The organism is Micromonospora sp. NPDC018662 (assembly GCF_044391475.1).
Lineage (GTDB): Bacteria > Actinomycetota > Actinomycetes > Mycobacteriales > Micromonosporaceae > Micromonospora.
This window is the reverse complement of the sequence record NZ_JBISAC010000003.1, coordinates 173,014-288,356: the sequence shown is the minus strand read 5'-3', so window position 1 is coordinate 288,356 and position 115,343 is coordinate 173,014. Positions and strand designations below refer to the sequence as shown.

At 72.9% G+C, this 115,343-nt stretch carries 97 protein-coding genes and 2 pseudogenes (2 of these 99 only partly in view); 42 read left to right on the top strand and 57 right to left on the bottom strand.

The genetic code is table 11. The annotated features are described in order from the left end of the window. Together ACH495_RS10970 and ACH495_RS10965 are read right to left on the bottom strand one after the other, a co-directional pair. Nucleotides 1–776 carry the 5' portion of a trehalose-6-phosphate synthase gene (locus ACH495_RS10970; RefSeq protein WP_396857532.1) on the bottom strand. Its footprint begins 649 nt before the window's first position, so the window shows 776 of its 1,425 coding nt (coding positions 1–776); its start codon is at nt 774–776; its stop codon lies beyond the left edge, outside the window. A 7-nt stretch (nt 777–783) separates the two neighbouring features. Then, the gene (locus ACH495_RS10965; RefSeq protein ID WP_396857531.1) at nt 784–1,434 is read right to left on the bottom strand and encodes a ribulose-phosphate 3-epimerase; all 651 of its coding nucleotides are present in this window, start codon (nt 1,432–1,434) and stop codon (nt 784–786) included. A 91-nt stretch (nt 1,435–1,525) separates the two neighbouring features. Here ACH495_RS10965 and ACH495_RS10960 point away from each other — a divergent pair, with 91 nt between their 5' ends. Then, nucleotides 1,526–2,320, top strand: coding sequence for a class II fructose-bisphosphate aldolase (locus ACH495_RS10960; RefSeq protein ID WP_396857530.1), 795 nt, complete (start codon nt 1,526–1,528; stop codon nt 2,318–2,320). A gap of 19 nt (nt 2,321–2,339) precedes the next feature. On the opposite strand, the gene ACH495_RS10955 is transcribed toward ACH495_RS10960, so the two are convergent. Continuing rightward, nucleotides 2,340–3,146: an endonuclease/exonuclease/phosphatase family protein gene (locus ACH495_RS10955; RefSeq protein WP_396857529.1), complete on the bottom strand. Its 807-nt coding sequence runs from the start codon at nt 3,144–3,146 to the stop codon at nt 2,340–2,342. A 212-nt stretch (nt 3,147–3,358) separates the two neighbouring features. Between ACH495_RS10955 and ACH495_RS10950 the strand changes: the two genes are divergently transcribed. From ACH495_RS10950 to ACH495_RS10910, 9 genes are all read left to right on the top strand, one after another. Continuing rightward, nucleotides 3,359–3,700, top strand: coding sequence for a GlsB/YeaQ/YmgE family stress response membrane protein (locus tag ACH495_RS10950; protein WP_396857528.1), 342 nt, complete (start codon nt 3,359–3,361; stop codon nt 3,698–3,700). Then, the gene (locus ACH495_RS10945) at nt 3,700–4,239 is read left to right on the top strand and encodes an adenylate kinase (RefSeq protein WP_396857527.1); all 540 of its coding nucleotides are present in this window, start codon (nt 3,700–3,702) and stop codon (nt 4,237–4,239) included. Before ACH495_RS10950 ends, ACH495_RS10945 begins: the two co-directional genes overlap by 1 nt. Before the next feature lie 213 nt (nt 4,240–4,452). Continuing rightward, nucleotides 4,453–5,781 carry an ABC transporter substrate-binding protein gene (locus tag ACH495_RS10940; protein ID WP_396857526.1) on the top strand — a complete coding sequence of 443 codons (1,329 nt, stop codon included), beginning with the start codon at nt 4,453–4,455 and terminating at the stop codon, nt 5,779–5,781. Beyond that, nucleotides 5,778–6,737, top strand: coding sequence for a carbohydrate ABC transporter permease (locus tag ACH495_RS10935; protein WP_396857525.1), 960 nt, complete (start codon nt 5,778–5,780; stop codon nt 6,735–6,737). The genes ACH495_RS10940 and ACH495_RS10935 overlap by 4 nt, the downstream gene beginning before the upstream one ends. Further along, a complete protein-coding gene (locus ACH495_RS10930; RefSeq protein ID WP_396857524.1) occupies nt 6,737–7,573 on the top strand; it encodes a carbohydrate ABC transporter permease in 837 nt (278 codons plus the stop codon). The genes ACH495_RS10935 and ACH495_RS10930 overlap by 1 nt, the downstream gene beginning before the upstream one ends. A gap of 30 nt (nt 7,574–7,603) precedes the next feature. After that, on the top strand, nt 7,604–8,731 hold the full coding sequence (locus ACH495_RS10925; protein WP_396857523.1) for a glycoside hydrolase family 172 protein: 1,128 nt from the start codon (nt 7,604–7,606) through the stop codon (nt 8,729–8,731). 72 nt (nt 8,732–8,803) lie between these two features. Further along, entirely contained in the window at nt 8,804–9,838 is a 1,035-nt protein-coding gene (locus ACH495_RS10920; protein ID WP_396857522.1) for a LacI family DNA-binding transcriptional regulator, read from the top strand. A gap of 176 nt (nt 9,839–10,014) precedes the next feature. Beyond that, entirely contained in the window at nt 10,015–11,037 is a 1,023-nt protein-coding gene (locus ACH495_RS10915; RefSeq protein ID WP_396857521.1) for a glycosyl hydrolase family 32, read from the top strand. Between the two features lie 3 nt (nt 11,038–11,040). Beyond that, nucleotides 11,041–11,988, top strand: a complete 948-nt coding sequence (locus ACH495_RS10910; protein WP_396857520.1) for a carbohydrate kinase — start codon at nt 11,041–11,043, stop codon at nt 11,986–11,988. A gap of 48 nt (nt 11,989–12,036) precedes the next feature. Here ACH495_RS10910 and ACH495_RS10905 read toward each other — a convergent pair whose 3' ends face one another. The 3 genes from ACH495_RS10905 to ACH495_RS10895 are packed head-to-tail and all read right to left on the bottom strand — an operon-like array spanning nt 12,037 to nt 14,483. Continuing rightward, nucleotides 12,037–12,978 carry an acyltransferase domain-containing protein gene (locus ACH495_RS10905; protein ID WP_396857519.1) on the bottom strand — a complete coding sequence of 314 codons (942 nt, stop codon included), beginning with the start codon at nt 12,976–12,978 and terminating at the stop codon, nt 12,037–12,039. Nucleotides 12,979–13,035: 57 nt separating this feature from the next. Then, nucleotides 13,036–13,206: a hypothetical protein gene (locus ACH495_RS10900; RefSeq protein ID WP_396857518.1), complete on the bottom strand. Its 171-nt coding sequence runs from the start codon at nt 13,204–13,206 to the stop codon at nt 13,036–13,038. Between the two features lie 53 nt (nt 13,207–13,259). Then, nucleotides 13,260–14,483 carry a multidrug effflux MFS transporter gene (locus tag ACH495_RS10895; protein ID WP_396858034.1) on the bottom strand — a complete coding sequence of 408 codons (1,224 nt, stop codon included), beginning with the start codon at nt 14,481–14,483 and terminating at the stop codon, nt 13,260–13,262. Between the two features lie 229 nt (nt 14,484–14,712). On the opposite strand from ACH495_RS10895, the gene ACH495_RS10890 reads away from it, so the two are divergent. From ACH495_RS10890 to ACH495_RS10880, 3 genes are all read left to right on the top strand, one after another. Next, the gene (locus ACH495_RS10890) at nt 14,713–15,306 is read left to right on the top strand and encodes a TetR/AcrR family transcriptional regulator (RefSeq protein ID WP_396857517.1); all 594 of its coding nucleotides are present in this window, start codon (nt 14,713–14,715) and stop codon (nt 15,304–15,306) included. Further along, on the top strand, nt 15,300–15,965 hold the full coding sequence (locus ACH495_RS10885) for a lysophospholipid acyltransferase family protein (RefSeq protein ID WP_396857516.1): 666 nt from the start codon (nt 15,300–15,302) through the stop codon (nt 15,963–15,965). Before ACH495_RS10890 ends, ACH495_RS10885 begins: the two co-directional genes overlap by 7 nt. A 96-nt stretch (nt 15,966–16,061) precedes the next feature. Beyond that, on the top strand, nt 16,062–16,832 hold the full coding sequence (locus ACH495_RS10880) for an SDR family NAD(P)-dependent oxidoreductase (RefSeq protein ID WP_396857515.1): 771 nt from the start codon (nt 16,062–16,064) through the stop codon (nt 16,830–16,832). Between the two features lie 426 nt (nt 16,833–17,258). On the opposite strand, the gene ACH495_RS10875 is transcribed toward ACH495_RS10880, so the two are convergent. From ACH495_RS10875 to ACH495_RS10860, 4 genes are all read right to left on the bottom strand, one after another. Next, a complete protein-coding gene (locus ACH495_RS10875; RefSeq protein WP_396857514.1) occupies nt 17,259–17,735 on the bottom strand; it encodes a MarR family winged helix-turn-helix transcriptional regulator in 477 nt (158 codons plus the stop codon). A 281-nt stretch (nt 17,736–18,016) separates the two neighbouring features. Beyond that, nucleotides 18,017–18,346 carry a hypothetical protein gene (locus tag ACH495_RS10870; protein WP_396857513.1) on the bottom strand — a complete coding sequence of 110 codons (330 nt, stop codon included), beginning with the start codon at nt 18,344–18,346 and terminating at the stop codon, nt 18,017–18,019. A gap of 111 nt (nt 18,347–18,457) precedes the next feature. Then, nucleotides 18,458–18,652 (bottom strand): hypothetical protein, encoded by a 195-nt coding sequence (locus ACH495_RS10865; RefSeq protein ID WP_396857512.1) that lies wholly within the window; start codon nt 18,650–18,652, stop codon nt 18,458–18,460. A 106-nt stretch (nt 18,653–18,758) separates the two neighbouring features. After that, on the bottom strand, nt 18,759–19,817 hold the full coding sequence (locus tag ACH495_RS10860; protein WP_396857511.1) for a LacI family DNA-binding transcriptional regulator: 1,059 nt from the start codon (nt 19,815–19,817) through the stop codon (nt 18,759–18,761). 519 nt (nt 19,818–20,336) lie between these two features. Between ACH495_RS10860 and ACH495_RS10855 the strand changes: the two genes are divergently transcribed. The 4 genes from ACH495_RS10855 (at nt 20,337) to ACH495_RS10840 (ending at nt 25,278) form a co-directional block, all read left to right on the top strand. Beyond that, a complete protein-coding gene (locus ACH495_RS10855; RefSeq protein ID WP_396857510.1) occupies nt 20,337–22,442 on the top strand; it encodes a cellulase family glycosylhydrolase in 2,106 nt (701 codons plus the stop codon). Nucleotides 22,443–22,594: 152 nt separating this feature from the next. Next, the gene (locus ACH495_RS10850; protein WP_396857509.1) at nt 22,595–23,188 is read left to right on the top strand and encodes a TetR family transcriptional regulator; all 594 of its coding nucleotides are present in this window, start codon (nt 22,595–22,597) and stop codon (nt 23,186–23,188) included. A 114-nt stretch (nt 23,189–23,302) separates the two neighbouring features. Further along, the gene (locus ACH495_RS10845) at nt 23,303–24,499 is read left to right on the top strand and encodes an SRPBCC family protein (RefSeq protein ID WP_396857508.1); all 1,197 of its coding nucleotides are present in this window, start codon (nt 23,303–23,305) and stop codon (nt 24,497–24,499) included. Next, nucleotides 24,496–25,278 (top strand): esterase/lipase family protein, encoded by a 783-nt coding sequence (locus ACH495_RS10840; RefSeq protein ID WP_396857507.1) that lies wholly within the window; start codon nt 24,496–24,498, stop codon nt 25,276–25,278. The genes ACH495_RS10845 and ACH495_RS10840 overlap by 4 nt, the downstream gene beginning before the upstream one ends. A 70-nt stretch (nt 25,279–25,348) precedes the next feature. On the opposite strand, the gene ACH495_RS10835 is transcribed toward ACH495_RS10840, so the two are convergent. Further along, the gene (locus tag ACH495_RS10835) at nt 25,349–26,245 is read right to left on the bottom strand and encodes a LysR family transcriptional regulator (RefSeq protein ID WP_396857506.1); all 897 of its coding nucleotides are present in this window, start codon (nt 26,243–26,245) and stop codon (nt 25,349–25,351) included. A gap of 96 nt (nt 26,246–26,341) precedes the next feature. Here ACH495_RS10835 and ACH495_RS10830 point away from each other — a divergent pair, with 96 nt between their 5' ends. Further along, nucleotides 26,342–27,391 (top strand): saccharopine dehydrogenase family protein, encoded by a 1,050-nt coding sequence (locus ACH495_RS10830; RefSeq protein WP_396857505.1) that lies wholly within the window; start codon nt 26,342–26,344, stop codon nt 27,389–27,391. Nucleotides 27,392–27,435: 44 nt separating this feature from the next. After that, nucleotides 27,436–27,837 carry an SRPBCC family protein gene (locus ACH495_RS10825; RefSeq protein ID WP_396857504.1) on the top strand — a complete coding sequence of 134 codons (402 nt, stop codon included), beginning with the start codon at nt 27,436–27,438 and terminating at the stop codon, nt 27,835–27,837. A 79-nt stretch (nt 27,838–27,916) separates the two neighbouring features. Here ACH495_RS10825 and ACH495_RS10820 read toward each other — a convergent pair whose 3' ends face one another. The 3 genes from ACH495_RS10820 to ACH495_RS10810 form a co-directional block, all read right to left on the bottom strand. Then, nucleotides 27,917–28,870 (bottom strand): TerC family protein, encoded by a 954-nt coding sequence (locus tag ACH495_RS10820; RefSeq protein WP_396857503.1) that lies wholly within the window; start codon nt 28,868–28,870, stop codon nt 27,917–27,919. A 313-nt stretch (nt 28,871–29,183) separates the two neighbouring features. Continuing rightward, complete coding sequence (locus ACH495_RS10815) at nt 29,184–30,125, bottom strand: peptidoglycan-binding protein (RefSeq protein WP_396857502.1); 942 nt, start codon at nt 30,123–30,125, stop codon at nt 29,184–29,186. A gap of 103 nt (nt 30,126–30,228) precedes the next feature. Then, on the bottom strand, nt 30,229–30,537 hold the full coding sequence (locus ACH495_RS10810) for a hypothetical protein (RefSeq protein ID WP_396857501.1): 309 nt from the start codon (nt 30,535–30,537) through the stop codon (nt 30,229–30,231). Nucleotides 30,538–30,633: 96 nt separating this feature from the next. Here ACH495_RS10810 and ACH495_RS10805 point away from each other — a divergent pair, with 96 nt between their 5' ends. Next, complete coding sequence (locus tag ACH495_RS10805) at nt 30,634–31,875, top strand: cellulose-binding domain-containing protein (protein ID WP_396857500.1); 1,242 nt, start codon at nt 30,634–30,636, stop codon at nt 31,873–31,875. 15 nt (nt 31,876–31,890) lie between these two features. After that, nucleotides 31,891–32,979, top strand: coding sequence for a cellulose-binding domain-containing protein (locus ACH495_RS10800; RefSeq protein WP_396857499.1), 1,089 nt, complete (start codon nt 31,891–31,893; stop codon nt 32,977–32,979). A gap of 69 nt (nt 32,980–33,048) precedes the next feature. On the opposite strand, the gene ACH495_RS10795 is transcribed toward ACH495_RS10800, so the two are convergent. Further along, nucleotides 33,049–34,095: a LacI family DNA-binding transcriptional regulator gene (locus ACH495_RS10795; protein WP_396858033.1), complete on the bottom strand. Its 1,047-nt coding sequence runs from the start codon at nt 34,093–34,095 to the stop codon at nt 33,049–33,051. Between the two features lie 461 nt (nt 34,096–34,556). Between ACH495_RS10795 and ACH495_RS10790 the strand changes: the two genes are divergently transcribed. The 3 genes from ACH495_RS10790 to ACH495_RS10780 all read left to right on the top strand — a co-directional run bounded on the left by ACH495_RS10790 (nt 34,557) and on the right by ACH495_RS10780 (nt 40,685). Then, entirely contained in the window at nt 34,557–37,847 is a 3,291-nt protein-coding gene (locus ACH495_RS10790) for an MGH1-like glycoside hydrolase domain-containing protein (RefSeq protein WP_396857498.1), read from the top strand. 291 nt (nt 37,848–38,138) lie between these two features. Then, complete coding sequence (locus tag ACH495_RS10785) at nt 38,139–39,662, top strand: family 43 glycosylhydrolase (RefSeq protein WP_396857497.1); 1,524 nt, start codon at nt 38,139–38,141, stop codon at nt 39,660–39,662. A gap of 24 nt (nt 39,663–39,686) precedes the next feature. Then, nucleotides 39,687–40,685, top strand: a complete 999-nt coding sequence (locus ACH495_RS10780; protein ID WP_396857496.1) for a LacI family DNA-binding transcriptional regulator — start codon at nt 39,687–39,689, stop codon at nt 40,683–40,685. A 1-nt stretch (nt 40,686) separates the two neighbouring features. Here the strand turns inward: ACH495_RS10780 and ACH495_RS10775 are convergent, their stop codons facing one another. From ACH495_RS10775 to ACH495_RS10760, 4 genes are read right to left on the bottom strand one after another with little or no spacing between them, the layout of a single operon-like run. Next, nucleotides 40,687–42,606 (bottom strand): glycoside hydrolase family 127 protein, encoded by a 1,920-nt coding sequence (locus ACH495_RS10775; RefSeq protein WP_396857495.1) that lies wholly within the window; start codon nt 42,604–42,606, stop codon nt 40,687–40,689. Then, entirely contained in the window at nt 42,603–43,520 is a 918-nt protein-coding gene (locus ACH495_RS10770; protein WP_396857494.1) for a carbohydrate ABC transporter permease, read from the bottom strand. Before ACH495_RS10770 ends, ACH495_RS10775 begins: the two co-directional genes overlap by 4 nt. Before the next feature lie 3 nt (nt 43,521–43,523). Then, on the bottom strand, nt 43,524–44,411 hold the full coding sequence (locus ACH495_RS10765) for a carbohydrate ABC transporter permease (protein WP_396857493.1): 888 nt from the start codon (nt 44,409–44,411) through the stop codon (nt 43,524–43,526). 3 nt (nt 44,412–44,414) lie between these two features. Further along, nucleotides 44,415–45,710: an ABC transporter substrate-binding protein gene (locus tag ACH495_RS10760; RefSeq protein WP_396857492.1), complete on the bottom strand. Its 1,296-nt coding sequence runs from the start codon at nt 45,708–45,710 to the stop codon at nt 44,415–44,417. Nucleotides 45,711–45,946: 236 nt separating this feature from the next. Here ACH495_RS10760 and ACH495_RS10755 point away from each other — a divergent pair, with 236 nt between their 5' ends. The 3 genes from ACH495_RS10755 (at nt 45,947) to ACH495_RS10745 (ending at nt 49,685) form a co-directional block, all read left to right on the top strand. Further along, nucleotides 45,947–47,182, top strand: coding sequence for an ROK family protein (locus ACH495_RS10755; protein WP_396857491.1), 1,236 nt, complete (start codon nt 45,947–45,949; stop codon nt 47,180–47,182). Nucleotides 47,183–47,201: 19 nt separating this feature from the next. Continuing rightward, nucleotides 47,202–48,044, top strand: a complete 843-nt coding sequence (locus ACH495_RS10750; protein WP_396857490.1) for a LacI family DNA-binding transcriptional regulator — start codon at nt 47,202–47,204, stop codon at nt 48,042–48,044. A gap of 93 nt (nt 48,045–48,137) precedes the next feature. Continuing rightward, complete coding sequence (locus ACH495_RS10745; protein WP_396857489.1) at nt 48,138–49,685, top strand: cellulase family glycosylhydrolase; 1,548 nt, start codon at nt 48,138–48,140, stop codon at nt 49,683–49,685. 81 nt (nt 49,686–49,766) lie between these two features. Here ACH495_RS10745 and ACH495_RS10740 read toward each other — a convergent pair whose 3' ends face one another. The 4 genes from ACH495_RS10740 to ACH495_RS10725 all read right to left on the bottom strand — a co-directional run bounded on the left by ACH495_RS10740 (nt 49,767) and on the right by ACH495_RS10725 (nt 52,727). Beyond that, a complete protein-coding gene (locus ACH495_RS10740) occupies nt 49,767–50,144 on the bottom strand; it encodes a UBP-type zinc finger domain-containing protein (protein ID WP_396857488.1) in 378 nt (125 codons plus the stop codon). Nucleotides 50,145–50,261: 117 nt separating this feature from the next. Continuing rightward, nucleotides 50,262–50,492: a ferredoxin gene (locus ACH495_RS10735; protein ID WP_396857487.1), complete on the bottom strand. Its 231-nt coding sequence runs from the start codon at nt 50,490–50,492 to the stop codon at nt 50,262–50,264. Further along, nucleotides 50,489–51,709 carry a cytochrome P450 gene (locus ACH495_RS10730; protein WP_396858032.1) on the bottom strand — a complete coding sequence of 407 codons (1,221 nt, stop codon included), beginning with the start codon at nt 51,707–51,709 and terminating at the stop codon, nt 50,489–50,491. The genes ACH495_RS10735 and ACH495_RS10730 overlap by 4 nt, the downstream gene beginning before the upstream one ends. Before the next feature lie 139 nt (nt 51,710–51,848). Then, entirely contained in the window at nt 51,849–52,727 is an 879-nt protein-coding gene (locus tag ACH495_RS10725; RefSeq protein ID WP_396857486.1) for a helix-turn-helix transcriptional regulator, read from the bottom strand. An 85-nt stretch (nt 52,728–52,812) separates the two neighbouring features. On the opposite strand from ACH495_RS10725, the gene ACH495_RS10720 reads away from it, so the two are divergent. Next, entirely contained in the window at nt 52,813–53,595 is a 783-nt protein-coding gene (locus ACH495_RS10720; RefSeq protein WP_396857485.1) for an SDR family NAD(P)-dependent oxidoreductase, read from the top strand. 32 nt (nt 53,596–53,627) lie between these two features. Here the strand turns inward: ACH495_RS10720 and ACH495_RS10715 are convergent, their stop codons facing one another. From ACH495_RS10715 to ACH495_RS10705, 3 genes are all read right to left on the bottom strand, one after another. Next, entirely contained in the window at nt 53,628–54,476 is an 849-nt protein-coding gene (locus ACH495_RS10715; protein WP_396857484.1) for a uridine kinase, read from the bottom strand. Nucleotides 54,477–54,562: 86 nt separating this feature from the next. Further along, nucleotides 54,563–54,967 carry a hypothetical protein gene (locus ACH495_RS10710; RefSeq protein WP_396857483.1) on the bottom strand — a complete coding sequence of 135 codons (405 nt, stop codon included), beginning with the start codon at nt 54,965–54,967 and terminating at the stop codon, nt 54,563–54,565. Next, nucleotides 54,964–55,380 (bottom strand): hypothetical protein, encoded by a 417-nt coding sequence (locus tag ACH495_RS10705; RefSeq protein ID WP_396857482.1) that lies wholly within the window; start codon nt 55,378–55,380, stop codon nt 54,964–54,966. The genes ACH495_RS10710 and ACH495_RS10705 overlap by 4 nt, the downstream gene beginning before the upstream one ends. Before the next feature lie 1,040 nt (nt 55,381–56,420). Here ACH495_RS10705 and ACH495_RS10700 point away from each other — a divergent pair. Genes ACH495_RS10700 through ACH495_RS10680 form a run of 5 tightly spaced genes read left to right on the top strand, consistent with a single transcriptional unit; the run spans nt 56,421 to nt 60,861 of the window. Then, complete coding sequence (locus ACH495_RS10700) at nt 56,421–56,615, top strand: hypothetical protein (protein WP_396857481.1); 195 nt, start codon at nt 56,421–56,423, stop codon at nt 56,613–56,615. A gap of 26 nt (nt 56,616–56,641) precedes the next feature. Further along, nucleotides 56,642–57,985 (top strand): DUF6271 family protein, encoded by a 1,344-nt coding sequence (locus ACH495_RS10695; protein ID WP_396857480.1) that lies wholly within the window; start codon nt 56,642–56,644, stop codon nt 57,983–57,985. Then, nucleotides 57,979–59,169 carry an ornithine decarboxylase gene (locus ACH495_RS10690; protein WP_396857479.1) on the top strand — a complete coding sequence of 397 codons (1,191 nt, stop codon included), beginning with the start codon at nt 57,979–57,981 and terminating at the stop codon, nt 59,167–59,169. Before ACH495_RS10695 ends, ACH495_RS10690 begins: the two co-directional genes overlap by 7 nt. Further along, nucleotides 59,166–59,648: a GNAT family N-acetyltransferase gene (locus ACH495_RS10685; RefSeq protein ID WP_396857478.1), complete on the top strand. Its 483-nt coding sequence runs from the start codon at nt 59,166–59,168 to the stop codon at nt 59,646–59,648. The genes ACH495_RS10690 and ACH495_RS10685 overlap by 4 nt, the downstream gene beginning before the upstream one ends. A 19-nt stretch (nt 59,649–59,667) precedes the next feature. Next, nucleotides 59,668–60,861 (top strand): MFS transporter, encoded by a 1,194-nt coding sequence (locus ACH495_RS10680; RefSeq protein WP_396857477.1) that lies wholly within the window; start codon nt 59,668–59,670, stop codon nt 60,859–60,861. 207 nt (nt 60,862–61,068) lie between these two features. Here ACH495_RS10680 and ACH495_RS10675 read toward each other — a convergent pair whose 3' ends face one another. The 10 genes and pseudogenes from ACH495_RS10675 to ACH495_RS10630 form a co-directional block, all read right to left on the bottom strand. Next, a complete protein-coding gene (locus ACH495_RS10675; protein WP_396857476.1) occupies nt 61,069–62,211 on the bottom strand; it encodes an arabinogalactan endo-beta-1,4-galactanase in 1,143 nt (380 codons plus the stop codon). 11 nt (nt 62,212–62,222) lie between these two features. After that, on the bottom strand, nt 62,223–63,338 hold the full coding sequence (locus ACH495_RS10670) for a cellulose binding domain-containing protein (RefSeq protein ID WP_396857475.1): 1,116 nt from the start codon (nt 63,336–63,338) through the stop codon (nt 62,223–62,225). Between the two features lie 42 nt (nt 63,339–63,380). Then, the gene (locus ACH495_RS10665; protein ID WP_396857474.1) at nt 63,381–63,659 is read right to left on the bottom strand and encodes a hypothetical protein; all 279 of its coding nucleotides are present in this window, start codon (nt 63,657–63,659) and stop codon (nt 63,381–63,383) included. Between the two features lie 280 nt (nt 63,660–63,939). Next, nucleotides 63,940–65,508 (bottom strand): annotated as a pseudogene (locus ACH495_RS10660) (ABC-F family ATP-binding cassette domain-containing protein); the annotation flags it as partial. 18 nt (nt 65,509–65,526) lie between these two features. After that, nucleotides 65,527–66,252, bottom strand: a complete 726-nt coding sequence (locus ACH495_RS10655) for an ATP-binding cassette domain-containing protein (protein ID WP_396857473.1) — start codon at nt 66,250–66,252, stop codon at nt 65,527–65,529. A gap of 159 nt (nt 66,253–66,411) precedes the next feature. Then, nucleotides 66,412–66,537: an LUD domain-containing protein gene (locus ACH495_RS10650; protein WP_396857472.1), complete on the bottom strand. Its 126-nt coding sequence runs from the start codon at nt 66,535–66,537 to the stop codon at nt 66,412–66,414. Beyond that, nucleotides 66,516–67,532 carry an aldo/keto reductase gene (locus tag ACH495_RS10645; protein ID WP_396857471.1) on the bottom strand — a complete coding sequence of 339 codons (1,017 nt, stop codon included), beginning with the start codon at nt 67,530–67,532 and terminating at the stop codon, nt 66,516–66,518. Before ACH495_RS10645 ends, ACH495_RS10650 begins: the two co-directional genes overlap by 22 nt. An 87-nt stretch (nt 67,533–67,619) precedes the next feature. Continuing rightward, nucleotides 67,620–68,402, bottom strand: coding sequence for an SDR family NAD(P)-dependent oxidoreductase (locus ACH495_RS10640; RefSeq protein WP_396857470.1), 783 nt, complete (start codon nt 68,400–68,402; stop codon nt 67,620–67,622). Nucleotides 68,403–68,490: 88 nt separating this feature from the next. Further along, entirely contained in the window at nt 68,491–69,348 is an 858-nt protein-coding gene (locus ACH495_RS10635; RefSeq protein WP_396857469.1) for a fumarylacetoacetate hydrolase family protein, read from the bottom strand. Between the two features lie 62 nt (nt 69,349–69,410). Then, nucleotides 69,411–70,244 (bottom strand): SAM-dependent methyltransferase, encoded by an 834-nt coding sequence (locus ACH495_RS10630; protein ID WP_396857468.1) that lies wholly within the window; start codon nt 70,242–70,244, stop codon nt 69,411–69,413. 566 nt (nt 70,245–70,810) lie between these two features. On the opposite strand from ACH495_RS10630, the gene ACH495_RS10625 reads away from it, so the two are divergent. Beyond that, a complete protein-coding gene (locus ACH495_RS10625; RefSeq protein WP_396857467.1) occupies nt 70,811–72,310 on the top strand; it encodes a SulP family inorganic anion transporter in 1,500 nt (499 codons plus the stop codon). After that, the gene (locus ACH495_RS10620; protein ID WP_396857466.1) at nt 72,310–72,762 is read left to right on the top strand and encodes a MerR family transcriptional regulator; all 453 of its coding nucleotides are present in this window, start codon (nt 72,310–72,312) and stop codon (nt 72,760–72,762) included. Before ACH495_RS10625 ends, ACH495_RS10620 begins: the two co-directional genes overlap by 1 nt. 106 nt (nt 72,763–72,868) lie before the next feature. On the opposite strand, the gene ACH495_RS10615 is transcribed toward ACH495_RS10620, so the two are convergent. Together ACH495_RS10615 and ACH495_RS10610 are read right to left on the bottom strand one after the other, a co-directional pair. Further along, nucleotides 72,869–73,150 carry a hypothetical protein gene (locus tag ACH495_RS10615; RefSeq protein ID WP_396857465.1) on the bottom strand — a complete coding sequence of 94 codons (282 nt, stop codon included), beginning with the start codon at nt 73,148–73,150 and terminating at the stop codon, nt 72,869–72,871. Between the two features lie 94 nt (nt 73,151–73,244). Further along, nucleotides 73,245–73,673, bottom strand: a complete 429-nt coding sequence (locus tag ACH495_RS10610; protein WP_396857464.1) for a hypothetical protein — start codon at nt 73,671–73,673, stop codon at nt 73,245–73,247. Between the two features lie 332 nt (nt 73,674–74,005). Between ACH495_RS10610 and ACH495_RS10605 the strand changes: the two genes are divergently transcribed. Next, complete coding sequence (locus tag ACH495_RS10605; RefSeq protein ID WP_396857463.1) at nt 74,006–75,520, top strand: cellulose binding domain-containing protein; 1,515 nt, start codon at nt 74,006–74,008, stop codon at nt 75,518–75,520. Between the two features lie 58 nt (nt 75,521–75,578). On the opposite strand, the gene ACH495_RS10600 is transcribed toward ACH495_RS10605, so the two are convergent. The 3 genes from ACH495_RS10600 to asd form a co-directional block, all read right to left on the bottom strand. Next, complete coding sequence (locus ACH495_RS10600) at nt 75,579–77,963, bottom strand: ATP-binding protein (RefSeq protein ID WP_396857462.1); 2,385 nt, start codon at nt 77,961–77,963, stop codon at nt 75,579–75,581. A gap of 276 nt (nt 77,964–78,239) precedes the next feature. After that, nucleotides 78,240–78,839, bottom strand: a complete 600-nt coding sequence (locus ACH495_RS10595; RefSeq protein WP_396857461.1) for a hypothetical protein — start codon at nt 78,837–78,839, stop codon at nt 78,240–78,242. A gap of 166 nt (nt 78,840–79,005) precedes the next feature. Further along, entirely contained in the window at nt 79,006–79,869 is an 864-nt protein-coding gene (gene asd, locus ACH495_RS10590) for an archaetidylserine decarboxylase (protein WP_396857460.1), read from the bottom strand. Between the two features lie 266 nt (nt 79,870–80,135). On the opposite strand from asd, the gene ACH495_RS10585 reads away from it, so the two are divergent. Continuing rightward, nucleotides 80,136–81,467 (top strand): serine/threonine-protein kinase, encoded by a 1,332-nt coding sequence (locus ACH495_RS10585; RefSeq protein ID WP_396857459.1) that lies wholly within the window; start codon nt 80,136–80,138, stop codon nt 81,465–81,467. A gap of 85 nt (nt 81,468–81,552) precedes the next feature. Further along, entirely contained in the window at nt 81,553–83,343 is a 1,791-nt protein-coding gene (locus ACH495_RS10580; RefSeq protein WP_396857458.1) for a substrate-binding domain-containing protein, read from the top strand. Nucleotides 83,344–84,295: 952 nt separating this feature from the next. Here the strand turns inward: ACH495_RS10580 and ACH495_RS10575 are convergent. The 4 genes and pseudogenes from ACH495_RS10575 to ACH495_RS10560 form a co-directional block, all read right to left on the bottom strand. Beyond that, a complete protein-coding gene (locus ACH495_RS10575; RefSeq protein WP_396857457.1) occupies nt 84,296–84,508 on the bottom strand; it encodes a hypothetical protein in 213 nt (70 codons plus the stop codon). Then, nucleotides 84,505–85,557, bottom strand: a complete 1,053-nt coding sequence (locus ACH495_RS10570) for an ATP-grasp domain-containing protein (protein ID WP_396857456.1) — start codon at nt 85,555–85,557, stop codon at nt 84,505–84,507. The genes ACH495_RS10575 and ACH495_RS10570 overlap by 4 nt, the downstream gene beginning before the upstream one ends. Then, nucleotides 85,524–85,985, bottom strand: a pseudogene (locus ACH495_RS10565) (pyridoxal-phosphate dependent enzyme); the annotation flags it as partial. The pseudogene ACH495_RS10565 and the gene ACH495_RS10570, both read right to left, overlap by 34 nt. Before the next feature lie 371 nt (nt 85,986–86,356). Further along, nucleotides 86,357–87,178 carry a hypothetical protein gene (locus tag ACH495_RS10560; RefSeq protein WP_396857455.1) on the bottom strand — a complete coding sequence of 274 codons (822 nt, stop codon included), beginning with the start codon at nt 87,176–87,178 and terminating at the stop codon, nt 86,357–86,359. 519 nt (nt 87,179–87,697) lie between these two features. On the opposite strand from ACH495_RS10560, the gene ACH495_RS10555 reads away from it, so the two are divergent. From ACH495_RS10555 to ACH495_RS10545, 3 genes are read left to right on the top strand one after another with little or no spacing between them, the layout of a single operon-like run. Next, the gene (locus tag ACH495_RS10555) at nt 87,698–89,347 is read left to right on the top strand and encodes a (2,3-dihydroxybenzoyl)adenylate synthase (RefSeq protein ID WP_396857454.1); all 1,650 of its coding nucleotides are present in this window, start codon (nt 87,698–87,700) and stop codon (nt 89,345–89,347) included. A gap of 13 nt (nt 89,348–89,360) precedes the next feature. Continuing rightward, nucleotides 89,361–90,623, top strand: coding sequence for a DegT/DnrJ/EryC1/StrS family aminotransferase (locus ACH495_RS10550; protein ID WP_396857453.1), 1,263 nt, complete (start codon nt 89,361–89,363; stop codon nt 90,621–90,623). 44 nt (nt 90,624–90,667) lie between these two features. Further along, nucleotides 90,668–90,850, top strand: coding sequence for a 4-oxalocrotonate tautomerase family protein (locus tag ACH495_RS10545; protein WP_396857452.1), 183 nt, complete (start codon nt 90,668–90,670; stop codon nt 90,848–90,850). 26 nt (nt 90,851–90,876) lie between these two features. Here the strand turns inward: ACH495_RS10545 and ACH495_RS10540 are convergent, their stop codons facing one another. The 4 genes from ACH495_RS10540 to ACH495_RS10525 form a co-directional block, all read right to left on the bottom strand. Next, on the bottom strand, nt 90,877–91,575 hold the full coding sequence (locus tag ACH495_RS10540) for a TetR/AcrR family transcriptional regulator (RefSeq protein ID WP_396857451.1): 699 nt from the start codon (nt 91,573–91,575) through the stop codon (nt 90,877–90,879). A gap of 134 nt (nt 91,576–91,709) precedes the next feature. Beyond that, entirely contained in the window at nt 91,710–93,260 is a 1,551-nt protein-coding gene (locus ACH495_RS10535) for an MFS transporter (RefSeq protein WP_396857450.1), read from the bottom strand. Between the two features lie 120 nt (nt 93,261–93,380). Then, on the bottom strand, nt 93,381–95,042 hold the full coding sequence (locus tag ACH495_RS10530) for an ABC-F family ATP-binding cassette domain-containing protein (protein WP_396857449.1): 1,662 nt from the start codon (nt 95,040–95,042) through the stop codon (nt 93,381–93,383). Between the two features lie 89 nt (nt 95,043–95,131). Continuing rightward, on the bottom strand, nt 95,132–96,682 hold the full coding sequence (locus ACH495_RS10525; protein ID WP_396857448.1) for an ABC-F family ATP-binding cassette domain-containing protein: 1,551 nt from the start codon (nt 96,680–96,682) through the stop codon (nt 95,132–95,134). Nucleotides 96,683–97,148: 466 nt separating this feature from the next. Here ACH495_RS10525 and ACH495_RS10520 point away from each other — a divergent pair, with 466 nt between their 5' ends. Continuing rightward, the gene (locus ACH495_RS10520) at nt 97,149–98,129 is read left to right on the top strand and encodes an ornithine cyclodeaminase family protein (RefSeq protein WP_396857447.1); all 981 of its coding nucleotides are present in this window, start codon (nt 97,149–97,151) and stop codon (nt 98,127–98,129) included. Nucleotides 98,130–98,144: 15 nt separating this feature from the next. Here ACH495_RS10520 and ACH495_RS10515 read toward each other — a convergent pair whose 3' ends face one another. The 8 genes from ACH495_RS10515 to ACH495_RS10480 form a co-directional block, all read right to left on the bottom strand. Continuing rightward, complete coding sequence (locus ACH495_RS10515) at nt 98,145–99,059, bottom strand: LLM class flavin-dependent oxidoreductase (protein ID WP_396857446.1); 915 nt, start codon at nt 99,057–99,059, stop codon at nt 98,145–98,147. Further along, nucleotides 99,056–100,351: an LLM class flavin-dependent oxidoreductase gene (locus tag ACH495_RS10510; protein WP_396857445.1), complete on the bottom strand. Its 1,296-nt coding sequence runs from the start codon at nt 100,349–100,351 to the stop codon at nt 99,056–99,058. The genes ACH495_RS10515 and ACH495_RS10510 overlap by 4 nt, the downstream gene beginning before the upstream one ends. 30 nt (nt 100,352–100,381) lie before the next feature. Next, nucleotides 100,382–107,488 (bottom strand): amino acid adenylation domain-containing protein, encoded by a 7,107-nt coding sequence (locus ACH495_RS10505; RefSeq protein ID WP_396857444.1) that lies wholly within the window; start codon nt 107,486–107,488, stop codon nt 100,382–100,384. Between the two features lie 46 nt (nt 107,489–107,534). Next, on the bottom strand, nt 107,535–108,758 hold the full coding sequence (locus tag ACH495_RS10500) for a PLP-dependent aminotransferase family protein (protein WP_396858031.1): 1,224 nt from the start codon (nt 108,756–108,758) through the stop codon (nt 107,535–107,537). Between the two features lie 107 nt (nt 108,759–108,865). Then, nucleotides 108,866–109,084: an MbtH family protein gene (locus ACH495_RS10495; RefSeq protein ID WP_396857443.1), complete on the bottom strand. Its 219-nt coding sequence runs from the start codon at nt 109,082–109,084 to the stop codon at nt 108,866–108,868. A gap of 63 nt (nt 109,085–109,147) precedes the next feature. Then, nucleotides 109,148–109,933: a thioesterase II family protein gene (locus ACH495_RS10490; protein ID WP_396857442.1), complete on the bottom strand. Its 786-nt coding sequence runs from the start codon at nt 109,931–109,933 to the stop codon at nt 109,148–109,150. A 36-nt stretch (nt 109,934–109,969) separates the two neighbouring features. Continuing rightward, complete coding sequence (locus ACH495_RS10485; protein ID WP_396857441.1) at nt 109,970–111,361, bottom strand: enoyl-CoA hydratase/isomerase family protein; 1,392 nt, start codon at nt 111,359–111,361, stop codon at nt 109,970–109,972. 27 nt (nt 111,362–111,388) lie between these two features. Continuing rightward, a protein-coding gene (locus tag ACH495_RS10480) for an amino acid adenylation domain-containing protein (RefSeq protein ID WP_396857440.1) crosses the window boundary here: on the bottom strand, nt 111,389–115,343 show its final stretch. Its footprint extends 10,724 nt past the window's final position; only the last 3,955 of its 14,679 coding nucleotides appear in the window; its start codon lies beyond the right edge, outside the window; the stop codon is at nt 111,389–111,391.

Sequence of the window (115,343 nt, the reverse complement as noted above, 5' to 3'; positions counted from 1 at the left end):
GCCAGGCGGCGGAGGTCGTCGCGCCACGAACGCGTGCGCTCCGCCGCCGCGAGCGCCCGCACGGCACCGGCGTCGACCGGGAGGGGCACGGCCACCACCCGGGTACGGCCGCCGGGGTGGTCGATCGCCCCACCGACCGGGCTCGCCCCGGGAAGGTACCGCTCGCAGCAGCGCGTGAACGCCTCCGCCCATCGGGTCGCGTGGAACACGATCGTGTGGCAGGTCAGCAGGCTGTCCAGGATCTCCCGGCGGACCGCCGCCGGCAGCAGGCCGAAGTAGTCCGGTTCGCACCACGGCACCTGATGCGCGTATACGACACGGGGCCGGCCGGTCAGCATCCCCGGCACCAGCATGAGGTGGTAGTCGTTGACCAGGATGAGCGAATCGGGGTCCGCGGTGACCGACAGGCGGTCGGCGAAGGCCGCGTTCACCCGGCGGTAGCCCGTCCAGGCACGCCCGAGCCGGCTGTCGAACGCCGGCCCGCTGACGGTGTCGTGGAGATAGTGGAAGAGCCACAGCAGCAGCTCGATGGAGATCGTCTGGTAGTGGTCCCGCCGGTCCCGGTCGTCGACCGGTATCGGCCGCAGGCCGACCGGGCCGACCTCGGACGGCCACCCTGACTCGTCCCCGTCGGGCACCGGGAAAAGCCAGTCGCCGCCGTCGCGCAGCAGTGCGAGCAGGTGCGGCACGAGGCCGCCCGCGGCGCTCGCCCGGAGGGCGGTGTCCGTCGGCGAGGGACGCGCCGGGCCACTGTTGGAACAGGCGATCAGGCGCATGGTCGGGTCATCCGCGGGCGCCGAGCCGGTGGATGCCGCGAGCGGCGGCGGCCGGGTCGGCGGCACCGGTCAGGATGGACCCGGCCACGACGCCGTCGGCGCCGGCCGCCGCGATGTCCGCGACGGATGAGGTGCGGATGCCGCCGTCCACGTAGACCTCGGTGGCCGGTGCTCCGCCGCGCGCTCGGCAGGCGTCCGCAACCGTCTCGAGCGCGGCCGGGTCGAACGCCCGGCCCTTCACGCCGACGGGCGTCGCCATCACCAGCACGACCGACAGCGCCTCGACGAGGTCCAGGGCGTCGCGGGACGGTTCGTCCAGGCCGATCGCCACGCCGGCCCGCGCGCCCGCGCGGCGCACCGCGTCCACGGTCGCGGCGAGGTCGTCGCAGGCGGACGGATGCACGACGAGGGTGTCGGCGCCGGCATCGACGAACCGGGCCAGCCACCGGTCCGGCCGCGACACCATGAGGTGTGCCACGACGGGACGGTCGGTGAGTCGCCGGAGCGTCTGCACCGCGAGCGGCCCGAAGAGGAGGTCGTCGGCGAAGCGGCCGTCCATCACGTCGACATGGAACGAGTCGACGAGTGGCTGATAGATGCGCACCTCGTCGGCGACGCTCGCCTGGTCCATCGACCACAGAGAAAGCGATATCCGCATGTCACCATCCACTGGTGAAGTGTTGAGGATTCGACGAGCGTCAGTATATCGTGCACTTTCCGTCCCGGCGGGCAAAAGCGAAGGGCGAAGAATGGATCTTGCAACGTTGCTCGACAAGGGACCGGTGGTCCCGGCCTTCAATTTCAACGACCAGTTCGACCTGGCGGCCACGGTCGACGCACTCAACGCGGCGGCCCGCCCGGGAATTCTGATGATCTCGATGAACGCCTTGTCATTTACGGACATCGAGTTCCTCGCCGAGATCTTCGCCTTCCATCGCCGTCGCTCGACCCAGCCGCTCTTCGTCGAACTCGACCATTGCGCCGACGAGGCAACCCTGCTGCGGGCCGTCGACCTGAATTTCGACGTCGTGATGGCCGACTATTCCCACCTGCCCGTCCCGGACAACATCGAGAAGGTCGCCCGCATCGCGGAACTGGTGCGTGGGCGGCGGACCCTGCTGGAGGCCGCGCCCACGCCGATCCCGTCGGCGCCGACGGAGCTCACCTCGCCCGTCTCGCTCCGCGAGTTCGTCGGGCACACGGGCTGCGACATCGCCGCACCGCATCTGGGTACGCTGCACGGCTTCGCGCGCGACAAGCCCCCGATCGCCCGCGCGCGGGTGGAGGAGCTGGCGGCGTCCTCGCCCGTGCCGCTCGCCGCGCACGGCTGCGACTTCCTGGCTCCGCAGCAGCTGAAGACGCTCGTGGCCGCCGGCGTCCGGAAAGTCAACATCGGACCGCAGCTCCGCGTCGCCTGGTGCGCCGCGGAACGCGACGCCTGGGACGGGTGCGACCTGCGGCAGCCCGATCAGCGGCACGCGCACCGCGCGGCCGGCGAGGCGGTACGCGCCGAAGCCGAGGCGGTCCTCGCCGCGCTCTCCTGAACGTCCGGACGACGCGTGCTCAGGGACGACGACGCCCTCGGTCGGTCAGCGTGGCCAGCAGCGCGGCGTGGTCGGTCGTCCCGCGCATGTCCACCGCCCGGCGGCAGCAGATCGTGACGTCGCCGGTGGCGATGATCTGCTGCCGGGCGCCGTCGTCGATCCGCCGGTAGCCCGGCGGCACACACGACCGCACGTCGGGCACGCCGCCCTGGCGCAGGTTGAGGTCGCCGCCCAGCACCGTCGGCGCGTACCCGGCGTCGCGGCGGATCGCCGGCACCACCGCGCCGAGCAGCTGCGCGCACTGGGCCAGCGCGAGCGGGCCGCTGGTGTTCGCCAGGTGCGTGGTGCAGGCGTGCAGCACGGCGGCGGCGTGGACGCAGAGCCACACCCGCTCCTCGGGGTCGGCGAGATCCTGCGCCGGATACGTCCCGCGGTAGACGCCGGGCCGGGCGTCGCCCGCGTCGAGCCGGGCCAGCAGCCCGATCCCGTACGGCTGGTCGTTGTCGCAGCGGGTGGCGGCGCGGCTGGGGCGGTCGCCGGCGGGCTGGAAGGCGGCGACGACCCGGCCGGGACGGGTGGCGGCGAGGGCCCGCTCCAGGGTGTCCACGTCGTTACGGCAGATCTCGTTGAGCGTCACCACGTCGGGCAGCTCGGCGGCGATCACCTCGGCGGCCCGCCGGACGGATCCGCCGGTGTAGCAGCCGGCCCGCCCGCTGTTGCAGAGGTTCATCTGGAGCACCCGGAGGGTGCCCGGCCCGGTGCCGCCGGCGGTCGACGACCCGGCGGGCAGCCCGGCCACGACGAGCAGGAACACGACGGTCAGCACCCGGCGCGAACGCCGGGCGACGCGGGGTGCTGGCGACTCGGGCAGCGGAACTCCGGCGGGGTGGCGGTCCGGGTGGGGCGTCCGTGATCCTAACTGCCCGACCCGCGACGACGCCCGGCCCGCACCGTCGACGGCCGGCGCGACGTGGGCGGGGTTTCCGGTGGGGCGGTGGGCGGGCATGAATGCCGGCACCGGTGGGAGGAGTGACGGCAATGCTCGTGAGTGGTTATCTGGGCGCGGTGCTCATCGGCGCCCTCATCGGCCTGCTCGGTCGGCTGGTGCTGCCGGGCCGGCAGCGGATCGGCATCTTCGCCACGTTCGTCATCGGCGTCGGCGCGGCGGTGCTCGGCACCGTGGTCGCCCGCTGGGTCGGCATCGCCGACGACGCCCCGGTGCGGCTCTGGATGCTGCGGTGGGACTGGATCGTGCTCGCGTTGCAGGTCGGCTTCGCGGTCGTCGGCGTCGCGGCGGCGAACGCGCTCACCTTCACCCGGCTCGCCGGCGGCGACGAGGAACACCGCCGGCGGACCGCCCGCGGCAAGGCCGGGAGCTGATGCCGGCACCGGCCCGGATCCTGGTCTACGGCGTGTACGGCGCCGGCAAGTCCACGGCGGCGGCACGGTTGGCCGAGCGGCTGGGGCTGCCCTGGCGCCCGGTCGACGACCTGCTGTGGCAACCCGGCTGGGTCGAGGTGCCGGTCGCCGAGCAGCGCCGCCGGATCGAGGCGGTCTGCCGGGACGACCGGTGGATCCTGGACGGGGCGTACCACGGGTGGCGGGACGTGGTGCTGGCCCGCGCCGACCTGGTGGTGGGCCTGGACTATCCGCGGGCGCTCTCCTTCTGGCGGTTGCTGCGCCGCACCGCCGGCCGGCTGGTCAGCGGCGAGGAGATCTGCAACGGCAACCGCGAGTCGCTGCGCAGCGTGCTGTCCCGGGACTCGATCCTGGTGTGGCACGTGTCCGCGTTCGGTCGGGCCCGGCGGCGGATGCGGGCCTGGCGGGCGGACCCGGCCGGCCCGCCGGTGCTGCTGTTCCGCAGTCCGGCGGCCCTGGACCGCTGGTTGGCCGAGCTGCCGTCGTCGTTGCCCCGCTGAGCCGGCCGGCGACGGCTCGGAAGAGGCGTCCCCGGCCCGTGGCGAACCGGTGACGGATCTGGCGGTTGACCGTCACAGCGTGCGCTCCTACGCTCTGCCAAAAGCTTTTGCCAAAAGGTTTTGGCAACTCCTTCGGCAACCACCGCACGTCCCCCACCACGCGCCCCGGCGCGCGCCCCCACGCGCCCGAGGGACCCCTCGAACGGAGCAGACATGGCCCTTCCCGACTCCCGAACCACAGCCGGCGGCTGGCGCCGGCGCGGATTCCTCGGCCTGACCGCCGGCGCCGGCGCCGCCACGCTGCTGGGCACCGCCGCCTGCGGGGCCGGTGGCGCCAGCGGCGGCGGCGCGGGCGACGACAAGACGCTCACGCTCGCCTGCGAGGGCGGCGGCAAGACCGAACTCCAGCCCGTCGTGGACAAGTTCACGAAGGCCACCGGCGTCACCGTCACGCTCGTCGAACTCCCGTACGAGGGCCTGTTCAACCGGCTCACCAGCGAACTGTCCGGCGGCCGGCCGTCGTTCGACGTCTGCGCCGTCGACGCGGTCTGGATCCCGCTGCTCGCCGGCAAGCTCGCCCCGCTCGACGACCTCTTCACCGACGCGGTCAAGACCGACCTGTTCCCCGCGCTGGTCCAGGAGGCGCAGGCGGACGGGCACTTCATCGGCATGCCGGTCTGGACCAACAGCGAGATCCTGTTCTACCGCAAGGACCTCTTCGAGGACCCGAAGGAGAAGGCCGCCTTCGCGCGCAAGTACGGCTATCCGCTCGCCCCACCCACCACCTGGCAGCAGTTCACCGACATCGCGGTCTTCTTCACCCGGCCGGAGCAGAAGCTGTACGGCACCGACGTCAAGGGCGCGGTGGAGACCGAGTGGCTCGCCCACGTCCTCCAGGCCGGCTCGCCCGGCGTGGTGCTCGACGACAACGGCGGCGTCATCGTCGACAACGCCCAGCACGTCGCCGCGCTGGCGTTCTACGCCGACCTCAACAACAAGCACAAGGTCGCCCCCGCCGGGGCCGCGCAGACCGACTGGAACGCGGCGCAGAACCTGTTCAACCAGGGCCAGACCGCGATGACCCGGTTCTGGGCGCACGCGTACCGGCAGATCCCCGCCGACGCCAAGGTGGCCGGCAAGGTCGGCGCCGCGCCGATGGTCGGCGGCACCGCCGGCGTCGCCGGCATCCCCGGCCCGTGGTACCTGTCCGCGCCGAAGGGCGGCGCCAAGGCCGACCTCGCGAAGCAGTTCATCAAGGCGGCGTACGACGACAACGCGCTGAGCGTGGAGACCACGCTCGGCCTGGCCGCCCGCAAGTCCGCCTACCAGCAGTACGCCGCCAAGCCCGGCTACGAGTCGTTCGGCCCGCTGCTGGCCACACTCAACGCCGGCGCCACCCGGCCCCGGCCGGCCAGCCCGCACTGGCAGCGGATCGTGGACAGCGTGCTGGTGCCCACCATCCAGAAGGCGCTGACGCCGGGCGCGGACTACGCCGCGCTGCTCAAGGCCGCGCGTACCCAGATCGAGGGCATCGTCAAGTGAGCCCGACGGCGCAGGCGGCACCGCCGCGGACCGTGCCGGACGCGCCGGGTCCGGGCCGGCGGCGCACCCGCCGCGGGCTCTCCGACGCCCGGTACGCGACCCTGCTGGCCGCGCCGGCCGCGGTGGTGCTGCTCGCGCTGGTCGGCTGGCCGTTGGTGAAACTGGCAGTGGACAGCCTGTACACCGGGTCGGGGCTCGGCGACGGGCGCCGCTTCGCCGGGCTGGACAACTACCTGACCGCGCTCACCGATCCGGGCATCCGGGCGGCGGCCGGCCGGACGCTGGCGTACACGGTCATCGTGGTCACCGCCGAACTGGTGCTCGGCCTGGCGGTGGCGTTGCTGTTCCACCGGCTCGGGCCCCGGTCGCGGATCCTCCAGACCGTCTTCCTCTACCCGCTGATGATCGCTCCGGTGGTCGCCGGCCTGCTCTGGCGGTTCCTGATGATCGACAACGTCGGCATCGTCAACGAGCTGCTCACCCGCGTCGGCGTGCTGGCCGACCCGGGCGACGTGTCCTGGCTGAGCGACCCGGACCTGGTGCTCTTCTCGGTGGCGCTGCCCGACGTCTGGCTCACCACCTCGTTCATGACGCTGGTGCTCTACGCCGGCCTCCAGGCCATCCCGCCCGACCTCTACGAGGCGGCCCGGCTCGACGGCGCCCGCGGGTTGCGGCTGCTGGCCAGCGTGACGCTGCCGCTGCTGCGCCCGGTGATCGCGGTGGCGCTGATCATCCGGGGCGTGGACGCCGCGCGGGCGTTCGACGTGATCCTCATCCAGACCGACGGTGGCCCGCAGTCCGCCTCGGAGACGTTGAGCCTGACCATCTACAAGACCATGGTCAGCTACAACGACCCGGGCACGGCGGCCGCCACCAGCACCCTGTTCATGATCGTCATGATGCTGGTCGCGATGGTCGGGGTGCTGACCATCTGGCGGCCGGGACGGGAGTCCTGATGTCCCCCGCGCGGCTCGCCCGCCTCCGTACCGGACTGCTCTGGGCCGTCGCCGTCGCGGTCGTCGCGGTCTACGCGTTCCCCTTCGTCTACCTGGTGCTCACCTCGTTCAAGCCGGCCACCGACGCGGTCGCGGTGCCGCCGACCGTGCTGCCGCAACGCTTCAGCCTGGACAACTACCTCACCGCGCTGAACCGGCCCGGGGTCACCGCCTCGTTCGTCAACAGCGTCAGCACGGCGGTCATCGCCACCGTGCTGTCGATGACGCTGGCCGTCCCGGCGGCCTGGGGCATCACCCGCTACCGCAGCCGCGCCGGCCGGGTGCTGATGGCCGGCTCGCTGCTGGTCCGGATGGCGCCGGCGGTGGCGATCGGCATCCCACTTGTCACCATCCTCGGCGCGGCCGGGCTCACCGACACCCCGACCGGGCTCGCGCTGGCCCAGACCACGGTGGCGCTGCCGCTGTCGATCTGGCTGCTCAGCAGCTTCTTCGAGGGCGTGCCCCGGGAGATCGAGGAGGCCGCGTTGGTGGACGGCTGCGGCCGGTTCGGCGCGCTGCTGCGGGTCATCCTGCCGGTCGTCTCCGGCGGCGTGGCGGTCACCGCGATCTTCGCGTTCCTCGCCTCCTGGAACGAGTTCCTCTTCGCGCTGCTGCTCACCTCGGTACGCGCCCAGACCACCCCGATCGCCATCGCCAACTTCCAGAGCCAGTTCGGCCTCGACTGGGGGCCGATGACGGCGCTGGCCACGCTCTACTCCGTACCCGCTGTCGTGCTGACGCTGCTGCTGCAACGTCGGATCGTCGCCGGGCTCAGCCTCGGTGCGGTCAAGGGCTGACGCACCACCCACCCTCTGAAAGGAACCACCATGTCGTTCTGGCGACCCACCAGCCCGCTGGCGGGACTCACCCGGGTCAAGGCCGGCCGCTCCCGGCGCGAGTCGAGTTGGGACCGCACCGGCGGCAACCGCGACTTCGCGGTCGTCCCGCCCGGCGGGACGCACGTGCTGGCCGACATCACCGGCACCGGCGTCATCGAGCACATCTGGCTGACCACCCGCTGCTACTCGGAGAAGTACCTGCGCAAGCTGGTCATCGAGATGTACTGGGACGGCGAGGAGAACCCGAGCGTCCGTAGCCCGCTGGGTGACTTCTTCGGCGTCGGCCACGCCACCTGCACGCACTACGTGTCACTGCCGCTGAGCATGGTGTTCGGCCCGCGCCGCGGCCCCAAGGGCCCGTTCGCCGCCGCGATGAACTCGTACTTCCCGATGCCGTTCGGCAAGTCCGCGAAGATCGTCATCCGCAACGAGTCGGACAAGCCGATCGAGAACCTCTTCTACTACGTCGACTACGACCTGACCGACGAGGCGAAGCCGGACGACGTGGCCTACTTCCACGCCTACTACCGGCAGGAGAAGCCCTGCGTGCCGGTGCCGAACGGGCTCGCCCCGGGCGAGGTGCCGAACCCGTGGGACCTGCCGGGCGTCAACCTGACCGGCGACGACAACTACGTCATCCTGGACACCGACGGCGGCGCCGGCCACTACGTGGGCTGCGTGCTCAGCATCGACAACCACAACGCCTCCAACCAGCCGTACACCTGGCCGGGCGAGGGCGACGACATGATCTTCATCGACGGGGAGCAGTGGCCGCCGTCGCTGCACGGCACCGGCACCGAGGACTACTTCAACGCGGCCTGGGGCTTTCCCAGCGGCGCGTACGCCGGGCCGTACCACGGCATCAGCCTGGCCAGCAGCCCGCAGGAACACTTCGGCCTGTGGAGCATGTACCGGTTCCACATCGAGGACCCGGTGCGCTTCTCGACGTCGATCAAGGTGACGATCGAGCACGGGCACGCCAACGACCAGGGCAACGACTTCTCCTCGGTGGCCTACTGGTATCAGCACCACCCGCACAAGCCGCTGCCGGAGCTGCCGCCGGTGGCCGAGCGGCTCCCCCGCCGCTGGCCGGAACACGGCCTGTGGGACGAGTGACCGGTCCGATACCGTTGCCCAGCCGTCCACACCGGACGGGCGGGCACCCGCGAGCACTGCGATGGTGAGCTGATGGGACCGAAGGCGAGCATCCGGGACGTCGCCGCGGCGGCGGGCGTCTCGGTGACCACCGTGTCCCACGTGCTCAACAACAAGTCCGGCACCCGGGTCAGCCCGGAGACCCGCGAACGCGTTGAGACGGCCGCCCGCCGGCTCGGCTACGCGGCGAACGGACTGGCCCGGGGGCTGCGGCTGCAACGCTCGCAGACCCTCGGCCTGCTGGGCGACGAGATCGCCACCACCCCGTACGCGGGGCGGATGATCCTCGGCGCGCAGGAGGCCGCCTCGGCCCGCGGCTGGCTGCTCATGCTGCTCACCACCGGGCGCGACCCGGAGGTGGAACAGCGGGAGATCCAGGCGCTGGCCCGGCACCGGGTCGACGGCGTGCTCTACGCGACCATGTACCACCGGGTCGTGCGGGTGCCCGCGGAACTGCACCCGATGCCGGTGGTGCTGCTGGACGCCACCGACGCCGACGCGGCGTACCCCTCGGTCGTGCCGGACGAACGCGGCGGCGGGCAGGTGGCCGTCCGGGAGCTGCTCGCCCACGGGCACCGTCGGATCGGCTTCGTCACCAACGTCGACGACATCCCCGCCACCCACGGCCGGCTCCAGGGCTACCAGGAGGCGCTGCGGGAGGCGGGGGTGCCGTTCCGGCCCGAGCTGGTGCTCGCCGAGATCTCCGACACCCACGGCGGGCACCGGGCCGCCCGCGCGCTGCTGGAGCGCCCCGACCGGCCCACCGCCCTGTTCTGCTTCAACGACCGGATGGCGATGGGCGCCTACCGGGCGGCGAGCGAGCTGGGGCTGCGGGTCCCGACCGACCTGTCGGTGATCGGCTTCGACAACCAGGAGCTGATCGCCGAGGGGTTGCACCCCGGTCTCAGCACGGTCGCGCTCCCGCACTACGAGATGGGGGCCTGGGCGGTCACCACCATGGTGGAGCTGCTCGACCAGCCCAAGGGGGCCCGCCGACGGGCCACCCGGCAGATGGTCATGCCCTGCCCGCTGGTCCGCCGCGAGTCGGTCGCCGCCGCCCCGCACTGACCCCGCGTCCCGTCGCCTCCCCCGGCGGCGGCACCGATCACCCGCCGCGCCCCGCGTGGCGGCCCGACGCCACCCGCGACCCCGTACCCCCGGGGCCGCCGCACACCCCCGGGCGCCGCCACCGCGGCGCGACGCACCGCCGCCGCACCGGCGGCCGACGGCAAAGGACCCCCCTCGTGCTACGACTGCCCGACGCCTGGATCTGGGACTTCTGGTTCGCCCACGACGGCGACACCCACCACCTGTTCTTCCTGCGTGCCTCCCGGGCGCTGGGCGACCCGGACCGGCGGCACTTCCGGGCGAGCGTCGGCCACGCCGTCTCCACCGACCTGCGCACCTGGACCCAGCTCGCCGACGCGCTGGTGCCGGCGGACCGGCCGGCGTTCGACGACGTCGCCACCTGGACCGGTTCCGTGCTGCGCGGCCCGGACGGGCGCTGGCACATGTTCTACACCGGCGCCGGCAGCGCCGAGAACGCCCTCGTGCAGCGGATCGGCCTGGCCAGCTCCGGCGACCTGGTCACCTGGGAGCGGCACCCGGCGTCGCCGGTGCTCACCGCCGCCGGCCGCTGGTACGAGCGGTTCGGCGACTCCACCTGGGCCGACGAGGCCTGGCGGGACCCGTGGGTGTTCGCCGACCCGGACGGCGACGGCTGGCACATGCTGCTCACCGCCCGCGCCAACTCCGGTCCGGTCGACGACCGGGGCGTCATCGCCCACGCCCGCTCGCACGACCTGGTGCACTGGACCGCGCAGCCCCCGGTCACCGCGCCCGGCAGCGGCTTCGGCCACCTGGAGGTGCCGCAGGTCGAGGTGGTCGACGGTCGACCGTTGCTGATCTTCTCCTGCCTCCACGACCAGCTCGCCGAACGCTGCCGCGACGCCCGTCCCTGCGGGGTGTGGGCGGTGCCGGGTGAGTCGCTGCTCGGCCCGTTCGACGCCGCGAAGGCGCAGCGCCTGACCGACGACAGTCTCTACAGCGGACGCCTGGTCCGCGACGGCGACGGCCGGTGGCAGCTGCTGGCCTTCCTCAACCACGACGACCGGGGCCGCTTCGTCGGTGAGCTCAGCGACCCGATCCCGGTGCGGGTCGAGCCGGACGGCACCGTCCGGCTCGGCGACGCCGCGCCCGGTACGCCGTACTCGGTGCACGGCCGCCGCGCGGTCGCCCCGGCCGACGGCACCGGCGCGGAGGCCTGAGCCGTGCTGACCGTGCTCGGTGAGGCAGTGGTGGACCTCGCCCCGGCCGGCGGGGACGACCGGTTCACCGCCCACCCCGGCGGCAGCCCGCTGAACGTCGCGGTGGGGCTGGCCCGGCTGGGCCGGCCGACCGCGATGCTGGCCCGCTTCTCCGGTACCGCGTTCGGGCGACGGCTGCGCGCCCACGCCGAGACCAACGGCGTCGACCTGACCCACGCCGTCACCGACGACCGGCCGGCGACGCTGGCCGTCGTCTCACCCGGCGCCACCGGGGCGACCGGCTACGACTTCCATCTCGACGGCGCCGCCGACTGGCAGTGGAGCGCGGCGGAGCTGGCCACGCTGCCGGCCGGCACCACAGTGCTGCACACCGGATCACTGGCCGTCCTGCTGCCCCCGGGCGCGGACCGGATCGCCGACCTCCTGGCCCGCACCCACGCCGAGGGTCGGGTGCTGATCAGCCTGGACCCGAACGTCCGGCCGGCGATGCTCACCGATCCGGACGCCGCGCGGGACCGGCTGCTCGCCCTGGCCCGGTACGCGCACCTGGTGAAGGCCAGCGACGAGGACCTGGGCTGGCTCTTCCCCGGCGCGGACGTCGAGGAGGCCGCCGTGGCGCTGGGTCGCCTCGGCGTGGCGCTGGTCGTGGTGACGCGGGGCGCCGCCGGCGCGTACGCCCGCACCGGCGGCGGCCTCGACGTGACGTGCCCGGCCGAGCGGGTGGCGGTGGTGGACACCGTCGGCGCGGGCGACGCGTTCACCGCCGGCCTGCTCGACGCGCTGGTCGAGGCCGGCGCGGCCACGCCGGACGCGGTACGTGGATGGGACGAGGCCCGGCTGCGCGCGGCGCTCGGCCACGCCACCCGGGTCGCGGCGCTCACCTGCACCCGGCCCGGGGCGGATCCGCCGCGCCGGGCCGAGCTGGCCGGGACGCCGCCGAACCCGGGCTGATCGTCCACCACCGCCGCCACCGGTGACGCCGTCACCCGCAGGTGTCGATCAGATCGGGAAGTGGCCGCGACGCCAGCGCCAGTGGCCACCGGCCCGCAGGTGGTCGACGGCCGCCCGCTGGAGCGCGGTGCGGCGCTCCAGCCGGTCGAGCGGCGTGGTCAGGGTGCGGAACACGAACCGCAGCACCTCGACGTCGGCGTCGATGCCCTCCGGATCCTCGTAGGGCTCCAACTCGAACCGCCGCTGGAACCGGATGATGTTGGAATCCTCGGGGAGGTATTCCCGTAGCTGGGGGTCGAGCAGCCAGGAGCCGCAGGAGAACTCGGTGTGGCGCTCGTCGGGAAAGTGGCGCGGAAAGAACGCCCGCGCCTGGTCGAGCGACGCGTCGATGGCCGCCGGGCTCAGCGGCCCCGCCTCGGGGATGTGCAGGCCGATGGTGTCGCCCCGCTGGTGCTGGAGCCGGCCCAGCTCGTAGAGCGCGCCGCGGGTGTGCAGCGTCAGCCAGCTCTGCATGACCGGCCAGCCCTCGCCGGCCATCCGCCGGTCGATCGCCAGGTTACGGCCCAGGTCGGCGAGGGTCGCCCGGGTCACCGCGTCGGCGATGCCGTGGTCGCGGTGGTATGCCGTGACCACGCCGACCAGGGCCAGGTAGGCGTACACGTAGAGGTGCCGCCAGGCGGGGCCCCGCTCCCGCGGCAACGCCGGGCCCGGCGGCAGCCAGTCGACGCCCCCGAGGTCGGCGCGGACCAGGGCGATCGAGCGGTCGAGCAGCCAGCGCAGCTCCGGGGTCCACAGCGGGGAGCCGGCGTCGGGCCAGCCCGCCATGATCTCGGCGGCGTCGTCCGGGCGTACCCCGAGCCGGTCGAGGATCGCGGGCGCGTCGGCCCTGGGCGGCAGCGGCGCCGACGGCCGGTCGCCGGCGAGCCTGTGCACGCGCGCGATGTCCTCGACCGGCACTCCGAGCCGGACGGCGGTGTCCTCCAGATCCACGCGGACGACCCTACCGACGGGGTGGCCGCCGGGACAGGCCCGGGGCGGGCCGCTCGGTCAGGCCGGCTCCGGCACGCCGCCGGGCTCCCCGTCGTCGGGCATCGGCTCGACCGGCGCCTCCGGCAGGTCGTCCGGCGTGTCCGGGAGCAGTTCCCCGGGGTCGTCCGGCACGTCCTCGCGCGGGTCGATCGGTGGGTACAGCTCGGGATCGAGGTCGGGATTCGTCATCGGCCAAGTATCCGACGACATCGCCCCGCCCGCCCGGGACGGCCGCCGCTCGCTCAGTGCACGGCCACGACCGCCGGCGCGGGCTCCAGGTCGGCGAGCCGGGCCGGTCGCACCACGACCAGCAGCACCGCCAGTGCCGCCACCATGCCGCCGGCCACCACCAGGGCCATCGCCACCGCGCCGGTGCCCAGCACACCCACCAGTGGTGCGGCCACCGCACCCACGCCGAACTGCACGGCGCCCAGCAGCGCGGACGCGGTGCCGGCCGCCTCGCCGTGCCGGGACAGCGCCAGCGCCGGCGCGTTCGGCATGGCCAGCCCCGCCGCGGCCAGCACCAGCCACAACGACACCAGCAACGCGGGCAGCCCGCCGACGTCGGTCGCGGCGAAGACCACCAGGGCCAGCCCGGCCAGCGTGCCCGCGCCCAGGGCGGCGACCAGGATCCGCTGCGGCGGGAAGCGGCGCAGCAGCCGGACGTTGTACTGGGTCGCCCCGATCAGTCCCACCGCCCCGGCGCCGAACGCCAGCCCGAACTGCTGCTCGTCGAGTCCGTACCCCTGTTGCAGCACGAACGACGAGCCGGCCACGTACGCGAACAGCGCCGCCATGGCGAGGCCGGCCACCAGGACCAGGCCCACGAAGACGCGGTCGCGCAGCAGCGACCCGTACAGCGCTCCGGTCGCGACGACGCCGCCACGCCGGCGACGCGCGGGCGGCAGCGTCTCCGGCAGGCCGAGCGCGGCGACCACGACCAGCAGCACCCCGAAGACGGCCAGCGCGACGAAGACGCCACGCCAGTCCGTCCAGCGCAGCACCCCGCCGCCGAGGGTCGGGGCGAGGATCGGCGCCGCCCCCATCACCAGCAGCAGCCGGGACAGCAGGGTGGCGAACGCCGCGCCGCTGAACAGGTCGCGGACCACTGCCATCGCGACCACCGCGGTGGCGGCGACGCCGAGGCCCTGCACCACCCGCAGCGCACCGAGGACCGCGACGTTGGGCGCGACGACACAGAGCGACGACGCGACGACGTGCAGGACGAGCCCGGCGATCAACGGGCGTCGCCGGCCGACGGCGTCCGACAGCGGGCCGATCAGGAGCTGGCCCAGGGCGAGACCGGCGAGCGTCCCGGTGAGCGTCAACTGGACCGCCGCCGAGGTGGTCGCGAAGTCCGCGACGATCGCGGGCAGCGCGGGCAGGTACATGTCGATCGTCAGGGGTCCCACCGCGATCAGCGAACCGAGGACCAGCACGAGCCGGAGCCGTTGCCCGCGGCTCATCAGGTCCCCCGGCGTCGGCGCGGCCTTCGGCGAATCGTCGGGGACGGCATCGGTCATCGGGGAGCCTCCGCCCGGTCAGGGCGCGACCGGGCGAGGTTCGGTGCGGTAGTCACACCTCGGTTCAAATGCGGCGGCGCCGGCCGCATTCCCGCCGGGCCGAGAGGTAACGCGGGTCACTGGCGCACCGAGGACTGTAGACAGTGTCTACGGGGCCTGGTAGACACTGTCTATGCCGCCGCCCGACAGCACGCTCCGCACCCGACTGGTAGCGGCGGGTGTCGACCTGCTCGCCCGGGAGGGCCCCGCGGCCCTCACCCTGCGCGAGATCGCCCGCCGGGCCGGCGTCTCCCACGGTGCGCCGCGGCGCTACTTCCCGACCCACCTCGCCCTACTGGCGGCCATCGCCCGGGAGGGATACCAGCAGCTCGGCGCGGAGGTCACCGCCACCATCGGCGGCGCCGAACCGGATCCGTACGAGCAGGTGCTCGCGCTGGGCCGGCTCTACCTGCGGTTCGCGCGCACCAACCACGGCATGTTCGAGCTCATGTTCCGGCACGACCTGCTGCGGGGCAACGGCATCGGCCTGCGGGACGCCAGCGAGGAACTCTTCGGCGTCCTGGTCGACCTGGTCGCCCGCGCCCGGCCCGACACGGCCGACGCCCCCGCGCCGCCGGTCGTCGCCGGCGCGCTCTGGGCCAACCTGCACGGCATCGCCGCACTGCGGCAGTGGGGCAGCCTCCAGACCATGGTGCGCAACGACGACGTCGAACCGCTGCTGCGCGCCGCGGTGGCGGCCCACCTCGGCCGGAGGATCACGTGCTGACCCAGACAGCCACCCGGCTGGTGCTCGCCCCGCTCGGCAGGCTGGCCTTCCGGCCCGTGGTCGAGGGGCGGGACAACGTGCCGCGGCACGGGCCGGTGATCCTGGCCGCCAACCACCTGTCGTTCATCGACAGCGTGGTGATCCCCCTGGTGGCGCCACGACCGGTCAGCTTCCTGGCCAAGGCCGAGTACTTCCGGCGGCCCGGCCTGCGGGGGTGGCTCACCCGGAACTGCCTCACCGGCATCGACGCCATCCCGGTGGAGCGCGGCGGCCACCGGTCGGCCCAGGCGTCGCTGCGGGTGGCGCTCGACGTGCTCGCCGCCGGGCGGGCCTTCGGCATCCACCCCGAGGGCAGCCGCTCGCGTGACGGGCGGCTCTACCGTGGTCGCACCGGCGTCGCCTGGCTCGCGCTGGCCTCCGGCGCCCCGGTGGTGCCCGTCGCCGTCCTCGGCACCGACCGGGTGCAACCGGTGGGCGCCCGACTGCCCCGACCCGGGCGGATCACCGTGCGGTTCGGCACGCCACTGCACTTCACCCGGCCGATCGCCGGCAGCGGCGGGCAGGCCCGGCGGGCCGTCACCGACGAGATCATGACGGCCGTCCAGATGTTGTCGGGCCAGGAGCCCGCCGGCCGCTACCACGACCTGCCGTCCGACTGACCGCGGCCGGCCGCTCGCCACCCCGCACCAGGGCACACGGCACCGCCTCCGACCGATATAGTTAGTCGACTAAATAAATCTGCTGGGAGGCATGGCATGGATCTTGGGCTGCGCGACCGCGCGGTGCTGGTCACCGGTGGGTCGTCCAACATCGGCGCGGCCACCGCGGTGGCCTTCGGGCGGGAGGGCGCCCGGGTGGCGCTGACCTACGCCAGTCGCAGGGACGCCGCCGAGAAGGTCGCCGAACAGGTCCGCCGCGCCGGCGGCCAGGCGTACGTCACGCAGTTCGACCTGGAGGAGCCGGAGGCCGGCGCCCGCCTGGTCGAAGAGGTCGTCGGCCACTGGGGCGGCCTCGACGTGCTGGTCAACAACGCGGTGCGCTGGGCCGACCACAACCCCACCGAGCGGGTCTCCGCGTTCGAGAAGGACAACTCCAACTGGGAGCACCTGATCGAGGCGAACCTGGCCGGCACGCTGCGCGTGCTGCGGGTGGCCATGCCGGCGCTGCGGGCCAGCGGCGTCGGCCGCATCGTCAACCTCTCCACGTCCCTGGTGGAGCGGGGCATGGTCGGCTCGGTGCCCTACGTGGCCGCCAAGTCCGCGCTGTACGGCGCCACCCGGACCATCGCCTGGGAGGCCGGCGGCGACGGGGTGGTGGCCAACGTCGTCATGCCGGGCTGGGTGATCGACGGCAAGGAGCTGGCCTTCGAGATTCCGGAGCCCCTGATGAAGGAGCAGACGGACCGGCTGCCCACCGGCGCCCTGCCGTCGTGCAAGCACGTGGCCGACGCGATCGTCTTCCTCTCCGCGCCGGTCAACAAGAGCATCACCGGTGAGATCATCCGGGTCACCGGCGGCACGTCCTGACACGTGTGGGCCCGGTGACCACCGGTGGTCACCGGGCCCACGACCACGGCTGACGACGCCGCCCCGCCGTCAGACCGGCCGCGCCTCCAGCACGCCCACGGCAACGCGAAGGGCAGCAGCCCGTCCTGGGTGAGCGCCGCCGTGGTGCGCGCCTCGATGTCGAACCACTCGGCCCGGGAGAAGGCCCGGTCCGGTGGTGGTGTTCGAGCAGCTCGACGACGCCGGCCCAGTAGTCGGCCAGGGCCCGGGTCTGTGTCTCGTCCAGCGGCCGGTCGTCGGCCAGCAGCGCCCCCACCCGGGTGAGATCCCGACGGAAGCAGTCGTGGGCGCGCAGGAACGGCATCAGGTCGGCGTCCTGCATCGGCTCGGTGGCACGTCGTTGCTCCTCTCGGCGGTGCGGTGGAGGAGCCGGCCGACGTCGCGGAGTCAGCCGACCCCGGCCGGGGCCTCGTCGCCCAGCCGGCCCGACGCCGTCGTCGCGAGGGCGTCGGAGACCAGGCCGAGCAGCCGTACGAATTCGGTGCGTTCGTTCGCGCTGAGCTTGGCCAGCGCGTCGTCCTGAAGGCCCGCCACCACCTGCGGCACGACCTTGCGCAGTGCGACGCCCTTGTGGGTCAGCCAGATCCGGACCCGCCGCCCGTCGGACTCGTCGGCGCCCACCACCACCAGGCCGGACGCCTCCATGCGCTGGATGGCCCGGGTCACGGTGGGCGCCTCGACCTTGATCCGTTGGGCGATCTCGCCCGGTGTGAGGCCATTGCGGTCCCACAGGCATTCGAGGATGAACTGCTGGCCGGCGTGCACCCCGTGCTGGATGAGGCGGCGTTCGGCCTCGCTCTTCAGCCGACGCGACACCAGACTCAGCGTGGTGAGGAAGTTCTGATCAACAGGATTGCCGGCCATTCCGGCAGCGTAGCCAAGAAAATGCGGGTCGAGCCAGTGAGTCGGGGGCGCCGGTACGGTCCTGTTCCGCACCGTACCGGCACCTCCGCCCGGTTGTCAGAGCCCGAAGGCGAGCAGCACGCGCCCGGGGATTCCGTAGAAGTCGTCGTAGCCGGACTACACGTAGACCATGCCGTTGGAGACGACGGCCCGCCGTTGCCGGAGACCGAGCCGCCCGACCCGGTCCCGGTCGCCGAGTCGAGCGCGAACAGCGTGCCCGGATTGGCCTCCCAGGTCGCCACCTACAGCCGGCTGCCGTCGCAGCTGGACCCCCACTGGATGCCCGACTTGCCGCCGTTGGGCTGCGGCAGGGAGAGCTGCTGCTGCCAGAGGATCTGGCCGGTCTGGGCGTCGAACGCGTGGTAGACGCCGCTCTTCTGCCCGACGCCGACGAGGAGTCGGCCGCTGGCGTAGAAGATGTTCGGCGTGGCACCGAAGTCGTAGTCGAGGTTGGCGCCGTCCGCCAGGCCCTCGCAGTTGGGCGTGGGCGTGGGCAGCAGGCAGCCGACGGTCCAGGAGTCGGAGTCCGTCGTCTGCTGCTTCCAGCGCAGCGCCCCGGTGTCCGCGTTCACCGCGATCACCGCGTCCCCGTCACCGCGGTCGTCCTCGGCACCACGACCACCTCCGACAACGGTCCATGCCGCCGTCGGCGACCGGTCGTCGACGGCGGCTGACCCGGGCGCTCACCTCGACGGATGGGCCCCGCCGCCGGTCTGCGGGTAGCCGCAGATCACCACGCGACGGCCCCAGGACCGCAGCCGGCGCAGCGGCGCGAACGGGCCGCGCGGCAGCGGCGTCGCCAACTCCAGCAGCGCGAGGTCACCGCGCCCGTCGACGGTCGGTGGGACCCAGCAGTCGGGCAAGACGCGTGCCGACATCGTCGGGGCGCCGGGCTGGCCGACGAGGTCGACGTCGACCGAACCGGTGGGCGGATCGGCCCACGGAGCCGTGGACGGTGCCTGACAGGTCGGCTGACCGTCCACCTCACCGGGGCGGCGCGGCGGTGCTGCTCCGGATCGTGAGGCTGGTCGCCAGCTCGAGGCCGGTCCGCTGCGTCGGCTCGCCGCGCCCGAGCGCGAGCGCCAGCTCGGTCGCGGCCACGGCCATCTCGGCGAGCGGCTGGCGCACGGTGGTCAGTGGTGGATCCAGCAGCGCGGCGATCGGCAGGTCGTCGAAGCCGACCACGCTCAGGTCGGCCGGGATCCGCAGTCCGCGTTCCCGCGCGGCCTGGTAGACCCCGACCGCCTGGAGGTCGTTGCCGGCGAAGATCGCGGTCGGGCGTTCCGGCCGGCCGAGCAGGCGCAGCGCAGCGGCCCGCCCGCCGTCCGCGGTGAGGTCGGCGCGCGCCACCAGGTCGGCGTCGACCGGCAGGTGGGCGGCTTCCATCATCGAGCGGTAGCCGTCCAGCCGCGCGCGGCAGCAGAGGATCCGGTCCCGGCCGCCGATCATCGCGATCCGGCGATGCCCCAGCCGGACCAGGTGCCCGGTGGCCGATCGACCGCCCGCCCAGTTGGTCGCCCCGACGAAGGGAACACCGTCGGGCAACTCGCCGGTGGGATCGAAGACCACGAACGGGATGCCGCGGGCGCGTAACTGGTCGCGTTGTTCGCCCGACAACTGCGCGACGGAGACGACGCAGTCCGGACGACGGGCGAGCGTGTCGTCGATCCAGTAGCGGACCCCGCCGCGCTCCGGCCCGAACTCGGTCAGCACCACGCCCACCCGGTGCTCGCGGGCCACCTGCTCGACGCCGCGGATGACCTCGATCCCCCACATGTGTTCGAGCTGGTCGAAGACGAGTTCCACCAGGTTGCTGCGGGTGGACGAGGTGGGCCTGCGGTAGCCGTACCGGTTGATCAGCGCCTCGACCCTGGCGCGCGTGTCCGAGGCCACGCCGGTCCGGCCGTTGATGACCTTCGACACGGTCGGGACCGACACCCCGGCGGTCTGGGCGATGTAGGAGATCGTGACCGGCCGGGACGGAGCCGCCGCCCCGGCCGCCGCCCGCTCGGCGACCGTCTCGTCCGGCTCGGCGTGTGACAACCTGGCTCCTTCCACGCCGGCCCCACCCCCGCCCGAGGGGTGCCGCGCTCGCCGCAAGGATAGCCCTCCGTCCATGCCGGGCGGCGGTTCACCGGTCTCCCGGCCGCTGCCGCCGCTGGACTGGTCGGGCCCGAAAGTTTCCGAGGTGCCGGTTGCGGCTTTCCGAGGTCATCCTCTCGGCATTACCTCCCCCGGCTCGCCGAGCCCTGCCGGCACGAGGCCGGAGTCCATTGACGCGTATCGAAGAAAAGCGTAGCGTTCGGCCCGAAACTTTCCAGGGAGCCGGAAAGCGCCACTGCCGCGGAAGCCGCGCGGTGACCGGCGGAGGCACAGGGCAGCGTCCGCGAGCAACGCACCCGGCACGCGACAGCCGCAGTGGCCGGGCGGCCCCTGCCGCGCCGTCGCGCGCCCTCCACACGTCCGGAGCGGGTGGCCCCCGGTGGGCCACCGACCGTGCCGGACCCACCCGGTGGTCCGCGGTCCGCACGGACCATTCGCACAACGGCAAGGGAGCACGCGATGACCCTGAGCACACGAAGAATCCGCCTCCGGACCGGCCTGGTCGCCGGTGCCGCGGCGGCCCTGCTGGTGGCGTCGATGACGGTGGCCGTGGGCGCCCAGGCGGCCGGCGGCTGCCGCGTGTCGTACGCGGTGCCGTCGCAGTGGCCGGGCGGGTTCACCGCCGCGGTCACCGTGACCAACCTCGGCGACCCGGTCAACGGCTGGCGGCTGGCCTGGACGTTCCCGTCCGGGCAGCGGGTGACCCAGGCGTGGAACGCCACCGTCACCGCGTCCGGCAGCCAGGCCACCGCGACGAACGTCGCCTGGAACGCCGCCGTGCCGACCAACGGCACCGTGTCGTTCGGCTTCAACGGGTCGTGGTCGGGCGCCAACACCGCACCGACCGGTTTCACCCTCAACGGTGTCACCTGTGCCGGTGACGGCGGCGGCACGCCGACACCGACCGCCAGCCCGTCGACGAGCCCGTCGCCCAGTGCCACGGCGTCGCCGTCGACGCCACCGACCACGCCTCCCCCGGCCGGCAACCCGACGGCCACGGTGGCCGCGATGCAACCCGGCTGGAACCTCGGCAACACGCTCGACGCCATCCCGGACGAGACCGCCTGGGGCAACCCGCTCACCACCCAGGCGCTCCTGCGCCACGTACGGTCCCAGGGCTACCGCAGCGTCCGGCTCCCGATCACCTGGAGCAACCACCACGGCCCGGCGCCCGACTACACCATCGACGCGGCCTGGCTGAGCCGGGTACGCCAGATCGTCGACTGGGCGCTGGCCGAGGACCTCTACGTGATGATCAACCTGCACCACGACTCCTGGCAGTGGCTCAACACCTACCCCACCGACCGGGCCGGCGTGACGAACCGGTACCGGGCACTGTGGACGCAACTCGCCACGACGTTCCGCGACCACTCACCGAAGCTGGTCTTCGAGAGCATCAACGAGCCGCAGTTCGCCGACACCACCGACGAGCAGGGCGACACCGCGACGCGGGAGCTCAACGCCGAGTTCGTCCGCCTGGTGCGCGCGTCCGGCGGGGCCAACGCCACCCGGCTGCTGGTCCTGCCCACGCTCCACACCAGCGGCGAGCAGGCGCGACTGGACGCGTTGTCCGCCGGCATGGCCCAGCTGCACGACCCCAACCTCGCCGCCACCGTGCACTTCTACGGCTGGTGGCCGTTCAGCGTGAACATCGCCGGCGGCACCCGGTACGACACGAACGTGGAGCAGGATCTGGTCGGCACGTTCGACCGGCTGCGGGACACGTTCGTCGCCCGCGGCATCCCGGTCATCATCGGCGAGTGGGCGCTGCTCTCCTGGGACCACACCCGACCCGGCATCATCGAACGGGGCGAGTTCCTGAAGTACCTCGAAGCGGTCGGCTACCACGCCCGCACCCGGAACCTCACCACCATGCTGTGGGACGCCGGCCAGTTCCTCGACCGCACCGCGCTGCGCTGGCGTGACCAGCGCGTCGCCGACATGATCAAGGCGAGCTGGACCACCCGCTCCGGCACCGCCTCCGCCGACCAGGTGTACGTGCCGCACACCGGCGCCGTTCCCGGCCGGTCGCTCACCCTCAACCTCAACGGCCTGTCGTTCCGGGGACTCTGGCAGGGCGACACCCCGCTGGCCGCCGGCGCCGACTACACCGTCTCCGGCACCACCGTCACGCTCACCCCGGCGGCGCTGACCCGCCTGGTCGGCAACCGGGCCTACGGCGTCAACGCCACCGTCGAGGCCCGCTTCTCCCAGGGCGTGCCCTGGAAGATCGACGTCATCAGCTCCGACCCGCCCACCCAGGCGGCCACCACCGGCACGACCAGCTCGTTCGCCATCCCCACCCGGTTCCAGGGCGACCAGCTCGCCACCATGGAGGCCACCTACGCCGACGGCAGCCCCGCCGGCCCGGCCAACTGGACGCCGTTCAAGGAGTTCTGGGGGCACTTCCAGCCCGACTACACCGCCAACACGATCATCCTGAAACCGGAGTTCTTCGCCGAGGTGAACGACGGCGTCGTCACGCTCACCTTCCACTTCTGGAGCGGCGCGAAGACCACCTACCGGATCACCAAGGCCGGCACCTCGGTGACCGGCACCGCCTGATCGTCGGCCGGTGCCGCGGTGGAGGCCGCGGCACCGGCGGCGGGGCCGGGCAGCCGAGGCCGGGCCGGGGCGACGGTCGGGGCGACGTCGCAGCGTCCCGACGCCCCGGCGGCCCGCCCGAGGGGCGTGACCATCTGCGCTAACGTGGCCGGATGACCTCTCCAGCGACGCAGGCGCGGGGCCTGGAGACCCGGCGGCGGGTGCTCGACGCGGCGATGGCGGAGTTCGCCCGGCACGGCGTCGACGGCGCGCGGATCAACCGGATCGCGGAGCGGGCGCGGGCCAGCAAGGAACGCATCTACGCCTGGTTCGGCGACAAGGACGCTCTCTTCGACACCGTGATGGAGGTCGGCCTCGAGGAGTTGTCCCGGGTCGTGCCGATCACACCCGACCTGGTGGACTACACGGTACGGCTGCACGACACGTTCGCCGCCCGGCCCGACCTGCAACGCATCGCGGCATGGGCGTGGCTGCACGAGCGCGGGCGTGCCGAGCAGGTGTCGGAGAAGCGTGTGACGGGCTACCGGCACAAGATCGCGGTGATCCGGGACGCGCAGCGGGCGGGGCTGGTCGATCCGGAGTGGCCGCCGCACCACCTGCTGGCCGCGCTGATCGCGGTGGCCACGTCCTGGCTCACCGCGCCGGTCGAGCTGCACCGGGCGCTCGGGTCGCAGCCCGAGTCGGACGACGTCGCCCGGGCCCAGGTGCGCCGCGCCGCGCAGCGGTTGGTCCGTCCGCCGCTGTGACATCGTCCGGAGTGGCAACCCGCGCCACGTGAATCGAACCAGGTGGTTTGATTTTGCCGTGACCGGTGCTATACCTGAACCGAACCAACTGGTTTGATGAGGGGAGGCGGAGCGATGCGCGCGGTGCTGATGGTCCTGTCGGCGGCCGACCACTGGACGCTGCGGGACGGCACGACACACCCCACCGGCGTCTGGGCCGAGGAGGTCGTCGAACCACACCGGCTCTTCTCCGCCGCCGGCTGGCGGATCACCGTGGCGACCCCGGGCGGCGTGCCCCCGACAATCGACCCGCTCAGCCTGCGGCTGCCCGCCACCGCGCCCTGGCGCGCGCGTCGGCACCGTCGCTATCTCGCCGCCCACGCGCGGGAGTTCGCTCACCCGCGCACGCTGTCCGAGGTGGACCCGACCGACTACGACGCCGTCTTCCTCCCGGGTGGGCACGGCCCGATGGAGGACCTCGCCGTCGACCCGGTCTCCGGCGCGCTGCTGACCCGAGCCCTGCACGCCGGCATGCCGCTGGCCCTGCTCTGCCACGCCCCCGCCGCCACGTTGGCGGCGACCGGCGACGACGGGACGTGGCCGTTCGCCGGCTACACCATGACCGGTCTGTCGAACCGGGAGGAACTGCTCAACCGGTTCGCCCGCAAGGCCCGCTGGCTGCTGGAGGACGAGTTGGTGGCGCGGGGCGCCCGTTACGTCCGCGGTCGCGTACCGCTGCGGCCGTTCGTGACCGTCGACCGCAACCTCTACACCGGGCAGAACCCCGCGTCGTCGGCGCGGCTCGCCCGCCGCGTGATCGCCGACCACGAGGCGCGGCCCGCCCTCTCGGTCCACGTCAGCCGCACCGTTCCGGCCTCCCCGGACCGGGTCTACGCGCTGGTCAGCGACATCACCCGGATGGGCGAATGGAGCCCGGAGACGTACGCCGCCCGGTGGCGCGAGCCGGGCCGGCGGTTCACCGGCAGCAACCGCATCGGTCCGTTCTACCGCTGGCGCATGACGGCGACCGTGACCGAGGCGGTGCCCGGCCGCGTCTTCGGGTTCGCCACCGCCTGGCCGTCGTCGTCCTCCTGGCGTTACGAGCTGGAGCCGGTCGACGGCGGCACCCGGATCACCGAGTCGATGACCCGGGCGACGCCCCAGCTGGCGGCGGTCCGTGCGGTCCAACGTCTGGTCGGTGCCGCAGACCGCGCCGCCCACCTGCGGGCCGGCATGACGACCACACTGGAGCGGCTGGACGCGGCGCTACGCCGGGAGCACGACGGGTCGTCCGGGACGGGCCGACCGACGACCGAGGGGACCACCCGATGAGCGAGCACGCGTGGCAGCCGTTCCGGACGCCACTGCACTACCTAGGGCTGCCGCGCAGCGTGGCACCGCCGATCTGGCGTGAGCGGCGGGCCGGCGGCGAGTTGGCCGCCCTGCGGGCCGCGCGTCCCGCCCCGCCGACGCCGCCCGAGCCGGGGGCGCCGGTGCTTGTGGTGCCCGGCTTCGCCGCCGGCGACGACCGGGTGGCGCTGCTGCGGGACTGGCTGCGCGAGGGCGGCTGGGACGCCCGGCCGACCGGGCTCACCGACGGCCGTCGCTGTTCCAGCCGGGACCTGGCGGTCGTGGAGGAGGCCCTGGTCCGCGTGCACACCGAGACCGGTCGGCCGGTCACCCTCGTCGGCCACAGCCGGGGCGGGATGTTCGCCAAGGCCCTCGCCGTCCGCCACCCCGAGCGGGTGCGTGCTTTGGTCACGCTCGGCTCGCCGCTGACCGACCCGTTCGGGATCCATCTGGCGGTGCGACTGCTGACCATGTGGATGGCCACCATGACGCGGCTCGGCCGCCGGGACTGGGTGCGCGACTGCCCGTTCGGCGACTGCTGCCGCGACGTCCACGACGACGTGCTGGCCCCCGCGCCGCCGGGCCTGCCGTTCACCTCGATCGCCAGCCGCAGCGACGGCATCGTCTCCTGGCACGCCTCCCAGGATCCGGCGGCCCGCTGCGTGACAGTGGACAGCTCGCACGGCGGGCTGGTCGCCAACCCGGGCGTGTGGGCGGCGGTCGCCGTCGCGCTGACGACCGCGGACGCCCCGGGCCGGTAGCTCGGCGGTCGGCGCGGGCGAGAACCGGGCGGGTCGCGCACGACCCCGGCGCGGGGCGCGGGTCGGTGGGTCAACCAGCCGGCCCGCGCCGGGCACGTCGCGCGGCCGCCCGGAGGGCGTGGTCGATCTCGGCGGGCGCGTCCACCCGCCAGGCCAGCGCCAACGTCGCCGGCGGCGCCCCGCGCACCGGGACGTACGCCACGCCCGGCGTGGCCGCGGTCCGGGCCAGCAACGACGGCACCGGGCAGCAGCCGACGCCGCCGGCCACCGCGCGTAGCAGGCCGGCGACGTCGGCGGCGGGCTCCGCGGCTCCGGTGGGAGCGTCCGGAGTGAGCCGCCATGCGGCGACGAACGCGGCGTCGACGTCGTCCGGCAGCGGCACCTGCGGTTCCCCGGCGAGGTCGGCCACCGTCACCTCCGGCCGTCCGGCCAGGCGATGGTGCTCCGGCACGGCCAGCAGCCGGCGGAACGCGCCGATCGTCTCCAGGTGGAGGTCGCGGAGGGCGTCCGGCGCGTACGGCGGCCACAGGTAGCCGGCCTCGGCGGTGCCGTCCCGCAGCCGGGAGATGTGCTCCCGGAACGGCACGCCGGTCAGCGTGACCTGCCAGCCCGGCAGGTCACGCCGCAGGCCCACGACGGTGCCCGCCTTCACCTCGTCGACGCTGGCGGCCAGCGTGGTGATGAGCAGCCGGCGGCTCGACGCCGCGGCGGCGGCCCCGCGCACGTCGCGGCGGGCCTCGGCGGCGAGGTCGAGCAGGGCGCGCGCGTGCGGCAGGAACGCCCGTCCCGCCGCGGTCAGCTCGACCTGCCGTCGGCGCCGGGAGAACAGCTCGACGCCGAGGTCGGTCTCCAGCGCCCGGATCCGCGCCGACAACGAGGGCTGCGCCAGGCCCAGCTCCTCGGCGGCGGCGGTGAAGTTCATCCACTCGGTGGTGGCGACGAAGGCCCGTACCCGCTCCAGGTCCACCGGCCCCACCCTAGCCAGGCCCGATAGGAAGAACCTCTCGACACCGCGGCCGCGTCTCTTGGACGCCCGCCGTCCGGGTGGTCCAGGGTCGGTGGCGTGTCTTCCCTCATCATCTACGGGGCCACCGGATTCGTCGGCCGGCTCGTGGCCCGCCTCGCCGTCGGGCGGGGACTCGCTCCGGTGCTGGCCGGCCGGAACGCCGGCCGGCTCGCGGCGCTGGGTCTCGACGCCCCGGTCCGCACCGCCGCGCTGGACGAGCCGGTCGCGCTGGACCGGCTGCTCGACGACGCCTCGGTCCTGCTGAACGCGGCCGGTCCGTTCGCCCGGACCCAGGGGCCGCTGCTCGACGCCTGCGTGCGGACCGGGACGCACTACCTCGACCTGTCCGGCGAGGCGGCGGAGTTCCTGACCGTGTGGCGGCGGGACGCCGAACTGACCGCCGCCGGGGTGATGGCGATGCCCGGCGTCGGCTTCGGTGTCGTGCCGACGGACGCGGTGGCCGTCCATCTCGTCCGGCGGCTGCCGGCCGCCCGTCGGCTGGAGCTGTCGTTCGCCACCACCGGCCGGGTGTCGCGCGGCACGCTCGGCACGCTCACCGACGGCATGGCGGGCGCCGGGGTACAACGGCGCGACGGGCGACTGGTGCCGGTGCGCGCCGCCGCCGAGCATCGCTGGATCAGCGACGGCGGGACGCGTACCCGGGTGGTCACGAACCCCTGGCGGGCGGACGTCGTCTCCGCCGGGCGGTCCACCGGTGTCGCGGACGTCGCGACGTTCTTCGCGGCACCGGGACCGGTGCGCCTGGCGCTGCGTGTCGCCCCGGCCGCGCCGTGGCTGACCACGTCGTCCGCCGCACGACGCGCCCGGGCCGCGCTGCTGGCCCGGCTGCCCGACGGGCCCACGCCGGCGCAGCTCGACGCCGGTCGCACGCTGGTGCACGGGCTGGTCCGCGACGACGCGGGCGCGGTGGCCGAGGCGGTGCTGAACGGCCCGGACGCCTACCGGTACAGCGCCCACACCGCGGTCGAGCTGCTGGCCCGCACCGCGGCGGGTGAGGCGCCGGCGGGCTACCGCACCCCGGCCGAGGTGCACGGCCCGCGGATCGCGCTGACCACGCCCGGTACGACGCTGCGGGACCTGCGGTGACGGCTCCCGGGTGGCCGCCCGGCCGGGAACCGGCACGCTCCCCCGTGCACACCCGCAACGAGGCGTTCGTGCCGCTGGCCCCGGAGGCGGTGTGGAGCCGTCTCGTCGACGCCACCGCCTGGCCGTCGTGGTATCCGAACGCGCGGCGCGTCGTGCTGACCGGCGCGCCGGTCCTCGGCCCCGGCGTCGGGTTCCGCTGGACGACCCTGCACGTCCGCGTCCGGTGCGTCGTCGACCGGTGGGAGCCGTACCGGCTGCTCGGCTGGACCGGCCGGGCGGTTGGCTCGTCCGGCCACCACCGCTGGCTCCTCACCCCGCGGCCGGGCGGCACGCTGGTGGTCACCGAGGAGACGCAGACCGGGGTGCTGCCGCACCTGGCCGGCCGGGTGCTGACCCGCTCCCTGCTGCGCTGGCACCAGCGGTGGCTGGACGGCATCGCGGGGTGAACCCGGGTTCGGTGGTACGGCGCGCCGGCACCCGCCCCGGGCGCACCTGGTCGCGTCAGGGCGGGCTCCTCCTCGGCGTTCAGCGGGCGGTGGAGATGCGCGGTCCGTCGCCGGGCTGCCGGCCACGGGTGGCGGCGAGGCTCCAGCCGATGGAGACGGCGAGCGTGACGACGATGACGCCGAGGGTCAGCGGGATGGGCAGCTTGCCGACCGGGGTCTCGGAGAGGATCAGCTTCACCCCGGCGAAGGCGAGCAGGAACGCCAGGCCGTAGTGCAGGTGCACGAAGCGGCGCAGCAGGCCGGCGAGGCAGAAGTAGAGGCTGCGCAGGCCGAGCACCGCGAAGGCGTTAGCGGTCCAGACGATGAACGTACTCGTGGTGATCGCCAGGATCGCGGCGACGGAGTCGATCGCGAAGATCAGGTCGGTGGCCTCGACGGCGACGAGGACGACGAACAGCAGCGTCGCGACCCGCTTGCCGTCGACCCGGGTGAAGAACCGGTCGCCGTGGTAGCGGGCGTCGGTGGGCACGACCCGACGCACGAGACGGACGACGAGGTTGCGGTCGGGGTTCGTCTCGGCGTCGTGCCGGAACGCCATCTTCCAGCCGGTCCAGACGAGGAACAGGCCGAACACGTACGCGGTCCAGAAGAACGTCTCGAGCAGTTCGGCGCCGACGAAGATGAACACCAGCCGGAACAGCAGCGCGCCGATGACGCCCCAGAACAACACCTTGTGCTGGAACGCGGCCGGCACGGCGAAGTAGGTGAAGACCAGGGCGAAGACGAAGACGTTGTCCACCGACAGCGCCTTCTCGATCAGGTACCCGGCGTAGTAGGCGCCGGCGGCCTCGTCGCCCTGCCACCGCCACAGCACCGCGCCGAACGCCAGCCCGGCGGCGATCCAGACCGCCGACCAGATCGCCGCCTCGCGGAAGCCGATGACGTGGTTGTCGCGGTGCAGGAACAGATCGACCGCGAGCATGGCGGCGATCACCAGGCTCAGGGCCAACCAGGACCACAGGGGTACGGACACGGCGAGTGCTCCCTCCGACCGGGCCGGCGGGTCGCCGGCGAACGGGTCGAAGGTCTCCCCTGGCCGCCCGACGGGTGCGGACGGCTCGCGTGGCCGGAGCCCGTGGGCGGGCTCGTCCTGACGGCCGACGCGTCCGGTGCGGGATGGGTACTCCCCCTCGAACTACGATTCATTATTCGGGAAGTTGAGTTCGTATGTCAAGAGGCGGTCCGAGACCTACCAGTGCCGGAGGCTCCTTGCCGAGATGCGGCGAATCCACGCGACCGTGTTCCTCGTCATCGGCGCACGGCGGCCACCACGTCCCCGCCGGTGGTCAGGAGAAACATCCGGTGGCGGGCAGGGCCGAGGGAGCCGGGACGGCAGCGCCGTCGTACACGGCCAGCAGGAGCTGCTGCGGGCAGCGGTTGGCGCCCTCCACCCGGATCTCCAGGTGCAGGTGCGGGCCGGTCACGTTGCCGGTGGCCCCGGTGTAGCCGACGACCTGCCCGGGAGTGACCCGGGCACCGGCCGCGACGACGCGTGACGACAGGTGGCAGTAGAGGTAGTAGGCGCCGTCGTCGGCGGTGATGCCGATGCCGTTGCCGCAGCTCCCACCCGCGTAGCCGACCGTGCCGGCGGTGATCGCGTACGTGGTCACGCCGGTCACGGTGGGCAGGTCGATCGCCGGGTAGTCGTGGTGCGGGTCGTCGTACTCCGACCGGGGCAGAACCGAACGGTCAATGACCGGCGCGTAGAGGCCCCCGCCCCCGCCGCCGCCGCCGCCGAGCAGCCACTGCCAGGTCGTCGCGCCGACGGTGGTGCCGCCGGTGAGTCCGCGCCCGGCCTTGAAGGCGGTCACCGCGTCGGTGGTGGCGGCACCCCAGGCCCCGTCGACAGTCAACCCGTACCCGTACTTGTTCAAGGTTGTCTGCAGCGCGCGTACCGCGTTGTTGTTCGCGCCGGGGTCCAGCGTCACGACGAGCCGGGACCAGGTCAGGGCGCCGACGACGCCGTCGGCGGTGAGGCCGTTGGCGGACTGGAACGCCTGCGCCGCCGCGGTCGTGCCGGCGCTGAAGGCGCCGTCCACGGCCAGGGTCTGGCCATGGTGCCGGAGCAGGAACTGGGCCGAGGCGACGTTGGCGCCGGACATACCGGCGCTGAGGGTCGGCCACGCCGGTGCCGCGGCGTGCGCGGCGGCCGGACCCACCAGGACGGCGGTCAGGGCGAGCAACACGACGGCCAGTCGGCCGGTGCGGCGTCGGAGGGAACTCGGCATCGGCGCTCCTCGTCCAGGAGATGACCGGCCGGTTCGCTGGCCCGGCCGTCCGGTCCGGGACGGTCGCCGGACCCGGCACCAGTATCACGATGGCGATAAATATTTACAAGGCATGAGTAAATGTAAAATGTTTTCGCCGGCTCGGCGCGACGACCCGGTGCCGCCGGACCAGACCGGCGCGCAGCAGGCCGGCCACCAGCGCGACCCCGTCCGCCGGCGACACCGCCGGCGGCAGGTCCCGCGTCGACCACGGCGCCCCGGCATGGTCGGCCAGCCGGGCGGCGATCCACTCCCCCGGCGCCGGGTCCAGCAGCTGTCGCAGCCGGAGTGAGCCGGTCGGGTCGACGTCCGGTGCGGCCGGGCCGGGCCACGCAGCCGGCGAACCCTTGACGAAAACGTTTTCGGCAGCCATGGTGTCGGTGAATGCATCGACAGTTGCGAATTCATTTCGACCGTGACCGGAGCGATCGGCCCGCAACCGCGGCTCCGGCCGGAAAGGAGAGCATCCATGGCACCACCGAGAACCGGCGTACGGCTGACTGTCGTCCTGGCCGCCACGCTGGCCACCACCGCCGGTGCGGCGCTCGTGGTCACCGGCGCGCAGGCCGCCGCGGCCGGCTGCCGCGTCGACTACCGGGTGACCAGCCAGTGGTCGGGCGGCTTCGGCGCCGACGTGACCGTCACCAACCTCGGCGACCCGGTCACCGGCTGGACGCTGGTCTGGTCCTACCCGGCCGGGCAGACGGTCACCCAGGCGTGGAACGCGGGCGTCAGCCAGAGCGGCAGCCGGGTCACCGCGACGAACACCTCCTACAACGGGTCCCTGGGCACCGGGGCCGCGACGTCGTTCGGCTTCAACGGCGCCTTCACCGGGTCCAACCCGGCACCCACCGCGTTCACGCTGAACGGGACGGCGTGCACCGGTGCACCGGCCACGCCCGCGCCGACGCCGACCACCCCGGCGCCGTCCCCCACCGCCGGCCCCACCACGCCACCCCCCACCTCGGGCTGGAACCCGCCGGCGAACCTGGCCGGCCCGCTCAACCAGGTGTGGCAGCACGTCGAGCAGACCTACAACAACGGCAACCCGCTGGGCTTCCGCAACTACGGCTGGGACCAGCTCTTCGCGAACCGGGGCTACATCAACTACTGCGTCCGGTGGGACTCGACGGCCACCGTGACGGCCGCCCAACGCGACCAGATCCAGGCCGCGCTGGCCCGCCAGTACAAGAAGTGGATGACCGTGATGGCCGGCCACAACGGCTTCCCCTACACCGACGTGCCGGTGAAGGTGGTCGGCTGGGCGGTGCGGGACCGCAACCAGTTGCAGTGGTCGGACAACTCGGTCGACATCTACGTCAACAACATCCGGGAGAACGCGCCGCAGTGCAGCGAGCCGTGCGGCAGGTACTTCAACCAGAACGGCCAGTACCCGAACTGCCCGGGTGGCGCCGCCCACCACTACGACCACTCGCTCTGGCTTACCGACGGCTTCGGCGGCGGCGCCGGCGGCGACTGGGGGCAACGGGTCGGCCGCGAGTACTTCATGGGCAACCTCGGCAGCGACAACATCCACATCCTGCTGCACGAGATCGGCCACACCTACGGCCTGGACGACTTCTACGACTGGGATCCGCTGCCGGGCCAGGGCTTCATCATGAAGGCCGGCAGCGCCACCACGATCACCGAGTTCGACGCCTGGATGCTGCGCGACTGGTGGCGGCACCTCAAGAGTCGCTACGGCTACTGACCAGGAGGTCATCCGATGCGTACCCATGGAAACCTGTTCCGGCTCGCCGCGGCGACGCTGGCCGTGGCCCTCGGCGGCGCGGTCGCGACGACCGCCGGCACCGGCCACGCGGCCGCCGCGGGATGCCGGGTCACCTACACGGTCAGCTCCGAGTGGTCGGGCGGCTTCGGTGCGAACGTCCAGGTCACCAACCTGGGCGACGCGATCGACGGTTGGACGCTGCGCTGGTCGTTCGCGGCCGGGCAGACCGTCACCCAGGCCTGGAACGCCACCGTGTCGCAGAGCGGCGCCGCGGTCACCGCGACGAACGCCTCCTACAACGGCAGCCTGGGCACCGGGGCGGCCACCTCGTTCGGCTTCAACGGGTCCCGGACCGCCGCCGGCAACCCGGTCCCGAGCACGTTCACGCTCAACGGGGTCACCTGCACCGGCGGTGTGCCGCCGACGCCGGGGCCGACACCGACCGCCACCCCGACGCCGACGCCGACCGCGACCCCACCCCCGCCCGGCGGCACGCCGCCGGTCCGCACCGTGCGCGTCTACTGGCTCAAGCCCTCCGACGTCGCGTACGACCAGCGGTGGCCGGACGGCATCGCCGGCGTGATGCGCGAGGCCCAGCGGTACTACCGGCAGGAGTTGGGCCGGACGTTCACCCTGAACAGCCCGGTGGTGGAGGTGGTCGACGGCGACCACGTGAAGTCCTGGTACGAGAACACCCCCAACGGTTCGGACCGGTACTGGTGGTCGGTGTTCAACATGCAGCAGGAACTCATGCGCAAGCTGAGCCTGCGGGCCCCGGACAACCGCTGGCTCAACGTCGGTGAGATCAGCGCCGAGGGGCCGGGCGCCGGTGGCGGCGGCGGAGGCGGCTGGGTGATCCTCTGCCAGCACGACGCCGACGGCGCCGCCGGCGTGAACGGCGCGATGAACCGCTGGTACGGCGGCATGGTGCACGAACTCGGCCACGCCCTGGGCCTGCCGGACTCGACCTCCACCGACGGCACCCCGATGTCGGCCTCGTTCTACAACTACCCGAACACGCACTTCAGTCAGGCCCAGAAGAACCAGATCCTCGCCGGCCCGTACGGCGCCTTCCTGTCCTGACCGTCGACGGCCCGTCGGCCGGCCCGGACCCCGCACCGGGGGCGGGCCGGTCGACGGGCGGACCGCCCGTCACCCCAGCGGCGCGACCGGCAGCCGGCCCGGCCCGGCGGGACCCACTGTCGCGCCGAGGTCGCTCGCCGGACCGGTGGAGTCGCGGACGACCAGGCGGCCGGGATGCCGGACGACGCCCCGCGCGGGGTTCCCGTCCAGCGCGGCGAACAGGTACTTCACCGCCGTGGCGCCGAGCTGTTCGAGGTTGAGGTCCACGGTGGTCAGCGGCGGCCGGCAGTCGGTGGCGAACACCTCCCAGTTGTCGTACCCGACCACCGCCACGTCCTGGGGCGTGCGCCGGCCGAGGTCGCGCAGCGCCTCGACCACGCCGGTCGCGATCTGGTCGTTGCCGCAGAAGATGGCGTCGGTGTCCGGCGAGGCGTTGATGACCATGGCGGTCGCCGCCCGGCCCCAGCGCTGCGACCAGTCGCCGTAGCGGGGACCGCCGCCGGCCAGCGGCAGGCCCGCCTCGCGCAGCACCGCCTCCAGGCCGACCACCCGGTCGCGGGCGGCCCGGTAGGTCTGCGGGCCGGTGATGTGGGCGATGCGGCGGCGACCCAGCGAGACCAGGTGCTCGGCCGCGAGTCGCCCGCCACCCTCGTCGTCGGCGAGGACGGAGAGGTCGTCCGGGTCGTCCGACTCGCCGTAGACGTAGACCGCCGGCACCGGCAGGTCACGGCTCAGCGACGGTCGGACGTCGTTGGAGTCGCCGAGGATGACGAACCCGTCGACCTGACGGGACAGCAGCGTCCGGATGTGGTGCTGACGGCGGATGACGTCACCGCGGGCGTCGCACAGCAGCACGCACATCCGCTCGTTGCCCAGCGCGTTCTCCACGCCACTGAGGACCGGGAAGGCGAATCGTTCGCCGAGCGTCTCGGTCAGCAGCCCGACGGTGTGGGACCGGCCGGAGATCAGCCCACGGGCCAGCCCGTTCGGCTGGAACGCGAGCTGCTCGGCGGCCTGCTGCACCCGTCGGCGGGTGGCCGGCGCCACCTGTTCCCGGGCGTTGAGCGCCTTCGACGCGGTGGCCACCGACACGCCGGCCAGCTTCGCCACATCCATCAGAGTCACCGACTGCGAACGTCGTCTACCCACCGGAATCCCTTCGGGCCGGACCGGGGTTGGGCCGTCGAGGCGTACCGACTATACCCGACCGGGCGGCCGGGTTCTGAAAAGGATTTCGAGAATCGGTTCGCATCGCCCACCACCGGCCGTCCGGCGCACCCCGCCTGGTCCGCCGTACCGAAAAGTTTTCGGTCGTCGTCGGAGCGGGGAGGCACCGATCGTTGCAGCAGAGACTGCCCACCAGCAGCGCAAAGCATTGACATACCCCGATCCGGTGCTATGTTGCTGAAAAGGTTTTCGGGCTCGGTCGCCAGGGCAGCCGACGAGCCGGGCGAGACGGTGGCCGGCGGCCGGGCGTCGACCACCGCACAGCCGTTCCTCCCCCGCCACGGACCGGCGGTCCGACCGGTCGCGGCGCACCCCCACCCCCCGACAACGAAAGGTCTCGGTGAGTACCCATGGACACGTGGGATCCTCCCGGAAGTCCACAGCTCGCCCGGGCCCGGCGGTTCGCCGGCGCGGCGCTCGCCATGGTGGTCGTGGTCGCGCTCACCCCGGTGGCCGCGAGCCCCGCACAGGCCGCGCAGCCCATCGGCTACCCCACCTTCGGCGGCCCGGCGGTCCCGTCACCACCGGTCGGATACACCACCGGGGACATGATGCGGTCGATCTACGACGCGGAGAAGTCGGGCACCGACTTCTGGATCGACCGGCTGCTGTCCCGCTCCGGCGGCAGCGACCCGTCCGACGCCGACGGCGGGATCCTGATGACCCGCGGCCGGGCGCTGTTCATGAAGCAGCACAACCCCGCGGTGATCGGCTTCGGCGGCCGGGTGGCCTACTGGGAGAGCATCAGCGACGCCGCCGCCTACTCGATCGCGCTGAGCCCGGGGACCTTCACCGAGCAGAGCAGCCAGCGCTGGCAGGCGCCCAGCCACTGGAAGAGCGTCTACGCCAGCGGCTCGGTGCAGGCCACTGTCACGAAGTTCATCACCGACAACAACGTCGCGGTCACCAACCTCGCGATCAGGAACGGCGGCAGCGCGCCGACCACCCTCACGCTGCGGGCCACCTCGCCGTACGCGTCGGCCGGCAGCGGCAACGAGTTGACCGGGTCGACCGCTGTGAAGAACGGTCTCACCACGCTCACCACCCGGCTGTCCGGTGACGGCTTCGCGGCCTCCGGCGGCGCGTTGACCCGTTCGATCACGGTCGCCGCCGGCGCCACCGTGCAGACGAAGGTGGTCATGGGGTTCACCGCCCGGGAGATCCCGCAGTCGGCCACCGACTACGCCGCCTACCGCGACGCCACCCCCGACGCGGCGTTCACCACGCACGTCCGGGCGTACCACAAGTGGTGGGCCGACAACGTTCCCTACCTCGACGTGCCGGAACCGGCGATCAAGAAGAACATCTACTACCGCTGGTGGCTGATGCGCTTCAACCACCTCGACGCCGACATCCCGGGGCAGACGTTCCAGTTCCCGACGTCGGTGGAGGGCGCGCTGGGATACAACAACGCGATCGCGTTGACCCAGCCGATGCACATCGACGACCTGAAGTACCTGCGCGACCCGAAGTACGCCTACGGCGACTGGCTCTCGGTCGGCCAGGTGTCCCGGGGCGGACGCTTCGTGGACAACCCCGGCGACCCGGAGAACTGGTCCAACAGCTACACCCAGTACATCGCCGAGGCGGCCTGGCGCAGCTACCAGCTCCACGGCGGCCAGCCCGCCATCGCCGCCAGCCTGGCCCACTACGCCGAGGGCGACGTCAAGGGGCAGCTCGGCTACTACGACCGCGACGGCAACGGCATCATCGAGTACGACTGGGGCGCGTTGACCGGCAACGACGCCGACGCGGTCTCGTTCCACTGGCGCTCTGGCAACCTGGACCGGGCCGAGGGCGCGTACCAGTACAGCGGCGCGCTGGCCGCCGCCGAGGCGTACGACGCGGTCGGCAACGCCACCAAGGCCGCCGAGATGCGCGCGCTGGCCAGCCGGATCCAGAACGCGATCGTCAACGTGCTCTGGAACCCGGCGGACAACCTGCTGGAACACCGGCACGTGGCGACCAACGCCCACGTCCCGTGGAAGGAGATCAACAACTACTACCCGTACGCGGTCGGTCTGATGCCCGCCACCGACACGTACAAGCAGGCGCTGCGGCTCTTCGCCGACCCGGCCGAATACCCGGTCTTCCCGTTCTACACCGCGAACCAGCGGGACAAGGCCGCCGCCGCGGCGGCCGGCAACCCGGGCAGCAACAACTTCTCCACCATCAACTCGACAGTGCAGTTCCGGCTCTTCTCCTCGGTGCTGCGCAGGTATCCCAACCAGTGGATGAGCGCCGAGGACTACAAGAAGCTGCTCTACTGGAACGTCTGGGCCCAGTACGTCAACGGCGACACCCGGTGGCCCGACGCCAACGAGTTCTGGGCCGACTGGAACCCGGGCAGCCAACGCATCGACTACCGCTCCTGGATCCACCACAACATCCTGGGCAGCAGCAACTGGACCGTGATCGAGGACGTGGCCGGCCTGCGACCGCGCAACGACAACCGGGTCGAGCTGTCCCCCATCCCGATCGGCTGGTCCCACTTCACCGTCAACAACGTTCGCTACCGCAACAGCGACCTGACGATCGTCTGGGACGACCCGGGCGACGGCGTGGTGCGATACCCGGGCGTCCCCCAGGGCTACTCGATCTACGTCAACGGCAGTCGCGCCGTCACCGTCGACAAGCTCGTCCCGCTCGTCTACGACCCGTCCACCGGCACGGTCAGCTTCCCCGGCGCCACCGCCGGCGTCACCTTCAGCACCGCCGTGCCCGGGATGCGGGCCCCCAACCAGGTGGTCCTCAGCGACGCCAGCACGGTGGACCTGCTCGCCAAGGCGGGCGTGGACCTGACCGCCACGCTGCCCAACCTGGCCGCCGGCGCGTCCGTGACGACCTCGACCACCGCGAGCGGCACCAGCGCCGCCGCGGCGATCGACGGCTACCCGACCAACGAGCCGTTCTGGGGCGCGGGCGGCGCCAACACCCAGGACTGGTACGAGCTCAACCTCGGCTCGGCGAAGACGGTCGACGAACTACGGCTGTACGTCAAGGACAGCCGCCCGGCGAGCACCACCTACCGCCCGCCGTCGTCGTACCAGGTCCAGTACCACGACGGCAGCGGCTGGGTGAACGTCACCGCGCAGGTCGGCACGCCGGCCACGCCACAGGGCAACCTCAACCTCGTCCGGTTCGCCGCGGTGACCGCGCAGCGGTTCCGGGTGCTGCTGACGCACGCGGCCGGGTCCCGGTCCGGGCTCACCGAGGTGCAGGCATACCACCGGGGCGACACCACCGGACCCCCGCCCACCGGCGGCTCCTACGAGGCCGAGGCGAGCGGCAACACGCGGTCCGGACATGCGGCGATCCGCTCCTCGGCCGGCGCCTCGGGCGGCGCCCTGGTCGGCTACCTCGGCAACGGCGCCGCCAACACGCTGCGGTTCACCAACGTCACAGTGGACACGGCCGGACCGCGCACGGTCACCGTCTCCTACGCCTCGGGTGAGCCGAGGTCGATGCAGATCAGCGTCAACGGCGCCGCCGCGGTCACCGTGAACGCCCCGAGCAGCGGCGGCTGGGACACCATCGCCACGGTCCCGGTGACCGTGAACCTCACCGCCGGCGCGAACACGCTCACCTTCGGCAACCCCACCGGCTGGGCGCCGGACCTCGACCGGATCCAGGTCGGCTGACCCGCGCGGGGGGGGGGGGGGGGGCCCCCCCCCCCCCCCCCCCCCCCCCCCCCCCCCCCAACCCCCCCCCCCCCGCGGGGGCCCCCCCCCCCCCCGCGCCCCCCCCCCCGCCGGGGGGGCCCGGGGCCCCCCCCCCCCCGGGGCCCCCCCCCCCCCCCCCCGCCCCCCCCCCCGGGGGGGGGCGGCCCCCCCCGGGGGGGGGGGGGGGCGCGGCCGGGGGGGGGGGGGGGGCCCCCCCCCCCCCCCCCCCCCCGCGCACCCGTCCCGTCACCACAGCGAAAGGACCTCCCGATGGACCTGTCCGCGCACCACCGCCGGCGTACCGGTGGGGCCGCCGCCGCGGTGCTGCTGGCCGCCGCGCTCCTGCCCCTGCTCCCCGGCGCCCCCGCCCACGCCGCCGACGCGTTCACCACCACCATCGTCAACCAGGCCAACGGAAACTGCGCCGAGGTGCCCGGCGGCACGGGCACGAACGCGGTGCAACTCGTCCAAGCCGCCTGCGGCGCCGGTGCCCGGCAGACGTTCACCGCCAGCCCCGTCGCCGGCACGACCGACCGCTGGACCCTCACCACGCTCACCGCCGGCAGCTGCGTCGACATCTCCGGCGCGTCCACCGCCGACAACGCCGCGGTCATCCAGTACGCCTGCCACGGCGGCGCCAACCAGCAGTTCCGGCTGGCGGCCAACGGCGCCGCCGGCACGGTGAACCTGGTCTCCGTCGCCAGCGGCAAGTGCGTCGCGCCGGCCAACGACTCGGGCGTGCCCGGCACCGCGCTCGTCCAACTGCCCTGCACCACCGCCGCCGGCCGGACCTGGCGGCTCACCGGCCACCCGGGTGGCGGACCGGTCCCCACCCCCCGCACGTACGCCAACCCGATCAAGGCGAACGGGCCCGACCCGTGGTTGACGTACCACGACGGCTCCTACTACCTGGCCACCACGACGTGGAACAACACCGTCACCATGCGCCGGTCCCGGACGCTGGACGGGCTGGCCGGCGCGCCGGACACCGTGCTGTTCACGCTCACCCGGCCCAACGGCGCGGGCACCATGTGGGCCCCCGAGTTCCACCTGCTCGACGGCCCGAACGGCAGGCGCTGGTACCTCTACTACACCGCCGGTCGCCAGCCGTTCGACCTGGGCACCCAACGCATCCACGTGCTGGAGAGCGCCGGCACCGACCCGATGGGGCCGTACACGTTCAAGGCCGACCTGCTGGACCCGACCGCCGACAACACCTGGGAACTCGACCCCAGCATCATGCGGCTCAACGGCCGGCTCTACCTGCTGGGCACCTACTACAACGGCGCACAGCCCGCCTTCATCCGCGAGTTGAGCAACCCGTGGACCGCCGCCGGCACCCGGCACCTTCTGTCCACCGCCACCTACCCGTGGGAGACCGTCGGCGGCTCCGTCAACGAGGGCGCCGAGGTCCTCCAGCACAACGGAAGGACGTTCATCATCTTCTCGGCCAGCCACTGCAGCACGCCCGACTACAAGCTCGGGATGCTGACCTGGACCGGCGGTGACCCGCTGAACGCCTCGTCATGGGTCAAGTCCGCCCAGCCGGTCTTCCAACGCAGTGACGCCAACCGCGTGTACGGGCCCGGCCACAACGGCTTCTTCACCTCGCCGGACGGCACCGAGGACTGGATCGTCTACCACGCGAACAGCTCGGCCTCCGGCGGGTGCGACATGAACCGCAGCACCCGGGCGCAGAAGTTCACCTGGAACGCCGACGGCACGCCGAACTTCGGCACGCCGGTCGCCACCGGGGTCCGGCTCCCCGCCCCGTCCGGCGAGCCGACCGCCTGACCCGGCCCGATGGGACACTCGATCATGCGCGACGTCGCGCGACTGGCGGGGGTGTCGAACCAGACGGTCTCCCGGGTGTTGAACGCGCACCCGCACGTCCGGGACGACACCCGCCGCCGGGTGCTGGCGGCGGTGCGGGAGCTGGACTACCGCCGGAACCCGGCGGCCCGCACGCTGGTCACCCGCCGCTCCGGAACGCTGGGGATCATCGCGTACGAGAGCACGTTGTACGGGCCGACGGCCATGCTGTACGCGATCGAGGGCGCGGCCCGTGCCGCCGGCTACCTCGTGACCGTCACCGGGCTGCGCGGCCTGGACCGCCGGTCGGTGCGGGACGCGGTCGACCGGCTGCGCCAGGAGTCGGTCGACGGGGTCATCACGATCGTCCCGAAGCCGTTCGTGGCCGGCGCGCTGGCGCAGGTGTCCGAGGGCCTGGCGGTCGTCGGGGTGGGCGGCGGACACGACGAGGCCGTGCCGAGCGTCGGGATCGACAACGTCGCCGGCGCCCGGCTGGCCACCCGGTACCTGCTCGACCTGGGGCATCCCACAGTGCACCACGTCGCCGGGCCGGCCGACTGGCCGGAGGCGGTCGAGCGGGCCGACGGGTGGCGAGCCGACCTGGTCGCCCACGGCCGACCGTCGCCGTCCGCCGCACCGGGTGCGTGGACCGCCCGGACCGGCTACGAGCAGGGCCGGCGGCTGGCCCGGGACCCGTCCGTCACGGCCATCTTCTGTGCCAGCGACCAGATCGCCCTGGGGGTGCTGCGCGCCCTGCACGAGGCGGGCCGGCGAGTACCGGACGAGGTGAGCGTGGTGGGCTTCGACGACACGCCCGAGGCGGGATACCTCCTGCCCCCGCTGACCACGGTGCGGCAGGACTTCGCCGCGCTCGGCCGACGCAGCCTGGACCTGCTGCTGGCCCGGCTCGACGCGGACGGGGACCGGCCGGTCCCGGAACGGGTGCTCCTGATGCCCGAACTCGTCGTCCGGGCCAGCACCGCGCCACCGGCGGCGGCACGCTGAGTCAGCCCACCGGCAGCCAGACCCGCATCGTGGACGGCCCCCGGTTGGCCCAGGCGTGATAGGCGACCAGCGGCACCTCGACCGGTTCCGTCCCGGCCGGCGGCGGGGTCGGGTCGCCGTAGGGCCAGTCCCGGTCGGGCCGGTCGGCTCGTCGGCAGCACACCAGCACCCGTGCGCCGGCGCGCAGGGGTGGCCGGCTCGTGTCCACGCACAGCCCGTCGAGGTCCGTGCCCGGCGGCACGTCCACCGACTCCACGGCCAGCACGAGCGGGCCGCGTTCCACGGCCACGCAGCCGCGTACCGCGTCGATGCGGGGGTCCGGATAGGTGAACCGCGGTTCCACCGGCAGGCTCAGGACGACCTCGTCGCCGCCGCGCCACCGTCGTCGTTCGGTGAGGTAGCCCGGACGCACCGACCGGGTCCGCCCGTCGACGGTCACCGTCGCGCCCCGCCGTGCCCACGCCGGCACGCGCAGGGACAGCGTCCAGGGCCGCTCGTCGTCGCTGTCGATCCGAACCCGGACCAGGCCGTCGTCCGGGTACCCGGTGCGGACGGTCACCCGCCGCTCGCCCCCGTCCGGTCCGCGGTGGAGGACCGTCGCCGGCGCGTACTGGTGGATCTGAAGGCCGTCGTCGTCGGTGGTGGCCAGGTACGAGCCGAGGCTGGCCAGCGTGCGGGCCACGTTGGTCGGGCAGCAGGACACCTCGAACCAGGGCGCCCGCTGGGCGGCCTCGGCACGGACGCTCGGCCGGTCGTCGTCGGGGCGGGCGCCGAGGTCACGGCGGTGCAGCGTGTTGGTGTAGAAGAACGATCGGCCGTCGGCCGCCGGGGACGTGGCGACCACGTTGAACAGGGTCCGTTCGATGAGGTCGGCGCAGCCGGGGTCGCCGGAGGCGAGCAGCAGCCGCCAGGCCAGCATCACCGAGCCCACGGCCGCGCACGTCTCGGAGTAGGCCCGATCGGGGGGCAGCACCCAGTCGGCGCCGAACGCCTCGTCCTGGTGCCGGGAGCCCTGACCGCCGGTGAGGTAGGTCCGCCGCGCCACCGTGCTGCGCCACTGGTGACGTACGGCCTTCAGCAGCTCCGGGTCGTCCCGCTCGACGGCGACGTCGACCGCCCCGCAGGCCAGATAGTTCGCGCGCACCGCGTGCCCGCGGAGCACCGTCGCCTCGCGTACCGGCGTGTCGTCCTGGAAGTACTCCGGTCCGCACCACGCCGTGTCCCTCAACCGGCCGTGGCCCCGCCGGTCGAGGAAGAGCGCCGCCTGGACCCGGTAGCGGTCGTCGCCGGTGGCGCGGGCGAACTCGACCAGCGCGGTCTCGATCTCCGGATGCCCGCACAGCCCGTCGAGCCCGTCCGGCCCGAACGTGTCGCAGACGTTGTCGGCGACCCGCCGGGCGATCGCCACCAGCCCGTCGTCGGCGTGCGGCCGGGTACGGGCACGGGCGACGGCCGCCTGGAGCAGGTGGCCGGCGCAGTACAGCTCGTGCCCCTGCTCGAGGTCGGACCAGCGGGGCGGCTGGCCGCGATGGCCGAATCCGGTGTGCAGATAGCCGTCGGCGTCCTGCGCCCGGCCGACCCGGCGGACGAGGTGCCGGAACGTCGACTCCAGCTCCCGGTCACCGCCGCGGCCGATCTCCCAGGCCATCGCCTCGAGGTACTTGTAGACCTCCGAGTCGGAGAACTCGCGTCCCTGCCGCGCGTGGCCGGGGCCGCCGGCGGCGACCAGGTCGAAGTTGCGGAGCCAGCCCGCGCGCTCCAGCCAGTGCCCGATGTGCGGCAGGCTCGCGTCGGCGTTGACCGCCTGCCGCTCCGCCCAGAAACCGTCGGTGATGCGGACCTCGCCGACGCCGAGGGGCCGGAGCCGCCCCCGGGCCGGCAGGACGGGTGCGGCCGTGGGCCCGCCGACTGCCATCGTCATCCCTTCAGCGCGCCGGACATGAAGCCGCGCACGTAGTGTCGTTGGAGCAGCAGGAACAGCACGACGCACGGCAGGGCGAGCACGACGACGCCCGCCTCGGTCGCGCCGTAGTCGACGACGCCCTGCGCCTGGCCCCGAAGGTTGGCCACGGCGAGCGGCAGGGTCATCCGCTCGGAGTCGTTGATGAGGATCAACGGCGCCATGAAGTCGTTCCACGAGGCGAGGAACGCGAACAGCCCCACGGTGATCAGACCGGGCCGGACCGCCGGCAGGAGCACCCGGCGCAACGCGCCGAACGACGAGCACCCGTCGACCATCGCCGCCTCGTCGAGTTCACGCGGCACCGCCTCGAACGAGATCCGCATCAGGAACGTGGCGAACGGCAACTGGAACATGGTGAGCACCAGGGCGACACCGACCAGGGAATTCTGCAACCCGACGCGATTGAGCAGCACGTAGAGCGGGATGAGCAGGGTCGCGTACGGCACCATCAGGATGGCGAGGGTCAGCAGGAACAACGCGTTGCGGCCGGGAAAGCGGAACCGCGCGAACGCGTAGCCGCCCAGCAGGGCGACGGTCAGGGTGAGCGTCACCGTCAGGAGCGACACCAACGCCGAGTTGGCGAGGTAGCGCCAGACGCCGGCCTGGTAGCCGGCGAGGGTCTGGTAGTTGCCGAACCCCCATCCGTGCGTCTGGTTCGTGCCGGCGTGCGGGGACACCGACGCCACCGCCGTCCAGGCCAGCGGAAAGAGGAAGATCAACGCCAGCGCGCCGGTGAACACCCAGTACGGCGTGCGGAGCGCCACGCCGGCGACGGTGAGGCCGGACGGCCGGCGCGGCCCGGCCGGCGCCGCAGCCGGACGCCGGGGCGCTCCGCCCGCGGTGGGCCGGGTGGGGCGGGAGTCGACGGCCACGTCTCAGCGCTCCTCGGGCCGGAAGGCACGCAGTTGCAGCGCGTTGAGCAGCACCAGGGCCACCAGCACGACGACCGACAGCGCGGCGGCGACGCCGAGGTCGTTCTGGCCCTGGAACGCGATCAGGTAGATCAACTGGACCACGGTGACCGTGCTGTTGTCCGGGCCGCCCTTGGTGAGGAGGTAGAACTGTTCGAAGGCGAGCAGCGAGCCGGTCACGCAGAGCACCGTCGTCAGCGCGAGCGTCGGGCGCAGCAGCGGCAGGGTCACCCGCCGGAAGGTCTGCCAGCGGTTGGCGCCGTCCGCGCGGGCCGCCTCGAAGACGTCCGCCGGGATGCTCTGCAGGCCGACCAGCATGAGCACCATGTAGAAGCCCGCGTAGCGCCAGACGACGAGGAACACCGTCGAGGCGAGCGCCGCGTTCGGTGAGCCCAGGAACGTGATGTCCAGCCGGCGCATCACCGGCCCCAACGGGCTGGCGTACGGCGAGTAGAGCACGTAGAACAGCAGCGACGCGGAGGCCAGTCCGAGCGCGCCGGGGACGAGGAACGACGCGCGCAGCAGGTTGTTCCACCGGCTCGACTCCTGCACGAGCAGCGCCAGGCCCAGCCCGAGCGCGAGCAGCAGCACGGTCGCGAGCAGCGTGTACTTGAGCGTGAAGACGACCGAGTCGGTGAAGAGGCGGTGACCGACCGCGGCGGTGAGATTGTCGGGCGCGTTGAGTCCCTGGTCGCCGGCGAGCAGCGGCCATCGCGACGCCGCCATCCTGAGCACCAGCAGCAGGGGCAGGGCGAACAGCGCCACGACGAAGGCCGCGGTGGGGGCGGCGTACAGCCAGCCGAGCAGCGCCCGGTGCCGGCCCGCCCGGCGGCGGAGAGGGGTGGCCACCATGCCCTACTGCTTCAGCACGGCGGTGATCTGGCCGTTCTGCTCGCGGATGTCGCCGCCACCCCGGAGGACCTGGCTGCGGACCAGCGTCAGCCACGGACTGCCCGGGGCGTTGAACGCCTGCTGGAAGTTCAACGCGACAGGCGTGTCACCCCGGCCGGCCACCTGGTTGATGGTGACCAGGCGCGGGTCCTGCGCGGCGTACCGGTTGTCCGCCAGGTCGGCGCGCGACACCACGTCCTTGTTCTTCGCCAGCACCTCGACCTGGGCCGCCTCCGACATCAACCAGTTCAGGAAGTTCCAGGCCTGGCCGGACTTCCTGGAGTCCTTCGACACGCCGATGCCGTCGCCGCCGACGAACGTCGACGCGCCGCCGTCGGGGCCGGGGATGCCGGCCACCCCGACGTCGAACGGCGTCGACGAGAGCAGCGTCGCCGGATAGAACATCAGGCCGACCTTGCCCTCGGTGAAGGCCGCCGTCCAGGTCGGACCGGTCTCCCCCGCCGAGGACGGCAGGACCGCGCCGGAGCGCCACAGCTCCGCCCAGGTGCGGAACACCCGCTGGGCGGTGTCGCCGGCGAGGTCGGACGTGGTGCCGTCCGCACCGAGCACCTCGCCGCCGGCCGCCCAGATCGACGGGAACCAGGTGAAGGCCAGGCAGCCGCCGCAGTTGAGGCCGGCGGCCGTGCCGTAGACGCCGTCCCTCCCGATGGCCTGGACGGCCTTGGCGGCCGCGGCGTACTCGGTGAGGCTGGCCGGCGCCCGGTTCGGGTCGAGGCCGGCCTCGGCGAACAGCTTCTTGTTCCAGAACAGCATCGACAGGTCGAGCACGAACGGCAGCACGTGCTCCCTGCCGTCGCGCGTGCCGGCGCCGAGGTGGCCCCGGTTGACGGCGTCCTTGAAGTCGAGGCCGTCGATCTTGGCAGTGAGATCCTGGAACAGGCCCTGGCTGACCCAGTTCGGCACGTACACGATGTCCGCGGCGAACAGGTCCGGCAGGCTGCCGGAGCCGGACGCCGCGCCCACCTTCGCGACGTAGTCGTCATTGGGGACGACGGTCAGTGCGACCTTGTTCCGATGGCTGGCGTTGTACGCCCCGACCAGCAACTTCGCCTGTTTCTCCAGCGGCGCCCGGGTCCACAGCGTCAGCTCGCTGCCGTCGTCGACCCCGTTCGGGCCGGCCTGCGCCAGCCCCGGGTCGTCGCCGTCGTCGCCGCCGCACGCCGTCGTGCCGAGCGCCAGGACGGCCGCCATGACCGCGGCCAGCGACCGCCACCCGCGTCGACCCGGTGTGGTTGTCATGTCGGCCTCCCGTCGCCTGGTGGAGCCAGAGCCGGCGTCCGGGGGCGCTCCCCGAAAACCTTTTCGGGGAATTCTCGGCGTCCACTTAGGCAGGTGTCAATACCTTGACGAGTCCCGGGCACCGCCCCACGACATCGAGATCCCGGTATGCTTCCCCTGGCCGACCGACCAGCCGTGGCAGAGAAGCAGTGAGCGGACCAACAGCGAGCAAGCCGCATGCGAGCAGCAGGTCAGTCGTGGTCGACGCGATCCGGGCGGCCGGCACGATCAGCCGGGTCGGCCTGATCAAGGCCACCGGGTTCACCGCGCCGACGATCTCCACCCTGGTCCGCAAGCTCATCAACGAGGGCCTGGTGGTCGAGACCGGTCACGCGAAGTCGACCGGAGGCAAGCGGCGGGTGCTGCTCCAGCTCGACCACACGTCCCGCTACGCCGTCGGCGTGCACCTGGACCACGGCGTCGTCACGTACGCCCTGACCAACCTCGGCGGATCGGTGGTGGCCCGGCTCTCCCGCCCCGGCGCCGGCGCCGAGGAACCGACTGTCGTCGTGGCCCGGATCGCCGCCGAGATCGCCGCGCTGATCGATGGTGTCGGCGTGGAGCGGGCCCGGGTGCTCGGCGTCGGCCTGGTGTTCCCGGGCCCGGTCGGCGCCACCCGAGGGATCGCCGGCCCCCCGGACGTGGACCTCGCCCCGGCCCTGCCACGGTGGGCCGGTTTTCCGCTGGGCGCGGCGCTGGAACAGGTGACGGCGCTACCGGTGGTGCTGGACAACGACTCGACCGCGGCGGCACTGGGCGAGCACTGGACGGGCGGATTCGGCGCCGCGACCTCGGCCGCCGCCCTCTACATGGGCACCGGGATCGGCGCCGGCCTGGTCATCGACGGCGTCACCTACCGGGGGCCGAGCGGCAACGTCGGCGAGTTGGGGCACGTCTGCGTGGCCGCCGACGGCCCCCGGTGCTGGTGCGGCGCCCGGGGGTGCCTGGAGGCGCTGGCCGGGCCGGCCGCGGTGGTCGCCGCCGCGCGGTCCGACCGCGCCACCGCCCGGGCGGCGGGCCTCGGCGGCGGCGCCCGGCGGCCCTCGGTGGTCGCCGACTTCGCCGCGATCAGCCGCGCCGCGCGCCGGGGCGAGCCGCCCGCGCTGGCGTTGCTGGAGCGCTCGGCCCGGCACGTCGGGGTGGCCGCCCGGACGCTGGCGAACCTCATGGACCTGGAGGTGCTCGTGCTGACCGGGCCGAGCCTGGCCGCCGCCGGATCGGTCTATCTGCCCATCGTCCGGCACGAACTCCGCGCGTCCTTCTCCCGTGGCACGCACACCGTCGACGTACGGCTCTCCCGGTCCGCCGCCACGGCGTCGGCCATCGGCGCCGCCGCCCTGATCCTCGAATCCGAGCTCGTCCCGCCGAGTCACGGTCCACGCCCGCCCGAGCGGGTGGACGAGCGGGTACGGCTCACCGAATCGGCCAGCTGACGAACCGGGGGCGTGCGGAATGGACGACGCGTGGCGGACGACCGCGGTGGGGCTGGTGCTCGCCCGACCGCCCCGCCTGCTCGGCGCGGAGCCGTTCTTCATGGAGTTCATCGCGGGCATCGAGGAGCGGCTGGCCGAGCACGGGCGATCGGTGCTGCTGCACGTCGTCGCCCACCATGCCGCGGAGGTCGACGCGTACCGCCGCTGGGCACGGCACCGGCTGGTCGACGCGGTCGTACTGGTGAACCCGTCGGTCGACGACTCCCGGCCGGCGGTCCTGCGGCAGCTCGGCCTGCCCGTCGTGGTGGCGGGTGAGCCGACGCCCGACACCCCGGCGGTCCGCCGGGACGACGTCGGATCGATGCGGGCGGCGCTGGCGCATCTGATCGAACTCGGACATCGCCGGATAGCCCGGATCAGCGGCCCGGACACGCTCCTGCACACCCGGACCCGTACGGCCGCCATGCTGGCGGTCGCGGCGGACGCCGGCGTGGACGCCGTCGTCGTCGAGGGTGACTACTCGGAGGAGTCCGGAGCCGGGCTGACCGCCCGGCTGCTGGCCGGGCCCGAGCCGCCCACCGCGATCATCTACGACAACGACCTCATGGCGGTCGCGGGCCTGCACGCGGCCAAGGAGTCGGGCCGCCGGATTCCCGGTGACGTCAGCCTCATCGCCTGGGACGACTCCAGCCTCTGCCGGCTGGCCTCGCCGGCGCTCACCACGATGAGCCTCGACGTGCACACGTTCGGCGCGTCGGTCGGCGAGTCCGTGCTGCGACTGATCAACGGCGAGGCGGTGTCGGAACGGTGGTGCGCGACCGAGACCGTGGTGGTACGGGAGACCACCGCCGCACCAGGTTGATCACATCGATCAGCTTGACTTAGTGAGGCTAATAAACAAAGCTCCGAGACGCGCTCCCATCGACGCTCCCCGCTATCACCTAGGAGAGCATCCATGACACGTCGTCATGCCCTGCTGGCGTCGGCGGCAGCCGGCACACTGGTGGCCGCCAGCCTGACCGCCGCCACGCTTCCCGCTTCGGCCGCGACCACCGGATGCGCGGTCACCTACACCGTGCAGAGCCAGTGGACCGGTGGGTTCAGCGGCGCCATCGCCGTCACCAATCTCGGCTCCGCGCTCACGAACTGGACGCTGACGTTCGACTTCCCCGACGCCAACCAACGGGTCAGCCAGGGCTGGAGCGCCACCTGGTCGCAGTCCGGCGCGCGGGTGTCGGCGGCCAGCCTGAGCTGGAACGGCTCGCTGGGCACCGGCGGGTCCACCACGATCGGCTTCAACGGCTCGTGGAGCGGCGTCAACCCGGTGCCCACCTCGTTCGCGCTCAACGGCACGGTCTGCACCGGCGCGGCCACCCCGTCCCCGACGACGCCCACCGGCCCGCCCACCACGCCACCCACCACCACGCCGCCGCCGACCACGCCGCCGCCGACCACCGCACCGCCGACCACCCCGCCGCCGGGCGGCGCCGCGCCGAGCCTCCGGGTCTCCGGCAACAAGCTGGTGACGGGGAGCGGGGCGACCTACCGCCTGCTCGGCGTCAACCGGGCCAGCGGGGAGTTCGCCTGCGTGCAGGGCAAGGGCATGTGGGACAGCGGACCGGTCGACCAGGCCTCCGTCGACGCGATGAAGACGTGGCACATCCGCGCGGTGCGGATCCCGCTCAACGAGGACTGCTGGCTGGGCCTCTCCGGATCCCCCAGCGGCGCCGCCTACCAGCAGGCCGTCAAGGACTACGCGAACCTGCTGGTCGCCAACGGGATCAACCCGATCCTCGACCTGCACTGGACCCACGGCCAGTACACCGGCAACATCTCGGCCTGCTCCGACGTGAACGCCACCTGTCAGAAGCCGATGCCCAGCCGCCAGTACACGCCGCAGTTCTGGACCGGGGTGGCCAACGCGTTCAAGGGCAACGACGCGGTGCTGTTCGACCTGTTCAACGAGCCCTACCCGGACGCCGCCAACAACTGGTCGGACATGACGGCCGCCTGGAAGTGCCTACGCGACGGCGGCACCTGCACCGGCATCACCTACCAGGTGGCCGGCATGCAGAACCTGGTCGACGCGGTCCGCGCCACCGGCGCCACCAACGTGCTGCTCGTTCCCGGCCTGACCTGGACCAACGACCTGACCCAGTGGCTGACCTACAAGCCGACCGACCCGCGCAACAACATCGTCGCCTCGTGGCACTCGTACAACTTCAACGCCTGTGTCACCGAGACCTGCTGGGACACCCAGATCGCCCCGGTGGCAGCGCAGGTGCCGGTGCACGCCGGCGAGATCGGCCAGGACACCTGCGCCCACGACTACATCGACCGGCTGATGACCTGGCTGGACCGCAACCGGCTGGGCTACACGGCCTGGACCTGGAACCCCTGGGGGTGCACCGGCGGCAACGTGCTCATCGAGGACTACACCGGCACCCCGACCCGCACCTACGGCGAGGGTTACCGCGCCCACCTGCTCACCGTGACTCCGTAGGACCTCGACGCCGCCCGGAAGCCCACGGTGGGTGACCAGCGGGCGGGTGTGGGTGCGGCGGTCGACGCCGCACCCACACGGTCAGTGCAGTCGCGTCTTCCAGTCGCTCGGCACCCGGCCCTCGGGGCCCGGAGCGGGCTGGTCGAGCGGGTGCGCGTGCGGCTCGGCGAGTTCCGGCCCGTCGGCGTGGAACTGGTCGCGGGAATAGTCCCAGAACCACGACTCGCCGGGCTCGAAGCTCTGCACGATCGGGTGGCCCGTCGTGGCCGCGTGCGCGGTCGCGTGCTGGCCGGGCGACGAGTCGCAGCAGCCGACGTGGCCGCAGGCCGCGCAGCGGCGCAGGTGGAACCACCACCCGCCGGTGGACTCGCACTCGACGCAGCCCGCTCCGCTCGGGGGCAGGGTGGGGTTGATCGCCGCGATCTCGGCCGGCGACTCCGGCCCGGGCTGGTCGTCCATGAGGCATTCCTTCCGACACATGCGGTGGACGGAGCGATCCACCGGGTACCCGGCCAGGGGCTCCAGCCTCACAGTGTGGCATTCCGGAACGGCCCGCCGCGCGCCGGCGCGGGGTCCTCAGGTCACGTGGATGGCCCCGGCCGGGCAGAGGTCGGCGGCGCGGCGCACCCGCTCGCCGCTCGCCGCCGGCGGCGCGTCGGCCAGCAGCAGCACCAGCCCGTCGGCGTCGTCCTGGGTGAAGACCTCCGGCGCGGTGAGGACACAGTTCCCCGCGCCGCAACAGGCGTCCCGGTCCACCTCCACCCGCACCGTCCGCTCCCCGCCGACGCGGCGGTCGCCGGCGGTCACCAGGTCACCGGAAGGGCGTCGAGACCGAAGACGATCGAGTTGTCCCGGGTGCCCAGCTCCCCGGGCGCGGCCGTCACCCGCAGGTCGGGAAAGCGGCGGGCCAGCGCCACCAACGCGATCCGCAGCTCGGCCCGGGCGAGCGGCTGCCCGATGCACTGGTGCACGCCGAACCCGAACGCCACCTGCTGGTGCGCCTGCCGGTACGGGTCGAACCGGTCCGGGTCGTCGAAGACCGTGGCATCCCGGTTGGCCAGGGAGATCAGGACGATCACACCCTCACCGGCCCGGATCAGCCGGCCGCCGATCTCGACGTCCTCGGTGGCCAACCGGAACAGCCCGGTCCGCACGATGCTCAGGTAGCGCAACAACTCCTCCACCAGGGGCGCCGCCCGGTCGGGCTCGTCCCGCAGGATCGCGTACCGTCCGGAGTCCGCGGTCAGCAGCAGGACGCTCAGCCCGATCATGTTGGCGGTGGTCTCGTGGCCGGCGATGAGCAGCAGCAGCGCCATCCCCACCAGCTCGGCCACGTCCAGTTCGCCCGGCTCGACCCGCTCCCGGATCAACCGACCGAGCAGATCGTCCGTGCCCTCGGGCCGGGCCCGCTTGGCGTCGATCAGCGCCCGGAGGTAGTCCCGCAGCTCCCCGACGTCGCGCTGGATCCGCTCCGGCGGCATCTCGCGGTCGAGCAGCGTGCGGCTGCGGCTCTGGAAGAAGTCGTGGTCGGCGTAGGGGACGCCGAGCAGGTGGCAGATCACCATGGACGGCAGCGGCAGGGCGAAGGTCGACACCAGATCGGCCGGGGGCCCGGCGGCGGCCAGGACGTCGAGCGACTCCTCGACGGTGCGGTGGATCAACGGCTCGATCCGACGGACATTCTTGATCATGAACTCGGCGGTGAGCATCCTCCGCAGCCGGACGTGCTCGGCGCCGTCCATCTGGAGGAACGCGCCCTTGCCGTCCTCGGCCGCTCGCGGCGGCAGCGGGCGCAGCAACGGAAAGCCGGGGCGGTACAGGTCGGAGCTGAAGGCCGGGTGGCGCAGCAGGTGGCGGACGTCGGCATGCCGGGTGACCAGCCAGGCCGAGGCCCCGGTGGGGAGGCGCACCCGTCGCACCGGGCCGGCGTAGCGCTGGCGTTCGACCTCGTCGAGCGGGGCGAACGGACCGCGGGCGGGGTTGACCGGCGGCCAGAGCGGCAGTTCCGCCTCTACGGCACCCATCACGTGGACCACCTCCGACGACAGCAGCGAGTAGTCACATCGGTGCGCTACGTTACCGATCGGCGAAGGTCGACACAATCCCCCGGCCGCTGCGACGCCGCCCGGGCCGTCGAGTCGCATCGCGAGCGGCCGGTCGACGTCATCCCGCGGGTCGACCGGGTCGGAGTGGACTTCGCGCCGGGACGGGGGCGGGACCGAGCACGGCGAGCAGGGCCAGCCGGTCGGCGTCCGCCGAACCGGCCGGGGCGGTGTAGAGCACGAGATGCTGGTCGCGGTCGGTGAGCGCGAACGAGTCGCAGTCGACGGTGATCTCACCGACCGCCCGGTGGTGGAACGTCTTCGTGAGCATCGAGGTGGCCCGCACATCGTGCCGATCCCACCGGCGGGCGAAGTCGGGGCTGCCCTCCCGCAGCTCGGCCACCAGCCCGAGCACCGCGGGGTCGCGCGGGTACCGCGCATGGGTGGCCCGCAGGCGCGTGACGGCGTGCCGGCGGAACCCGGCGGCGTCGGAGATGCCGTACAACGGCCGGTCGGCGGGCGTCGTGGGAAGGAACACCCGGCGCGCGAGGTTGCGCTCCCGCGGGGCGAGCCGGCCGAAGTCCTCCATGAGCGCGGCCGCGAGGTCGTTCCACGCGAGCACCTCGATCGTCGCCGACGTCACGAACGCGGCCGTGCCCGGCAGCCGGTCCAGCAGCGCGAGGATGCTCGGACGCACGTCCCGCCGATGCAGCCCGGTGCGACTCGGCGCGGTGCCGGCGAGGACGTGCAGGTGGTCGGACTCCGCATCGGTCAGCCGCAGCGCACCCACGATCGCGGCGAGGACCTCACCCGAGGGCCGTGGCGCCCGGCCCTGCTCGAGTCGTACGTAGTACTCGGTGGAGATGTGCGCGAGCACCGCAACCTCCTCCCGGCGAAGCCCCGGCGTGCGGCGGCGCGGGCCCGCGACAAGGCCGACGGCCTCCGGCCGCAGCCGCTCACGGCGACTGCGCAGGAACGCCCCGAGCTCGTGCTTGTCCATCCCTGGAGTCTGCCCCCCGCGGGACCGCGGAGCCTGGTACCGGCTGTGCCTCCATACCCGTGCCGAGCGCCACGACGCTTGGCGCATGACCAACGACGTCGGCACCACCCCGATCGGCCTGCTCACCGGCAAGGTCGTGCTCATCACCGGCGCGAGCCGCGGCATCGGCGCGGCCGCCGCCCACCTGTTCGCGCGCGAGGGCGCCTCGGTCGTGCTCGCCGCCCGCAGCGCCGACGCCCTGCACCGGATTGCCGCACAGATCCACGCCGCGGGCGGTGTCGCCGACACGGTCGTCCTGGACCTCGCCGATCGTGCCAGCGTCCACGCCGCCGTCGACCGCGTCGCACAGCTGCACGGTCGGCTGGACGGCGCGTTCAACAACGGCGCGGCGCTACAGCAGCCGGGGCCACTCGACACGACAAGCGACGAGGACGTGGAGCGGCAGTTCACCGTGAACTTCCGCGCGCACTGGACGGCGATGACCGCCGAGGCCGCCCTGATGCGGCGCACCGGCGGCGGCGCGATCGTCAACACGTCCAGCATCGGCAGCCGCCGCGCGAATCCGGAGCTGCCCGCGTACGGGGCGATGAAGCGGGCGCTCAACAGCATCACCGAGACCGCCGCCGTCACCTGGGCCGGCCAGGGCATTCGCGTGAACGGCATCACCCCGGGCGGCACCGCGACCGAGATGATCGACGCCTGGGAGGCGGCCTCCCCCGGGGTGATCGAGAGGATCAACGCCCGCATTCCGCTCGGTCGGATGGCCGAGCCTCGCGAAGTCGCCGAGGCCGCCGCCTGGCTGCTCAGCGACCGTGCCTCCATGGTGACCGGCGCCATCGTCCCGGTGGACGGCGGCGCGGGCGCCTGACCCCGGACCGGAGCGCGCCCGTCCGGACCCGCTCAGTGGCCGCGAACGAGGAGGTGGGCCCGGGTCTGGGGCCAGGTCGTGCGGAGGTAGAAGTCCTCGGCGGCGCGCCACCGCCCGATCCATTCCTCGCTGTTCTCGCCTCGGGCCCGCAGGCGTCGCAGGCAGATCTCGCGTGGCGTATCGACATGGACGGTCAGGTGGTAATAAGGGGTCAGCTCGGGGCGGGCGGAGTAGACCCCCTCCACGATCACCGGGCCCCCGGGGTCGATCTCGTGCCACGAGGCGAGCTGTCCGGTGGCCCAGTCGTAGCTCTGGTAGCGCGCCGTCCGACCGGCGCGCAACGGCGCCAGCACCTGGTCCCGAAGGCGCTGCCAGTCGAAGTACCGGTGGTAGCCCTGCTCCGGGTCGAGTCGCGCGCGTTCGTGCTCCGGCATGGGGCGGTAGAAGTCGTCCCCGTGGACGATCGTCGACCCGTCGAGCAGGTCGGCGACGGTCTCGGCCAGCGTCGTCTTGCCCGAGCCGCCCGGGCCGTCGACGGCGACGACTGTCGTCGTGCCGGCGCGGGCGACCCGGCGCACGGCCTCGGCGATGTCCTGGGCGCGTTCGACGATGTCCACGAGCTGCTGGTGCCCCCAACGGGCGTCGTCGCGGCCAGGGCTGGTGAGTACGACCGCCTTGGCCTGCCCGAGCGTGCCCGGCCCGGCACCCAGCAGTTCCCGGGTGACGAGGATCGCGTCGAGGACGCCGACGTCCCGGTCGTGCAGGAGCTGCTGGACGGCAGCCATGCCGTCGCCGCCGTCCAGCAGCGACCGGCAGGTCTCGACCAGGGCGCTGAGCCGCGCGGCCCGCTCCGAGTCCAGGCCGAGAACGTTGTCGAACATGCGAACCCCTCCGACGTGGACGCACCCGATCAGGAACGAGCCAAGTCGACCACGGGACGGGGTGCGACGCAGCCCTACGCGTCCGGCTACCCGAGCGGCCCGCGGCGAGCCGGGCCGACGAGCGAATAGGCGACCAGCCCGCCGAGGGTGAGCGTCGCGGTCACCAGCGCGGCGGATCCGAACCGGGCTCCGGTGTGCCGGGTGGCGAGCAGGGCCAGCAGGACGACCGCCAGGCCGGCGAGCAGGTGCCTCGCGCGCCGCCGGGGCCAGCGCATCGAGGCGGTCCGGTCCAGGCTCTCGTCGGGCCCGGCGAGGGTGGGCGCGAGCACCGCGACCATCAGCGTGACGGTCATGACGACCACCAGGGGGGAGGCGTTCCGCTCGTCGGAGAAGACCAGCCACAGCGTCCAGACCGCCGCCCCGCTCCCGAGGGCCACGACCAGGGCCAGGGGTACGCGTCGCGAGCGCAGGTGCAGCAGCGTCCAGGTCACCTGGCACTCTCGGACAGCATTCCAGTGGGGTCCTGGCAGGCGCGCAGCGCGGTGCGGACCGCCGTGACCCGGGCCAGCGCCTCACCGTCGGGCAGGTCACGCAACCCCTGCCACAGGGCTACCGCCTCGGCGTTGATCTCGGGATCCTCGCTCACCATCCCCGGAACCACGCCGACGTCGGAGTGCGGCTCGCGGCCCAGGAGCCAGGAGGCCGCCGCACGTTCGATCACCTCGTCGCGCCTGCGGCACTGCCCGTCGTACTCGACGCTTAGTCCCCTGACGACCTCGGCGACCACGGCGGACGGGTGGGCGAGCCCGCCTCGTCCGTCGATCCGGATCTCGATCGTGACGACACCGTCCGGGGCGACCGGCCGGGCCTCGGCGTACCCGATCGTGCGGGTGTCCTCGTGCACGGCGGTCGGCGTCGGAACGGAAGGGGACCAGGCGGAACTCGTGGGTTGCGCACGAGGCGCACCCCGCGGCCCGGGCCGGGGAAGGCGGCCATCCATGCCGTCGAAGCTGCGCGGGACGGCGCCACCGGGTCGTCCGCCACCCTCGGTCGAGAGGACCCGATCGCGCGCCGACGACACCAACCCCGCACCGACGATGCCGGACTGCGCCAGAAACGTCGGCGACCCAGGGTCACGATTACTCCTTCGTATCAATAGACAGAGAAGTCATGGCGGCCAATCGATGCCATTACCATCTGCCGGAACCGGGCCCGATTACGGTCGGGCAGAAATACTTCCGGCCGAATGTTCGTCGGCCGTCAATGCGTCGGGAAAACCGATGCCTCGCGGCCACCTTCAACGCGATAGAGGGGTTGCCGACGCCGGCGCACCTCCGAGCTGGCGCGCAGCAGCGGGTGAACCGACCGAGCGGGCCGGTCGACCGAGTCCCGGACACGAGCCACGGAACCATTTCCGACATTGGCGACGAGAAGCACGTTACCAGGTGCGGTCCCGACACACGACATCGCAGGTGAGAGTCGAATTCAGGCACCCCGTTCATCGAGGTGGGCTGGCGGCCCACCATCGCTTCGCTGCTGACCAGCTTCGATGCCATCCGCCGCTCGAACAGCCCTTGCGCCGCTTTTCGGCCAGTGGGTAGCATCACTCCGTGGACAACATTGCAAGCTGCAATTAGCCCGGGGGGTGCGATGCGACCACGATCGATCGACAGCCTTCCCGGAGCCGGCGAACAAGTGGTGCGGGTCCCGATACAGAACCTTCGAGCGGCAGACTCATCCCCATGAAGGCCACCGCGAAGGCGCGGCCCGGCCGGCGACTTCTGGGCCAGCATCTACTCGCGGGCTCATGTCGGCGCAACGACGCTCGGGTGCCGCGCCGTCACGGACGCACGCGCGCCAGGCGCCTCTGGGTCGATCACGGTAGCCTGGTCGAGTCGATCGACGCGCCCCTCTAGGTTGCCGGCGACCACGCGCGAACTCTCCGTGTGCTTCCCGCTGGGACCGGTCGACGAGCCGCACTACCTGCGCCTGCGCGGCACCGACGGCAATCGGACGCAGCCCGGCGCGCTGGGCGCGGACGTCGATCCGTACGGGCCGGCAGTGGACGTGGACGGCGATCAGGACCCGTGGACCGACCCCTGGTTCTACGCCAACCCGATCTGGGTGCTTCCCCGATGACGCCCGAACCGCAGAAACGAGGCGTGATGACCGCGTCCGGCGTACACCGGATCTGCCTGGCCCTGCCCACCCACCGCGAGTGCGCCGCCACCATCACCGCCCTCGCGGCGGAGGCGGCCCACGCGATCGACCACTTCGGCGTCGACGTGGTCTACCTGATCCTCGACTCCACCGATGCGGCCACCTTCGACCGGCACGCCGTGGCCGTCCGCGCCATCGGCGTCCGGGCGGCACTGACCGTGCTGCACCTCGACGAGGAGACGCAGCGCGGTTTCCTGACCGAGGTCATCGCCCGCGCCCGGCACCCGCAACCCGAGCTGATCATGGAGCTCATGCTGCCGGCGGCGGTCTCCTACGGTGCGTGCACCAACCGGGCCTTCCTGATCGCGGCCGCGCTGGGCTGCGACTCGGTGCACCGGCGCGACTCGGACATCGAGTTCCAGACCCACGGCGGGGGCCCACTGTTCCCGGTGCACCACGAGGTGCCGGCGCTGGGCCGGCCGGCCGCTGAGGTCGCGGCGCACGTCAGCGCGGTGGATCTCGATCCGGCCGACCGGGACAAGCCGGTGGTGACCGTCGGCGCGTCCTATCTCGGCGAGATGTCGGTCGACATCGGGGAGATCAAGCTGATGAACCCCGAGGTCTACCACGACATCGTCAGCCTCTGGGCCGCCGAGGGAACCTCCGAGGAGGACAAACGCGAACTGGTCGCGGAATCGTTCGTCGGCGCCGCCGGTGAGTCGTTCGTCGAGGACCGGTCGACGCTCTGCCTCGTCGACCCGATGCGGGTCGACATGGGCAACATCAGCTACCACCGGGTCCACGAGGAGGTCCCGTTGCCACCGATGGCGGAGACCATCGGCAGCGACTACTTCCTGATCCACCTGGTCCCGGACAGCGGTCTCCCCGGGGTGCTGCACAACCGGCACGTCGTCAACCGGCACACGCCCGAGCGCAGGACGGAGGCGGCGTTCCATCCGTACCACCTGCGGCTGGCGAAGTTCTTCCTCTCGATGCGCTACCTCCACGTGATCTACCAGCGGCTGCGGGAGGAGGGGGGCGCGCTGCTCGACCCCGACCACCGGCTCCGTGCCGAGCGCGTCGCCGCGATCGTCCGCGACAGCGCCGACCTCGACCCGACGCCGAACATCCGGCGGCTCGACCAGCTCGAACGGGCATACCGGACGCTGGGTGGCCGGTACGCGGTCTTCGCCGGGCACCTCGCGGCACGCCGCGAGCAGCTCCTGGCCGAGGCCGCCCGGGACATGCGGCACTTCGCCCTGCTGATCGACGCGTGGGCGCCGCTGGTGGCCGCGGCCAAGGACACCGCGCCGCTGCGTCGACCCGGTGCGGCGGCCGGCCCATGGTGATGGCCGCCGGACTGCGAGCCGCGCTGGCCGCCGCCGAGGACGACATGATCGTCTTCGATCTCACCGGTATCGACGAGGCGCTGGCCCGACTGCACCGCGAACTGCCGGGCGTCGAGGTGCGCTTCGCCGTGAAGGCGTGCCCGGTCGACGAGGTCCTGGCCGTGCTCGCCGGCGGTGGCGCGGGATTCGACGCGGCCAGCCCGCGCGAGATCGAGCAGGCGCTGCGGACCGGTCGATCCGCCCACCGCGTGCACTACGGCAACACCGTCAAGTCGGACCAGGACATCGCCGCCGCCCGACGCCTGGGCGTACGCGACTTCGCCACCGACAGCGTCCCGGACGTCCGGGCCGTCGCGGCGCACGCCCCCGGATCGCGGGTCTTCTGCCGGCTCAGCACCGCCGGTACGGGTGCGCTCTGGCCGCTGAGCAGGAAGAGCGGCTGCGGCGTGCCGGACGCGGTGACCGTGCTGGAGACCGCCCGCGCCCACGGACTCGTCCCGGGCGGGTTGTCCCTGCACGTGGGATCGCAGCAGATGGACCCGGGTGCCTGGCGCTCCGCCATCACCGTGCTCACCGAAGCGATCACCGCGCTGCGACAGCGCGGTGTCCACATCGACCAGGTCAATCTCGGTGGTGGCCTGCCCGCCCTCGGCTACCACGACCGGCAGGGCCAACCGCTCCGGCCGGACCTGGACCGCATCTTCGCGGAGATCCGCGACGGCATGCGCCGACTGAGCCGGACGAGTGCCCGCCCGCTCCGCTTCGTCCTGGAACCGGGCCGGCACCTCGTCGCCGACCACGGCGCGATCCGGGCCCGGGTCGTCCGCCTCACCGAACGCCGGCGGCACGACGGGCACCGCCAGCACTGGCTGTACCTCAGCTGCGGCAAGTTCACCGGCCTGTACGAGATGGACAAGCTGCAGTACCCGCTGGTCTTCCCGACCCGTCCGGACGGCCCGACGGTGCCCGCCGTGGTCGCCGGCCCCACCTGCGACAGCGACGACGCGTTCGCGGCCGAGCATCCGGTACCGGTGCCCGCCACCGTCGAGTCCGGCGACCCGGTGTGGATCCTGGCCGCCGGGGCCTACTCGGTCAGCTATCTGACCAGCGGATTCAACGGCTTCCCGCCACTGCCCCACCACGCCGTGCAGGGCGCGTTGACGGGCGGTGCGGGCAACCGATGAGTGTCGTACCGCAACCCGTCACGGACGAGAACTGGCCACACGTCGTGGCGCTCGAGGCGCAGGCGTACGCGGAGAGCGGCCTGTCGGAGCGGCCGGAGGCGCTCGCGAGCCGGCTCGGCCGGAGCACCTCGTTCGTGCTCGCGGACGGGTCGACGGTCGCTGGTTACGTGCTCGCCCTGCCCTATCCCCGGTTCCGCGTCCCGGACCTGGACCGCGTCGAGACCACCCCCTTCCGCTCACCCAACCTGCACCTGCACGACCTCGTCGTCGCACCCGGCTACCGCCGGCGGGGCCTCGGCGGGCGGCTCCTGACCCACCTGTCGACCGAGGCACGCCGACAGGCGTACCGGACGGTGTCGCTCGTCGCCGTGGGCGACAGCGCCGGCTTCTGGACGGCGCGGGGCTTCCGCCGACACCCCGAGATCACGCTCCCGGCCGGCTACGGCCCGGGGGCGGCGTACATGTCCCGGCCGCTCTGAGTGAAGGCGATGAAGCCGTATGCCCCGTCCCTCTCCGTCGTTCCTGCGTTCGCAGCTGGCAATCGCCGCGCTGTTCTGCTTCCTCGGCCTCCAGTACGGCACCTGGGTCTCGCAGGTGCCCGCGTTGCAGAGCCGGCTCGGTCTCGACGAGGGCGAGCTCGGCCTGCTGCTGCTCGCCCCCGGTATCGGCGCCGCCCTGTCGTTCCCGCTGGTGGCACGGCTCATGAGACGGTGGGGCTCACGCCGGCTGGCCGGCGTGTCGGCGCTCGTCCTGCTGGCCGTGCTGGCCGCGCTGGCGACGGCGCGCACCTACCCGGTGGCGTTGCTCGTGCTCGCCGTCGACGGCGTCGCCATCGCCTGCCTCAATGTCGCGATGAACGCGCAGGGCGCCCGGCTCGAGGCCGAGCACCGGCGCACCACCATGGCCCGGTTGCACGCGGTCTTCAGTGCCGGCATCCTCTGCGGCGCGCTGCTGAACTCCGGGGTGACGGCGGCCGGCGGCTCGCTGCGCGTCCACTTCGCCATCGGCGGGGTGATCCTCGCGCTGCTGCTCGCCGCGTCGCTGACAGGGACGCTCACCGAGGACGGCACCCCACCGGCCGCCGCCGGACGGCGGCGGTCCTGGCGCGTCCCCGCCGCGGTCACCGTGCTGCTCACCCTCGCGATGGTCTTCGCGGAGCTCACCGAGGGGGCCATGAACGACTGGACGGCGCTCTACCTGCGGGACGAGACCGGTGCTCCCCCGGAGTTCACGCCGCTGGGCATCGCGGTCTTCTCCGGCACGATGCTGGTCACCCGGCTCTTCGTCGACCACCTCCGCGGCCGGTGGGGCGACCGGCGGGTGGTGCTGGCCGGCACGGTCACCGCCGCCGCGGGGCTCGCCGGGGCGCTGCTCGTCGGCAGTCTCGGCCCGGCCCTGATCGGCTTCGCGCTGGTGGGCGTCGGGATGGCCGCGGTCACCCCCTGCATCTACGTGACGGCCGCCCGGGTGGGGTCGGAGACCCTCTCGCTGGTGGCGTCGTTCGGGACCATCGGCCTGCTGGCCGGGCCGCCCGTGATCGGCTTCGTGGCCCACGCCACCAGCCTCGGCTGGGGCATGGCAGTCGTCGTGGCAGCCATGCTGCTCATCGCGGTCTGCGTCGGTCTCGCCCGCTGGCCGGACCGGACGCCGGCCGAGCCGGCCCGCGCAGCGGCCCAGCCGGTGGGTGGCTGAGCCGCGGCCCGGGCGAACCGTCCATTCGACCGGGACCACTGGTGGTGATGCACCAACCCCACCGAAGCGACCGCACTCCGGCGCTGCTCGCCGCGTGCCGGCCGCTGCCCGTACGCGTGGTGGTGGACCCCGATCCCGCCGGACGACGATCAACTCGTGACGACGTTCTGTGCCGAGCGGGCAATCCAGGTGGTCGCGGCGACGGGGTCAGGGCGTCCAGCGCACGCCCGGGTTCACCCGACCCGACCAGTCGAAGACGGCCATGTTGTCCCACTGGTTGCCGGTGCCGTTGATGTCGGCCGGATCCCAGCCGTTGCCGCGGACGGCGTACCAGGTCGGTTCCCAGTAGAAGACGCCGATGGCGCCCGCGTTGCGGGCCGTGTTCTGCACCCAGTCGAACTCCTGGGCCTGCCCGGACCAGGTCGCGCCGATGCCGTCACAGGTCGCGTCGCCGATGGCGTTCGGCTCGCTGTCCGCGTCGTTCCGGGTGAAGGGGTACGCGGTCTCCACGATCACCACCGGTTTGCCGTAGCGACCGCGCAGGTCGACGATGTTCTGGTAGAGGTTCGACAGGCTGCCGTGCCACATGCAGTAGTACGACAGGGCCGTGACGTCCCACTGCACGCCCTGGGCGCGGATGCCGTCGTAGAACCAGCGGGCGTTGGCGTTGCTGTCGGCGTCGGCGGTGTGGATCATCACCGGGATGCCGCTGCCGCACGCCTTGGTCGCGTTGTAGCCCTGCTTGAGCAGGCTGGCCAGCGGGCCGAAGTCGTTGTTGACGACCTTGCCCTCGTTCCACAGCATGCCGACGTTGATCTCGTTGCCGATCTGCACGCTGTCCGGTGGGGTGCCCTGCCCGCGGAGGCTGGCGCAGACGTCGTAGGTGAAGGCGTACACGTCGGTGCCGAGTTGGCTCAGGCTGTGGCCGACCCAGGCGGCCGGCTTGTACTGCTTGCCGGGGTCGGCCCAGGTGTCGGAGTAGTGGAAGTCGATGAGCACCTTCAGGCCCTTCGCCCGGGCGACGCTCGCCTGGGCCAGCACCCGGCTCTTGTTGTTGTAGCCGCTGGCCGGGTTGTTCCAGACGCGCAGCCGGACGTAGTTGACACCGGCGGACCTCAGGATGTCCAGTGGGTCGCGGGCGACGCCGCCGGCGTCGTAGTATCTCGCGCCCAGATCCAGGCTGCGCTGCAACGAGGAGACGTCGGCGCCCCGCATGGTGAGGGTGTTCGCCGCGGCGGCGGGCGCGGATACGCCGCCGAGCGTGGCGGAGACGGCGAGGACGCCGGCCGCGACGGCGGCGACCAGCGCCCGGGCGCGGCGGCCGTGGCGTACGGCGGGACGGGTGCGCACGGGACCGCCTCTCACGAGCCGACGGCGCAGGGAGCGCCGTTCAGGGAGAAGCCGGTCGGCGGCGCGTCACTGGCGTTCCACCGCCCCTGGAGGCCGAAGCTGGCGGAGTCGTTCGGCGCGAGGACGCGGTTCCAGTCGACGTTGCCGGCGGTCACGGTGGCGCCGGTCTGCCCGACCGTGGCGTTCCACCCGGAGGTGACCTGCTGGTCGCCGGGGAAGCCGAAGGTGACGGTCCAACCGTCGATCGGCGTCGCCCCGACGTTCTGGACCGTCACCGTGGCCACGAACCCGCCCTGCCACTCGGACTGGTTCCGGTAGGTCACCCGGCAGTTCGAGGGCGGCGGGGTGGGCGGGGTGTCCGTCGTGGGCAGGGTGACCGTGTTGGACGCGATCGACACGTTGCCCACCGCGTCCCGGGCCCGGACGTAGTACAGGTTGCGCAGTGGCGTCGACGGGGGCAGCGACGCCGTGTACGTCGTACCCGGCACGGTGGCGACCAGCGTCGAGCTGAACCAGCCGTCGAACCGGTAGACGTGGTAGCCGGACACGCCGACGTCGTCGGTCGACGGCGACCAGGACAGCGTGGCGGTCGACGCGGTCACCTCACCGACGGTCAGGTTCCGCGGGGCGCTCGGCGGGGTGGTGTCCGGGCCGGTGTCCGTCACCGGGGTGACCACGGTCACCGTGGCGCTCGCGGCGGAGCGGTGTCCGACGACGTCCCGGGCCGAGATCCGGAACGAGTACTGCCGGCCGGGCTGGACGTAGCTGGTGATCGTGGTGGTGGTGACGGTCCCGACGCTGGCGCTGTAGAGCACGTCGTCGAACGGCTGGTAGTACGTGATGTCGTAGCCGGCGACGGCGCAGCAGCCGGGCGTGGCGGCCGTCCAGGTGAGGGTGACCGACCGGCTGCGTACCTCGCTGGCGGTCAGGTTCGTCGGCGCGCTCGGCGGGAGGGGCGTGGTGCTCGGCACGCTGGGCGTCGTGGTCGGCGTCGGCTCCGCGGTGCCGGCGCCGGCCGGCGGCGCGGCGACCACAGCGGTTCCGAGCACCGCCGTCGACAGCACGACGACGGCCGAGAGCGCCGGCCGCAGACGGCGGGACGGCGAGGACGAGGGGACGCCTGTCATACCTCGACGATGCCGCCTCATATCGATGATCGCCAACATGTCTCACGCCTCGGTCGGCGACGATCCCTTGCCGTGGTACGCGGCCCGCATCAAGTCCTGCATGTCGTCGAGCATCGGCATCCGCGGGTTGGCCGGCGCGCACTGGTCCTCGTAGGCGTGGAGAGCCTGTTGTGGCAGCGCCGCGAGGAAGGTCGCCTCGTCGACGCCGACGGCCGGCAAGGACGGCTCGATGCCGACGGCGTCGCGCAGCCGCTCCTCGTACTTGGGCCACCCCGTCAGCTTGGCCGGCGTCGTGCCGTGGTAGCGGATGACGTGCGGCATCAGGATCGCGTTGGTGCGTCGGCACTGCACCGCTGGGCCGCCGGCCGTCCCGCTCCCCGGTCGCGGGCGGAGGCCGACGGGATGCTCGTCGCGGTCGCGGCGGTCATCCGGATCACTCCGATCGTCAGTGCCGGGTCGCGTCTTCCGGCCGCACCTCGATCGTCGTCGCCGTACCGGTGCCGGCGCCGGTGGCGAGCGACCCGGACCACCCGGGCCTTTCGTCCCGGACCACCCGTTCACCTCCGTGGTCGGGCTCGCGGAGTTCTCCCGGGAGTCGACATGTCCAGCGTTCCCGGAACATCCGATCGTGCGAGACCACCACCACGGCGCCCGGGTAATCGGCCAGCGCCCGCTCCACCTGCTCCACCAACACCAACGACAGGTGATTGGTGGGCTCGTCGAGCAACAGCACGTCGGCCTCGCCGGCCAGCAGCCGGGCCAGCGCCAGCCGGCGGCGCTGCCCGACGGAGAGCGCGCCGACCGGCTTGTCGAAGTCCGCGCTGCGGAACAGCCCCAGCGACTCCAGCCGCTCGGCGTGCTCCTCCCGGATGCCGGCACGGCCGGCCGCGAACCCGGACAGCAGGCTGCGCGCCGGATCGTCGACCTCGGTCTCCTGCGGAAGGTAGCCGAGGATCCCCCGGCGCCTCACCGTGCCCTCGTCCGGCGTCAGCACCCCGGCCAGCACGTCGAGCAACGTCGACTTTCCGGCCCCGTTCGGCCCGGTGACCAGGAGCCGCTGCCCCGCCGCGACGGTCAGCTCCGGCATCCACAGCCGGCCGGCGACCCGGACGCCGTACGCCTCGAGAACGGTCCCCTCCCGGACCGCCGCGTCCAGTGGCGCGTGGAGGCGCAGCGGGTCCGGCGGGCGGGGCACCGGATGGGCGCGCAGCCGGTCCAGCCGTTCGGCCGCGCTGCGTACCCGGGTGGTGATCGATGCCTGCACCCGGCGGCCGTCGCCGTGGTACTTGCACTTGTTGTGGTCCCTGATCGCCCGGCCCGGCGCCACCCGGTACGCCGTGGTCGCGCCCCACCCGGTCCAGTGCGCGACCTCGGCGGCCCACTCGGCGTACGCCTGTTCCCACCGCCGCCGCGCCGCCTCCTTCTCGGCGAGGTAGCCGGCGTAGCCGTTGCCGTAGCGCACCACCGTCGCCCGGTCACCGTCCACCTCCAGGATCGTGGTGGCCACCCGCTGCAACAGCGGCCGGTCGTGGGTCACCACCACGAGCGTGCCCCGGTGCCGGCGCAGCCGGGCCTCCAGCCAGCCCAGCGCCGTCTCGTCGAGGTGGTTGGTGGGCTCGTCGAGCAGCAGCAGCTCCGGTTCGGCCGAGAACACCCCGGCCAGCGCGAGCCGCGCCCGTTGTCCGCCGGAGAGCGTGCCGAGCGCGGCGTCCGGTGCCAGCTCGCCGATCCCGAGCGCGGACATCGCCGCCCGCACCCGCGCGTCGGCCTGGTAGCCGCCGCGTAGCTCGAAAGCGGTGAGCAGCTCCCCGTACGCGTCGAGCGACTCGGCGTCGCCGGCGCCCAGCGCCCGCTCCGCCTCGGCGATCCGCCGCTGGAGGTCGCGCAGGTCCGCCAGCGCCGCGTCGACCGCGTCGCCGACCGTGGCCGTGCCCGGCAGGTCGAGGACCTGACCGAGATAGCCGATCCCGCCGTCCGCGGTGACCACGACCTCGCCCTCGTCCGGCGGTTCCTGCCCGGCCAGCAGCCGCAGCAGGGTGGACTTGCCGGCGCCGTTCTCGCCGACCACGGCGGCCCGTTCGCCGTCGCGGACCGTGCCGGACACCGCGTCGAGGACCGGGCCGTGGGCGTACGCCTTGCTCACCGCGTGCAGGGTGAGTTGGGTCGACATGGGACTCCCTTCCCGTGCTCAGGCCCGGACCCGGCCGTCGAGCAGGGCCAGTTCGGGTCCGGCGCAGCCAACCCGCAGACCCGCCGACCGGTACGCCGTGCCGGCATCCGGTGCCAGGTCACCGGCCAGCACCCGCAGCAGCGTGGACTTGCCGGCCCCGTTGGGTCCGGTGACCAGCAACCGTTCCCCGGTCGCGACGGTGAGGTCGTCGATCTCCAGGCGGCCGTCGACCCGTATCCCGCGCAGCGACACACTGCCCTCGCGCGGGCCGGCGCCGGTCACCGCGGCGGTGAGGCTGAGCTGCTCCGGTGGCTGTTCGACCCGGTTGGCAGTGAGCTCGTCCAGGCGCTGCCGGGCGTTGCGCACCCGCCGGGAGACCTGCTTCTGGACCCGACCGCCGTGCCGGTCGTACCCGATCTTGTTGTGGTCGGTGATCGACCGGGCGTGGTTGACGTCCCGCGCCGTGGTGACCACGGCCAACGGTAGTTCCTCGATCTCCTTCTGCTCGGCGGCGAACTGCTGCTCCCACCGCGCCCGCCCGGCGCGTGTGACCCTCAGGTAGTCGGAACAGGCGCCGCCGTGGCGGGTGACGCCGCCCCGGGACGGATCGAGGTCGACGATGTCGGTGCAGACCCGGTCGAGGAACGCCCGGTCGTGCGAAGCCGCCACGACGGCGCCCGGCAGCTCGGCCAGCCGCTGCTCGCCGTACTCCTGCACGAGGGCACGGGCCTGCAGAACAGACACGTTGGACACGCGGACACCATTCGCCGAATCGGCTGCCCGCCGGGGCTCGACCACCACGAGAGCGTGGTGGGCCACGACAGCGGACCGGGTGCGTGTCAGTAGATCACCCGGTCATCCTCCCCCGGGGCGGACGACCCGGCAACCGAAATGCTCGTTCCGCTAGCACCAGCCGACGACGAGGACGACGAGATTCCTGGGTCCGTGCTCGCCCTCGACCCGGTCCAGTTCGATGTCACTCGTGGCGGAGGGGCCGCTGATCCACGTCAGCGGCCGCGTGCCGTCCAACCGGGCGACGGCCTCGGGAACGGTGCCGACGGGTCGATCAGCCCCTCGGCGGCGAGGTCGGCCCAGAGCGGGTCGGGCACCGGTGCGGTGACGAGGTCCCTGTTCCGCTCCACCTGGGCCGACGTCTTGGCGCCGAGCACCAGGGTCGCGACGGCGGGATGCCGCGCGACGAAGGCCATCGCCGCCTGCGGCAGGGTGACGTCGTGTGCTCGGCACACCTGGGCGATCCGCACCGCCCTGGCGTACAGGGCGTCCGGAATCGGGCCGTAGTCGTAGTTCCGGCCGGGCGTCTCGGTGGCCAACACCCCGCTGTTGAACACGCCGGCGGCGAGCACCCCCACCCCGCGCTCCTGGCAGCGGGGCAGCAGGGTCCGCCCGGCCGACTGGTCGAGCAGGGTGTAGCGGCCGGCGAGCATGACGGTGTCGATGTCGGTGTCGACGACGAACCGTTCCAGCATCTGCCACTGGTTCATGCCGACCCCGATCGCCCCGACCACGCCCTGGTCGCGCAGTTCGTGCAGGGCCGGGTACGCCTCGTCGACCGCCTGCCGCCAGTGGTCGTCCGGGTCGTGGATCAGCACCACGTCCACCCGGTCCAGCCCGAGCCGGGTGAGGCTCGACTCCAGCGACCGGTGGACCCCGTCGGCGCTGAAGTCCCACCGGCGCACGTGGTCGGCGGGCACGTCGAATCCGCCCGCGTCGTCGCGCTGGTCAGCGGTGTGCGGAGACGGGACCAGGAGGCGACCCACCTTCGTGGAGACCGTGAACTCGGCGCGGGGACGGTCGGCCAGTACCGCGCCGAGCCGGCGCTCCGACAGCCCGAGGCCGTAGTGCGGGGCGGTGTCGAAGTATCGGATGCCGGCCCGCCACGCGGCGTCGACGGCACGGTGGGCCACCTCGTCCTCGACGGTCCGGTACAGGTTGCCGATCCCCGCCGCGCCGAACCCGACCGCGGTGACCCGGACCGCCGAGCGGCCCAACTGGTTGGTCTTCACGTCACATCCCGTCAGCCCTGGGCCGGGCCGCGGGTCGGCGCCCAGCACCCCCGTGCGGTCGTGTCGATGGTCATGGGTCTCCTCGAGTCAGGGGTCGGACGGATCGTCGCTGGCCGGGGCGGCCGGGCGGAGACGGAGGCCGTGCATGCCGCCGTCGACGGCGAGCACGGTCCCGGTGGTGGCGGCGGCCAGCGGGCTGGCCAGGTAGGCGATGGCGGCGGCCACCTCGTCGGCGGAGACCAGCCGGCCGATGGGTTGCCGGGCCCGCAGTGCGGCAAGTTCGGCGGCCGGGTCGGCAGTCGTGTCGAGTAGTCGACGAACCCAGGGGGTGTCGGCGGTGCCGGGATTGACGCAGTTGACCCGGATGCCCTCGGCCACGTGGTCGGCGGCCATGGCGAGGGTCAGGGCCTGCACGGCGCCCTTGGTCGCGCTGTACAGCGCCCGGTCGGGCAGGCCGGTGGTCGCCGCGATCGAACAGGTGTTGACCACGGCGGCGTGGGTGGAGGCGCGCAGCTCCGGTAGGGCCGCCCGGGTGACCCGGACGACGCCGACGACGTTGACGTCGAAGACCCGGTGCCACTCGTCGTCCGGGTTCGCCTCGATGGTGCCCCGGGCGCCGACACCGGCGTTGTTGACCAGGATGTCGATGCCGTCGAGTCGATGGGCCGCGGCGGCCACCGCCTCGGTCACCGAGGCGTCGTCGGTGACGTCGCAGCGCAGGGCGTGCAGCGGGGCGGGCACGCCGGTGGGGTCCAGGTCGAGACAGGCGACTGCCGCTCCCCGCCCGGCGAGCAGCCGCGCGGTGGCCAGGCCGATGCCGGAGGCGCCGCCGGTCACCACCGCCCGCAGGCCGGCGAACTCCCCGGTCATGACCGTCCCCTCCCGGCTCGGACGGAACCGCCCGGGTAGGTGTGGTCGACCCGGATGTCATAGGTCCGCAGGTCGGTGGTCCGTGCGGTCACGGGGCCGCCCCCACGGTCTGGCGCTGGGCGCCGAGGCCGTCGATCTCCACCTCCATGACGTCGCCGGCGCGCAGGTAGGGCTTGGGCTCGGGCAGCCCCAGCGCCACTCCGGCGGGGGTGCCGGTGTTGATGACGTCGCCCGGCTCGAGCACCATGAACCGGCTCACGTAGCGGACGACCTGGGCCACCCCGAAGAACATGTTTCCGGTGTGGCCCTCCTGGCGACGATGGCCGTTGACGCTCAGCCGCAGGCCCAGATCCTGCGGGTCGGGGATCTCGTCGGCGGTGACCAACCACGGCCCGACCGGGTTGAACGTCTCGCACGACTTGCCCTTGTCCCACTGGCCGCCCCGTTCGAGCTGGAACTCCCGCTCCGAGAGGTCGTTCGAGACGGCGTAGCCAGCGACGCAGGCCAGCGCGTCGACGTCGCTGTCGACGTAGCGGGCGGTGCGGCCGATGACGACCGCCAGTTCGACCTCCCAGTCGGTCTTGACGCTGCCTCGCGGGATCAGCACCTGGTCGTCCGGGCCGATCACGGTGTTCGGCGCCTTCAGGAACAGGATCGGCTCGGCCGGCGGCTCGGCACCGGTTTCCGCGGCATGGTCGGCGTAGTTGAGGCCGACGCACACGATCTTGCCGGGGCGGGCCACCGGAGCGCCGATCCGAAGCGTGGCGTCGGAGAGCACGGGCAACTCGCCGGCCGCGACTGCGGCGCGCGCCACCTCGATGCCCCCGTCGGCGAGGAACGGTCCGTCGATCTCGGTCACCGTGCCGGAGAGGTCCACGAGCCGACCCTGTGCGTCCAGCGCCGCCGGACGTTCCTGGCCGATTGCCCCCACTCGAAGCAGCTTCACTCCGCACCCTCCGGGCAGACATCGGATCTGTTGCCTGGATTTATAGTGAAATTGCCGACGGCCTACGGTTTGCGGGCGAGCAGTCCGACGAAGGTGTGGTAGGTGTCGGTCTGCTTCGGCGCGGGCGTGCCCGGGTCCGGACGCCACTCGGCCAGCGGCACCAGCCCCGGCGCCAGCACCGTCAGCCCGTCGGCGAAGGAAAGGATCTCCTCGTCGGTACGCCAGCGGCCGGTGCCCAGCGACTCGTTGAAGACCCGCTCGACCTCGCGGGCCTTACGGGAGCCCTCCGGGTCCCGCTCACCCGGATCACGGAAGTGCGAGATCGCCACGTAACTGCCCGACGGCAGCGCGTCGATCAACTCCGCCGACACCGCTCGCGGCTCCTCGTCGTCGCCGAGGTGGTGCAGGATCGCGAAGAGCAACAACCCGATCGGCCGGTCGAAGTCGAGGAACCGGCGGACATCCGGATCGTCGAGGATCTCCTGCGGTCGCCGGATGTCGGCCTGGATCACCGTCGCGGTGCCCTCCGCGGCGAGCAGGGCCCGCCCATGCGTCAGGACGATCGGGTCGTTGTCCACGTACACCACCCGGGCGCCCGGGTTGTGCTCGGTGGCGACCTCGTGCACGTTGCCCTGGGTGGGCAGCCCCGACCCGATGTCGAGGAACTGGTCGATGCCGGCCTCGGTGACGAGGAACCGGATCACCCGGCGCAGGAAGGCCCGGTTCGCCTGGCCGGCGGCCGGCCCGTCCGGAGTGATCCGCAGGGCGTGCTCGGCGACCTTCCGGTCGACCTCGAAGTTGTCCTTGCCGCCCAGGAAGTAGTCGTAGACCCGGGCCACGCTGGGAACGGTGAGGTCGATTCCGGGGGGTGCCGCCTTGTCGCGGGTCAAAGCCATCTCCATCCGATTCTGATCAGCGCACCGGGTGCGCTGGGCGGTTCCGGGCCCTGTCCGGGAGTGTAGCGATTGGACGGTGCGGATCGTCGCCCCGTTGGTATCGCTCCCAGCGGGTCGGCCCCCGCGACCAGGAAGTACGCGGAAGGGCGCGGACCGGCGTGTCGGGCCGAGCGGATCGGGCCGCGGCACCGTGACCGCCGACGGCGTCCACGCCCCGGCCCGGGTCGGCCCGCTGTCTCCGTACCCGCATCTCGCCGCCGTGCCGGCCGCGGCACCCTGGCAGCGACGGCGGCCATGGTCGCCGGCGGCCCGGAGGGACGCGCGACTGCGCCTCGCCGTTGACGTGGCGTGATGATCACCACTTCGGATCAACTCTCCCCTGACGGAAGAGTAGGTTCCCCCGGGTAACGTCGACGCGCGGCGGGCCGGCCCGTCGTGACCGCGCCGCGTTCCCACCTGAGGTTCGGGACGTCATGCGACGCCGAACCGCCTCCGATCGTTCTCGGCCGCCTGCCTCGATGCGAGGAAGGGCCGCCGCGCGCCCGCGCCCGAGTGGAAATGGCTGTATGTCTTCTGTGCTGTCCGCGGTCAACCGGCCGCGCCTGCCCCGTCCGTCCTGGCTGTCGCCGAAGGTGTTCCGCACCGAGGTCCTCGCCGGCCTGGTGGTAGCCCTGGCGTTGATCCCGGAGGCGATCTCCTTCTCGATCCTGGCGGGGGTCGACCCCCGGGTGGGGCTGTTCGCCTCGTTCACCATGGCCGTGACCATCGCGATCTGCGGCGGCCGACCCGCGATGATCTCCGCCGCGACCGGGGCCATCGCGCTGGTGGTGGCGCCGCTGGCGAAGGAGTACGGGCTCGACCATCTGATCGCGGCGGTGATCCTCGGCGGGGCGATCCAGGTCCTGCTGGCGGTGCTCGGAGTGGCGAAGCTGATGCGGTTCGTCCCGCGCAGCGTCATGGTCGGCTTCGTCAACGCCCTGGCGATCCTGATCTTCGCCGCCCAGGTGCCGCACCTGCTCGGTGTGCCGTGGCTGGTCTACCCGCTCGTCGCCGCCGCCTTGGCGATCATGGTCGGACTGCCCCGGCTCACCCGCGCCGTCCCGGCGCCGCTGGTCGCCATCGTGGCGCTGACCGTGGTCACGGTGGTCGCGCACGCGGCGGTGCCGACCGTCGGCGACGAGGGCGCGCTCCCGGACAGCCTGCCCACGCTCGGTCTGCCCCAGGTCCCGTGGACCCTGGACACGCTCGCCCTGATCGCCCCGTACGCCCTGGGGATCGCGCTGGTCGGACTGATGGAGTCGCTGATGACCGCCAAGCTGGTCGACGACATCACCGACACCCGCTCCAGCAAGACCCGCGAGTCCTGGGGCCAGGGCGTCGCCAACATCGTCACCGGGTTCTTCGGCGGCATGGGCGGCTGCGCCATGATCGGGCAGACGATGATCAACGTGAAGGCGTCCGGCGCCCGCACCCGGCTGTCGACGTTCCTGGCCGGCACGTTCCTGCTGGTCCTGGTCGTCGCGCTCGGCGACGTGGTCGCCGTCATCCCGATGGCCGCCCTCGTCGCCGTCATGATCATCGTGGCGGTGTCGACCTTCGACTGGCACTCCGTCGCCCCGGCCACGCTCAAGCGGATGCCGTACGGCGAGACGATCGTCATGCTCGCCACCGTCGTCACCACCCTGGCCACCCACAACCTGGCCGTCGGCGTCGTCGTCGGCGTCCTCACCGCCATGGTGATCTTCGCCCGGCGGGTCGCCCACCTGGTCGAGGTGACCAGCGTGCTCGACCCCGAGGGCGGCACCCGCGTCTACTCCGTGCACGGGGAGCTCTTCTTCGCCTCCAGTAACGACCTCGTCGGCCAGTTCGACTACGCGAACGACCCGGACCACGTGGTGATCGACATGACCCACGCCCACGTCTGGGACGCCTCCTCCGTCGCCGCCCTCGACGCGATCACCACCCGGTACGCCACCCAGGGCAAGACCGTCGAGATCATCGAACTGAACCGGCCGAGCGCCCGCATCCACGGCGCCCTCGCCGGCCAGCTCGGCGTCGGCCACTGATGGCCGCCACCAGCCCGGGCACCGGGCCGGAGCAGCCTGTCTCCGGCCCGGCCACCGGCCGCCTCATGCAGATCGGCGAAGCCGCGGACCGCGTCGGGTTGAGCATCCGCACCATCCGCCACTACGAGGAAGCGGGCCTGATCGTCCCGTCCGCGCGCAGCGAGGGCGGCTTCCGCCTCTACACCGGACCCGACCTCGACCGCCTCGCCGTGGTCAAACGCATGAAGCCCCTCGGCTTCACCCTCGACGAGATGCGCGGCCTCCTCGCCGTCCTCGACGCCCTCGACACCGCCACCGGCACCGACCGGGCCGCGCTGCTCGACCGGCTCGCCATGTTCCACGCCGCTGCCACCACCCGCGTTACCGCGCTACGCGACCAACTCGCCATGGCCGAAGGCTTCGCCGACACGCTCCACGCCAGACTCGACCACCATCAGCGCTCGACGGGCTGAGCGCCCCCGGTCACGGGACCGGGAGTCGGCTTCGCCTCCCCCACGTCCGGAGCGGCACGAAGATCACGTACCGCGTCACCCGGCCGGCACGTCCGTGACCGGCGGGTCAGTCACCCGGGGGATTCGGTGCCGGCGCGACGGTCATCGACCTGATGCCGCGGCTCAGCGTCGCGGTGACCGCGGAGACCCCGACCAGCCCGGCGAAGACCAGCATCGTCACGGCGGCGGGAAACCGGGCCAGCAACAGCCCGGCCAGCCCCGGCGCGAGGGCGGCGGCCGAGGTGGCGGCCAGTAAGATGACGCTGACCACCCGCCCCTGGAGCCGGTCCGGCGCGATCGACGCCTGATAGCCGAAGAGAACCGCGTTCGCGGTCGGGGCGAGGAACACCGCCGCCGCCAGTTGGCCAGCACGGCCTCCTCGGCGCGGGGCTGCTCCAACGGTCGACGGATCAGCAGCACCGCCAGCAGGGAGAGCAGATAGGTCACCGCGTTGCCGACGAACGGCAGGGAGCGACCCAACCCGAAGAGCAGGCCCCCCAGCGGCGGGCCGGCGAGCTGGGTGCCGTAGGACCGGGCCTCGTTGCGGGCGACCGCGGTCGAGAGCTGTTCGCCGGGACCAGGTTGCGCACCGCGGCGTGCTCCGCGGTGCCGAACACCGCGTTCGCGGCGGCACCGAGGACGGTCACCGTGAGGATCATCGCAAGGTTGGCCACCCCGGCGAGCACCGCGCCGGCCAGCGCGAGGTAGGCCGCCAACCGGGCCGCGTCACAGACGACCAGCAGGGTACGGCGGGAGAAGCGGGCGGCGACGACACCGGCCGGCAGCCGGCAGGCCAGCGTGGTGAGCAGGCCGGCGCTGCCGACCAGCCCGGCCTGGGCGGCCGAGCCGGTGAGGAAGAGCAGTTGAACCACGGGGCACGGGGCGGGCGCCGGCGGCCGGGCGCCGACACCCCCAGACGGGACCGGAAGAATTCCTCGCGTTCGCCGTCCCACGGGCCCCCGGTGACGCCATCGGCAATCCCATGGGCCGCCCGCGCGCGAGTCGACCGGGCGCGCTCCGGCACGACGCCGGAGGCGGAACGGCAGCCGTCACGCGGGCGGACACCGCTCGCGGCGGTTGCGGTGACACTCCGGCTCGCGGTGGGCGGTGCGACGACCGACGACACCGGCCGATCCCCGGCAGGTTGACTCCTGCCGGACGTCCTGCCTGTCTCCCGACATCGGACGCTGCTTGGCTCAGCGTCATGACACACATTCGGAAAGCGATCACCCACACGGTGGTCGCCGGGGCAGTGATCGGTGCGGCGGCACTCGTCGTTCCCCCCGCCGTGTACGCAGCGTCCGACCGGCCGGGGGCGGCCGCGACCACCCGTTCCATTCTCGACGTCATCCCGACACCGACCGTGGACCGGATGGTCGCCCAGGCCCCACTGGTCGACGCCGCCAACGTCATCCGCACCGCAGTCGAGCGCACGCCGGCCCGCGGCTACGCCGGCATCGGCCTGGTCGACGACCACGTCACGCTGTGGTGGAAGGGCACGCCGCCCACCGACGTCGCGGCGGCCGTCACCGCCGCCCGCCGCACCGCACCGGTCGAGGTGGCCGACGCCGCCTACTCCCGCGCCGAGCTGCGCAAGGCCGCCGCCCGACTCACCCCGGTGGTGGAAGCCGGCCCGGCCGGCGCCGGCCGGTCGGTCCGACTGCGCACCGACGGCAGCGGCATCGAGATCGCCGTCGACCGCACCCCGGGCGCCGCGCTGCCGAAGCTGCCGGTCACCGGCGTCCGGACCAGCGTCGTGGCCCGCGACCGGATGGTGGAACGCTCCCGGGCCAACGACACCGCGCCGTTCGACGGCGGGGCGGGCATCGGGTTCACCACGCCCGGATGCACCGCCGGGTTCGGCGTCCGCAACGCGGACACCGGCGCCGGTTACGTCCTCACCGCCGAGCACTGCGGCGCCATCGGCTCGCCCTGGCACGTCGGCTGGAACACCACCACCGGCACCGGCACGCTCGTCGGCTACGCGGTCGACAGCAACGACGACCACGACACGATGATCATTTCGACGTCGACCCCCGGTGACCACATCTACGTCGGTGGCCAGCACGACGAGATCCGTGCCCGGGTGGCCGGCTGGACCGAGGTCTTCCCCGGCCAACTGCTGTGCCAGTCCGGCTACACCTCCGCCGGGGTGCTCGGCGGTCCCGTCTGCGACCTGCGGGTCGACTTCCACTACGACGACATCGAGGACCTCGTCGAGGCCACCCAGCTCGACGGCGACGAGGCCGCCCGGGGCGGCGACAGCGGCGGTCCGGTCTACGCCGTGAACGCCGACGGCACCGTGCTCGCCGCCGGCACCACCACCCGGTCGGCGGGCCCGGGCTTCGGATTCCAGGACTTCGCCACCGCCCGTGACGACTACGGCAACCTCGTGCCGGCGACGGCGGGCGCCAGCACCTGCCGGGTCTCCTTCGTCGTCACCAACTCGTGGAGCACCGGATACTCCGCCAGCGTCACCGTCTACAACGACGGCCCGGCCGTCACCGGCTGGTCGCTGGGCTGGACCTTCCCCGGCGGCCAGGTCGTCCAGGGCCACTGGAACGGTGTCTTCCAGCAGACCGGCCCGGCGGTGACCGTCACCAACGAGAGCCACAACGCCGCCATCCCGACCGGCGGCGCCGTGAACATCGGCTTCACCGCGGACGGCGCCCCCGCCGTGCCGGTGCCGTTCACCCTCAACGGCACCGTCTGCGACTGACCTCGTCCACCGTTCCGGGCCCCGCCGCATCGTCGGCGGGGCCCGGCTGTCGTGCCGGTCAGGGCTCGGCCAGTTCCCGTCGCAGCGTGGCGCGCAGGGTCCGCACCTCGGGGGCGTCCAGTTCCCCGCACCGGTCGAGCGCCCGCCGGCGCAGCCGGCGGGCGTCGTCGGCCAGGTCCGGCGTCGCGTCGACCAGCGCCGCGAGCGCGGACAGCGTCTGCGCCTCCCACCACGGGCAGGACAGCGCGGCGTACAGCGCCAACGCCGCCCGCAGCGCCTCGGCCGCCGCCGCCACCTCGCCCAACGCCTGGAGCGCGAGCCCGTACCGGTGGACGGCGTTGGCCTCGCTGAACGTCGCGCCACACCGCTGGAACACCCGCCGGGCGCGGGCGTACTGGTTGGCGGCGTCCCGCCACCGGCCCATCCCGGCCAGGTCCGCGCCGAGGCTCATCATCGCGCCGGCCCGGGCCACCGCCGCGCCGGTCCGGCTGAGGCCGCTGCCCCGGCCGTAGAACGCCAGCACGTCGCGGTGCAACTCGGCCGCTTCAGCGAACCGGCCGAGCGCGGCCAGCGCGGCGCCCTGCACACTCGCCGCGCTGTGCTCGCCGAGGGCGTACCCGAGCTGGCGGAACAGGCCGACGGCCCGGCGGCTGTGGTCGACGGCCGGCCCGCCGCGGCCGGTCCGGACCTGGATCGCGGCGATGTAGGTCAGCGCCCACGCCTCCTCGCGACGGTCCTCGATCCGCCGGGCCAGGTCCAGCGCCCGGCCGAAGGCGGCCAGCCCGTCGGTGTTGCGGTCCCGGCAGAAGTACCGGGCCCACCCCAGGAAGTTCAGCAGGACGGCCTCGTCGTGCGGACTGCCGGCAGCCTGGGCCGCGGCCAGTCCCAGGGAGAAGATCTCGTCCCAGGAGTGCCGGTGACTGTTCGCGTCGGAATACCAGTGCAGGGCCCGGGCGACCGCGACCACGTCGGCATGCCGACCGCGTCGGGCCGCGTCGCGCAGCGCCGCCAGCCAGTTGCCGGACTCCCGGTCCAGCCAGTACGCAGCCGCCTGGTCGTCGTCGAACGCCGAGTCGGCCCGGCCGACGGCCGGTTCGAACATCGCACCGGCCTGCCGGGTACGCCGCAGCAGCCAGTCGACCATCCGGTCGTGCGCCCTCGTCCGGCTGCTCGGATGTTCCTCGGCGTCGAGACGTTCGGAGGCGTAGAGCCGAACCAGGTCGTGGAACTGGTACCGGTCCCCGGTGGTCAGGAGGACCCCGGCCTCGACCAGCTCCTCCAACGCCGCCGTCGCGGTGTCCTCGTCGGTGCCGGCCACGGCGGCGACCAGCGCGGAGGCGAAGTCGGCGCCGGGAACCAACGACGCACGCCGGAACACCCGCGCGGTCGTCGGGTCCAGTTGCCGGTACGAGACCTCGAACGCGGACCGGACGTCCAGGTCGCCGGCGGTCAGCACGGTCAGCCGTCGACGCTGGTCGCGGAGCAGGTCCACCAGTCGGCCGATCGACCATTGCGGTCGGCTGGCGAGGCGGTTGCCGGCGATCCGGAGGGCCAGCGGCAGTCGGCCGCAGAGTTTGACGAGCTGATCCGCGGCGGCCGGCTCGGCGCCGATCCGGTCGGCGCCGACGATCGCCGTGAGCAGCAGCCGGCCAGCGTCCGCGTCGAGCAGGTCGAGCGGCTGGCGGACCGCACCGGCCAGACCGGCCAGCGGACGTCGGCAGGTGACCAGCACGAGGCACCGCCGCCCGGCCGGCAGCAGGGGACGGACCTGTGCCTCGTCCGCGGCGTCGTCCAGGACCACCAGCACCGGCCGGTCCCGCGAGAGGGTGCGGAACAGGCCGCCCCGTTCGGCCGGTGACACCGGTATCCGGCTGTCCGGCACCCCGAGCGAGCGCAGCATCCCGGCCAGCGCCTCGGCCGGGTCCACGGGTGCGGCCGGCGGGGCGCCCTGCAGGTCGACGAAGAGCTGTCCGCCGGCGAAGGCCGGGCCGAGTCGATGTCCGGCCGCGACGGCGAGGCTGGTCTTGCCGATCCCCGGCGGGCCGTGCAGCACCACCACCGAGGCGGTGTCCGGCCGCCCGGCGGTGACGTCGACGGCCAGCGTCGAGAGCCGTGCCAGGAGCTCCGCCCGGCCGGCCAGGTCCGGGACGGGAGCCGGGAGTTCCCCGGGTACGGCCACCGCCGGGCGGTCGTCCGGTTGCCGCTCGGCCCGGGCCAGTGCGACGAAGCGGTCGCGGTCCGCCCCGGCCAGCCGCAGGGCGTCGGCGAGCAGCACCACCGTCCGGCGTTGCGGGCTGCGCACCCGCCCGCGTTCCATCTCCCGAATGCCGCGGACGCTGGAACCGGCCGCCTCGGCAAGCTCCTCCTGGGTCAGTCCCCGCTCCAGGCGGAGCGCCCTGAGCACCGCGCCGAACCGGTCACGCTGCACCTGACTCGTGGGCATGCTCCCCCAACCACCCAACGCCGCAGTGACGTAACGCGCATCGATGATCGCATGATCGTGACGCACCGCAAGACACTGTGGACAGAGTGTGAGCATCGCCATGCCGGAGCCGGTCCGGCGCCCGGGACGGGTCAGCCGTGGGAACCGGAGCCGACACGGTCGCCCGCGGCCCGACCGGCCGTCTTCAGACCGCGGTCCGCGTCCTCCGGCAACTGGATCGCCTTCTGCGGCAGGGGCACGACCATGGTGCCCTCCTCCGCGACCGGGCGTCCTTCCTCACGCCGGCACGCCGGCGACGGAGTCTGCGACGTTGCCCTGGTAGCAGGTCGTCGTGGAGGTGGCGGGGGCGGTCACCGTCGGCCCGTAGACGACGTACCGCTGGCCGGTCTGCGCGTTACGGCACTGGATCTGGACCCGGTAGGCACCGGTGTCGCACTGGGCGCTGCCGCGACCGTAGTAGTGATTGCTGCCCTCATGGACCCACTCCGCCCAGGAGACACAACCGGTGACACCGGTCGTCGGCAGCGGATCGTCGACGGGGTACACGCCCTCGGCGACGTTGCCGCTGTAGCAGGTCGCGGTGGCGGTGCCGGGAGCGTTCACCGGGTAGCCACCGTAGACGACGTACCCCACCCCGGTCTGAAGGTTCCGACACCGGAGCTTGACCTGGTAGCGACCGCTGGCGCACTGCACGTTGCCCCGGCCGTAGTAGTAGCTGTTGCTGCCCTCCTGCACCCATTCCACCCACGTCGTGCAGCCGGAGGCTGCGGCCTGGGCACTCGGGTCGACCCGGGCGGTCGCGCCGGCAGGGCTCGACACGGCCACGACGGAGAGACCGAGAACCGCCGCCACCGTCAACGGTAGTGAATGCCTCATCGCACTCGCCTCCTGACAATAGATGGAAGGCTGTCGATCATACCGAGACGCGGGCGCGGCGTGAAGAACGGCCACCGCCATCACCCTCGACGTCACCGCCGAGGGCGGCATGGCCGCCGGCCCGACCGCAAACCGGCCAGCACCCCGCCGACATCCGGCCCGTCCGTCAGGATCGATCGGTGGATCCGGCCCGGGGCGGAGCGCCGAGTCGCTCACCCATCCGTACGGTCGCCCCGACCGGCAGCGGGTCGATGGCTCCGGCGTCCGGTGAGCACGCCAGGACGACAGTGGACCCGAACTCGAAGTGTCCGAGCTCAGCGCCGGCCACCGCGGGAAACGGCGGATCGTACCGACGATGCTGCACCTCACGCCGCCGCGCGTTGGTGTGCAGGTCGTCGAATGCGAGGCGGGTCATGCCCACCATGGTGGCGCCGACGGCGACGATCGCCATCCGGCCGCCGTACTCGCCGTCGACCTCGACGACGATGCGCTCGTTCACCGCGAAGAGATTTGCCACATTGGCCACCGCGGCGACATTGACCGGCCAGAGTTCACCGGGAATGTAGGTGGCCGCGGCGACCTTTCCGGACAACGGGAAATGGATGCGATGGTAGTCCTTGGGCGAAAGATAGAGGGTGGTGTACGTGCCTCCGTCGAACCTGTCCGCCACATCGCGGTCACCGAGCAGCGCGGCGAGGGAATAATTGCGCCCCTTCGCCTGCACGAGCGTGTCGTTCTCGATTACTCCGTATGCTCCGACGGTGGCGTCGACCGGGGAGACGATGGCATCGACCGCGAGTGGACGCAACCCCGGCCTGAGGGTACGGGTGAAGAACGCGTTGACGGTCGGGTACTGCTCGAGCGGCAGCGCTGCCTCCTCGGGCCGGGCGCCGAAGATACGACAGTAGGTGCGGTACGTCCGGCCGCGCCACCGCACCGGAACGGTCCGCGTGGCGAGCCATCCGGCACCGCGACTGATCGCGTGCTTGGGCATGACCGACAGGAGAACAATGAGCATTCGGCCGAGCATCGAGAAATCCTAGCACGGCTCTCATTTGTCGGGATCGGGCGCGTGGAAATCACGAGATGACGTCGTGGCCCTCGAATTGCGTGTGCATATTCACCTGTTCGTGGCCGACGAACGAGACGACACCGCCAGCGGTGCCGCGGCCCCACCGACGACGGGGTCTCCGGCCTCAGCCCATGGTCGGACGCCCTCGGTCACCGGCGGCGGACATGGCACGATGACCGTGCCCTGCGCCGCCGGTGGCCGGGCACGACACTGATGGAGTCGGAATGTCCGAACTGGCCGGCGCGCCGGTGCCAGGATTGGCGAAACTGTGGACGCACGATCCGGTCACCGCCGGCCGGTATCGGCTGGTCGGTCGGCTGGGCGCGGGTGGGCAGGGGGTCGTCTATCTCGGTGAGGACGACGCCGGTGACCGGGTCGCGGTCAAGATGGTCAACGTCGATCTGACTGATCCACGGGCACGGTCCCAGTTCATGAAGGAGATCGCCGCCGCGCGCCGGGTCGCCCCGTTCTGCACCGCGCAGGTGCTCTTCGCCGAGGTGGACGGCGAGCGGCCCTACGTGGTCAGTGAGTTCATCGAGGGACCGACCCTGTACCGGCACGTCCGGGAGCGCGGCCCGCTGACCGGCAACGCACTGCACCGGCTCGCGGTCGGCACCGTCACCGCGCTCGCCGCGATCCACAGTGCCGGGGTGGTGCACTGCGATCTGAAGCCGGACAATGTGGTGCTGGGCAAGGACGGCCCCCGGGTGATCGACTTCGGCATCGCACGCGCGTTGGGAGTCACCGAGACGGCGTCCAGCCGGGTCATGGGGACCACCGCGTACATGGCGCCCGAGCGGTTCCGCAACGACGCGATCGGTCCGCCCTGCGACGTCTTCGCCTGGGCGGCCACGATCGCCTTCGCGGCCGGCGGCCGGCCGCCGTTCGGCAACGATTCGCTCTTCGCCGTGATGCACCGGGTGCTGCACGACCCACCCGAGCTGCCGACGTTGCCTCCCGTGCTGGACGAGCTGATTCGGGAGTGCCTGGCCAAGGACCCGGCGGAGCGGCCGGTCGCCGAGCGTGTGCTGGTGCGGCTGCTCCGGCAGGACGCCACGGGCACCGAGCCGCTGCGTCGGGAGAGCCTGCTCGAGGTCGGCAACGAGACCGCGGGCGCGCCGACGCCGAACCACCCGCTCCCCCCGGCCACGCCGACGGCGCCGCAGCCGCGCCCGACTCCGGCTCCGGCTCCGGCTCCGACTCCGACTCCGACTCCGACTCCGACTCCGGCTCCGGCTCCGGCTCCGGCTCCGGCTCCGGCTCCGGCGACCGTGTCGTATCCGGCCCGGCCGACGCAGCCGGCTCACCTGCCGGCGACGGAGCCCGGCGTCGGCGCCGGGCCCGACGGCGCGTTGCGGCGACTGCGTCGTGAGGCCCTTGACGCCTGGGGCATCTCGACCGCGCTCTTCCTCGGTTCGGCCGGCGCCGCCGCCGGGTACGTCGCGTCGAGCGCGTTCGGCCCGGCCGCCGCGGCCGGGGCGGTCACCCTCGTCGTGGTCTACCTGGTTCGGCTCCTGGTCGCGACGGCGGTCGGGGGACGGTCCGACCGCGGGTGACCCGGCGCGGTGGGGTCTGGGTCGCCGGCTGGCGCCGGATCGATAGGTTGACTGCCACCAGCCGCCCGCCGAGGAGGACATCCCGATGACCCCATCCGCTACGCGTACGCGGCAGTGGTTGCCCTACACCGCCGCCGTCACCGCCGGGCTGGTGGTCATCGCCGGGGCGTTCGTGTTCGTCCGGCAGCGCGAAGCGGGCCGCGAGGGGGCCCGCACCGACTGCGCCACCACCCTCCAGGTCAACTCCTCCACGGAGAAGGCGGCTCTGCTGGTCGACCTGGCCGAGCGCTACAACCGCAGCGACCGGTCGATCGACGGTGGCGGCTGCGCCCAGGTGCACGTCAGCGCGTTGAACTCGGGCCAGGCCACCGAGGCGCTGGCCACCGATTGGACCCGCACCGGCCTGCCGCGACCACAGGTCTGGCTGCCGACGTCGAGCCTGTGGACCGGCCAGCTCCGGCTGCTCGACCAGGCCGCCGGGCGGGCGCCGCAGACCCCGGACCGCTACCCGTCGATCGCCAACAGCCCGCTGGTGATCGCGATGCCGCAGCCCAAGGCCGAGCTGGTACGCCGGCGCGGACCGCTGGGCTGGGGCGAGATCCTGGGCCTCTCCGGGCGGGACGGGTGGGCGAGCTTCGGCAAGCCGGAGTGGGGCCGCTTCACCTTCGGCAAGGACAACCCGAACCTGTCCACCTCCGGGCTGGCGGCGACCATCGCCACCTACTACGCGGCGGTGCAGCGGTCCAGCGACCTGACCCGGTCCGACCTGGCCGATCCCGCGGTCACCCAGTTCGTCCGCCGGATCGAGGCCAACGTCTCGCACTACAGCGACGACTCGGTGGACCTGCTGCGCAACCTCGCCGAGGCGGACCTGGCCGGCGGGGCGGGCAGCACTGACGACATGAGTGCCATCGTCCTGCAGGAGGAACTGGTGGACCTCTACAACACGGGCGCGCTGAGCCCTCGGCAGGACGGGCAGGAGCGGGGCCGCCGGCCGAACGTCCCGCTGGTCGCCGTCCACCCCCAGGAGGGCACGTTCAACCTGGACCACCCGTTCGTGGTGCTGCCCTCCGCCGACGGGCGGCAGCGCGCGGCGGCGGCCGACTTCCAGGCGTTCCTGACCGCTGACGCGCAGCAGGAGAGCTTCGCCCGCCTCGGCTTCCGGGACCACGAGCGCCGTGCCTCGGCGGAGTTGCTCGCCAGCGTCGGCGCGGAGCCGACCGGCGGGCTGACCTACTTCGAGCCCCCGGACCCGCAGGTGGTCGGGGCGATGCTGGACGGCTGGCGCACGCTCCGTAAGAAGGCCAACATCCTGCTGGCCCTGGACACGTCCGGGTCGATGCAGGCGATGGTCGGCACCCGTACCCGTTTCCAGGTCGCCTCGGCGGCGGCGGGCAAGGCCCTCGCGCTGCTCAACGCCGAGGACCGGGTGGGGCTCTGGTCGTTCTCCTCGGAGACCCCGAAGCGGCCGAAGAGCCCCTACCGGGAGGAGGTCCCGCTCGGCGGGTTCGACCAGAAGCGGATCGCCAGCAAGGTCGCCGGCCTGCACGTCGAGGGGGGCACGGCGCTCTACGCGACGGTCCGGGCCGCACACCGGGAGCTGCTCGACCGGTACGACCCGCAGCGGATCAACGCGATCGTCGTGCTGACCGACGGCAAGAACGAGTACCGCCGGGACAACGACCTGGCCCGCCTGCTCGCCGAGGTCGCCCTGGACCCACAACGTCCGGTGAAGGTGTTCTGCATCGCCTTCGACCGGGAGTCGGACTTCGCCACCCTGGACCGGATCGCCAAGGCGTCGTCGGGCAAGGCCTTCGACGCCACCGATCCCGCCACGATCGACGAAGCGTTCGTCAAGCTGGTCAGCAGCTTCTGACGCTTCCCCCGGTCCGCACCTGACCGGAGCGGAGCCCAGGTCGCACCCGCCCTGGCCCGCAGGGCCCGGCGGCGAGGCGTGCGAACACATCGCGGTCTGGGGGCCGGGCGACGCAGCCAAGTGGGTGGCCCCATCGGCCCACGGCGACGGCGGGGTTCGACAGCCTTGTCTCGTCGAGATCGAAACCCGGGCGTACGGCGGCGGCGCGAGCGGTGAACCGGCGTACCGATGCGGTCTGCGCGACGTCGGCCTCGGGCCGGGCGCGTCTGGCAGCACCTTGCCGGCCGAGCCGGCGGGCGACGCGACCGACTATCCGGAAGGGTCAGAACGGTCGTGCTCGGCGTCCGCGAGCGACCGGAACCGGCCATCGCCGGCACGGTCGGCGCCCGGAAGCAACAGTAGAGTCGACTGCGGGAAACAGCGTCTGAACCGGGAGGAAGGTGGGCGCCATGTCCCTCATACGAGCCGACGGTGGGCCCGACTGGCTGGCCGAGCACCGGGCCCAGATCCGCCACCGCCTCAGCACGGACGGTCGGGTGCTAGTCCGCGGCCTGGCCATCGACGACCGGGGCGACGCGGCGGCGGTGATCCGGGCGCTCGGCGACGAGCCGGTGATCGAACGGGAGGGCTTCGCCCCCGGGCCGAACACGGCGCCGGCCTCTACTCCTCCAGCGAATGGCCACCGGAAGAGCCGATGTGCATGCACAACGAACTCAGCTACCGCGACGTGGTCCCCGGGCGGCTGGCGTTCGTGTGCCTCACCCCACCGGCGCAGCAGATCCGGACCGGGCGGGGCCGCCGCGGCACCGTCGAGCGCGGACAGGTCGAGCACCACCTCGCAGGGCGCCGTCACCGGCTCGCCGCGACCGGCCGCGATCAGGTCGGCCCAACGACCGTTGCCCACCTCCAGTCGCCGGGCCGAGACGTCGGTCCGGCCCGGCGCGACGTACCCTTAGCAGATCTCTCGCTCGGCCGCGACCGTGGCGAGCACCCGGGCGTGCGCCGCGGACAGCAGGGCGGGCATCCCGGCTCCCGCCGAGCGGAGGGCGTCGACGAGGTCACCGGGCAGCCGTACGCCCACCGAACCCCGGCCCGTCGCCGGGTCGTCCGCCGCCGTCCACCGCGGCGCGGCGGTTGCCGTTACCTGTTCGCCGGTGCGCGTCATCGTCTCTGCTCCCCTTCGTGCACGCCCTCGTGTGCCTGGATGTCGATGGTGAAGAGCGGGGTGGCCTGGTCGGCGTGACGCTGGGCGGAGACCGCGTCGGGTCCCTGGGCGACCACGCAGGCGAGCCGGTCCCGGAAGGAGTTCGTCCTGGTCACCACCGTCCCAGGCGTGGTCAGCGCGGCCGCCGCCACCACGCCGGGGCTCGCCGCCGCCCGCAGCCCGCCCCGAACCGCCGTGACGAGGCCCTCCCGCGCCAGCATCTGGAACCGGATCGCGGCGTGCCCGGCCCCGGGGGCCGGGGCCGGCGGCGGGCCCCCGGCGGCCCGGGCGACGACGGCATCGACCAGGTCGAGCCCCAAGGCCGCCCGCACGGCGGCGGGGATCATGCCGCCGGCGAGCCGAGGATTCACCTCGATCACCACCGGTCCGGCCGCGGTCAGGCGCAGCTCGGTGTGCGCGGCGCCCCAGCCGAGGCCGAGGGCGCGCAGCGCGCGCCGCGCGGTCCGGCCCAGCTGCTCGCGGGTCGCGTCCGGCACCTGCGCCGGGACGTCGTGGCCGACCTCGACGAACCACGGTTCGGGGCCCAGTCGCTTGCCGACCACCACCTGCGGCTCGCCGTCGAACGTCTCGACGGAGAACTCCGGCCCCCGGACCGCCTGCTCGACCAGGATCGCGAGGTCGGGCCGGGGCCGCCGGCCCAGCAGCAGCGCCGCCCATCGGGCGGTCTCGACGACGTCGGCACAGAGCCGCACGCCGACCGACCCGGAACCCGTCGCGGGCTTGAGCACCACCGGCGGCCCCAGTTCCGCGGCGGCGGCCACGGCACCGGCCACGGAGCCGGCGGTGCGGAAGCCGGGGACCGGCACGCCCGCGGCGGCGAGTGCCCGCCGACGGTGTGGTCGAGGTTCGCGGGCCAGAGGCTGTTGCCCAACCCCCGCAGCGGCCGGTGCCCGTCCGGCTGTCCGAAGAGAACGCTGTGCCGGGTGTCGACTCCCACGGCACGGGTGTGGGGGGGGGTGACCGTACGCAGCGCCCGCACCGTGCCGCACATCGATCCGCCGGAGCCGACCGGGCCGATCACGCAGTCGATCTGGCCGAGGCCGTGCACCAACTGTTCCGCGACCACGGCGTAGGAGCGCGGATTGTCGGGGTTACGGTACTGCTCGGGGCAGAAGGTGCGGGGATGCTCGGCACGGATGCGGGCCAGGCGGTCGAGCCGCGTGCGCTGGTATCCGCCGACGCGGGCGGGGTGACGGCAGATCTCCACGGTGGCGCCCAGGTCGTTGAGGCGCCGGTGCAGATGCACGTCGACGGCCGGGTCACTGACCAGGATCAGCTTCCGGCCGAGCAGGGCGGCCTGCATGGCGAGCCCGAGCCCGAACGTGCCCGAGGTGGTCTCGACGATCACGGTGCCGCGCTCCAACTCGCCCCGGGCCAGGGCGCGACGCAGGATGTAGCGGGCCGGCAGCAGCTTCATCAGGGTGAAGACGGCGCCGTAGAGGTTCGCGCCCAGCCGGACCAGCCGCGGCATCATCTGCGCCTCGGTGATCTCGTCGAAGGCGGTGCTGAGCGTCATGTCGTCATCCCCTGAAAATGGACGGACGCAGGACTGTCGGCTGTCATCCAGGATGGATCGGACGCCCGTCGGGGCCGGCGGCCCGGGCGTTGTCGCGTGCGCCGTCCCGGGTGGCTCGCACCGTGGGTGGCGGATCGGGCAAAAGCATTTCTACTGCACCCGGTCGAGGGTCGGCAACGTCCGGGCAACTACCTGCCATCGGGGAAGCGGAAGAACACGCGGCGACCGGTCGAAGTGTCCACCAGTCACCGCCCAACCGATGTCCTCGCAGGTCAGGCCACACCGATGTCGGATTGCCGCAACAGGCCCAACTCGGCGGCGCGCACTCCGACCTGGAAACGGGAACGGGCACCGAGTTCGTGCGCGATGTCCGCCACGTTGCGCCGGTAGGTCCGGACCGACATGCCCAGGCTCCGAGCCGCCGCCTCGTCGGTGTCCCCGGAACCGAGTGCCCGCAGGATGCGGCGCCCGAGCGCGGTGCGGGAGCGGCCATCGGCCCGGGGATAGCCGGCCAGGGCGGCGCCGCCCTGCCACGACGCGCGGAACAGGGCCCGCAGACTGCCCAGCAGGGCGGGCGCGCGGACGACGCATGCCCCACCCTCGTCGCCGTGGTGACTGCGGATCAGCGCGGAGACGTCGTCGACCAGCAGCGCCTCCTCCAACGTGACCGGGGCCAGCCGAACCTCGCACCGGCGGGCGACGTCGTCGAGCCGGGCAACGGCGTCCGGATCGTCCAGGACGTCCGCCGCAGCGAGGACCTTGACCTCGACCCCGGCCAGGGCGGCGCGGGTGAGGATCCGCGGCTCGGGCATGAACTCGGCGGCGCCGTGACCGGGGAGCACCACGCCGATGAAGTCGCGAGCACCGGCGGCCAGGTCCCGGGCCGCGTCGGCGACGCAGTGACCGCCGGGCTCCACGACCGCCACCGACTGTTCGTGCAGGAAACTGCGGTGCCTGCCCATCACGTCCTCGACGAGAGCCCGGGCCTGGAGCAGCATGCCTTCGATGTCGTCGCCGGAGGTCTCCGGCGCGACCGCCGGGGTGTGCGGTCGTTCGCCGCCGGCAACCTGGGTCTCATCGACAGCTCTCGTCACAGCTTCCCCTCAAGCTAGTCCGGATCACGGCGAGAAGGTCACCGATGGCGGACCGGTCACGACCGTTGACGGCAGCGCATAGGGGCATGCGCGAACGGATCTCGCTCGGCACGCGAAGAGCTCACCCAGATCAGACAACTGCTCAAGGGAATCCCATGTCAATGACGTCCGGCAACGCGCATCGAATGCGGATCATCGTAACCCAGTCCCAAAAATTGAGTCAAGATACTCGGGTTTCACCATCGTCATTTCACAACGTCCGATATCGACGTCCGGCGCGCTTTGGGGGATCGTTCCCCGGCATACCGACGGCCGATCATTGCATGGCCGCTTATCGATTCGTGGCCGTCTGTCCGGACCGGGACCGCTGGCTGTCACCGCGCCCGCCGACCTGGTCGATCCTCGGCCATGGTCAGGTCCGGGTCAGCCCCGTGTCAACCGACCCGCCCAGGCTGAGGGCCATCCCGTCTCCCCCGCCTCCGGGGTTCCGGGACCTTCGAGTCGATGGAAGGAGACGCGATGCTGGACGGATGCGTCCCATGGCCGCCACACCTGGCCGAGCACTACCGCAGCGCGGGGTACTGGCGGGGCGAAACGCTCGGCGGCCTGCTGCGGGACTGGGCCGCCGAGCACCGGGACCGGGTCGCGCTGGTCGGCGACGACGGCACGCAGGTGACCTACCGGGAACTCGATCTCTGGTGTGATCGCCTGGCGGCCGGTTTCGCCGACCGGGGCATCACACCCCGAAGCCGGATCCTGGTGCAACTGCCCAACGTATGCGAATTCGTCGCCGTGTGCTTCGCGCTGTTCCGTCTCGGCGCGATACCGGTCTTCGCGCTGCCGTCCTACCGCGGTAACGAGATCCGGCACCTGGTCACGCTCTCCGGCGCGGAAGCCTACGTCATCCCCGACGAGTTCAACGGCTTCGACCACCGGGCACTGGCCCGCGAGATCCAGGCGGAGCTGCCCCAGCTCACCCAGGTGTTCGTGGTGGGCGACGCGGGCGACTCCTTCACCGCGCTGGCCGACATCGCTCGCGACCCCGTCGACCTGCCCGAGCCGGACGCCTCCGACGTGGCCTTCTTCCTGCTCTCCGGTGGGACGACGGCGCTGCCGAAGCTGATCCCCCGCACCCATGACGACTACGCCTACCAGATCCGGATCACCGGCGAGATCTGCGAACTCGACCAGGACACGGTCTACCTGGCGGTACTTCCGGTCGAGTTCAACTTTCCCTGGGGCTGCCCCGGCATCATCGGGGTGCTGCGGGCCGGCGGCCGGGTGGTGCTGGCCGGCAACCCCTCCCCCGAGGTCTGCTTCCCGCTGATCGAGACGCACCGGGTCACCCTCACCTCGGTGATCCCGACCATCGTGCACCTCTGGCTGGACGCCGTGAAGCGCACCGACCACGACCTGTCGAGCCTGCGGGTGTTGCAGGTGGGCAGCGCCAAGCTCCACGACGAGGTCGCCGCGCAGATCGAGCCGGCCCTCGGGGTCCGCCTGCAACAGGTGTTCGGGATGGCCGAGGGTCTGCTCACCTTCACCCGCTTCGACGACCCCCAGGAGATCGTGCTGACCACCCAGGGCAGGCCGGTCTCGCCGGCCGACGAGATCCGGGTGGTGGACGTCGACGATCGGCAGGTGCCCGTGGGCACGATCGGTGAGCTGCTGACCCGGGGCCCGTACACGCTGCGGGGTTACTACCGGGCGCCCGAGCACAACGCCACGGCGTTCACCGAGGACGGCTTCTACCGCACCGGTGACCTCGTCCGACTCACCGGGACCGGCGAGATCATCGTCGCGGGGCGGAGCAAGGACGTGATCATCCGGGGTGGTGACAAGATCTCGGCGACCGAGGTGGAGAGCCACCTCTGCGCCCACCCGGGCGTGCAGCAGGCCGCGGTGGTGCCGATGCCGGACCGGATACTGGGTGAGCTCACCTACGCGTTCGTCATCCCCACCGACCCGGCGGCGGCGCCCACCCTTCCCGCGCTGCGCCGGCTGCTGCGGCAACGCGGCCTGGCCGACCACAAGCTGCCCGACCGGGTCGAGGCGGTCGAATCCTTCCCGCTGACCGGTCTGAACAAGGTGGACAAGAAGGCACTCACCGCCCGGGCCGCGGCCCGGGCCGCCGGCGCCGTCAGGACGTTGACGGCGGACGTGAGCTGAGACGGAGGCCGGAATGAACAGCGCACACGGCTACCGCGTGCCCTTCCAGCGACGTGGCAGTGTCGTCGGTGAGGCGGACCTCGCGGCGCTCACCAGGGTGGTGAACTCCGGGGAGCCGCTGTCGGCAGGGCTGTGGCGGGAACGTTTCGAGCACCGTTTCCAGGAACTCGTCGGTGCGCGCCACGCCCTTACCGTGACCAGCGGCACCGTGGCGCTGGAACTGGCGGTGCGCCTGCTCGACCTGGGCCCCGGCGACGAGGTGATCGCCACCCCGCAGACCTTCCAGGCGACGATACAGCCGCTGCTGAACCACGACGTCAAGGTGCGCTTCTGCGACGTCGACATGCACACCCTGAACATGGATCCGGACATGCTGGAGTCCCTGATCACCGAGCGGACCCGGGCCATCATCCTGGTGCACTACGGTGGCTGCCCGGCGGAGATGAGGCGGATCATGGAAATCGCCCGCCGCGACGGGGTCGTGGTGATCGAGGACTGCGCCCACGCGCTCGGCAGTCACTACCACGGCGTCAGCCCGGGCGCCCTGGGCGACATCGGCTGCTTCAGCTTCCACTCGACGAAGAACATCACGACCCTCGGCGAGGGCGGCATGATCACCCTCAACCGGGCCGACTGGGCCGATCGCGTCGACCGGCTGCGCGGCAACGAGGTCGACGCCGTGTACGTGCCGACCGGCCCCGGCACGAGAGCCGAACCGCCGCTGCTGCCCTGGATGAAGTTCTCCGCCGACGTCTATCGCCACGCCGTCGCCGACATCCGCGGCGCCGGCACCAACGCCACCATGTCGGAACCGGCCGCCGCCGTCGGTCTGGTCCAACTGGAGGCACTGAACGGTTTCACCGAGCGCCGCCGGTGGATCGCCCAACGGCTGGATCAGGCGATGTCCGCCTTCCCCGGTGTCCGCCTCCAGCGCACCCCCGAGCAGAGCCGGCACGCCTATCACCTGTACACCGTCTTCATCACCGCCGGAGCGGCCATCCGAGAACGCTTCGTGCGGTCGCTGGACCAACTGGGCGTCGAGGTGCAACTGCGCTACTTCCCACTGCACCTGGTCCCCGAGTGGCGGTTGCGGGGACATCGACCGGGTGAGTGCCCGGTGGCCGAGCGGATCTGGTTCGAGGAGCACGTGAACCTGCCCTGTCACCCAGGGCTCACCGACGAACAGGTGGACTACCTCGTGGCCGCGGTCACCGACGCGCTGGAACAGGCGTACGGCGCGTCCGCCGACGGCCGCGGCCGGCTGGTCGCGCCCTGACCCGAACGCCTCGCTCGCCCCACTGACCGGAAGGACACGTCACGGTGCCGTACATCGATGTCAAGATCTATGAGAACCGTCTCGACGAGAAGACCGAGCGCGAACTCATCGAGCGCCTCACCGCCGCGGTCGTGGACGTCTTCGGCGAGTCGATCCGACCCCAGACCTGGGTGACCCTGACCGGGGTGCCACACAGGCGCTGGGGCATCGGCGGTGAGCAGGGCTGAACGCCGGCCCGGGCACTCCCGACGGCTCAGCTCGGCGCGGCGGTCATGCCGGCGATCAGCCAGTCGAGGGTGCGGTGGAAGTCCTGGTCGCGAATCTGCGCCAGGGTCAGGCCGCCGCGCTGCTCCAGCAGGCCTCCGGCCGCCTCGACACCGGGCACTCCGGTGACGCTGTCGGCGACCTCCGAGAAGAACTCGTCCGCCGTCCGTCCGATCGCGCGCCCGCCCTCGATCCATCGACTCTCCATCACGGTGAAGCCGTAGACGTACTGGAAGACTGCGGAGAGCGCGGTCGACCACCGGGTCGGAGGTAGGGGCGACCGGGCGATGACGGCCCGGGCGCACCGGGCGAAACGTACGCTCTGCGGCCCGATGTTGAGGTACTCGCCGTAGCAGCGCAGCGCCCAGGGGTGGGCGACCATGACACGGCGCCAGGCCGTGGCCAGCAGCCGAAGGTCGTCCCGCCAGTCGTGGCCGGCCGCCGGGTCCGGGAGTTCGATCTCCCCGGCCACCGCGTCCAGCGCCAGTTCCAGCAGGTCGTCCTTGTTGTCGACGTACCAGTACAGCGACATCGGGGTGACATTCAGGTCAGCGGCGAGGCGGCGCATGGAGAAGCGGTCCACGCCGTCCGCGTCCAGCAGCCGCAGCAGCGCGGCGACGATCCGGTCGCGGTCCAGAGCGCCCGCCCCCGCGCCGGGGCCGGTGCCGCGGGCGGGCCGGGATCTCATCCAGACGCTGCTGCGCGGCTGCGAGATCCGTCCGCCACCCATCCCCGCTCCCCCGTACCCGTCTCGGCCACTGGATTCGCTGACAAGGTACCTGGCCGGGTGTCGCCGATCCCGCTCCACCCGGCCAGGCGCCGTCACGCGCTCGTCGGTGACTCGGCGGTGCTCGACGGCGTTCCCGCCGGGGTCGCCTCGGCCCGCTCCGCACGGCGCAGCAACAGGGCGGCGAGCAGACCACCGACGAGGACGGCGGCGGCCCCGATGAGCTGGCTCAGCCTGACGCTGTCGGCGAAGGCGTCCAGCACCTGCTCCCGCGCCTGCGGCGACAGGGTCTGGGCCAGGGCCTCCTGGAGGGAGCCGACCGCGCCGATCCCGACCACCGCCGGCAGGAGCGTGACGAACCGGGCGTTGAGTGCCGCCCCGAGAACCGCCACGCCGAGTCCGCCACCGAACTCGGTGACCGTGCTCTGGACGCCCGCCCCGGCCCCGGCCTTCTCCGGTGGGATGGCGCTCATGATGGCGTTCGCCATCGCCGGCATGGCCAGCGCGATGCCCCCGCCCATCACCAGCAGGCCGACGAGCATGCCCCCGTAGCCGTACGACGGGTTGCCCAGCAGCGCCACCGCACACAGGCCGACCGCGAGCAGCGTCATCCCGAGGGCGATGGTCCCGGAGGTGCCCACCCGGGGCAGCAGCTTCGCGCCGGCGCCCCAGAGGTTGAGCGCCACGATGGTCAGCGCGAGCGGCGCGGTCCGCAGGCCGGCGTCGAGCGGGCTGTAGCCCAGGACGAACTGGAGGTGCTGGGTCAGCAGGAACAGCGATCCCGCCATGCCGAACGCCACCAGCAGACCACCGGTGATGGCTCCGGTGAACCGTTGGTTTCGGAACAGTCCCATGTCCAGCATGGGGAAGGGAATCCGGGTCTCCCAGCGGACGAACGCCGTGAGGGCGACGGCACCCACCAGGCCCGGGACCAGCACCCGGGTGGAGGTCCAGCCGTGCTCGGGGATGGAGATGATCGCGTAGACGATCCCCACCATGCCGATCGTGGAGAGCACCGCGCCGACCAGGTCCGGTCGCTTGCCCGCCGGGGACTTGGACTCCGGCACGAGCAGGACGACCGTCACGGCGCTGATCACCGCGATCGGTACGTTGATCAGGAAGATCGACCCCCACCAGAAGTGGGCCAGGAAGGCTCCGCCGATCACCGGACCGGCGGCGAACCCGATGGAGCTCACCGCCGCCCAGACCCCGATGGCCCGGGGCCGCTCCTCGTCGTCGAAGATCTGCATGATCACGGCCAGCGTGGTGGTCATCAGCAGGGCGCCGCCGATGCCCATGCCGGCCCGGGCGGCGATGAGCTGCGGGGCGGACTGGCTGTAGGCCGCGGCGAGCGAGCCGAGGCCGAAGAGCACCAGGCCGACGGTCAGCGCCCGCTTGCGGCCGTACCGGTCGCTGAGGCTCCCCGCGGTGAGCAACAGCCCGGACTGGAGCAGGGCGTACGCGTTGATCATCCACTGCGTGTCGGCGATCGTCGCATCCAGTTCCTCGTTGATCGACGGAATGGCGACATTGAGCACCGTGTTGTCGAGCAGGACCACGAACTGCGCGAGACAGATAACCCCGAGGATCACCCAACGCCGCGGATCTCGGGCGACTGTTGCAGCGGCGGCTTGTGCGGCTTGCATGAGATCCCCTTAACAAGATAGCTCTCGAGCCCGTTATACGTCGTATAAGGGCACCTGGACCCTACAAGACAACGTCCCTTTCGGCCGCCGGGGCGGCCGGCGTGTGCGGCCCGAGCCCGGTCATTGCCGGAGCGCACCGCCGGCGTCGATCCGGACCCGGTCGTCGGCGTCCAGCCGCACGACCCGCCCGGCCTCCAGGGCGAGTTCGCCGCCCCGCCACCGCTCGTGCAGCATCCGGTCGTGCGAGACCACGACGACCGCTCCGGGGTAGACCTCGAGCGCGGCCTCGAACTCCTCGACCAGCGCCAGGGACAGATGGTTCGTCGGCTCGTCGAGCAGCAGGAGGTCGGCATCGCGGTCCAGCAGGCGGGCCAGCGCGAGCCGACGCCGTTGCCCCACCGACAACGCGCCGACCGGGGTACCGAAGTCGGCCGGCCGGAACAGCCCGAGTGACCGCAGGCGTTCCCCGTGTTCCTCCGAGGTGCCCACCCGTCCCTCGGCGAACGCGGCCAGAAGGCTGACGTCCGCGCGGGGCGGCGGCACGTCCTGGGGCAGGTAGCCGATCCGACCGTGGCGGTCGACCGTGCCCCGGTCCGGGCGCAGCCGACCCGACGCCACCTCCAGCAGGGTCGACTTCCCCGCCCCGTTGCGGCCCGACACCAGCAGCCGCTGGCCGGCGTACAGCATTAGCTCGTCCACGTCGAGCCGCCCGTCGACCCGCACGTCGTGCAGCTCCAGCACCGGCCCCTCGCGGCTGTCGGCGTCCAGCGGGGCGTGCAGGTGCAACGGCTCTGGCGGCTCGGGCACCGGCTCGGCGCGCAGTCGTTCCAGCCGTTCGGCCGCGCTCCGGACCCGGGTGGCGATGGAAAACTGCACCCGCCGGCCGTCGCCGTTGTACTTGCACTTGTTGTGGTCCTTGATCGCCCGGCCCGGCGCCACCTGGTAGGCGGTGGTCGCGCCCCACTCCGTCCAGTGCGCGATCTCACCCACCCACTCCGCGTACGCCTGCTCCCAGCGCTGTCGGGCGGCGCGCTTCTCGGCGAGATAGCTGGCGTAGCCGTTGCCGTACCGCTGCACCGTCCGCCGATCGCCGTCGACCTCGATGATCGCGGTAGCGACCCGCTCCAGCAGCAGCCGGTCGTGGGTGACGACCACGACCGTGCCGTGGTGGCCCCGCAACCGGTTCTCCAACCAGGACACCGCCTGCTGGTCGAGGTCGTTCGTCGGCTCGTCGAGCAGGAGCAGCTCCGGTTCGGCGGAGAGCACGCCGGCCAGCGCGAGCCGGGCGAGCTGCCCACCGGAGAGCGTGCCGAGCCGGCGGTCCCGGTCGAGATCGCCGATGCCGAGTTGGGACATGGCCGCCTCGACCTTGGCGTCGGCCCGGTATCCGTCGCGCAGTTCGAAGGCCGTGCGCAGCGCGCTGTAGTCGGCCATCCGCTCGGTCGAGGCGGACCCGAGGTCCCGCTCGGCGGCGGCGATCCGCCGTTCCAGGTCGCGGATCTCGCCGAGTGCGGCATCGATCGCGTCACCGACGGTCGAGTCGTCCGGCAGGTCGACCACCTGTCCCAGGTGCCCCACCCCACCGTCGGCCATCACGATGACCTCCCCGTCGTCCGGATGCTCCCGGCCCGCGACCATCCGCAGGAGCGTGGACTTGCCGGAGCCGTTCTCCCCCACGATGCCGACCCGCTCGCCGGGCGTGATGGAGAAGGAGACGGCGTCGAACACGCGACGGTGGGCGAACGACTTGCTGACGTTGCGGAGCGTGAGTTGATCTGACATGGAAACCTCCGATCGCCGGGCGCGGAGGACGGAACCTCCCGCGTTCCTTGACCGAACCGGGGCGTGCTCCGCGCGCGAGGGTTGTCGATTCAGACGATCTTGCCGCTGACCAGGGAAAGCTCCGGGCCTTCCCAGCCGCGCCGCAGCCAGCGGTCGTGCGAGGCCACGACCACCGCGCCAGGTGCCGTCCGCAGCGCGTCCTCCAGCTCCTCGACCAGGCTCAGGGAGAGATGGTTGGTGGGTTCGTCCAGCAACAGCACGTCCGGTGGCGTGGCCACCAGCAGCGCGAGCGCCAGCCGCCGCCGCTGCCCGACGGAGAGGTGACCGAGCGGGCGGTCGACGTCGCGCGGGGCCAGCAGACCGAGCTGCGCCAGCGACACCGCGTCGGCCCCGGCCGCCGCGTCGTACACCTGCCGCGCGGTCTGTTCGTCGTCGGGGAAGTCCACCTCCTGCTCCAGCAGGCCGACCCGGACACCGCCGGCCCGCCGCACCTCCCCGCCGTCCGGGGTGAGGCGACCGGCGATCACCTGCAACAGGGTGGACTTGCCGGCGCCGTTCGGGCCGGTGACCATCAGACGCTCCGAGGTGGACACGTCGAGCCGGTCGACGCTCAGCCGTCCGCCCACCGTCACGTCGGACAGCGACACCGCGATCCGCTCGCCCGCCGGCCGACCGGTGAGCTTCGCCGCAAAGGCCAGCGGCGCCGGGGGCTTACGCACCTGGTTCTGGGTCAACTCGTCCAGGCGTTGCTGGGCGTTGCGCACCCGCCGGGAGATCTGCCGCTGCACCCGGCCGCCGTGCCGGTCGTACCCGATCTTGTTGTTGTCCTTGATCGTCCGCGCGTGGTTGACCGCCCGCGCCGTGGTCCGCACGGCCTCGCGGAGTTCTTCGAGCTCCTCCTGCTCGGCCGCGTACTGCTCCTCCCAGCGGATCCGCTCCCGACGCTTGGCCGACAGGTACTCGGTGTACGCGCCGCCGTAGCGGGTCACCGTGCCGCGGGTCGGATCCAGGTCGAGGATGTCGGTGCAGACCTCGTCCAGGAACATCCGGTCGTGCGAGGCGACGACGACCACCCCGGGCAGCCCTCGCAGCCGCTGCTCCAGGAAACCGACCGCCTCGTCGTCGAGGTGGTTCGTCGGCTCGTCGAGCAGCATCGCCTGCGGCTGCCGGATCAGCAGCGCGGCCAGCCCCAGTCGGGAGCGCTGACCACCGGAGAGCGTGGCGAGCGGTCGCGACCGCTCCATGTCGGCCAGCCCGAGCCCGGCCAGCACGAGTTCGGCGCGGCGGTCGGCGTCCCAGAGGTCGTGGTCCTGCGCCCACTCCAACAGGTCGCCGTAGGCGGCGAGCACATCGGCGTCGTCCGGCCGCCGTTCCAGCTCGCCGGTGAGCTGCTCCAACCTGGTCCGGGCGGAGCGTAGCTCGGCGAGCGAGTCGTCGACGACCTCCTGCACCGTCGAATCCAACGCGAACGGCAGCTCCTGCCACAGGAAACCGCAGTCGGCCGGGCGCCGCACCTCGCCGGCGTCGGGTTCCTCCACCCCGGCCAGCAGCCGGAGCAACGTCGACTTGCCGACGCCGTTCTCCCCCACCAGACCGATGCGCTGGCCCGGGGACGCGGACAACGAGGTGCCGTCGAACACCTGTCGGTCACCATAGGATTTCGCCACATCACGGGCGCACAGAAAGACACTGTCTGACACTTGGACACCTGCCACCAGAAAAGATCGAACCTGAAAAGGCGATTCGTATCCGGATGCCCGGGCGGGCGTCCCTGATCGAGCAGGGTCGCCGCTGGCTCGAGCGGGGCGCGGTGTCAGTAGATCATGAAACTGATCGTACCGTCGCTCCTACTGACCGTCAACCGAACCGGCGGTAACCCCCCGGCCGAACCGCTGCCACGGGCTCCACCAGGCAATTCGCGGCCCGACGGGGCGGGAGCGCCAGGCCGCTCCGCCGGCACCACGCGGGGGCGCGACGTCAGCGCCCGGTCGGCGCGCAACGGTAACCTTCGCTGGTGCTGTCCTACCTGCCATCCGGGATGTCCCTCGCGCCGGCGCGGTCCGGGCCACCGCACGGCCAGCGGGCGGCGCGGGAGGCGGTGCCGCGATGACCGCCACCCCCGGGCCCAGACGTCCGCCGTTCCTCGACGGAGCGACGATCTCCCGCGTGCTGCCGATGGCCGCGGCCATCGACACGATCCAGGAGGCGATAGCGGCCGGATTCGACCCGGAGACCGACCCGCTGCGTACGAGCGTGGCGCTGCCCACCGGTCAGCTCCTCTTCATGCCCTCGGCCACCGACCGGTACGCCGGCGTCAAACTCATCAGTGTCGCGCCGGCGAACTCCGATCGCGGACTGCCGCGGATCCAGGGCGTCTACCTCCTCATGGACGCGGCGACCCTGGCCCCGGTGGCGCTCCTCGACGCGCCGACGCTCACCGCGATCCGGACCCCCGCGGTGTCCGCGGTCGCCGTCGACCACCTGGCCGCACCGGACGCGCGCCGACTGCTGGTGTTCGGCACCGGTCCCCAGGCGCACGGGCACGTCGAGGCGATCCGTCAGGTCCGGCCGATCGCCCACCTGAGCGTCGTCGGCCGACGACGCGCGTCGGTCGAGGCGTTCGTGGCCCGCTGGCAGGCGTCGGGGCTCCACGCCGAGCCCGCGGGCACCGATCCGGTCGCGCGGGCGGACATCGTCTGCTGCTGCACCACGGCCCGGCAACCGCTGTTCCCGGCACCGGCGGTCGGGCCGTCCGCCACGGTCGTCGCGGTCGGCTCGCACGAGCCCGACGTCCGTGAGGTCGACGAGAACCTCGTGGCCCGGGCGGTGACCGTCGTCGAGACCCGGTCGACAGCCCTGCGCGAAGCGGGCGAGATCGTCCAGGCCCTCCGCGCCGGCCACTGCACGCCCGAAGGACTGCACACCCTGGCGGAACTGGTCCGGGGGGCGGTGGTGGTGCCGCCCGCCCGGCCCCGTTTGTTCAAGAGCACCGGCATGGCCTGGCAGGACCTGGTCGTCGCGGCGGCGGTGCACCGGCGATGGCTCAGCACGCACGCCCCGGAGCCGTCGGTCGACCGGTCGGCGTGACCGTCGGCCCCGACCTCAGCGCCGTGCCACGGCGAACCGACTGCCCGGACGCGCCAGACCCAGACGTGCGCGCAGCGTCCCGCCCCCGCCGGCCAGACCCCGCCGCACCAGTTCCGGACCAACCGTGACCAGGAACGGATCGTCGGCGCCGGTCAACGGCACCAGGAAGCCATCCGTCGCCTGCCGTGCCATCCACTCGGTCACCTGGTCGGCGTCGGCCCCGGCCGGCAACGGCGTGCAGACCTTGAGCTGGTCCGGGTCCCGGCCAGCCGCGGCGACCTCCCGGCGCAGCTCCTCCCGGCGCGAGCGCGCCTCCGAGGGGTCCACCGAATGGAGGAAGACCACGTCCGCGCTCGCCGCCAGTCGCGGGTCGGTGACGACGACGACCGGATGACCCTGTGGCGGTCGAGCGACGTTGAGCGGGCCGGCGACGCGATAGTGCGGGCCGGTGTGGTCGAGCCGGTGCATCCGCTCCAGGTGCCAGTACAACCCCTGCGCCCGGTCATGAACGAAGGCGTCGTCGTCGAAGCTGTCCCACAATCCCCGGACCACCTCGAGACACTCCGCCGCCCTCGCGGCGTCCGGGTCGGGTTCGTCACCGGTACGCAGTTCGAGGCCGCAGCGACCGGAGGTCAGGTGATCGAGCGACGCCGCGATGCGCGCCAGGTGGTACGGCGCGAGACCGTCGGCCCGGACACCGGCGACGAGTCCGATGTGGGTGGTTACCACGGCCAGGGCGGCGGCGAACGTGGTCGACTCGAACGGACCCGGGGTCCGTGTCGTGCCCTCGCGGAGCACGGCGGCGTGGAAGCCGACCCGCTCGCACGCCTGCACCACGCCCCGCACACGCGCGAGGTCCTCGGTGTCGTCGCCCGGTGTCACGGCCGCGAACAGGAGCGGGTGGCGGGCGGCCCGCCGGTCGGCGTTCACGCGGCCACCACCTTCCGGCCCCGGGTGACCTGGCCCAGTCCGAGGTTCTCCCGCAGGGTCGTGCCCTCGTACCCGGTGCGGTAGAGGCCCCGCCGTTGCAGTTCGGGGACGACGTGGTCGACGAAATGGTCGGCGGACTCCGGCAGGTAGGGGAAGTCGATGTTGAAGCCGTCGGCGCCGCGTTGGATGAACCAGGTTTCCATGTGGTCGGCGAGCTGCTCGGGCGTGCCCGCCACGATGTCGCCCATCAGGCGCAGGGCGAGCCCACGGATCGACAGGTCCTCCCGCCGGGCCAGGCCGACCAGGCGCTCGGTGGTGCTCTGGGACTGGTTGGTGTGCGCGATGTCCGGTACCGGCCCTTCGATCGGATGCCCGCTCAGATCCACCCCGAGGAAGTCCTGGAGGGTCTGGAGGGCGACGTGGTCGGGGACGAGTTCCTGCAGCTCGGCCAGTCGCCGGCGGGCGTCGGCCTCGGTGGCGGCCACGATCGGCGCCAGGGTGGGCCAGATCAGCACCGCGTCGGGGTCCCGCTCGGCCCGGGCGACCCGCTGCTTGAGGTCGGTGTAGAACGCCTGGGCGTCGGAGAGCTGGTTGTGCCGGGTGAAGATCACTTCGGCGTGGCGGGCCGCGAAGGCACGACCGACCGGCGAGGAGCCGGCCTGGATGATGACCGGCCGGCCCTGGGGTGGCCGGCAGACGTCGAGCGGCTCCGTCACCCGGAAGTACTCGCCGGTGTGGTCGACCGGCGCCGCGGCCGACCCGCCGGCCGGATCCGCGGCCCCGTCCCACAGCGACGTGACCACGTCGATGAACTCCTCGGCACGCCGGTAGCGCTCGTCGTGCTCCATGTGTGCCGGCTGACCGAAGTTGACCGACTCCCAGGGCGCCGCGGACGTCACGACGTTCCAGCCCGCACGCCCGCCGCTGAGCCGGTCGAGCGAGGCGAAGCGGCGGGCGACCTGCTGCGGCTCGTTGTAGGTGGTGGTCGCGGTCGCCGCCAGTCCGATGTGCTCGGTGGCCGCCGCGTACGCGGCCAGCAGCGTGAGCGGCTCGAAGTGCTCGGTGCGGGAGGTGTGGCGCAGGGAGTCGAGATGCGTGCCCCACACCGCGACGATGTCGGCGATGAAGAGGGCGTCGAAGAGCCCGCGTTCGAGCGTCCGGGCGTTGCGCAGATGGAAGTCCAGGTCGAGCTGAGCGTCGGCCTTGGTGGTGGGATGACGCCAGGCGGCCACGTGGCCACCCGGCCCGTCGATGATGCCGGCGAGCGTCATCCGTCTGGGGGGTCGAGGCATCGCGGTACTCCTTTCTCGGCGGGTGCGTGATCAGTGCCGGAGGGCGGACCGCAGGATCCGGGCGAGCCTGCGGACGTTCTCGCCGGTCAGCATCGTGACGTGGTTGCCGGGCACGAGGCGGATGGACAGGTCCTCGCAGAGGTCCTCCCAGCCGAGTCCCGGCCGGCCGTGGAACCGGTCCGACTCGTCGTAGGCCGCTCCCCGACCGAAGCCGGTGTCCCCGGCCCGGAGCACGGCGACCGGACCGGCGTAGGGCCTCGGGCGGTAGCGCTGGACGGCCTCGACGCAGTCGCGCATCAGCGCCACCGGGTCGCCCCCGCCGTCGCCGCGCAGCCAGTCGGCGACCTGCCGCAGTTCGGCGAGGTACGCGTCGGCGTCCGCCGGTTCGGCAGTCGCCGGCGTCTGCGCCCCGGGCCCACCGGGCGGGCCGGGGTGGTCCGCCGCGGCGGCCCGGTCCTCGACCACCGCCCGCAGCCGGTTGGCGAACGAGCCCTCGGCCTCCGCGTCCGTCAGCTCCCCGGTCGGGGCGCCCGCGTCCACCATGACCACGAGCGGCGGGACCGCACCGGTCGCGGCGACGCGCTGCGCCATCTCGTAGGCGATCACTCCCCCGCCGGAGAAGCCGCCGAGGACCAGCCGCTCGCCGGCGTCGAGGACCGGGCGCAGCGCCGCCAGGTAGACCTCGGCGAGCTGCTCGGTCGACATCCGGCGTGGCTCGGCGTCGTCGACGCGCGGATCCCGGATACCGATGATCTCCTCGGGTCCGGCATAGTGCCGGGCGAGTGGGGCGTAGCAGGCGACCTGGCCACCCGGCGGGTGGACCAGGAAGATCCGGCCCGCACCCGGGCCGCCGGCCGGCCGCAGCGGGACCAGCACGGAATCCTCGGTCTCCCGGACCGGGCCGGCGGAGATCAGCTGGGCCAACCCGCCGGCGGTCGGGTGGGCCAGCACGTCGTCGAGACGCAGCGTACGGCCGGTGTGCTCGGCGAGTTCACGCAGCAGCTTCATGGCCAGCAGCGAGTGGCCGCCGGCGTCGAAGAAGTTGTCGGCGGGAGCCACCTCCACCGGGCCGAGGACCGCCCGCCATGCCCGGCGCACCTGCTCGGCCGCAGGGCCCTCGGGCCAGTGCTGCCGCCCGTCGGCCGGCGGGCGTGACCGCGGTGCCATCCGGGCCAGCGCCGCGTCGGGCACCGTGTCGAGGACGTCGGCCACCGTCGTCCGCTCGTCACCACGCTCCGGAAGGTCCCGCAGCAGCCGCGCGCACTGCTCGACCAGCTTCGTCGCCTCGGCGTCGGCCAACCGTGCCCGGTCGTGGACCACGGCCAGCACCAGCCCGCCGTCACCGTCGCGGTAGGCGAGCAGGCTGACCGGGAAGGCGGTCTCCGAACCCGCCGCGTCCGGCAGTTCCACCCGTACGCCCCGCGCCGCGAGGTCGGCCTCCAGCCCGGCCCGGGAGCGCGGGTAGTTCTCGAAGACGATCAGACTCTCGATCAGCGGCTCGCCGGCCGGCCGGCCGCTCCACTCGTGGATCTGGGCGGTCGAGACCCACTCGTACGACGCCAGGTCCAGGACCCGGTCGCGCACTCCGGCGAGTAGCTGCGGGAGAGTGGTCGACGGGGCGACCTCCAGGATCACCGGGAGCGCGTTCATCAGCAGGCCCGGGATCGACTCGACGCCGTCCAGCGCGATGGCGCGGCCGGAGACGGTTACCCCGAAGCTGACGGGCACCGCCGCGCCGCCGGGGGCGGCGCGGCGCAGCAGGAGGGCCCATGCCGCGTGCACCGCGCTGCTCTCCGTGGCGGCCCGGGCCGCCGCCCAGCTACGCAGCAGGTCCGCCTCGGCGGGGGTGAGCCGGCTCTGGACGCGGCCCGACCCGCTCTGCCCGGTGGGGTCACCGGGCAACGCCGGCCGCACGGCCAGCGACGCCGACGGCAGTGCGCCCGACCAGTACGCCCGCGCGCCGGCGGTCTCCTGGCCGTGCAACCAGCGGGCGTAGTCGCGCAGGTCCGGTCGCCGTTCCCCGGCCGGCAGCGCCCCGTCGGCCAGGTAGGCCCGATAGAACTCCTGAATGAGCAGGGAGACGCTCCAGCCGTCCAGCAGTGCGTGGTGGAACGTCAGCAGAACCCGCGTCGAGCCGGTGGCGTCGGTCGGCCCCGTACGGTCCTCGTCCAGCAGGGTGACCCGCAGCAGTCCGGGCCGGCGGAGGTCGAAACCCCGCCGCCGGTCGCGGTCGAGGAGGTCGTCCCAGCCGGTCGCGTCGGCCGGCAATCGGACGACCTCGGGCAGGTCATGGTCGTGCAGCACGAGCCGGGGAGCCTCGCGCCAGTCGAAGGCGGCCCGCAGTACCGCCTCCCGGCGGAACACCGACCGCCAGGCGGTGGCGAAGCGGTCGGTGTCCAACGGACCGTGCCAACGCCAGAAGAGCTGTTCGACGTAGCGACCGTCCTCCTGGTGCGCAAGCGCGTCGAGCAGCAGGCCGTGCTGCTGCGGGGTGACCGGAAAGCTCTCCCGTGCCCCGTCCGGCCGGTCCGGACCCGGCCCCGGACCCCCGACGCTCACCCGACGGGGCGAGGACACCTCGGTGGCGGCCACCGCGTCGGGGCTGACGCCCGCGAGGGTGGTCAGCGTCCAGCGGAGCTGGGTCACCAGCGCGTCGACGGCGTCGGCGTCCAACCCGTCGGCCGGGCTCGGCACCCAGGTGAGACCGGCCCGCAGGCACCCGTCGTGGATGATGCCGTATGCCTCCACGCCGTACACCCGCTCGCACCGGGCCGAGTGCTCACGCGGGATGGGCCGGCGCGACATCCGGTAGCGGCCCGAGGGGCTGAGCTGGTCGGCCTGACCGTAGTAGTTGAAGCAGGCCAGCGCCGGGGGCAGGTCGCGCAGGGCGACGCGCAGCGCGTCGTCGTCGGCGTACTCCCGGCAGGCGCCGAAGCCGATGCCGCCGTCGGGCACGGCGGCCATCACCGGGCCCGCCTGCGCGAGGTAGCGCTCCGGGGACTGCGCCCGGTCGGCGGTGATCACCACCGGGTGGATCGAGGTGAACCAGCCGACCGTGCGGAACAGGTCCTCGCGGCCGTGGCGGCCGTGTGTCTCCACGTCGAAGGTGACCGTCGAGGTGCCCCGCCATCTCGCCAGGGCCTGCGCGAACGCGCCGGCCATCAGCGCGTGCACCGGCAGACCCAGTCGCTGCGGCAGCAGCCCGATCAACCGGTGCGTGGCGGTCTCGTCGAGGACGAACTCGACCCGGCGGATCTGCTGCTCGTCCGGGGCCGGGGTGGTCAGCAGCAGGGTCGGTGCGGCGGCCCGGTCCGCGGCCACCGCCCGCCAGTGGTCCGCCTCACCGGGACGGGCCGCCACGGCGGGCAGGCCGGCGACCCACTCGTCGTACGGGCACACCTCGCCGGGCAGGTTCGGCAGGGCGCCGTCGGCCAGCGCGTCGAGGGCGTGCTCCAGGTCCTCCAGCAGCACCCGCCAGGAGACCCCGTCCACCACGAGGTGGTGCACGGCGATCAGCAGCAGGTCCATGCCGCCGTGGCGGTCGTGCGCCAGCAACGCCCGCACGTGCACGCCGGCGAGCGGGTCGAGGCTGCGCTCGACCGACTCCAGGGCCTCGTCGAGTTCCCCCTCGCCGCCGAACGTCACCTCCCGGAGCACCTCCCGGGGCGGGTACGCCGCGAACGGGGCACCGGGGAGCATGCGGCCCCGGCCGTCGGGGTCCTCGAACCGGGCGGACAACGCCGGGTGGGCCATGACGACGGCCTGCAGGGCGAGCCGGAGCGCCGCCGCGTCGACCGGGCGGCGCAGTTCCAGCAGCACGGACTGGTTCCACTGGTGCCGGTCGGTCCTGATGTGACGGAAGAACCAGGCCTGCACCGGGGCCAGTGGGGAGCCGGACCGGGCGGGGCCCCCGACGGCGCGTACCGGGGCCGGTTCGTCGCCGGCGCGGGGCGCGGCGGTCCGGTCGAGGTGCGCCGCCAGGTCGGCGAGCACCGGATGCTGATAGAGGTCCCGGGTGGCCAGGGTGTATCCGGCCCGGCGCAGCCGCGACACGAGTTGCATCGCCAGGATGGAGTCCCCGCCGCTCTCGAAGAACTGCGTGTCGGGGCCGTCCTGGCCGAGCAGGTCGGTCCAGATCGCCCGGAGCACCGGCAGCGCCGTCCCCGGCCGGACCGGCGGCACCGACGGCGGCCGGGGCACGTCGACCGCCTCGGGTCCGTCCGACGGGTCGGCCGCCAGCCGGGCCAACGTCCGGCGATCCGTCTTGCCGTTGGACAGCAGCGGAATCCGGGCGACCGGGCTGATCCGGACCGGCACCATGTAGCTCGGCAGCAGGTCGGCCACCCGGCGTCGTACCTCGACCGGGTCCAGCGTCGGCGGCGCGACGTGGGCGACGATCTGCACGCTGCCGCGGGCGTGTCGGGCGACCTGCACGCTGGCGTCCCGGACGCCGTCCAGGGAGAGCAGCGCGGCGCGCACCTCGCCCAGCTCCACCCGGTTCCCGTTCACCTTCACCTGATCGTCGAGGCGACCGAGGTGGGTGAGGGCGCCGTTGGGCAGCAGCCGCACCAGGTCGCCGGTGCGGTACACCCGACCCGGCCGGCCGTCACCCAGATCGAGCACCCGGTAGCGTTCGGTGGTGCGCTCGGGATCTCCGACGTAGCCGTCGGAAACGGTGCTGCCGCCGATCCACAACTCACCGGGTGCGCCCGGCGGCAGGAGCCGCTGCGCGTCGTCGAGCACGTAGCAGCGGACGTTGTCGAACGGGACACCGATCGGCACCTCGGCCCGCCGGGTCCAGAACGTGGTGTCGCCCCGCGCCCAGGAGAAGACCGTCGAGTACGAGGTCTCGGTGGGACCGTACGCGTTGTGCAGGCGGGCCGGGTGCGTCGCCTCGAACGCCAGCCGCAGGTCGTTCGGCAGCGACTCGCCGGTGCTGACGACGGTGTGGACGGTCCGATTCGCGGGAAAGGCCGCCGATTCGAGCAGCAGGCGCAACTGCGACGGCACGGCGTGCAGCAGGGTCACCCCGTGCCGGTCGAGTGTCTCCGCGAGCAGGTCCGGGTCACGCTCCGCGTCCGGTGGGGCGACCACCAGCCGGGCGCCGGCGACCAGGGCGACCAGCATCTCGTGCGCGCTGACGTCGAAGGTGAACGGCGCCTTGAGCAGCATCGCGTCGTCGGCGTCGACACCGAAGTGACGGATCGCCGCGAGCACGTCGGCGACCAGCGCCCGGTGGCTCAACTGGGTGCCCTTGGGCAGCCCGGTGGAGCCCGAGGTGTAGAGGACGTGCAGCGCACTGTCCCCGTCCGGTCCCGCCGGCGCGGTCGTCTGCGGCCCGGACCGGGACAGCTCGTCGACGCGCAGCGGTACGAGCGTCGGCAGGCCAGCGGACACCGAGTCGTCGTCGACCAGGACCGTCGTGATTCCGCTGTTGGTCACGATGTGCTGACGGCGTGACTCGGGATGGGTGGGGTCCAGCGGCACGTACGCGGCGCCGGCCCGGATGACGGCCAGGATCGCGGCGACCGCGTCGTCGCTGCGCGCCAGCATCATGCCGACCCGGTCCCCCGCGCGCACGCCGTGGCGGGTCAGGCCGTCGACCAGCGCGTCGACGCGTTCGCCGAGCTGCCGGTAGGTCCAGCGCCGCGGACCGAACTCCACGGCGACCCGGTCGGGCTGCAGGGCGGTGCGCTGCCGCAGCAGGGTGTCGATGTCGGTGTCGGGGATGTCGTGGTCGGTGGCGGTGAGCCCGTCGAGGGCGGCCCGCGCGTCGCGACCGATCCCGTCGAGGTCGGCGACCGGGCGGTCGGGTGTCCGCACCAGTTGGCCGGCGAGGGCGAGCACGTGCTCGCCGAACGCCTCGGCGCTGGCCGCCTCGATCCGGTCGGCGTCGTACTTCAGCCGTCCCCGCACCCGCCCGCGGCTCTCGTGCAGCTCCAGGGTCAGCAGCCCTAGGCCCGGCGCCACCACGTCCTGACGCCAGCGCACGCGCAGCCCGTCGGGCAGCAGCACCCCCTCGTCGGCGGCGGCCGACCGGTCCGCCCAACTCTGCATGACGAACGTGCAGCTGAACGGCGCCGGCCCGGCCGACCCGGTGTCGGGCATCAGCCGGGCGATGCGCGGAAACGGCAACCGCGAGTGATCCACGGCACGGGCCAGCTCGGTCTGCACAGCGGCCGCGAACTCGCCGGCGCTGCGGTCCGCCTGCTCGGGCGAACGGACCAGCAGGGTGCGGACGAAGTATCCCACCGTGCCCGCGAACCGTGGTTCGTCGCGATGGCCCAGCGGGACCGCCACGGTGGGTGCCGACTGACGTGAGTAGGTCGCGAGGGCCTTGAGGTAGGCGGCGAGCAGGACCGCGGAGATCCCCACCCGGTGGGTACGGGAGAAGCGGTGGATCTCCTCGGACAGCGCGGCGTCGAGGTCCACCGCGACGCTGCCCTGCCGTGCGCCGGGGGCCCCGCCGCCACCGGGCGTGTCCAGCGGGAAGTCGATGGTGGTGTCGGCTCCGTCGAGTCGCTCACGCCAGTACGTCTCCAGCGCCGCGATGTCCCGGGTCGGGTCCGTGGCGGCGCGTTCCGCGACGTAGTCGGTGAAGTCCGCGGGAGCGTCGCCCGGAATGTCCCCGTGCCGGTAGGCGGCGACCAGGTCGGCGAGGAGGATCGCGGTGGACTCCCCGTCCACCACGAGGTGGTGCACGACGATCAGGAGCGTATGGTGCGCGGGACCGTGCCGGTACAGCACGGCGCGCAGCACCCCGTCGCGCTCCAGGTCCAGCTCGCGACGGGCCTCCTCGCGCAGCGCGGCGTGCTCCCCGTCGGGCGCGGTCCGGTGCTCCAGCACCGTCGCCCGGCCCGGCCTCAGCTCCAGCTCCGGCAGGTCCCCGTCCTCCACGACGCGGGCGGAGAGGACCGGATGCCGCACCGCCAGCAGGGTCAGCGCCCGCTCCAGGGCCGCCGGGTCCAGCGGGCCGGCCAGGTCCAGCACGAGCGGGATCTGGTAGGGCGACGTCCCGGGGTCGGCGCGGTGCTGGAGCAGCAGTCCCAACTGCTCCGGGGTGAGAGCCGTCCGGTGAGTGGGTTCGGCTCTGTCGGCGACGTCGGTGCGCAGCGTCGAGGAGAGGTGACGGGTCATCGGGTCTCCTGGATCGGATCCGGGCGGAGGGGCAGCGGACCGGCGGTCAGCCGGTCCGGTCGGCGACGAAGGCGGCGAGACGATCCAGGCCGACATTGATCTGGTCGGGCGTGAGCACGCTGTAGGAGAGGCGGAGCTGGTGGAGCCCGCCCGCACCCGCGTAGAAGTGGTGCATCGGGGTCCACAGCACGCCGAAGCGGCTCGCCGAGTACTCCAGGGCCGCCTCGTCGGCCCGGAACGGAACGGTGAGGACGGCGAACATCCCGCCGGTCGGGCTGTTCCAGCTCACCGGCGCCGACCCGGCCGGGAAACGGTGCGCCAGCCCGTCGAGGAGGGTACGGAGGTTGGTGCGGTAGACCTCGGCGGTCGGCGCGCTGGCCCGCTCCATGCTGCACTCGTGTTCCACGAGCAGGCCGCCGATCACCGCCTGCGCGATCGACGAGGTGTTGAGCGTCAGCATGCTCTTGAGCTTGGCGAGTTCGTCGGCGAACGTGCCTGCGCCGGCGACCGGCTGGTCGGCCACGACGTAGCCGATCCGGGCGCCGGCGAACGCGGTCTTGGCGAAGGACCCGATGTACACCACGTTGCCGTGCCGGTCCAACGACCGCAGGGTCGGCGGGCGGGGGCGACCGTCGTGGAACATCGAGTACGGGTTGTCCTCGACCAGCAGCAGGCCCTCCCGCTCGGCGACCCGCAGCAGGCGGCGCCGGGCGGTGACCGGGAGCGTGGCGCCACCGGGATTCGCGAAGTCCGGGATCACGTAGCAGGCCCGCGGGCGTCGTCCCTCCGCCCTGGCCCGCCGCACCTGGACCACCAGGTCGTCCACGTCGAGGCCGTCCGGTCCCTCCCGGACCGGACGCACCTCCATCTCGACCAGGCGGGCCGCACCGCTGAAGCCGACATAGGTCGGACGGCCGGCGAACACCACGTCGCGGGCATCGCGGCGCAACGCCCGCAGCACCAGCACCATGGCCTCCTGGCAGCCGGTGGTGACGACCACGGTGGCGGGATCCACCGTCAGCCCTTCGTCGACCTTCAGGTGCCGCGCCACCAGCTCGGTGATGGTGCCGTTCGTGTTGCCGTACTGGAAGAACGTGCGGTTGACCTGCTCGGGGGTGAAACGACGCCGCTCGACCAGGTACCGGGCGAAGGTGTCCAGATAGCGGTGCAGCAGGGAAAGCTGGAAGTGGCCCTCGTACGGCCGCCCGGCGGCGAACGACACCGCGTCCGGGTAACGGCCGGTGATCTCGTTGAGCAGGGTCATCGACATCAGCACCGGGTCGGTGAGCGAGGCATGCAGGTCCGGCAGGCGCAACCGGTTCCCGGCCGCCGGCGCTGCGGCGTCGAGCAGCCCGGTGTGCCGGTCCGGCACCAGGCTCATGACCCGGCACCGTCCATGGCCTCCACCAGGCTCCGCGGCCGCATGTCGGTCCACAGCTCGGCGATCCGGTCGAGCGCGCTCTGCCGATCGGTGGCCGGCACGCGGACCGTCCAGCCGGCCGGCACCTCCGCGAAGGAGGGCCACAGCGAGTACTGGCCCTCGTCGTTGACCAGGACGAGGAAGGTGCCGTCGGCGTCCTCGAACGGATTCGTCATGCTCGTGCTCCTCACCATCGGCGGAACTGCCAGTGCCCACGGCCAGCCTCAGGTCGGGTGCTGTCAGCGTCCTGACGCCGGGCTGACGACCGTGCCGAGCGCGGACAGGAGCTCGGCCACCACCGGCGCGGGATCGGACACCGGGTGGAAGTGGTCGCCCGAAAAGGCGCGGTGGACCGTGGGGCCGGTGGTGATCAGGGCCCACCCGGTGGCTTCGGCGGCCGTCAGCTCCGGATCGTCCCGCGCGCGGTGGACCGTCACCGGGGCGCGCAGCGACGCCCCGGCCCGCGGCCGGTACGTCTCGACGAGGCGGTAGTCGGCGCGCGCCACCCGCAGCAGCAGGGCACGGAGGCTGTCGTCGTCGAGGACCGGCTGCGGGATCCCGCCGAGTCTGCGCAGTTCCGCCAGGAGCGCCGCGTCGCCGCCGCGGTGGAACCCGGTCGCCCGCACCAGGTGGGGCGCCGGCATCCCGGAGGCGGTCAGCCGTAGCGGTCGGTGCCCGAGCCGCTCCCAGCACAGCGCGGCCTCGAAGGCCACCAGCGCCCCCATGCTGTGCCCGTAGACCGCGAACGGCCGGTCCAGCAGGGGCAGGGCGGCGCGGGCGGCGACCACCGCCAACTGTTCCAGGTCGTCGGCGAGCGGTTCGGTCATCCGGTCGGCGTGGCCCGGATACTGCGCCGTGCACAGCTCGACCTCCGGTGGCAGAAGGGTGTGCCAGGCCCGGTAGGCGGTGGCCGGCCCGCCGCCGTACGGGAAGCACAGCAGCCGCACCCGGGCGGCGGGGCGCGGGTCCGGACACCGCCACCAGGTGCGGGTGTCCGCCGGGCCGGCTGCCGTCGGCTGGGTCATGAGGGCGACCTCCGGAGTCGGGAGAACGGGGACGGGTCAGTCGCGCCGACCGTCCTGCCGTTCCCGGTTCCGGCCGGTCCAGGTCCGTTCGAGGTTGGCGATCAGGTCCGGGCTGTAGAGGCGGTACGACTGTTCCAGGGCGTACTTGGCCATGTACTGACGGAACACCTCCAGTGGCTCCACCCCGAGGTTCAGCACCCGCCGGTTGGCGGCGACCGCCGGATTGTCCAGGTGTTCGGCGGCCCGCCGCACCGCGTCGTCCATCCCGTCGACGGGTGCCGTCTCGTCGCAGAGCAGCGCCGCCTCCGGTTCCCCGACGCGCAGCCGCCGGCCCCAGAAGATCATCTGTCGGCTCAGCCGGCCGCCCATGAGCCCGGCCAGCCTCAGGTTCGCCACCCCGGGCACCAGACCCTCCGCCATCGCCGGCAGGCTGAACCAGGCGTCCTCGGCCGCCACCACCCGGTCGAGGACGGGCAGGATCTGCAGGCCACCGCCGATCGCGAAGGAGTCGACGGCGCCCACCCACGGCTTGTCCGCCGTCGGCCACCACCGGTCACCCGTCCCGTCGTCCTGGTAGAGGCCGCGGACGAACTTGGCGATGTAGCCGAGCTCGCGACGGATCAGGAAGCCGAGCAGCGAGATGCGCCCGTCGTAGAGGTGGGTCAGGTTGATTCCCGCGCTGAACACCCGACGTCCCCGGTACGCGGGATGGGACATGGCGGCGCCGCGCAGCACGCCCACGTGGCTGGCGTCGTCGAGCAGCACCAGGTCGGTCGCCGTCTCCAACGCCTCGACCGCCGCGTCGTCCTCGGCGTTGAGGTAGGCGTCGTTGCACAGTTCCAGATAGGCGATGCCGTCCCGCCGGGTGACCGTCGTCAGCGCCAGGTCCGCCCGGCCGGTCCGGCGGAACTCGGGTGCCGCGGCCGACGCCCGCGACGTCGGCAGGAGCATCGAACGCAGCAGATGCGACCCGGACCGGGGGGAGTCGAGCAGCGCGTGCAGGAACAACCCCTGGTCGATCTCCCAGCCCTCCTTGTGCCGCTGCGCCAGCCGCGCCTCGGTCGCCATCCGCTGACGGTCGGGCACCAGGGCGGGATACCGCTCGGCGGCCAGACAGGTGAGCTGGTCGACGCGCAACTGGCCGGTCAGGCCGTCGGTGAGATCGTCGTAGAGCGCTTCGGCGTGCCGGGCCAGGAAACGGCGGCGCACGTGGCGGGCCCGCCGGTGGAGGGCGTCCACGGCGCGCTGCTGGTCCTCGCCACGCTCGGCACGCGGCGGCAGCACGTCCACGTCGTGGACCATCGCCTCCAGCCAGTCGGTGGTCGACCGCCGGTCGACCGCGAAGTCACCGGTGAGCGCGGGCGGGTCGCCGGTCCAGGTGGCACCGCGACCAGCGGCGACGGGGTTCCGGACATCGGTGGATTGCATAGCGGTCATCCGATCGGTCGTGGGCGTTCAGTGAGCTCCGGCCGGGTGGTGGGTCGCCTGGGAGACGAGTCGCGCGACCTCCGCCAGTGCTGACGGCCGGGCCATGCCGACGTGGTCGGTGTCCACCCAGTGCTCGTCGATGCGACCGTCGACGTACGGTCGCCAGCGCTGCGGGGTCAGCCGCGGGTCGGTGTGGCCGGCGGCGGCTCCGAAGAACTCCAGATCGCCCCGGAACCGGCCGAGGGTGAGCCCCTGCACCAGGCGGACGTTGTTGGCGAAGACAGTGATCATCCGGTCGATGTCGTCCGTGTCGAGGTTGGCCACGGCGCTGCCGGACTCCCGCAGCCGCGCCGTCACCTCGGCCCGTCGCAGCGGCCCCTCGCCCAGCTCCGCGCGGTCGACGTGGGCGGCGTTCAGCAGGATCGCCAGCACCTCCTGCTCGCCGACCTCCCGGTCGTCGGAGTCGGCCACGTCGGGATAGGCGTCGAGAACCGCGAGGAGCCGCACGTCGCCCCCCTCGGCCTGCAACCGGGCGGCTACGGCGTGCGCGACCAGGCCGCCGAAGGACCAGCCGAGCAGCTGGTACGGCCCTTCGGGGGCGACCGCGCGGATCTGGGTCGCGTAGTCTCGCGCCATCTCGTCCACATCGGCGGCGAGCGGCTCGCCCCGGCGCAGGCCGCGCGCCTGGAGCGCGTAGACGGGCTGGTCCCGGTGCAGGTGGCGCAACAGCCCGGTGTAGATCCAGCCGAAGCCACCGGCCGGGTGCACGCAGAACAGCGGCGGCCGGTCGCCCGTGGTCCGCAGCGGCAGCACCACGCCGAGCGGGTCGTGCCCGGCGCCGGCTCCGTCGAGGCGTGCGGTCAGGGCGGCGACCGTGGGCGCCTCGAACAGGTCGCGGACCGCGACGTCGGCACCGAGCACCGCCCGGATCCGGCCGACCAGCCGGGTCGCCAGCATCGAGTGGCCGCCCGCGTCGAAGAAGCCGTCGTCGATGCCGACCCGGGCCACGCCGAGCACCTCGGCGAAGAGCTGGCACAGCACCTCCTCACGCGGGTCACGGGGCAGCCGGCCGGCGCCGGTGGCGGCCCACCCCGGCTCGGGCAGCGCGTCGCGGTCGAGCTTGCCGTTCGGGGTCAGTGGCAGCGCGTCCACCACGACGAAGGCCGCCGGGATCAGGTAGTCGGGCAACCGCTGGGCCAGTTCCCGGTGGAGTTCGGCCGGGTCCGGGCGGGCGTCGCCGGCCGGCACCAGGTAGGCGACCAGCGCCTTCTCTCCCGAGGCGCGGGTGCGCACCACCACGGCGGCCCGGGTGACCGACGGGTACGCGGCGAGTGCCGTCTCCACCTCGCCCGGCTCGATCCGGAAACCGCGGATCTTGACCTGGTCGTCGGTGCGGCCGAGGAACTCCAACACCCCGTCGGCACTCCACCGGGTGAGGTCACCGGTCCGGTACATCCGGGCCCCGGGCTGGTCGAACAGCCCGGCGAACGGGTCCGCCACGAACCGCTCGGCGGTCAGCGCGGGCTGCTCCCAGTAGCCCCGGGCCAGCCCAGCGCCCGCCAGGTACAGCTCACCCGGCACCCCGGGCGGCACCGGCCGCAGCCGCTCATCCAGGACGTAGGTGCGGGTGTTGTCCAACGGGCGGCCGATCGGGACGCTCGCCGGCACCTCGTCCGCTTCCGTGAACCGGTGCCAGGTGCGGCCGAGGGTGGTCTCCGTCGGCCCGTACAGCACCTTCACGACGATGCCCGGGCAGTGCTCGAGCACCCGGCGGACCGCGGTGGGCGACACCACGTCGCCGCCGGTCCAGACCTGGGTCATGCCGGCGAACGCGTCCGGCGCCTCGTCGGCGATGACCCCGAACAGCCCGGCGGTGGCCAGCAGCGAGGTGACCCCCTCGGTGGTGACGACCCGGCGGAGCGCCTCGGCGTCCAGGTCACCGGGAGGAGCGACGACGATGCAGCCGCCGGTCAGCAGCGGACTCCACAGTTCGTAGGTGGAGATGTCGAACGCGTACGGGGAGTGCATCAGGACGCGCCCGGCCGGGCCGCCCTCCCAGCACCGGTCCAGCGCCAGGTCGATGGCGTCGCGGTGGGTGATGCCGATGCCCTTGGGCACGCCGGTCGAGCCGGAGGTGAACATCACGTAGGCGAGCCGGTCCGGGGTGACCGGCAGCGCCGGGTCGTGGTCGGACCCGGCGACCGGGGTCGGCTCACCGTCCACGACCAGGGTCGGCACGCCGGGCGTGGGCAACCGGTCCCGCAGGGCCGGGTCGACGAGCAGCAGCCGCGCGTCGGCGTCCACCATCACCCGCCGCATCCGCTCCGGCGGATGTCCGGTGTGCAGGGGCAGGTAGACGCCGCCGGCCTTGAGCACGGCCAGGGTGGCCACGACCAGGTCCACCGAGCGTTCCTGGAGGACGGCCACCCGGTCCTCGGCGCGGACGCCCGCCGCGATCAGCCGGTGGGCCAGGCGGTTGGCACGCACGTCCAGCTCCCGGTAGGTCAACCGGGTCCGGCCCGCGCGGACCGCGATCGCGTCCGGGGTACGAGCGACCTGCTCGGCGAACCGCCCGGTCAGCGACGCGGCGGAGCGCTGCGGCTGGAACCGGGTGTCGTTCCAGTCGACGAGGATGCGTTCGCGCTCCGCCTCGTCGAGGAGCGGGAGCCGGCCGATCGGCTGGTCGGGATCGGCGACGGCGTGCCCGAGCAGGCGGACGAAGCGGTCGGCCAGGGCGTCGACCGTGCCGCGGTCGAACAGGTCGGTGCGGTACTCCACCATCACGTCGACGCCGGCGGGACCGCCGTCGGCGTCGCGGCGCTCCACCGCGTTGACCGTGAGATCGAACTTGGCGACGCCGAGCCCGACCATCTCCGGGCGGACCTCGACCCCGGGCAGCCGCAGGTCGGCCGACGGAGCGTTCTGCAACGCCAGGAAAACCTGGAACAGGGGGTGACGCGCGAGGGACCGCTCCGGGCGGAGATCCTCCACCAGCTTCTCGAACGGCACGTCCTGATGGGCGTACGCGGCCAGGTCGGTCTCCCGCACCCGGGCCACCAGCTCGCGGAAGGTCGGGTCCCCGGAGGTGTCGGTGCGCAGCACCAGCGTGTTGATGAACAGGCCCACGAGGTCGTCGAGGGCGTCGTCGGTGCGGCCGGCCACCGGGGTGCCGATGGGGATGTCGGTGCCGACCCCCACCCGGGTGAGCAACGCGGCCAGCGCGGCCTGCACCACCATGAACAGGCTCGCGCCACCCTCCCGTGCCAGCGCCGACACGTCCCGGTGCAGGTCGGCGGGGAGCCGACGCAGGATCGCGTCGCCCCGCCGCCCGGCCACTGCCGGCCGGGGACGGTCGGTCGGCAGGTCGAGCTCCTCGGGCGCTCCGGCCAGGGTCCGGTGCCAGAAGTCGTCCTGCTCGCGCATGAGGTCGGTCGGCGCGTCGTCGGTGCCGAGCAGCGCGCGCTGCCAGATCGTGTAGTCCGCGTACTGCACCGGCAGCGCGGACCAGCGGGCGGTCCCTCCCCCGACGCGGGCCGTGTAGGCGGCGCCCAGATCGCGGGTCAGCGGCGCCAGCGACCACCCGTCGGCGGCGATGTGGTGCAGCAGCAGCAGGAGCACGTGCTCGTCCGGGCCGACCTCGAAGAGGGTGGCGCGCAACATCGGGTCGGTGGTCAGGTCGAAGGGCTCCCGCGCCGCCGCGGCGAGCGCGTCGGGCAGCGCGGCCGACGTCGTCCGGTGCACCGGCAGCGCCGGCCTGGCCTCCTCGGGACGCAGGACGTGCTGGTACGGGACGCCGTCGACGTCCCGGAAGACGGTCCGCAGGCTCTCGTGCCGGTCGGTCACGTCGCCGAGCGCGAGGCGCAGTGCCCGCCGGTCGAGCGCCCCGGTGAGCCGCAGGGCCACCGGCAGGTGGTAGCTGGGGTCGGGGCCGCCGAGGCGGCCCAGGAACCACAACCGCCTCTGCGCGAACGACAGCGGCACC

Coding starts and splice junctions, on each gene's coding strand:
- ACH495_RS10965 (WP_396857531.1), bottom strand. CDS start 1,434: ATGCGGATATCGCTTTCTCTGTGGTCGATGGACCAGGCGAGCGTCGCC.
- ACH495_RS10960 (WP_396857530.1), top strand. CDS start 1,526: ATGGATCTTGCAACGTTGCTCGACAAGGGACCGGTGGTCCCGGCCTTC.
- ACH495_RS10950 (WP_396857528.1), top strand. CDS start 3,359: ATGCTCGTGAGTGGTTATCTGGGCGCGGTGCTCATCGGCGCCCTCATC.
- ACH495_RS10945 (WP_396857527.1), top strand. CDS start 3,700: ATGCCGGCACCGGCCCGGATCCTGGTCTACGGCGTGTACGGCGCCGGC.
- ACH495_RS10940 (WP_396857526.1), top strand. CDS start 4,453: ATGGCCCTTCCCGACTCCCGAACCACAGCCGGCGGCTGGCGCCGGCGC.
- ACH495_RS10930 (WP_396857524.1), top strand. CDS start 6,737: ATGTCCCCCGCGCGGCTCGCCCGCCTCCGTACCGGACTGCTCTGGGCC.
- ACH495_RS10925 (WP_396857523.1), top strand. CDS start 7,604: ATGTCGTTCTGGCGACCCACCAGCCCGCTGGCGGGACTCACCCGGGTC.
- ACH495_RS10920 (WP_396857522.1), top strand. CDS start 8,804: ATGGGACCGAAGGCGAGCATCCGGGACGTCGCCGCGGCGGCGGGCGTC.
- ACH495_RS10900 (WP_396857518.1), bottom strand. CDS start 13,206: ATGACGAATCCCGACCTCGATCCCGAGCTGTACCCACCGATCGACCCG.
- ACH495_RS10895 (WP_396858034.1), bottom strand. CDS start 14,483: ATGAGCCGCGGGCAACGGCTCCGGCTCGTGCTGGTCCTCGGTTCGCTG.
- ACH495_RS10890 (WP_396857517.1), top strand. CDS start 14,713: ATGCCGCCGCCCGACAGCACGCTCCGCACCCGACTGGTAGCGGCGGGT.
- ACH495_RS10880 (WP_396857515.1), top strand. CDS start 16,062: ATGGATCTTGGGCTGCGCGACCGCGCGGTGCTGGTCACCGGTGGGTCG.
- ACH495_RS10875 (WP_396857514.1), bottom strand. CDS start 17,735: ATGGCCGGCAATCCTGTTGATCAGAACTTCCTCACCACGCTGAGTCTG.
- ACH495_RS10865 (WP_396857512.1), bottom strand. CDS start 18,652: ATGTCGGCACGCGTCTTGCCCGACTGCTGGGTCCCACCGACCGTCGAC.
- ACH495_RS10855 (WP_396857510.1), top strand. CDS start 20,337: ATGACCCTGAGCACACGAAGAATCCGCCTCCGGACCGGCCTGGTCGCC.
- ACH495_RS10850 (WP_396857509.1), top strand. CDS start 22,595: ATGACCTCTCCAGCGACGCAGGCGCGGGGCCTGGAGACCCGGCGGCGG.
- ACH495_RS10845 (WP_396857508.1), top strand. CDS start 23,303: ATGCGCGCGGTGCTGATGGTCCTGTCGGCGGCCGACCACTGGACGCTG.
- ACH495_RS10840 (WP_396857507.1), top strand. CDS start 24,496: ATGAGCGAGCACGCGTGGCAGCCGTTCCGGACGCCACTGCACTACCTA.
- ACH495_RS10815 (WP_396857502.1), bottom strand. CDS start 30,125: ATGCCGAGTTCCCTCCGACGCCGCACCGGCCGACTGGCCGTCGTGTTG.
- ACH495_RS10810 (WP_396857501.1), bottom strand. CDS start 30,537: ATGGCTGCCGAAAACGTTTTCGTCAAGGGTTCGCCGGCTGCGTGGCCC.
- ACH495_RS10805 (WP_396857500.1), top strand. CDS start 30,634: ATGGCACCACCGAGAACCGGCGTACGGCTGACTGTCGTCCTGGCCGCC.
- ACH495_RS10800 (WP_396857499.1), top strand. CDS start 31,891: ATGCGTACCCATGGAAACCTGTTCCGGCTCGCCGCGGCGACGCTGGCC.
- ACH495_RS10795 (WP_396858033.1), bottom strand. CDS start 34,095: ATGGATGTGGCGAAGCTGGCCGGCGTGTCGGTGGCCACCGCGTCGAAG.
- ACH495_RS10790 (WP_396857498.1), top strand. CDS start 34,557: ATGGACACGTGGGATCCTCCCGGAAGTCCACAGCTCGCCCGGGCCCGG.
- ACH495_RS10785 (WP_396857497.1), top strand. CDS start 38,139: ATGGACCTGTCCGCGCACCACCGCCGGCGTACCGGTGGGGCCGCCGCC.
- ACH495_RS10780 (WP_396857496.1), top strand. CDS start 39,687: ATGCGCGACGTCGCGCGACTGGCGGGGGTGTCGAACCAGACGGTCTCC.
- ACH495_RS10775 (WP_396857495.1), bottom strand. CDS start 42,606: ATGACGATGGCAGTCGGCGGGCCCACGGCCGCACCCGTCCTGCCGGCC.
- ACH495_RS10765 (WP_396857493.1), bottom strand. CDS start 44,411: ATGGTGGCCACCCCTCTCCGCCGCCGGGCGGGCCGGCACCGGGCGCTG.
- ACH495_RS10760 (WP_396857492.1), bottom strand. CDS start 45,710: ATGACAACCACACCGGGTCGACGCGGGTGGCGGTCGCTGGCCGCGGTC.
- ACH495_RS10750 (WP_396857490.1), top strand. CDS start 47,202: ATGGACGACGCGTGGCGGACGACCGCGGTGGGGCTGGTGCTCGCCCGA.
- ACH495_RS10745 (WP_396857489.1), top strand. CDS start 48,138: ATGACACGTCGTCATGCCCTGCTGGCGTCGGCGGCAGCCGGCACACTG.
- ACH495_RS10740 (WP_396857488.1), bottom strand. CDS start 50,144: ATGGACGACCAGCCCGGGCCGGAGTCGCCGGCCGAGATCGCGGCGATC.
- ACH495_RS10730 (WP_396858032.1), bottom strand. CDS start 51,709: ATGGGTGCCGTAGAGGCGGAACTGCCGCTCTGGCCGCCGGTCAACCCC.
- ACH495_RS10725 (WP_396857486.1), bottom strand. CDS start 52,727: ATGGACAAGCACGAGCTCGGGGCGTTCCTGCGCAGTCGCCGTGAGCGG.
- ACH495_RS10720 (WP_396857485.1), top strand. CDS start 52,813: ATGACCAACGACGTCGGCACCACCCCGATCGGCCTGCTCACCGGCAAG.
- ACH495_RS10715 (WP_396857484.1), bottom strand. CDS start 54,476: ATGTTCGACAACGTTCTCGGCCTGGACTCGGAGCGGGCCGCGCGGCTC.
- ACH495_RS10695 (WP_396857480.1), top strand. CDS start 56,642: ATGACCGCGTCCGGCGTACACCGGATCTGCCTGGCCCTGCCCACCCAC.
- ACH495_RS10690 (WP_396857479.1), top strand. CDS start 57,979: ATGGTGATGGCCGCCGGACTGCGAGCCGCGCTGGCCGCCGCCGAGGAC.
- ACH495_RS10685 (WP_396857478.1), top strand. CDS start 59,166: ATGAGTGTCGTACCGCAACCCGTCACGGACGAGAACTGGCCACACGTC.
- ACH495_RS10680 (WP_396857477.1), top strand. CDS start 59,668: ATGCCCCGTCCCTCTCCGTCGTTCCTGCGTTCGCAGCTGGCAATCGCC.
- ACH495_RS10670 (WP_396857475.1), bottom strand. CDS start 63,338: ATGACAGGCGTCCCCTCGTCCTCGCCGTCCCGCCGTCTGCGGCCGGCG.
- ACH495_RS10665 (WP_396857474.1), bottom strand. CDS start 63,659: ATGCCGCACGTCATCCGCTACCACGGCACGACGCCGGCCAAGCTGACG.
- ACH495_RS10640 (WP_396857470.1), bottom strand. CDS start 68,402: ATGACCGGGGAGTTCGCCGGCCTGCGGGCGGTGGTGACCGGCGGCGCC.
- ACH495_RS10630 (WP_396857468.1), bottom strand. CDS start 70,244: ATGGCTTTGACCCGCGACAAGGCGGCACCCCCCGGAATCGACCTCACC.
- ACH495_RS10625 (WP_396857467.1), top strand. CDS start 70,811: ATGTCTTCTGTGCTGTCCGCGGTCAACCGGCCGCGCCTGCCCCGTCCG.
- ACH495_RS10620 (WP_396857466.1), top strand. CDS start 72,310: ATGGCCGCCACCAGCCCGGGCACCGGGCCGGAGCAGCCTGTCTCCGGC.
- ACH495_RS10605 (WP_396857463.1), top strand. CDS start 74,006: ATGACACACATTCGGAAAGCGATCACCCACACGGTGGTCGCCGGGGCA.
- ACH495_RS10600 (WP_396857462.1), bottom strand. CDS start 77,963: ATGCCCACGAGTCAGGTGCAGCGTGACCGGTTCGGCGCGGTGCTCAGG.
- ACH495_RS10595 (WP_396857461.1), bottom strand. CDS start 78,839: ATGAGGCATTCACTACCGTTGACGGTGGCGGCGGTTCTCGGTCTCTCC.
- asd (WP_396857460.1), bottom strand. CDS start 79,869: ATGCTCGGCCGAATGCTCATTGTTCTCCTGTCGGTCATGCCCAAGCAC.
- ACH495_RS10585 (WP_396857459.1), top strand. CDS start 80,136: ATGTCCGAACTGGCCGGCGCGCCGGTGCCAGGATTGGCGAAACTGTGG.
- ACH495_RS10580 (WP_396857458.1), top strand. CDS start 81,553: ATGACCCCATCCGCTACGCGTACGCGGCAGTGGTTGCCCTACACCGCC.
- ACH495_RS10575 (WP_396857457.1), bottom strand. CDS start 84,508: ATGACGCGCACCGGCGAACAGGTAACGGCAACCGCCGCGCCGCGGTGG.
- ACH495_RS10555 (WP_396857454.1), top strand. CDS start 87,698: ATGCTGGACGGATGCGTCCCATGGCCGCCACACCTGGCCGAGCACTAC.
- ACH495_RS10550 (WP_396857453.1), top strand. CDS start 89,361: ATGAACAGCGCACACGGCTACCGCGTGCCCTTCCAGCGACGTGGCAGT.
- ACH495_RS10540 (WP_396857451.1), bottom strand. CDS start 91,575: ATGAGATCCCGGCCCGCCCGCGGCACCGGCCCCGGCGCGGGGGCGGGC.
- ACH495_RS10535 (WP_396857450.1), bottom strand. CDS start 93,260: ATGCAAGCCGCACAAGCCGCCGCTGCAACAGTCGCCCGAGATCCGCGG.
- ACH495_RS10530 (WP_396857449.1), bottom strand. CDS start 95,042: ATGTCAGATCAACTCACGCTCCGCAACGTCAGCAAGTCGTTCGCCCAC.
- ACH495_RS10520 (WP_396857447.1), top strand. CDS start 97,149: ATGACCGCCACCCCCGGGCCCAGACGTCCGCCGTTCCTCGACGGAGCG.
- ACH495_RS10510 (WP_396857445.1), bottom strand. CDS start 100,351: ATGCCTCGACCCCCCAGACGGATGACGCTCGCCGGCATCATCGACGGG.
- ACH495_RS10505 (WP_396857444.1), bottom strand. CDS start 107,488: ATGACCCGTCACCTCTCCTCGACGCTGCGCACCGACGTCGCCGACAGA.
- ACH495_RS10500 (WP_396858031.1), bottom strand. CDS start 108,758: ATGTCGATGACCCTGCTCAACGAGATCACCGGCCGTTACCCGGACGCG.
- ACH495_RS10495 (WP_396857443.1), bottom strand. CDS start 109,084: ATGACGAATCCGTTCGAGGACGCCGACGGCACCTTCCTCGTCCTGGTC.
- ACH495_RS10490 (WP_396857442.1), bottom strand. CDS start 109,933: ATGACCCAGCCGACGGCAGCCGGCCCGGCGGACACCCGCACCTGGTGG.
- ACH495_RS10485 (WP_396857441.1), bottom strand. CDS start 111,361: ATGCAATCCACCGATGTCCGGAACCCCGTCGCCGCTGGTCGCGGTGCC.